This is a genomic window from Streptomyces sp. NPDC043996, from assembly GCF_056435225.1.
Genome location: NZ_JBWKEY010000018.1, coordinates 133,757 through 225,281 on the forward strand (window position 1 = coordinate 133,757; position 91,525 = coordinate 225,281).

80 protein-coding genes, 3 pseudogenes and 1 riboswitch are annotated in these 91,525 nt (G+C 73.4%); of the genes and pseudogenes, 34 read left to right on the forward strand and 49 right to left on the reverse strand.

Annotated elements, in window-relative coordinates:
- Positions 1-143: 143 nt before the first annotated feature.
- Positions 144-2,309 carry a potassium-transporting ATPase subunit KdpB gene (kdpB, locus tag AC07A4_RS36820; protein ID WP_478607643.1) on the reverse strand — a complete coding sequence of 722 codons (2,166 nt, stop codon included), beginning with the start codon at positions 2,307-2,309 and terminating at the stop codon, positions 144-146.
- 699 nt (positions 2,310-3,008) lie between these two features.
- Between kdpB and AC07A4_RS36825 the strand changes: the two genes are divergently transcribed.
- From AC07A4_RS36825 to lysA, 3 genes are all read left to right on the forward strand, one after another.
- Positions 3,009-3,692, forward strand: a complete 684-nt coding sequence (locus AC07A4_RS36825) for a response regulator (protein WP_478607646.1) — start codon at positions 3,009-3,011, stop codon at positions 3,690-3,692.
- A gap of 392 nt (positions 3,693-4,084) precedes the next feature.
- The gene (locus tag AC07A4_RS36830; protein ID WP_478607648.1) at positions 4,085-4,540 is read left to right on the forward strand and encodes an SAV_915 family protein; all 456 of its coding nucleotides are present in this window, start codon (positions 4,085-4,087) and stop codon (positions 4,538-4,540) included.
- A gap of 66 nt (positions 4,541-4,606) precedes the next feature.
- Positions 4,607-5,968 (forward strand): diaminopimelate decarboxylase, encoded by a 1,362-nt coding sequence (gene lysA, locus AC07A4_RS36835; protein ID WP_478607651.1) that lies wholly within the window; start codon positions 4,607-4,609, stop codon positions 5,966-5,968.
- 109 nt (positions 5,969-6,077) lie between these two features.
- Here lysA and purB read toward each other — a convergent pair whose 3' ends face one another.
- Positions 6,078-7,520, reverse strand: a complete 1,443-nt coding sequence (gene purB / locus AC07A4_RS36840) for an adenylosuccinate lyase (protein WP_478607653.1) — start codon at positions 7,518-7,520, stop codon at positions 6,078-6,080.
- A gap of 282 nt (positions 7,521-7,802) precedes the next feature.
- On the reverse strand, positions 7,803-8,648 hold the full coding sequence (locus tag AC07A4_RS36845; protein ID WP_478607656.1) for an SGNH/GDSL hydrolase family protein: 846 nt from the start codon (positions 8,646-8,648) through the stop codon (positions 7,803-7,805).
- Between the two features lie 169 nt (positions 8,649-8,817).
- Here AC07A4_RS36845 and AC07A4_RS36850 point away from each other — a divergent pair, with 169 nt between their 5' ends.
- Complete coding sequence (locus AC07A4_RS36850) at positions 8,818-9,066, forward strand: holin (RefSeq protein ID WP_478607659.1); 249 nt, start codon at positions 8,818-8,820, stop codon at positions 9,064-9,066.
- Between the two features lie 59 nt (positions 9,067-9,125).
- On the opposite strand, the gene AC07A4_RS36855 is transcribed toward AC07A4_RS36850, so the two are convergent.
- The 6 genes from AC07A4_RS36855 to AC07A4_RS36880 all read right to left on the reverse strand — a co-directional run bounded on the left by AC07A4_RS36855 (position 9,126) and on the right by AC07A4_RS36880 (position 16,705).
- The gene (locus tag AC07A4_RS36855) at positions 9,126-10,154 is read right to left on the reverse strand and encodes a hemolysin family protein (RefSeq protein ID WP_478607660.1); all 1,029 of its coding nucleotides are present in this window, start codon (positions 10,152-10,154) and stop codon (positions 9,126-9,128) included.
- Complete coding sequence (locus AC07A4_RS36860) at positions 10,151-11,488, reverse strand: hemolysin family protein (RefSeq protein ID WP_478607663.1); 1,338 nt, start codon at positions 11,486-11,488, stop codon at positions 10,151-10,153. Before AC07A4_RS36860 ends, AC07A4_RS36855 begins: the two co-directional genes overlap by 4 nt.
- A gap of 245 nt (positions 11,489-11,733) precedes the next feature.
- Positions 11,734-12,156 carry a GNAT family N-acetyltransferase gene (locus AC07A4_RS36865; RefSeq protein WP_478607666.1) on the reverse strand — a complete coding sequence of 141 codons (423 nt, stop codon included), beginning with the start codon at positions 12,154-12,156 and terminating at the stop codon, positions 11,734-11,736.
- 89 nt (positions 12,157-12,245) lie between these two features.
- Positions 12,246-13,139 carry an LLM class F420-dependent oxidoreductase gene (locus AC07A4_RS36870; RefSeq protein WP_478607668.1) on the reverse strand — a complete coding sequence of 298 codons (894 nt, stop codon included), beginning with the start codon at positions 13,137-13,139 and terminating at the stop codon, positions 12,246-12,248.
- Between the two features lie 126 nt (positions 13,140-13,265).
- Positions 13,266-15,836 carry an ABC transporter permease gene (locus AC07A4_RS36875; protein WP_478607671.1) on the reverse strand — a complete coding sequence of 857 codons (2,571 nt, stop codon included), beginning with the start codon at positions 15,834-15,836 and terminating at the stop codon, positions 13,266-13,268.
- Positions 15,830-16,705, reverse strand: coding sequence for an ABC transporter ATP-binding protein (locus AC07A4_RS36880; RefSeq protein WP_478607673.1), 876 nt, complete (start codon positions 16,703-16,705; stop codon positions 15,830-15,832). The genes AC07A4_RS36875 and AC07A4_RS36880 overlap by 7 nt, the downstream gene beginning before the upstream one ends.
- A 199-nt stretch (positions 16,706-16,904) precedes the next feature.
- On the opposite strand from AC07A4_RS36880, the gene AC07A4_RS36885 reads away from it, so the two are divergent.
- The 3 genes from AC07A4_RS36885 (at position 16,905) to AC07A4_RS36895 (ending at position 17,964) form a co-directional block, all read left to right on the forward strand.
- A complete protein-coding gene (locus AC07A4_RS36885; RefSeq protein WP_478607675.1) occupies positions 16,905-17,132 on the forward strand; it encodes an antitoxin in 228 nt (75 codons plus the stop codon).
- A gap of 36 nt (positions 17,133-17,168) precedes the next feature.
- Positions 17,169-17,507 carry a fic family toxin-antitoxin system, toxin component gene (locus tag AC07A4_RS36890; protein WP_478607847.1) on the forward strand — a complete coding sequence of 113 codons (339 nt, stop codon included), beginning with the start codon at positions 17,169-17,171 and terminating at the stop codon, positions 17,505-17,507.
- A 94-nt stretch (positions 17,508-17,601) separates the two neighbouring features.
- Complete coding sequence (locus tag AC07A4_RS36895; RefSeq protein WP_478607677.1) at positions 17,602-17,964, forward strand: VOC family protein; 363 nt, start codon at positions 17,602-17,604, stop codon at positions 17,962-17,964.
- Between the two features lie 29 nt (positions 17,965-17,993).
- On the opposite strand, the gene AC07A4_RS36900 is transcribed toward AC07A4_RS36895, so the two are convergent.
- The 4 genes from AC07A4_RS36900 to bioB form a co-directional block, all read right to left on the reverse strand.
- Positions 17,994-18,656 (reverse strand): class I SAM-dependent methyltransferase, encoded by a 663-nt coding sequence (locus AC07A4_RS36900; protein WP_478607679.1) that lies wholly within the window; start codon positions 18,654-18,656, stop codon positions 17,994-17,996.
- Positions 18,657-18,926: 270 nt separating this feature from the next.
- Positions 18,927-19,631 (reverse strand): dethiobiotin synthase, encoded by a 705-nt coding sequence (gene bioD, locus AC07A4_RS36905; protein WP_478607681.1) that lies wholly within the window; start codon positions 19,629-19,631, stop codon positions 18,927-18,929.
- Entirely contained in the window at positions 19,628-20,932 is a 1,305-nt protein-coding gene (locus tag AC07A4_RS36910; RefSeq protein WP_478607684.1) for an adenosylmethionine--8-amino-7-oxononanoate transaminase, read from the reverse strand. The genes bioD and AC07A4_RS36910 overlap by 4 nt, the downstream gene beginning before the upstream one ends.
- Complete coding sequence (gene bioB / locus AC07A4_RS36915; protein WP_478607686.1) at positions 20,925-22,106, reverse strand: biotin synthase BioB; 1,182 nt, start codon at positions 22,104-22,106, stop codon at positions 20,925-20,927. Before bioB ends, AC07A4_RS36910 begins: the two co-directional genes overlap by 8 nt.
- A gap of 176 nt (positions 22,107-22,282) precedes the next feature.
- Between bioB and AC07A4_RS36920 the strand changes: the two genes are divergently transcribed.
- Positions 22,283-23,419, forward strand: coding sequence for an 8-amino-7-oxononanoate synthase (locus AC07A4_RS36920; protein WP_478607850.1), 1,137 nt, complete (start codon positions 22,283-22,285; stop codon positions 23,417-23,419).
- 97 nt (positions 23,420-23,516) lie between these two features.
- On the opposite strand, the gene AC07A4_RS36925 is transcribed toward AC07A4_RS36920, so the two are convergent.
- Together AC07A4_RS36925 and AC07A4_RS36930 are read right to left on the reverse strand one after the other, a co-directional pair.
- Positions 23,517-23,741, reverse strand: coding sequence for a DUF397 domain-containing protein (locus AC07A4_RS36925; protein ID WP_478607688.1), 225 nt, complete (start codon positions 23,739-23,741; stop codon positions 23,517-23,519).
- A gap of 9 nt (positions 23,742-23,750) precedes the next feature.
- A complete protein-coding gene (locus AC07A4_RS36930; RefSeq protein WP_478607690.1) occupies positions 23,751-24,611 on the reverse strand; it encodes a helix-turn-helix domain-containing protein in 861 nt (286 codons plus the stop codon).
- 263 nt (positions 24,612-24,874) lie between these two features.
- Here AC07A4_RS36930 and AC07A4_RS36935 point away from each other — a divergent pair, with 263 nt between their 5' ends.
- Positions 24,875-25,306, forward strand: a complete 432-nt coding sequence (locus AC07A4_RS36935; protein ID WP_478607692.1) for an ATP-binding protein — start codon at positions 24,875-24,877, stop codon at positions 25,304-25,306.
- 22 nt (positions 25,307-25,328) lie between these two features.
- Here the strand turns inward: AC07A4_RS36935 and AC07A4_RS36940 are convergent, their stop codons facing one another.
- Positions 25,329-26,240 carry a LysR family transcriptional regulator gene (locus AC07A4_RS36940; RefSeq protein WP_478607695.1) on the reverse strand — a complete coding sequence of 304 codons (912 nt, stop codon included), beginning with the start codon at positions 26,238-26,240 and terminating at the stop codon, positions 25,329-25,331.
- A gap of 135 nt (positions 26,241-26,375) precedes the next feature.
- Here AC07A4_RS36940 and AC07A4_RS36945 point away from each other — a divergent pair.
- Positions 26,376-26,489 (forward strand): annotated as a pseudogene (locus AC07A4_RS36945) (LysE family translocator); the annotation flags it as partial.
- On the opposite strand, the gene AC07A4_RS36950 reads toward AC07A4_RS36945, so the two are convergent.
- From AC07A4_RS36950 to AC07A4_RS36965, 4 genes are all read right to left on the reverse strand, one after another.
- The gene (locus AC07A4_RS36950) at positions 26,449-26,967 is read right to left on the reverse strand and encodes a DUF6328 family protein (protein ID WP_478607697.1); all 519 of its coding nucleotides are present in this window, start codon (positions 26,965-26,967) and stop codon (positions 26,449-26,451) included. The pseudogene AC07A4_RS36945 and the gene AC07A4_RS36950 overlap by 41 nt on opposite strands.
- Positions 26,968-27,165: 198 nt before the next feature.
- Positions 27,166-27,642 (reverse strand): C40 family peptidase, encoded by a 477-nt coding sequence (locus AC07A4_RS36955; protein ID WP_478607698.1) that lies wholly within the window; start codon positions 27,640-27,642, stop codon positions 27,166-27,168.
- Between the two features lie 3 nt (positions 27,643-27,645).
- Positions 27,646-27,801: riboswitch (cyclic di-AMP (ydaO/yuaA leader) on the reverse strand.
- Between the two features lie 528 nt (positions 27,802-28,329).
- Entirely contained in the window at positions 28,330-28,647 is a 318-nt protein-coding gene (locus tag AC07A4_RS36960; protein WP_478607699.1) for a hypothetical protein, read from the reverse strand.
- 7 nt (positions 28,648-28,654) lie between these two features.
- Positions 28,655-29,284 (reverse strand): ATP-dependent Clp protease proteolytic subunit, encoded by a 630-nt coding sequence (locus AC07A4_RS36965; protein ID WP_478607702.1) that lies wholly within the window; start codon positions 29,282-29,284, stop codon positions 28,655-28,657.
- A gap of 113 nt (positions 29,285-29,397) precedes the next feature.
- Between AC07A4_RS36965 and AC07A4_RS36970 the strand changes: the two genes are divergently transcribed.
- From AC07A4_RS36970 to AC07A4_RS37000, 7 genes are all read left to right on the forward strand, one after another.
- The gene (locus AC07A4_RS36970; RefSeq protein ID WP_478607704.1) at positions 29,398-29,676 is read left to right on the forward strand and encodes a type II toxin-antitoxin system Phd/YefM family antitoxin; all 279 of its coding nucleotides are present in this window, start codon (positions 29,398-29,400) and stop codon (positions 29,674-29,676) included.
- 268 nt (positions 29,677-29,944) lie between these two features.
- Entirely contained in the window at positions 29,945-30,247 is a 303-nt protein-coding gene (locus tag AC07A4_RS36975; protein WP_478607706.1) for an urease subunit gamma, read from the forward strand.
- A gap of 16 nt (positions 30,248-30,263) precedes the next feature.
- Positions 30,264-30,623: an urease subunit beta gene (locus AC07A4_RS36980; protein ID WP_478607708.1), complete on the forward strand. Its 360-nt coding sequence runs from the start codon at positions 30,264-30,266 to the stop codon at positions 30,621-30,623.
- Positions 30,616-32,337 carry an urease subunit alpha gene (locus AC07A4_RS36985; RefSeq protein ID WP_478607711.1) on the forward strand — a complete coding sequence of 574 codons (1,722 nt, stop codon included), beginning with the start codon at positions 30,616-30,618 and terminating at the stop codon, positions 32,335-32,337. The genes AC07A4_RS36980 and AC07A4_RS36985 overlap by 8 nt, the downstream gene beginning before the upstream one ends.
- A 59-nt stretch (positions 32,338-32,396) precedes the next feature.
- Positions 32,397-33,071, forward strand: a complete 675-nt coding sequence (locus AC07A4_RS36990) for an urease accessory protein UreF (protein ID WP_478607713.1) — start codon at positions 32,397-32,399, stop codon at positions 33,069-33,071.
- 166 nt (positions 33,072-33,237) lie between these two features.
- Entirely contained in the window at positions 33,238-33,924 is a 687-nt protein-coding gene (ureG, locus tag AC07A4_RS36995; protein WP_478607715.1) for an urease accessory protein UreG, read from the forward strand.
- Positions 33,921-34,739 (forward strand): urease accessory protein UreD, encoded by an 819-nt coding sequence (locus AC07A4_RS37000; RefSeq protein ID WP_478607718.1) that lies wholly within the window; start codon positions 33,921-33,923, stop codon positions 34,737-34,739. Before ureG ends, AC07A4_RS37000 begins: the two co-directional genes overlap by 4 nt.
- A gap of 34 nt (positions 34,740-34,773) precedes the next feature.
- Here AC07A4_RS37000 and AC07A4_RS37005 read toward each other — a convergent pair whose 3' ends face one another.
- Positions 34,774-38,997, reverse strand: coding sequence for a trypsin-like peptidase domain-containing protein (locus AC07A4_RS37005; protein ID WP_478607721.1), 4,224 nt, complete (start codon positions 38,995-38,997; stop codon positions 34,774-34,776).
- A 116-nt stretch (positions 38,998-39,113) separates the two neighbouring features.
- Between AC07A4_RS37005 and AC07A4_RS37010 the strand changes: the two genes are divergently transcribed.
- Complete coding sequence (locus AC07A4_RS37010) at positions 39,114-39,968, forward strand: nuclease-related domain-containing protein (protein WP_478607724.1); 855 nt, start codon at positions 39,114-39,116, stop codon at positions 39,966-39,968.
- 28 nt (positions 39,969-39,996) lie between these two features.
- Here AC07A4_RS37010 and AC07A4_RS37015 read toward each other — a convergent pair whose 3' ends face one another.
- Positions 39,997-40,461, reverse strand: a complete 465-nt coding sequence (locus AC07A4_RS37015; RefSeq protein WP_478607726.1) for a hypothetical protein — start codon at positions 40,459-40,461, stop codon at positions 39,997-39,999.
- Between the two features lie 771 nt (positions 40,462-41,232).
- Between AC07A4_RS37015 and AC07A4_RS37020 the strand changes: the two genes are divergently transcribed.
- The gene (locus tag AC07A4_RS37020) at positions 41,233-42,840 is read left to right on the forward strand and encodes an alpha/beta hydrolase (RefSeq protein ID WP_478607728.1); all 1,608 of its coding nucleotides are present in this window, start codon (positions 41,233-41,235) and stop codon (positions 42,838-42,840) included.
- A 111-nt stretch (positions 42,841-42,951) separates the two neighbouring features.
- Here AC07A4_RS37020 and AC07A4_RS37025 read toward each other — a convergent pair whose 3' ends face one another.
- On the reverse strand, positions 42,952-43,695 hold the full coding sequence (locus tag AC07A4_RS37025) for a lysophospholipid acyltransferase family protein (RefSeq protein WP_478607731.1): 744 nt from the start codon (positions 43,693-43,695) through the stop codon (positions 42,952-42,954).
- 281 nt (positions 43,696-43,976) lie between these two features.
- Here AC07A4_RS37025 and AC07A4_RS37030 point away from each other — a divergent pair, with 281 nt between their 5' ends.
- Positions 43,977-44,375, forward strand: a complete 399-nt coding sequence (locus tag AC07A4_RS37030) for a subtilase-type protease inhibitor (protein ID WP_478607733.1) — start codon at positions 43,977-43,979, stop codon at positions 44,373-44,375.
- A gap of 9 nt (positions 44,376-44,384) precedes the next feature.
- Here AC07A4_RS37030 and AC07A4_RS37035 read toward each other — a convergent pair whose 3' ends face one another.
- The 5 genes from AC07A4_RS37035 to AC07A4_RS37055 form a co-directional block, all read right to left on the reverse strand.
- On the reverse strand, positions 44,385-44,543 hold the full coding sequence (locus AC07A4_RS37035; protein WP_478607735.1) for a hypothetical protein: 159 nt from the start codon (positions 44,541-44,543) through the stop codon (positions 44,385-44,387).
- Positions 44,544-44,651: 108 nt separating this feature from the next.
- Positions 44,652-45,623, reverse strand: a complete 972-nt coding sequence (locus tag AC07A4_RS37040) for a cytochrome c oxidase assembly protein (RefSeq protein WP_478607738.1) — start codon at positions 45,621-45,623, stop codon at positions 44,652-44,654.
- Positions 45,624-45,773: 150 nt separating this feature from the next.
- Complete coding sequence (locus AC07A4_RS37045; protein WP_478607740.1) at positions 45,774-46,799, reverse strand: 6-phosphofructokinase; 1,026 nt, start codon at positions 46,797-46,799, stop codon at positions 45,774-45,776.
- Positions 46,800-47,033: 234 nt separating this feature from the next.
- The gene (locus AC07A4_RS37050; protein WP_478607743.1) at positions 47,034-47,762 is read right to left on the reverse strand and encodes a type 1 glutamine amidotransferase; all 729 of its coding nucleotides are present in this window, start codon (positions 47,760-47,762) and stop codon (positions 47,034-47,036) included.
- Between the two features lie 34 nt (positions 47,763-47,796).
- A complete protein-coding gene (locus AC07A4_RS37055; protein WP_478607745.1) occupies positions 47,797-49,044 on the reverse strand; it encodes a MurT ligase domain-containing protein in 1,248 nt (415 codons plus the stop codon).
- Positions 49,045-49,181: 137 nt separating this feature from the next.
- Between AC07A4_RS37055 and def the strand changes: the two genes are divergently transcribed.
- Entirely contained in the window at positions 49,182-49,727 is a 546-nt protein-coding gene (gene def / locus AC07A4_RS37060; protein WP_478607748.1) for a peptide deformylase, read from the forward strand.
- A 37-nt stretch (positions 49,728-49,764) separates the two neighbouring features.
- Here def and AC07A4_RS37065 read toward each other — a convergent pair whose 3' ends face one another.
- The gene (locus tag AC07A4_RS37065) at positions 49,765-50,421 is read right to left on the reverse strand and encodes a TetR/AcrR family transcriptional regulator (RefSeq protein WP_478607750.1); all 657 of its coding nucleotides are present in this window, start codon (positions 50,419-50,421) and stop codon (positions 49,765-49,767) included.
- 172 nt (positions 50,422-50,593) lie between these two features.
- On the opposite strand from AC07A4_RS37065, the gene AC07A4_RS37070 reads away from it, so the two are divergent.
- Both AC07A4_RS37070 and AC07A4_RS37075 read left to right on the forward strand, forming a co-directional pair.
- Positions 50,594-51,820: an acyl-CoA dehydrogenase family protein gene (locus AC07A4_RS37070; protein ID WP_478607753.1), complete on the forward strand. Its 1,227-nt coding sequence runs from the start codon at positions 50,594-50,596 to the stop codon at positions 51,818-51,820.
- Between the two features lie 155 nt (positions 51,821-51,975).
- Positions 51,976-53,115, forward strand: coding sequence for an isoaspartyl peptidase/L-asparaginase family protein (locus AC07A4_RS37075; protein WP_478607756.1), 1,140 nt, complete (start codon positions 51,976-51,978; stop codon positions 53,113-53,115).
- A gap of 4 nt (positions 53,116-53,119) precedes the next feature.
- Here the strand turns inward: AC07A4_RS37075 and AC07A4_RS37080 are convergent, their stop codons facing one another.
- The 6 genes from AC07A4_RS37080 to AC07A4_RS37105 all read right to left on the reverse strand — a co-directional run bounded on the left by AC07A4_RS37080 (position 53,120) and on the right by AC07A4_RS37105 (position 58,526).
- On the reverse strand, positions 53,120-53,902 hold the full coding sequence (locus tag AC07A4_RS37080) for a GNAT family N-acetyltransferase (RefSeq protein WP_478607758.1): 783 nt from the start codon (positions 53,900-53,902) through the stop codon (positions 53,120-53,122).
- A 61-nt stretch (positions 53,903-53,963) separates the two neighbouring features.
- Positions 53,964-54,590: a trimeric intracellular cation channel family protein gene (locus tag AC07A4_RS37085; RefSeq protein ID WP_478607760.1), complete on the reverse strand. Its 627-nt coding sequence runs from the start codon at positions 54,588-54,590 to the stop codon at positions 53,964-53,966.
- Entirely contained in the window at positions 54,590-54,865 is a 276-nt protein-coding gene (locus tag AC07A4_RS37090; protein WP_478607763.1) for a hypothetical protein, read from the reverse strand. The genes AC07A4_RS37085 and AC07A4_RS37090 overlap by 1 nt, the downstream gene beginning before the upstream one ends.
- A 165-nt stretch (positions 54,866-55,030) precedes the next feature.
- The gene (locus AC07A4_RS37095) at positions 55,031-56,071 is read right to left on the reverse strand and encodes a PhlD (protein ID WP_478607765.1); all 1,041 of its coding nucleotides are present in this window, start codon (positions 56,069-56,071) and stop codon (positions 55,031-55,033) included.
- 235 nt (positions 56,072-56,306) lie between these two features.
- The gene (locus AC07A4_RS37100; protein WP_478607768.1) at positions 56,307-57,128 is read right to left on the reverse strand and encodes an MmyB family transcriptional regulator; all 822 of its coding nucleotides are present in this window, start codon (positions 57,126-57,128) and stop codon (positions 56,307-56,309) included.
- 453 nt (positions 57,129-57,581) lie between these two features.
- Entirely contained in the window at positions 57,582-58,526 is a 945-nt protein-coding gene (locus tag AC07A4_RS37105; protein ID WP_478607771.1) for a Gfo/Idh/MocA family protein, read from the reverse strand.
- Between the two features lie 404 nt (positions 58,527-58,930).
- Here AC07A4_RS37105 and AC07A4_RS37110 point away from each other — a divergent pair, with 404 nt between their 5' ends.
- Together AC07A4_RS37110 and asnB are read left to right on the forward strand one after the other, a co-directional pair.
- Positions 58,931-59,521, forward strand: a complete 591-nt coding sequence (locus AC07A4_RS37110; RefSeq protein WP_478607774.1) for a TetR/AcrR family transcriptional regulator — start codon at positions 58,931-58,933, stop codon at positions 59,519-59,521.
- A gap of 372 nt (positions 59,522-59,893) precedes the next feature.
- The gene (gene asnB, locus AC07A4_RS37115; RefSeq protein ID WP_478607777.1) at positions 59,894-61,735 is read left to right on the forward strand and encodes an asparagine synthase (glutamine-hydrolyzing); all 1,842 of its coding nucleotides are present in this window, start codon (positions 59,894-59,896) and stop codon (positions 61,733-61,735) included.
- Positions 61,736-61,754: 19 nt separating this feature from the next.
- Here the strand turns inward: asnB and AC07A4_RS37120 are convergent, their stop codons facing one another.
- Complete coding sequence (locus tag AC07A4_RS37120) at positions 61,755-62,015, reverse strand: plasmid mobilization protein (protein ID WP_478607780.1); 261 nt, start codon at positions 62,013-62,015, stop codon at positions 61,755-61,757.
- A 331-nt stretch (positions 62,016-62,346) separates the two neighbouring features.
- On the opposite strand from AC07A4_RS37120, the gene AC07A4_RS37125 reads away from it, so the two are divergent.
- Positions 62,347-63,300, forward strand: coding sequence for a LysR family transcriptional regulator (locus tag AC07A4_RS37125; RefSeq protein WP_478607782.1), 954 nt, complete (start codon positions 62,347-62,349; stop codon positions 63,298-63,300).
- On the opposite strand, the gene AC07A4_RS37130 is transcribed toward AC07A4_RS37125, so the two are convergent.
- Together AC07A4_RS37130 and AC07A4_RS37135 are read right to left on the reverse strand one after the other, a co-directional pair.
- On the reverse strand, positions 63,270-64,502 hold the full coding sequence (locus tag AC07A4_RS37130; protein ID WP_478607784.1) for an RNA polymerase sigma factor: 1,233 nt from the start codon (positions 64,500-64,502) through the stop codon (positions 63,270-63,272). The genes AC07A4_RS37125 and AC07A4_RS37130 overlap by 31 nt on opposite strands.
- Positions 64,499-64,924 (reverse strand): YciI family protein, encoded by a 426-nt coding sequence (locus AC07A4_RS37135; RefSeq protein WP_478607786.1) that lies wholly within the window; start codon positions 64,922-64,924, stop codon positions 64,499-64,501. The genes AC07A4_RS37130 and AC07A4_RS37135 overlap by 4 nt, the downstream gene beginning before the upstream one ends.
- 183 nt (positions 64,925-65,107) lie before the next feature.
- Here AC07A4_RS37135 and AC07A4_RS37140 point away from each other — a divergent pair, with 183 nt between their 5' ends.
- The gene (locus tag AC07A4_RS37140; RefSeq protein WP_478607788.1) at positions 65,108-65,923 is read left to right on the forward strand and encodes a peptidoglycan recognition protein family protein; all 816 of its coding nucleotides are present in this window, start codon (positions 65,108-65,110) and stop codon (positions 65,921-65,923) included.
- A 66-nt stretch (positions 65,924-65,989) separates the two neighbouring features.
- Here AC07A4_RS37140 and AC07A4_RS37145 read toward each other — a convergent pair whose 3' ends face one another.
- From AC07A4_RS37145 to AC07A4_RS37155, 3 genes are all read right to left on the reverse strand, one after another.
- Positions 65,990-67,489 (reverse strand): serine/threonine-protein kinase, encoded by a 1,500-nt coding sequence (locus AC07A4_RS37145; RefSeq protein ID WP_478607853.1) that lies wholly within the window; start codon positions 67,487-67,489, stop codon positions 65,990-65,992.
- A 131-nt stretch (positions 67,490-67,620) separates the two neighbouring features.
- Positions 67,621-68,274 (reverse strand): class F sortase, encoded by a 654-nt coding sequence (locus AC07A4_RS37150; protein WP_478607791.1) that lies wholly within the window; start codon positions 68,272-68,274, stop codon positions 67,621-67,623.
- Between the two features lie 240 nt (positions 68,275-68,514).
- Complete coding sequence (locus tag AC07A4_RS37155) at positions 68,515-69,069, reverse strand: hypothetical protein (RefSeq protein ID WP_478607793.1); 555 nt, start codon at positions 69,067-69,069, stop codon at positions 68,515-68,517.
- A gap of 197 nt (positions 69,070-69,266) precedes the next feature.
- Between AC07A4_RS37155 and AC07A4_RS37160 the strand changes: the two genes are divergently transcribed.
- From AC07A4_RS37160 to AC07A4_RS37170, 3 genes are all read left to right on the forward strand, one after another.
- Positions 69,267-69,890, forward strand: a complete 624-nt coding sequence (locus AC07A4_RS37160; RefSeq protein ID WP_478607796.1) for a hypothetical protein — start codon at positions 69,267-69,269, stop codon at positions 69,888-69,890.
- 93 nt (positions 69,891-69,983) lie between these two features.
- Positions 69,984-70,796, forward strand: a complete 813-nt coding sequence (locus AC07A4_RS37165; protein WP_478607797.1) for an isocitrate lyase/PEP mutase family protein — start codon at positions 69,984-69,986, stop codon at positions 70,794-70,796.
- A gap of 38 nt (positions 70,797-70,834) precedes the next feature.
- Complete coding sequence (locus AC07A4_RS37170; RefSeq protein ID WP_478607800.1) at positions 70,835-72,091, forward strand: MFS transporter; 1,257 nt, start codon at positions 70,835-70,837, stop codon at positions 72,089-72,091.
- Between the two features lie 58 nt (positions 72,092-72,149).
- Here AC07A4_RS37170 and AC07A4_RS37175 read toward each other — a convergent pair whose 3' ends face one another.
- From AC07A4_RS37175 to AC07A4_RS37200, 6 genes and pseudogenes are all read right to left on the reverse strand, one after another.
- Complete coding sequence (locus AC07A4_RS37175) at positions 72,150-74,294, reverse strand: MMPL family transporter (RefSeq protein WP_478607802.1); 2,145 nt, start codon at positions 74,292-74,294, stop codon at positions 72,150-72,152.
- Positions 74,295-74,418: 124 nt separating this feature from the next.
- Positions 74,419-75,822 carry a dihydrolipoyl dehydrogenase gene (lpdA, locus tag AC07A4_RS37180; RefSeq protein WP_478607804.1) on the reverse strand — a complete coding sequence of 468 codons (1,404 nt, stop codon included), beginning with the start codon at positions 75,820-75,822 and terminating at the stop codon, positions 74,419-74,421.
- A gap of 155 nt (positions 75,823-75,977) precedes the next feature.
- Positions 75,978-76,595 carry a GNAT family N-acetyltransferase gene (locus AC07A4_RS37185; protein ID WP_478607806.1) on the reverse strand — a complete coding sequence of 206 codons (618 nt, stop codon included), beginning with the start codon at positions 76,593-76,595 and terminating at the stop codon, positions 75,978-75,980.
- A 249-nt stretch (positions 76,596-76,844) separates the two neighbouring features.
- Positions 76,845-77,097 (reverse strand): annotated as a pseudogene (locus AC07A4_RS37190) (cupin); the annotation flags it as partial.
- Between the two features lie 184 nt (positions 77,098-77,281).
- Positions 77,282-77,731 (reverse strand): subtilase-type protease inhibitor, encoded by a 450-nt coding sequence (locus AC07A4_RS37195; protein ID WP_478607807.1) that lies wholly within the window; start codon positions 77,729-77,731, stop codon positions 77,282-77,284.
- Positions 77,732-78,203: 472 nt separating this feature from the next.
- Positions 78,204-82,223 (reverse strand): BTAD domain-containing putative transcriptional regulator, encoded by a 4,020-nt coding sequence (locus AC07A4_RS37200; RefSeq protein ID WP_478607809.1) that lies wholly within the window; start codon positions 82,221-82,223, stop codon positions 78,204-78,206.
- Between the two features lie 163 nt (positions 82,224-82,386).
- Here AC07A4_RS37200 and AC07A4_RS37205 point away from each other — a divergent pair, with 163 nt between their 5' ends.
- The 4 genes from AC07A4_RS37205 to AC07A4_RS37220 all read left to right on the forward strand — a co-directional run bounded on the left by AC07A4_RS37205 (position 82,387) and on the right by AC07A4_RS37220 (position 88,735).
- Entirely contained in the window at positions 82,387-83,325 is a 939-nt protein-coding gene (locus AC07A4_RS37205) for an NAD(P)-dependent oxidoreductase (RefSeq protein ID WP_478607812.1), read from the forward strand.
- 143 nt (positions 83,326-83,468) lie between these two features.
- A complete protein-coding gene (locus AC07A4_RS37210; RefSeq protein ID WP_478607814.1) occupies positions 83,469-83,558 on the forward strand; it encodes a K(+)-transporting ATPase subunit F in 90 nt (29 codons plus the stop codon).
- 10 nt (positions 83,559-83,568) lie between these two features.
- Positions 83,569-86,136: an ATP-binding protein gene (locus AC07A4_RS37215; protein ID WP_478607815.1), complete on the forward strand. Its 2,568-nt coding sequence runs from the start codon at positions 83,569-83,571 to the stop codon at positions 86,134-86,136.
- A 43-nt stretch (positions 86,137-86,179) separates the two neighbouring features.
- Positions 86,180-88,735 carry a DUF4118 domain-containing protein gene (locus AC07A4_RS37220; RefSeq protein ID WP_478607817.1) on the forward strand — a complete coding sequence of 852 codons (2,556 nt, stop codon included), beginning with the start codon at positions 86,180-86,182 and terminating at the stop codon, positions 88,733-88,735.
- 43 nt (positions 88,736-88,778) lie between these two features.
- On the opposite strand, the gene AC07A4_RS37225 is transcribed toward AC07A4_RS37220, so the two are convergent.
- A complete protein-coding gene (locus AC07A4_RS37225) occupies positions 88,779-91,223 on the reverse strand; it encodes a polysaccharide lyase 8 family protein (protein WP_478607819.1) in 2,445 nt (814 codons plus the stop codon).
- Between the two features lie 103 nt (positions 91,224-91,326).
- Positions 91,327-91,525: pseudogene (locus tag AC07A4_RS37230) on the reverse strand (slipin family protein); the annotation flags it as partial.

The following is a 91,525-nucleotide window of genomic DNA, read 5'->3' on the forward strand; positions in this document are numbered from 1 at the left end:
ACGGGGGGGGGGGGGGGGGGGGGGGGGGGGGGGGGGGGGGGGGGGGGGGGGGGGGGGTTTTTGGGGGGGGGGGGGGGGGGGGGGGGGGGGGGGGGGGGGCCCCCCCCCCCCCCCCCCCCCCGCCGCGTGCGGGGTCACCGGTGCTAATTCAGGCCGGGGATGGTGGAGATGACCAGGTCGATGAGTTTGATCCCGAGGAACGGCAGGACGAGGCCGCCGAGTCCGTACAGCGCGAGGTTGCGGCGCAGCAGGTCGTGCGCCGACGACGGCGTGTAGCGGACGCCGCGCAGCGCCAGCGGGATGAGCGCCACGATGATCAGGGCGTTGAAGATGATCGCGGAGGTGATGGCGGACTTCGGGCTGTGCAGGCCCATGATGTTCAGGGCTTCCAGGCCCGGGTACGCGCTGGTGAACATGGCCGGGATGATCGCGAAGTACTTCGCGACGTCGTTGGTGATCGAGAAGGTGGTCAGGGCGCCACGGGTGATGAGGAGCTGCTTGCCGATCTCGACGATGTCGATGAGCTTGGTCGGGTTGGAGTCCAGGTCCACCATGTTCCCGGCCTCCTTGGCGGCCGAGGTGCCGGTGTTCATGGCCACGCCGACGTCGGCCTGCGCGAGCGCCGGGGCGTCGTTGGTGCCGTCACCCGTCATCGCGACGAGCTTGCCGCCCTCCTGTTCGCTCTTGATCAGGGCGAGTTTGTCCTCGGGCGTCGCCTCGGCGAGGAAGTCGTCGACGCCCGCCTCCCGGGCGATGGCGCGGGCCGTGAGCGTGTTGTCGCCGGTGATCATGACGGTTCTGATGCCCATCCGGCGCAGCTCGGCGAACCGCTCGCGGATGCCCTCCTTGACGACGTCCTTGAGGTGGATGACGCCAAGGACGCGCGGGCCGTCCCAGTCGTGCACCGCCACAAGCAGCGGCGTGCCGCCCGCGGCGGCCACCGAGTCGGCGAACGACCGCGCCTCGTGCGGCACTTGACCGCCCCTCAGCTCCACCCAGCTGATCAGCTGCGCGGCGGCGCCCTTGCGGATGGCGCAGGACGCGCCGTTGTCCCAGCGCAGGTCGACGCCGCTCATGCGGGTCTGCGCGGAGAACTCCACGAACTGGGCGTTGGCCAGCTCGCCTTGCGCGGGCGCGCGCAGCCCGTACCGCTGCTTGGCGTGGACGACGATGGAGCGGCCCTCGGGCGTCTCGTCGGCGAGGGACGACAGCTGCGCGGCGTCCGCCAGGTGGGTCTCGTCGACGCCGGGCATCGGGATGAACGCGTTCGCCTCGCGGTTGCCGAGCGTGATGGTGCCGGTCTTGTCCAGGAGCAGGGTGTTCACATCGCCCGCGGCCTCCACCGCGCGCCCGGACATGGCGAGCACGTTGCGCTGGACGAGGCGGTCCATGCCCGCGATGCCGATGGCGGAGAGCAGCGCGCCGATCGTCGTCGGGATCAGCGTCACCAGGAGCGCGACGAGCACGGTCGTGGACTGGGCCGCGTCGGCGTACGAGGCCATCGACTGCAGCGAGACCACCACCAGGACGAAGATGATGGTGAGCGCCGCGAGCAGGATGTTCAGGGCGATCTCGTTCGGCGTCTTCTGCCGGGAGGCGCCCTCGACGAGGGAGATCATGCGGTCCAGGAAGGAGTGCCCGGCGCGCGAGGTGACGCGGACGACGATCCTGTCGGACAGGACGGTCGTACCGCCCGTCACGCCGCTGCGGTCGCCGCCGGACTCGCGGATGACCGGCGCCGACTCGCCGGTGACGGCGGACTCGTCGACCGCCGCGACGCCCTCGACGACATCGCCGTCGGCCGGGATCAGCTCGCCCGCCTCCACCAGGACGAAGTCGAAGGGGCGCAGCTCGGTGGCGGCCACCGCCTCCGTCTCGGCGTGGCCGACGTCCATGCCCACGCGCCAGTTGTGGCGCAGCCGCAGGGCGACGGTGTCCGTGCGGGTCTTGCGCAGGGCGAGCGCCTGCGCCTTGCCGCGGCCCTCGGCGACGGCCTCCGCGAGGTTCGCGAAGATCACCGTGAGCCAGAGCCAGGCGCTGATGACCAGGGAGAAGACGGACGGGTGGAACACCGCGGACCCCGTGGTGATGACCGCGCCGCAGGCGACGACGAACAGCACGGGGTTCTTCACGAGCACCCGCGGCCGCAGCTTGTGCAGCGCGTCGGGGAACGACTTCAGGAACTGGAGCGGATCGACGAGGCCGCCGGGGCGGACCCGCCGTCGGTGGTCGGGCCTGGGCTCGGGACTGCGCCCGGGCGACTGGCTCTCGGGGGAGGGAGGAGCCTGCTGCGGGGCGGCGGGAAGCATGGGTGAAGGTGGCTTTCTGGTGGGGGATCGGCCACGGAGAGCGGCCGCGCGCACAGGAAGCTAGCCGTGGCAGCCCTGTCACAGCAGCCTCACGGCGGGTATTTGATGCCCCTCTGACAGCCCCTCGCATCCCCCTGTCAAGGCTCCGTCAAGAGAGCCTGATGAGGCATCAGGGGGGCGTCAACGAAAGCGGAAACGACCGGAACGCGACCAAAACTGATCACCACGGGGGAACGGACGAACGAGTCCCCGAGGCGCGGTGCGAGGTACGTGACGGTCACCGCCCGGCGCACGCGGTCCTCTCACGGGGGTGTGGGGCCGCGCCGCGCACAGCGGTTCCACGCTCGTTCGTCCCACCGGACGTCCCGGATCCGCGGCCACGAGGGGGGCCGCGGATCCGGGACGTCCCGCTTTCCCCGGAGTTCCCTTCGCGTCCCACCCGCCTCATCCGCCCCGTCGCGCTCGCCGCGGGCGCTCCGGCCCGTGGTCCGCAAGCCATGGCCAAGGCGTAAGGGACTCGTCAGGAGGACGTCAACGCTGGTGAGGCCGCCGTATGAGAGGCGTCAAGGGCGGCGGTGAAAGCGCTGGTGGGCGCTTTGCTTCACAGGACCGCAGGTAACTCCGTGGGCCTGTTCCCCTTCGGCCGTATGCGATTCGAGGGCCTGGCTCGCGCGCACACTTCAGAGAGGCGGCACACCGATGACCCGGGTGCTGGTGGTCGAGGACGACCCACAGCTCGTACGGGCTCTGGAGATCAACCTCAAGGCACGTAAGTACGAGGTGGAGGCGGCGGTCGACGGGGGCACAGCCCAGCGTCTGGCCGCGGCGCACCCGCCTGACGTGGTCCTCCTTGATCTCGGGCTGCCCGACATGGACGGCCTCGACGTGATCAGATGGCTGCGCGGCTTCAGCCGCGCGCCGATCCTCGTCGTGTCCGCCCGCCACACGTCCGACGAGAAGGTCTCCGCCCTCGACGCGGGCGCCGACGACTACATCACCAAGCCGTTCAGCATGGACGAACTCCTCGCCCGGCTGCGGGCCGCGGCCCGCAGGGGCCGTCCCACGGGCCGCGAGGAGGCCTCCGCGATCGTTGAGACCGAGGGCTTCACGCTCGACCTGCTCGCCAAGAAGGCCTTACGGGACGGCAGGGCCGTGCGTCTCACCCCGACCGAGTGGCACCTCCTGGAGGTCCTGATCCGCCACCGCGGCCGCCTCGTCAGCCAGCAGCAGCTGCTCGGCGAGGTGTGGGGGCCCTCGCAGAGCACCCGGACCAACTACCTGCGGGTGTACATGGCCCAGCTGCGCCGGAAGCTGGAGCCCGATCCGGCCCACCCGCGCCATCTGATCACCGCGCCGGGGATGGGGTACCGGTTCGAGGAGTGAGGCCGTTTCGGGGAACGGGGAGTGAGGCCTCTGCGGGGAACGAGGACTGAGGCCGCTTCGGGGAACGGTGAATGAGGCCTCTGCGGGGAGCGAGGGATGAGGCCTCTGCGGGGAACGGCGAATGAGGCCTCTTCGGGGCGCGCGGCCGGTGCCAGGAAGGGGCCGGTGCGGGGCACGAGGGCGGGCGGGGTGGTGGAAACGGCGCGCGTGGGGCGCTGGCGTCAGCAGAGTGTCAGCGTGCGCCTCCTCGCCGTCAACGGCTCGTCATGGACGGTCGGTTGACACGCCGTGCCGGGCATAACGTCACTGTGTGCCCGGTGCACGCCACCGGGTCCATGGCGCCCGCCCGAACGACGAGGGCCCCTGCCAGGGCTCCTCGAGGAGGAAATCCCATGACCCAGCAGCTGCTGTGCGGCGAAGACCCCGAGCCTTCCGAACGCGGCCCGGCCGGACCGCTGTTCGTTCCCGTCCGGCCGGGACCCGCGGGCTGCGTCGCCCGCCTGTTCCGCACCCCCGCGGGCGGCCGCACCGCCGTCGCGTTCACCTCGCCGCAGCGGCTGACCGCCGCGCTCGGCGCCCGCCAGTCCTGGATCCGCCTCTCCGAACCCGCGCTGCGCGCGCTCATCGAACCCCTCGGCGTCGCCCGCGTCACCGTCGACCCGTTTCTGACCCCCGAGGCGTCGGCCGCCGCCGCTCCGGCCGGCCCCGTCACCACCCTGGTGCCGGTGGCCCCGTCGAGCCCCCGCCGCGTCTCGCGCTGGCGCGAGTGGGACCCCCAGGCCGCGGGCGCCTCGCGCGTCACCGGAACCGCCGCGGTCGCCGGCGCCCTGACCGCCTGGATCGGCTGACCCCCGGCCCGTGACGAGGGACGACGTGACGACGTGACGACGACCAGGCGAAAAGAGGAGCTTGCCATGACCCTGGCGGACCTGCCGGCGGCCCGCGCCCACACCGCTGCCACCGCCGAGGTGGCGGCGGCCGACGACCTGGTGGTGTGGCCCCACTCCACCGAACGGCTGCCGGGCGGCGACCTGGCCGTGGGCGGGGTGGCGCTCACGGAGGTCGCCGACCGCTTCGGCACCCCGTCCTACCTCATGGACGAGGCCGACGTGCGCGACCGCTGCCGCACCTATCTGCACGCCTTCCCCGACGCCCGGGTGCTGTACGCGGCGAAGGCGTTCCTGTGCCGCGCGATGGCGCACTGGGTGGCGGAGGAGGGCCTGGGCCTGGACGTGTGCTCCGCCGGTGAGCTCGAACTCGCCGTGACCACCGGCTTCCCCGCCGACCGCATCGTGCTGCACGGCAACGCCAAGAGCCCCCAGGACCTGCGCGCGGCGCTCAGGCTCGGCGTGGGGCGCATCGTCATCGACAGCGCCTCGGAGATCGCCCGGCTCGCCGCGGCCGTACCGCAGGGCAGCCGCCAGAAGGTCCTCGTACGGGTGGTGCCCGGCATCGCCGCGGGCGGCCACAGCAAGGTCCGCACCGGCACCGACGACCAGAAGTTCGGCCTGTCCCTCACGGACGGCTCCGCGCAGCACGCCATCGCCCGCATCCTCGACCAGCCCGGCCTGGAACTGGTCGGCCTGCACTGCCACCTGGGCTCGCAGATCACCACGGACAAGCCGTATCTGTGCGCCGTCAGACGACTGGTCGGCCTGATGGCCCGGATCAAGGACCACCACGGCCTGACCCTGCCCGAGCTCGACCTCGGCGGTGGCTTCGGCATCGCCTACCGCCCCGGCGAGGACGCGCTGGACATCACCGCCCTGGCCCGCAAGGTGCGCGCCGAACTGGCGGAGAGCTGCGCGGCCGCCGGGCTCGCCGTGCCCCGGCTGCTCGTCGAGCCCGGCCGCGCCATCGCAGGACCCGCGGGCGTCGCGCTCTACCGCGTCCTGTCCGTGAAGCGCACCGGCGAGCGCACCTTCGTCGCGGTCGACGGCGGCATGAGCGACAACCCGCGGCCCGCGCTGTACGGCGTGGCTTACGTCCCGCGCCTGGTCGGGCGCCGCTCGACGGCCGCGCCCGCGCCGGTCACCGTCGTCGGGCGGCACTGCGAGGCCGGTGACGTGCTCGCCGCCGACATCCAGCTGCCGGGCGACACCCGGCCCGGGGACCTGCTGGCCGTGCCCGTCGCGGGCGCCTACCACCTGTCGATGGCCTCCGGCTACAACCTCGTCGGACGCCCGCCGGTGGTCGCCGTCGCGAACGGCCACGCCAGGCTGCTGGTGCGGCGCGAGTCCCTGGAGGACTTCCGCAGCCGCGACGTGGGCCTCTGAGCGGGGCCCGGAACGGCTCCGTGCCCGTCGGGACGCCACTCCAGCGGCGCCCCGACGGGCACGGGTACTGCTCCTGGTACTTGGTACTGGTACTGCTACCGGTACGAGATCAGAGGATCGCGCCGGGGGCGTAGGCCGCGGCCTCGGGGCGCTCCTTGAGCACCGCCTCGATCCGCGCGACGACCGCCGCGACCTGGTCGGCGGCCGCGCCAGTGAACGACAGCTTGTCGGCCATCAGCGCGTCCAGCCGCTCCCGGTCCAGCGGGATGCGGGGGTCCGCGGCGAGCTTGTCGAGGAGCTCGTTGCGCTCGGCGCCCCGCTCGCGCATGGCGAGCGCCGAGGCGACCGCGTTCTCCTTGATGGCCTCGTGCGCCTCCTCGCGGCCCACGCCCGCGCGCACCGACGCCATGAGCACCTTGGTGGTGGCCAGGAACGGCAGATAGCGGTCCAGCTCACGGGCGACGACGGCGGGGAACGCGCCGAACTCGTCGAGCACCGTCAGGAAGGTCTCCAGCAGGCCGTCGAGCGCGAAGAACGCGTCGGGCAGGGCCACGCGGCGGACCACGGAGCAGGACACGTCGCCCTCGTTCCACTGGTCGCCCGCGAGCTCCGCGGTCATCGAGGCGTAGCCGCGCAGGATCACCGTGAGGCCGTTGACACGCTCGCAGGAGCGGGTGTTCATCTTGTGCGGCATGGCCGAAGAGCCGACCTGGCCCGGCTTGAAGCCCTCGGTGACCAGCTCGTGCCCGGCCATCAGCCGGATCGTCTTCGCCAGCGACGACGGCGCGGCGGCCAGCTGCACCAGGGCCGTGACGACCTCGTAGTCGAGGGAGCGCGGGTAGACCTGGCCGACGGAGGTGAAGGCGCTCTCGAAGCCCAGGTGGGTGGCCACGCGGCGCTCCAGGTCCGCGAGCTTGTCCGCGTCGCCGCCGAGCAGGTCGAGCATGTCCTGGGCGGTGCCGACGGGGCCCTTGACGCCGCGCAGCGGATAGCGCGCGAGGAGGTCCTCCACGCGGCGGTAGGCGACGAGCAGCTCGTCGGCGGCGGTCGCGAAGCGCTTGCCCAGCGTCGTCGCCTGCGCGGCCACGTTGTGCGAGCGGCCCGCCATGACCAGCTCCGCGTACTCGCCGGAGAGGCGGCCGAGCCGGGCCAGGACCGCCACCGTGCGGTCGCGCACCAGCTCCAGGGAGAGCCGGATCTGCAGCTGCTCCACGTTCTCGGTCAGGTCGCGGGAGGTCATGCCCTTGTGGACGTGCTCGTGCCCGGCGAGCGCGTTGAACTCCTCGATACGAGCCTTCACATCGTGGCGCGTGACCTTCTCGCGCTCGGCGATCGAGGCCAGGTCGACCTGGTCGAGCACGCGCTCGTAGTCGGCGATCGCGGCGTCCGGCACCTCGATGCCGAGGTCCTTCTGCGCGCGCAGCACGGCGAGCCAGAGCCTGCGCTCCAGTTTGACCTTCTGCTCGGGCGACCAGAGCGTGGCGAGCTCGGCGGAGGCGTAACGCCCGGCGAGGACGTTCGGGATGCGGGGCTTTGCGGCAGCGGCAGTCACAGTCGGCCATTCTACTGGCGGTTTCTGCAGGCCAGCGCCGCGGTGGGGTTCGTGCGAAGCTACGACACGCCGTGCGGCGCGCTGTGCGGCTACGGGTGCGGGTGCCCCCGTTCCCCCGCTCACAGACATTGGCGCTCCGCACCTCGTCCTCAAACGCCGGACGGGCTGAATCTCCCGCACCCGAGCGATCAAGCCAGGCCAGGGCATTCCAGCCCGTCCGGCGTTTGAGGACGAGCGCGCAGCGCGATGAAGGGGCGGGCGGGTGGGGGAGAAAGGTCTGTCTCAGGCCGGGTGCGGGTCGACGCGGGGCCAGGTTCCGACCGGGCCCGGCGCCGTGCCGTTCGCCGGGGTGACCCAGAACGCCCGCCCGGTGGCCGGGTCCACGTGGGCGCCCGTCCTGCCGTCGCCGGAGGAGCGCCCGGTGAGGCGGCGGCCGATCCACGGGGCCAGGTGCCGCCGGGCGAAGCGGGCGTCGGCGGCCCGGCGGGCGGCCCAGCTCGCGCTCACGGCGGGCGGCAGCGGGGCGCGCCAGTCGTCCTCGGGCGCGTACCCGAGCGTCTGCCACACGGCTTCGGCGACCCTGCGGTGCCCCTCCGCCGTCAGGTGCAGCCGGTCCACGTCCCACATCCGCTGGTCGCCGAGGCTGATCGCCCCGTACAGGTCGACGACGAGGGCGCCGTGCCGGGCCGCGAGGTCGTCGACGAAGCCGAAGAGCTCCTCCATGCGCGGCCGGAAGCGCTCCAGGACCGGCCCTTCGCGGCCGGGGCTGCGCATGAGGACGAGCTGCTTGCAGGACGGGGCGAGCGTCTCCACGGCCTGTTCCAGGAGGCCGCGCACACGGCCCATGTCGCACTTGGGCCGCAGGGTGTCGTTGAGGCCGCCGACGAGTGTGATCACGTCGGCGCCGAGCCCGGCCGCCACGTCGACCTGCTCGTCGACGATCTGCCCGATGAGCTTGCCGCGCACCGCGAGGTTCGCGTACCGGAATCCGGGGGTGCGGGCCGCGACGCGCTCGGCCAGGACGTCGGCCCAGCCGCGGTAGCCGCCGTCGGGCAGCAGGTCGGACATGCCCTCCGTGAAGGAGTCGCCGACCGCGACAAGGCTGGTGTAGTTGACGTTGATCTCCATGGCGGAACCGATCGTAACCCGCCCGCCAGGACCGGGCCCGGGGCCCGGGCAGGCCAGGACCGGCCGCCGATCCCCGCACCGCTCATCGACAGCGGCCGCGACCGGCGTCACGATAACGGCAGTTGAGGGCTCAACCGGTGAGTTCCTCGCTCCTGGAGAGGGGACCGCCATGTGGAGCGCCGCCTTCTGGAAAGCCACGGCCGAGCGCGCGATCCGTACCTTCGCGCAGGCACTCGCCGCCGTGCTCGTCGCCGGTGCGGCCAACCTCCTCGACGTGGCCTGGGCGGCGGCCCTCGGTACGGCGGGCATGGCGGCGCTGCTCGCCGTGCTCACGGCGCTCGGCTCCGCGAAGGTGGGCCCGCCGGGACCCGGGCTCACCGAGACCCCGGACGGCGGCGGCCGCGCGCCCGCGCTCTGACGGGACACGCGGCCGCCCCCCCACGTCACGAGGGCCGCACGGTCACGAGGGCCGCACCGTCACGCGGGCTGCCCGAACAGCTCCCGCAGCACGTCCTCCATCGTGACCATCCCGGCGAGGCGGCCGTCGGAGCCGAGCACCGCCGCCACGTGCGTGCGGCTGGCCCGCATCGCGGTGAGCACCCCGTCAAGCGGCGTGCTCTCCCGCACCCGCGCGATCGGCCGCATGTCCGCCACGCGGAACGGCAGGTCGCGCGGCGTCACCTCAAGCGCGTCCTTCACATGCAGATAGCCGACGATGCGGCGCCCCTCGTCGACGACCGGGAAGCGCGAGAACCCGGTGTCCGCCGAGAGCCGCTCCAGCTGCTCCGGGGTGACGCCCACGCGGGCGTACACCACGCGTTCAAGGGGCAGCACCACGTCGCGCACCGGACGGCGGCCGAGTTCGAGGGCCTCGTGCAGCCGTTCCTGCGCGCGGTCGTCGATCAGCCCGGCGTCGCTGGAGTCCCGCACCATGCGGGCCAGCTCGGCGTCCGAGAACACCGCCGCGACCTCGTCCTTCGTCTCGACCCGCAGCAGCCTCAGGATGCCGTTGGCGAACGCGTTGATGGTGAAGACCACCGGGCGCACGGCCCGCGCGAGCGCCACCAGGGGCGGGCCGAGCAGCAGCGCGGTGCGCACGGGCTCGGCGAGCGCCACGTTCTTCGGGATCATCTCGCCGAGCAGCATGTGCAGATACGTCGCCACGGCGAGCGCGATGACGAAGGAGACCGGGTGGATCAGGCCGTGCGGCATGCCCACCGCGGCGAACAGCGGGTCGAGCAGGTGCGCGATCGCGGGCTCGGCGACGACACCGAGCACCAGGGTGCACAGGGTGATGCCGAGCTGCGCGGCCGCCATCAGGACGGACACGTGCCGCAGGCCCCACAGCACGCTCTTGGCGCGGCGGTCGCCGTCCTTCGCGCGCCCGTTCTCCATGTGCTGCTCGATCTGGCTGCGCCGCACCGAGATCAGCGCGAACTCGGCGCCCACGAAGAAGGCGTTGACGACGAGGGTCGCCAGGCCGATCAGGAGCTGGATGACGGTCATCGCTCGTCCGCCTCCGTCTCGTCCCGCGGCGCGGGCGGCGCGTGCAGCAGCACGCGCGCGGCGCGGCGGCCGCTCGCGTCCAGGACCTCCAGGCGCCACCCGGCGACGCCGACGACGTCCCCGACGGCGGGGATGCGGCCGAGCTCGGTGGCCACGAGCCCGGCGAGGGTCTCGTACGGGCCGTCCGGGACCCGCAGGCCCACGCGCGCCAGCTGGTCGGTGCGGGCCGCGCCGTCCGCCGAGTACAGCGCCCCGCCGTCCTCGTCGGTGCCGACGGGGGCCAGGTCGGACGTCTCGTGCGGGTCGTGCTCGTCGCGCACCTCGCCGACGACCTCCTCCACGATGTCCTCCAGGGTGGCGACTCCGGCCGTGCCGCCGTACTCGTCGATGACGACGGCCATGGTGCGCTTGCCCGAGAGCCGGTCGAGGAGCCGGTTGACGGTCAGGGACTCCGGTACGAGCAGCGGCTCGCGCATGAGCTCGCTGACCCGCACGCGGGCGCGGCGCTCGGCGGGCAGGGCGATGACGTCCTTGATGTGGACGACGCCGACGACCGCGTCAAGCGAGCCCCGGTAGACGGGGAAGCGGGAGAGGCCGGTCGCCCGCGTCGCGCTGGCGACGTCCTGGCAGGTGGCCTGGGCCTCCAGGGCCATGACCTGGACGCGCGGCGTCATCACGTTCTCGGCGGTCAGGTCGGCCAGGTTCAGGGTGCGCATGAACCGCTCGGCGGTCTCCGCCTCCAGGGCGCCCTCCTTGGCGGAGTGCCGGGCGAGCGCCGCGAGCTCCTTGGGGCCGCGCGCGGAGTCGAGCTCCTCGGCGGGCTCCATGCCCATGCGGCGCACGGCGCGGTTCGCCGTGTTGTTCAGGTGCGTGATGAAGGGCCGGAAGGCCGCGCTGAAGACCCGCTGCAAGGTGGCCACCCGCTTGGCGACGGGCAGCGGCGAGGAGATCGCCCAGTTCTTGGGGACCAGCTCGCCGACGACCATCAGGAAGACGGTGGACAGCGCCGTGCCGAGCACGAGGGCGACGGTCGGCGCCGCCGACGCGGGCACGCCGACGGAGCCGAGCGGGCCCTCGATCAGATCGCCGATCGCGGGCTTGGCGAGCATGCCGACGACCAGGCCGGTCACGGTGATGCCGAGCTGCGCGCCGGAGAGCTGGAAGGTGAGGTTCTTGACCGCCTTGAGGGCGCTGGCGGCGCCGCGCTCGCCGCGCTCGGCGGCCCGCTCGAGCTCGCTGCGCTCGACGGTCGTGAGCGAGAACTCCGCCGCGACGAACACGCCGCACGCCAGCGAGAGCAGCACCGCCACGAGGAGCAGAAGCACTTCGGTCATCGGGTCACCTCCGTCCCATGATCGGGCAGGGGCGTGGTGAACGCGCGATGTCGGGTACTGGGAGGCTCGCCCATGGGCGGACGCTCACACCTTTCGTTGGCTTGCAGGAGCCCGTCCATGTTAAAGGATCAGCAAAACACCCCGCATGGCATCACGATCCGTGACGATCACGTTCCCCGGCGAGGCGCTTCGCCCCCGGTGCTTACCTCCGGTGCCTACCCCCGGCGCTTCACCCCCCCCGTGCCTCACTCCAGGTGCTTCACCCAGCGGCTCCACTGCTGCTGCGGCGCGTACCCCGCCGCGTGCCAGGCATGGTGGGCGCGTTCGTTGCGATTGAGGACCATGGCGTCCGCGCGGCGCCCGCCGAGCGCGGCGAACCGCTCCTCCGCCGCCCCGAGCAGCGCCGAGCCGATGCCGCGCCGCCGCAGGTCCGGACGCACCGCGAGCCGGTACAGATGGCACCGCCAGCCGTCGAAGCCCGCGATCACCGTGCCCACGAGCTCCCCGTCGAGCTCGGCGAGCAGCAGGGACTCGGGGTCGCGGGCGACCAGGCGCTCCACCCCCGAGCGGTCGTCGCTGATGCTCGTTCCCTCGGCGGCCGCCTTCCAGAAGGCGAGCACCGCGTCCAGGTCGTCGGGCGACGCGGCCCGTATGCGTACGTCGTTCATGGCCCCACCCCATCACCCGAGGGGCCGCCGCCGCCCGGAATTCCACGATCCGGACCCATGATCGGAACGGCGGCCCCGGGGCGGCGGCGTCACTCGCCGCGCAGCTCCTCGATGACCGGGCCGAACTCCTCGAAGTACGGCTCCAGGATCGTGAAGTACGAGAATCCGTACCGCTCGCGCAGGGCCCGCAGCCGCTCGGCGATCTGGCGGGCCGTGCCGATGAGCAGGATGGGCAGGTCGAGCGCGTCCTCGACCGTCACGTGCGGAATGTGCTCGACGACCTCCTGGGCGACCGCCCGCGGGTCGTCGGTGATCCGCACCAGCTGGATGAGCAGGTTCAGCTCGGCGGGCTCGGCGCGCCCGGCCGCGAACCGCTGGTAGGCGGCGACGCGTTCGTCAAGCTCGGCGGGGGACAGATGGACCATCTTGCCGCCCGCGTCGCCCGGCACCGCGCGGGCCCCGGTGAACGCCGCGATGTCGGCGTGCTCGGCGGTGAGCCGCATCATGCGGTCGCCGCTGCCGCCGATCAGGAGCGGCGGGCGCGGCTGGCTGAGCGGGCGCGGCTGGAACTCCTCGTCGGCGAAGAGGCGGTCCAGCTCCTCGACGGTGCGCCGCAGATGCGTCACACGCTCGCCGGGCGTGCCGAACGGCAGGCCCGCGGCGTCGTGCTCCGCCCGCACATAGCCGGTGCCCAGGCCGAGTTCCAGGCGGCCGTCGGTGAGCTGGTCCGTGGTGGCCACGTCCCGGGCGAGCAGCGTCGGGTTGAAGAAGCCCGCGTTCAGGACGAACGTGCCGACGCGGACCCGCTCGGTCGCCTCGGCGGCGGCCACGACGGAGGGGAACGGCGAGGCCATGCCCAGGTGGTCCGCGACCAGGATGACGTCATACCCGAGCCGCTCGGCCGTGCGGCACTTCTCCCGCCACTCGGCGCGCGGGGCGGGCGTGAGCATGTTGACGCCGAAACGGAAGGGACGTACGGGCATGAAATCTCCCACAGCACACGGTGATCGACACAGTCACCCCGAGTCCATCACCCGCACCGCGCCGCACGCCACCGCATTACCCGCCGCCACCCACCGCCACGCGCCGCACGCCCGTGCGCCCGCGACTCACTCGTGCGCGATCGCCTCCAGGACGTTCATGCGCGACGCGCGCAGCGCGGGCAGCAGCGCCGCCACGATCCCGACCACCACCGAGCCGATCACCACGGTGACGATCGTCGACCACGGCACCGCGAACGCCGTCAGGCCCTGTAGCTCCAGAACCTGTTGCATGGACACGCCCCACACCAGGCCGAGCGCGAGCCCGAGCACCGCGCCGAACACGGCGATCACCACCGACTCCAGGCGGATCATGCGCCGCAGCTGCCGCCGCGCGAGCCCGATCGCGCGCAGCAGCCCGATCTCGCGGGTGCGCTCCACGACCGACAGGGCCAGGGTGTTGACCACGCCGAGCACGGCGATCACGATCGCGAGGCCGAGCAGCGCGTACACCAGGTAGAGCAGCACCGAGATCTGCTCGCGGATCAGCTCCTTGTAGGAGGCCTTGTCGTTCACCTGGATCTGCGGGTACGGGTCGAGCGCGGCCTCCAGGCGGTCGCGCAACGCGTCGCTGCCGGTGCCGTCGGCGGCGTTGACGTAGAGCGTGGAGTCCTGCCCGTCGGGCACGTACTTCTCCAGGGTGGCGAGCCCCATGAAGAGGCCGCCCTTCAGGTCGGGGCCCTCCGCGAGGTCCAGGTCGGTGAGCGCGCCGACGGTCAGGTCGGCGTCGCGCTTGCCGGAGAACGTCACGGGCACCACCGAACCGACGCGCAGGCCGTGGTCCTTGGCGAAGTCCTTGTCCATCGCGAGGTGCCCGGGGGCCAGCGCCCTGGCCGTACTGCCGCGCGCGTACGTGAGGTTGAGGACCTCGTCGACCCCCTCGCCGTAGCCGCCCGCCGCGGTCTTCACGGTCTCTCCGTCGGGCATGCGCAGCTTGAGGGAGGTGAGGCGGCTGCGGACGGCGAGGCCCACGCCCTTCGTCGCGCGGACCTTCTCGGTGACCTCCGCGGGGAAGGGGGAGTAGGGGCCGTTCGCGCCGCCGACGACGAAGTCGGCGCCGAGCGTCTTGTCGATCTGCTCGTCGAACGACTTGGTCATCGAGGCGCTGGCCACCGCAAGGCCGCCCACCAGCGCGAGGCCCACCATCAGGGCCGCCGCCGTGGCGCCCGTGCGGCGCGGGTTGCGCAGGGCGTTGCGCTGGCTCATCCGGCCCACGGAGCCGAAGAGCGCGGGGAAGGCGCCGCCGAGCACCCGGATCACCGGGCGCACCAGGAGCGGTCCCGCCACCACCGTGGCGATGAGCGTGAGGACGACGCCGAGCCCGAGCAGCGAGGCCGACGTCGAGGTGTCGGACACCGTCGCGCAGCCACCGAGCGCCGCCGCCCCCGCGAGCCCGACCAGGGCACCGACGAGCGCCCGCAGCCGCAGCGGCCGCCCCACGCCTGCGACCTCGGCGTCCGCGAGCGCGGCCATCGGCGAGACCTGCGCGGCCCGGCGCGCGGGCAGATACGCCGCGACGAAGGTGACGCCAACCCCGACGACGTACGAGACGACGGGCGTCGGCCAGCCGATCACCATGTCCGCGGACTTCAGGTTCATGCCGAGCAGGCCCATCAGCTCGATGAGCGTGACGGCGAGCCCGATGCCCGCGGCGAGCCCAAGCGTGGCGCCGACTACGCCGAGCAGCACCGCCTCGATCAGGACCGAGCGGCGCACCTGCCTGCGGTCGGCGCCGAGCGCGCGCAGCAGCCCCAGCTCACGGGTGCGCTGCGCGATCAGCATGGAGAAGGTGTTGACGATCAGGAAGACGCCGACGAGCACGGCGACCCCGGCGAAGCCGAGCATCACGTACTTGATGACGTCGAGGAACCCGCCGAGCTCGTCGGCGGCGGACTTGGCCTGCTCGGCCGCGGTCTCGATGTCGTACGCCGAGCCCAGCTCGGCGGCCACGCGCCGCTTGAGCTCCGCGTCGCTCACCCCGGGCGTCGCGTCCACGGCGATGCTGGTCGCCGCGGACTTGTCGCCGAGCAGCCGGGCCTGCGCGGTCGGCGTGTCGAGGAACAGCAGCGCGGCGCCGGGGTTGGTGGTGCGGAACGTGACGACGCCGACGACCTTCACCTTGAACGAGCCGGGCGCGGCGAGCACGGTCAGCGTGTCGCCGATCTCCACGTCCTTCTTGTCGGCGGTGTCCTTGTCGATCAGGGCCTCGCCGGGGCCGCGCGGGGTGTGCCCGGAGGTCAGCCGCACCGGGCTGCGCTCGGTCTCGTACCAGTTCACGGCGACCGTGGGGGCGCCCGTCGTCGGGCCCACCGGGTCGTTGTCGCGGTCGACGACGGTGATGTTCTCCACGGACGCGTCGACGTGCGTGGCCGCGACCCCGTCGACCTTCGCCACCCGGCGCGCGACGGCGGCGGGCAGGGTCGGGGTGCGCCCGGTAAGGACGTCCTCGTCGCGGTCGGCGTCCGGGGCGACCGCGACATCGGCCGCGGTGGACGCGAAGAGGGCGTCGAAGGTGCGGTTGACGGTGTCGGAGAAGATCAGGCTGCCCGCGACGAACGCCACCGAGAGGACCACGGCGAGCGCCGAGAGGGCGAGTCGGCCCTTGTGCGCGAGGAAGCTGCGCAGCGTCGACTTCAGCACGCGGGACCGCCCTGATCCGTACCGGGCGCGGGCGCGGGGGCCGCGCTGGGACCCGGCGGGTCAGGCGGGACATCAGCGGCGCCGTGGGGCGCCCCGTGCAGCGCGTCGAACCGCTTCATGCGCTCCAGGACCGCCTCCGACGTCGGCTGCTCCATCTCGTCCACGATCCGGCCGTCGGCGAGGAAGAGCACCAGGTCGGAGTGGGCGGCCGCGCCCGGGTCGTGGGTCACCATCACCACCGTCTGGCCCAGCGTGTCCACGGCCTCGCGCAGGAAGCCGAGGACTTCCAGACCGGCCCGCGAGTCGAGGTTGCCGGTCGGCTCGTCGGCGAAGATCAGCTCGGGGCGCGCGGCCAGGGCCCGGGCGCAGGCGACGCGCTGCTGCTGCCCGCCGGACAGCTGCGCGGGCCGGTGCCGGAGCCGGTCGCGCAGGCCGAGCGTGTCGATGACGTGCTCCAGCCACTCGGGGTCGGGGCGGCGGCCCGCGATGTCCATGGGCAGCGTGATGTTCTCCCGGGCGTTGAGCGTCGGGATCAGGTTGAACGACTGGAACATGAAGCCCACCCGGTCGCGCCTGAGCCGCGTCAGCTCGCGCTCCTTGAGACCGGTGATCTCGGTCTCGCCGAGCCACACCTGACCCGCCGACACCGAGTCGAGCCCGGCCAGCGTGTGCATGAGCGTGGACTTGCCGGATCCCGAGGGGCCCATCACGGCCGTGAACCGCCGCTGGGCGATGTCCACGTCCACCGCGTCCAGGGCGAGCACCGCGGTGTCGCCCGAGCCGTAGGCCTTGGTGAGGCCGCGGGCGCGGGCGGCGGTCCCGGCGGGCTCCGCGAGCGCTCCGCTCGGTGTAGAAGCAGGTGTGGACAAGGCCGCCTCCCCGGTTGTGGCCGTCCCGATTCCCGTACGCGAGTTCCCGTACGCGAGCCGAGAGTAGGGGGTGGGGACCGCTGGCTGGTATCCCTCGCAGGTCGGGCCCTGGAGCGCGTGTAAGGGGCACGATTCCGCACGTGCCCGCACGTGCCCGCTCCCTTGCCGCTGCTAGCGCCGCGGCGCTAGCTTGAGGAACATGGCGAAGACGCAGCTGAACGTGCGGGTGGACGAGGACACCGCGCGCGCCGCGCGCGAGCGCGCCCTGGCCCGCGGCATGAGCGTGAACCGGTACATCGAAGAACTGGTCAAGCAGGACGTCGGCGAGCTCGGCCACACCTTCGTCGAGGCCGCGTCCGACTTCATGGCGCAGTACGAGTCCGTGTTCACGCAGGAGTTCGGCGCGGACCGCGAAGGTCGTCGCTGACCCTTGGGCCTCCGCATCGACCTCGCCTGGCTCCTCATGATCGCCGAACAGAGAACACCGGGAGACCCCCAGGTCACCGACTGGGGCGCCCTGGTGGCCGCCGTCGCCCGGCACCAGGCGGAGATCTTCGACGTCCCCGTCTACGAGCGCCCGCACGACCGCGCAGCCGCCCTGCTGCAGACCCTGCTGCACCTGCCCGCCCTGGAGCGGTCGAACGCGCTCTTCGCCTCGTCCGTCGCGTACGCGTACCTCGTGGCGAGCGGCGTGAAGGTGGAGACCTCGCCCGAGCAGGTGCGCGACCTCGCCCGGCTGGTGAAGGAGGGCGGGGCGACCGTGCGGGAGATAGCGGACGAGCTGCGCCGGTGGAGCCTGTGACCCCCGGGGACGCTCCCCGCCGATGAGTTTCCCGCCCCGCGCCGGTCTGCCTGACGACACCTTCGCGACCCTTGCGACCCTCGGGAGGCCCGGGATGCCCGCCACCATCCAGCCCATGCTCATCACCCCGGACGTGATCCGGCTCCAGGCCTTCTACGCCCAGCTGCTCGGCGCGGAGCAGACGGTCCGCGTCCCCGACGACGGCCCCGTCTTCTTCGTTACCCTGCGCGTGAAGGAATCGGAGATCGGCCTCGTCGCCAACGACAAGGCTCCGCTGGGTGTGCCGCAGCGCTCGCTCCTGAGCGTCATGGTCGACGACGTGGACGCCCTGCTCGACCCCGTACGGGACCTGGGCGGCCAGGTGCTCGGCCCGCCGAACGACATGCCGTGGGGCCAGCGGGTCGCCCACGTCAAGGACCCCGACGGCAACGCGCTCAACCTGGTGCAGCCGATCTGACCCGCGCCCGCGCGGGCGAGCGGCGCCGCTCAGTCCTCGGCGGGCCGCCGGGCCGAGCCAAGGACGCAGAACGAGCTGGGCAGCCGCGGGCCGGTCGCGGGCACCAGGACCCGGCGGTAGGGGCCGAGCTCGAACCCGGCCGCGCGCAGCGCGCCCACGGGGTCGCGGCCGGTGTGGCAGCCGCCGAACAGCAGCGGCCACACCGTGGCGTCGAGGCCCCGCTGCACCGCCGCGTGGACCGCGCCCGGCGCCCTGCCGTGCTCGAAGAACCGCAGCTCGCCGCCCGGCCGTAGGACCCGCCGCAGCTCGGCGAGCGCGCGCGGCACCTCGCGCACGCTGCACAGCACCAGCGAGACGACGGCGACGTCGAACGCCTCGCTCTTGACCGGCAGCGCCTCGGCCGCGCCCGGCACCACGTCCACCGGCACGTCCGCGCGCAGCGCCGCGGACACGGCCAGCTGCCGCAGCGCGCGCTCCGGCTCGATCGCCACGACCTCGGAGACGGCGGCGGGATAGTGCGGGAAGTTCAGGCCGTTGCCCGCGCCGACCTCGATGACGCGACCGGAGACCCCGGCGAGCAGCTCCCTGCGGTGCGGCGCGATCCGGGGTTCGGCCGCGACGCTGCAGCGGGCGTAGAACCGGGCGAAGAGCGGGTGGTGGACGGCGTCGCGGGACGGCTTGGCACTCGGCATCGTGGCCTCCGCACGGAGGATGGGGATGGCTGGTTCTTCCCCCTTGCGGAGCGCCCCCAACCAGCCGCCGGCGCGGGGCGGCCCCGGCGGGCGACGCACGGTGGCTCTGGGGCGGGGCTGCCCCCCCCGGGAAACCCCGCCTCCCCGGGGAGGGGCTGCCCCCCGGGAAACCACGCCTCCCCGGGGGCGGGGCTGCCCCCTCGGGAAACCACGCCTCCCCGGGGGCGGGGCTGCCCCCTCGGGAAACCCCGCCCCCCCGGGGCAGCCTGTCTAGGGCAGCGAACCCCCGCCCCACACACCCCCGAGCTCCGGCCCCAGCCACCCGCTCGCCGCCCCGCGGAACGCCGTCGGGTCCAGCGCCCCGGCCCCCTCGGGCACCGCCCCGAGCAGCGGCGCCCCCGCCATCCCCGCCAGCTCCTCGACGTTGCACCGCGACGCGAGATCCGGCGCGGCGGGCCAGCTCCCGATCACCACGCCGAGCTGGTCGACGCCGCGCGCCCGCAGGGCCTCGCCCGTCAGCTGCGTCACGTTGAGCGTGCCGAGCCCGGCCGTCGTGACGACGAGCACCGGCGCGCCGAGCTCCCGCGCCACGTCCGCGAGGTTCGCCCCCGTCTCGTCGAGGTGGACGAGCAGCCCGCCGGCGCCCTCGATGAGGACGAGGTCGTGCGAGGCGGCCAGCTTCCGCGCGGCCTCGGCGACATCGGCGGGCCTGACGGGGGCGAGCCCCGCCCGGCGCGCGGCCGTCGACGGAGCCAGCGGCTCGGGGAAGCGGGCGAGTTCGACGCCGGTGACGCCGTCGCCCGCGAGCCGCCGCACCTCGGCGACGTCCCCCGGCTCACCGGGGCCGACCCCGGTCTGCGCGGGCTTCAGGACCGCCACGCTCCGCCCCGCGGCGAGCGCGAGGGCGGCGACGGCCGCCGTCGTCACGGTCTTGCCGATCTCCGTGCCCGTGCCGGACACCACGATGACGCTCACGCCCGCTCCTCGCCGCTCGCCCGGGCCGCCGCGCACACCGCGCGCCCGAGCAGGGCCACGTCCTCGTCGGAGGTGATGAAGGGCGGCATCGTGTAGATGAGGTCGCGGAACGGCCGCACCCACGCGCCCGCGGCCACGGCGGCCCGCGTCGCCGCCTCCATGTCGACCTGGTGGTCCAGCTGGACGACGCCGAGCGCGCCCAGGACCCGTACGTCACGGACGTACCCAAGCTCCGCGGCCGGGGCGAGCGCGGCCCGCAGGCCCACCTCGATCCGCTTCACCTCGGTCCCCCAGTCCTGGCCGACCAGCAGGTCGATCGAGGCGTTCGCCACCGCGGCGGCCAGGGGATTGCCCATGAAGGTGGGCCCGTGCGCGAGGACCGGGACCTCGCCGCGCGCGATGCCTTCGGCGACGCGCGGCGTGCACAGCGTCGCCGCCATCGTGAGATAGCCGCCGGTCAGGGACTTGCCCAGGCACATCACATCGGGCGTGACGCGCGCGTGGTCGGCGGCGAACAGCGCGCCCGTACGGCCGAATCCCGTCGCGATCTCGTCGAACACCAGCAGCACGTCGTGCGCGTCGCACGCCTCGCGCAGCGCCCGCAGATAGCGCGGCGAGTGGAAGCGCATGCCGCCCGCGCCCTGCACCACCGGCTCGACGATCACGCCCGCCAGTTCGTGGGCGTGCCGGCCGATCACGTCGTGGAGGTGCTCCGCGTACGCGGCGTCGTACGCGTCGAACCCGGCCGGGGGCAGGTCCGCGAACACCTGCTGGGGGAGCACGCCCTGCCACAGGGAGTGCATGCCGCCCTGGGGGTCGCACACGGCCATCGGCTGCCAGGTGTCCCCGTGGTAGCCGCCGCGCCAGGTGAGCATCCGCTGCTTCTCTGGCCTGCCGACGGAGCGCCAGTGCTGGAGGCACATCTTGACCGCGACCTCGACGGACACCGAGCCGGAGTCGGACAGGAAGACGTGCTCCAGGCCGTCCGGCGTCAGGTCGACGAGCCGCTTGGCGAGCCGCACGGCGGGCTCGTGGGTGAGCCCGCCGAACATGACGTGGCTCATGCGGTCCAGCTGGCCGCGCACCGCCTCGTTGAGGACGGGGTGGTTGTAGCCGTGGATGGCCGACCACCACGACGACATGCCGTCGACGAGCTCGCCGACGCCCGCGACCCGCAGCCGCACCCCGGCGGCCGACTCCACGACCAGTGGCTCCTGGCGCCCGGGCATCGGCCCGTAGGGGTGCCAGACGTGCGCGCGGTCGAGCGCGAGGATCTCGCCGATCTCCTTGACGTCAGGCATTGGGCGCCACGTCCGTCCCCGCGCCCCGACGGCGCACCGCCACCAGGTCCGTGCGCGCGGCGGACTTCTCCTCGGCCGCCGCCCCGGCCGCCGCGGCCACCGCGGGCTCTTCGTGGGTGCCGCACCCCGCGTCGTCCTGCGATCCGCACACGGAACCGCAGCCGCCGCGACGCCGGTGCTCCGGCAGCGTCGTCTGCTCCGTGGTCTCCACCTCGAAACCGGCGTCCGCGATCATCTCCAGGTCGGCCTTGCCCGCCTGGCCCTCGCTGGTCAGGTAGTCCCCGAGGAAGATCGAGTTGGCGAGGTGCAGGGCGAGGGGCTGCAGCGTGCGCAGGTGCAGCTCGCGGCCGCCCGCGATGCGGACCTCGATGTCCGGGCAGACGAACCGGACCATGGCCAGGATGCGCAGGCAGCGCTGCGGCGTGAGGTTCCACTCCTTGGCCAGCGGCGTGCCCTCGAAGGGGATCAGGAAGTTCACCGGCACCGAGTCCGCGTCCAGCTCGCGGAGCGCGAACACGACGTCGACCAGGTCCTCGTCCGTCTCGCCCATGCCGGAGATCAGCCCCGAGCAGGCGGAGAGCCCCGCCGCGTGGGCCTTTTGCACGGTGTCGACGCGGTCGGCGTAGGTGTGCGTCTTGGTGATGTCGCCGTACGTCGACTCCGACGTGTTCAGGTTGTGGTTGTACGCGTCGGCGCCCGCGCCGCGCAGCCGCTCCGCCTGGCCGTCGGAGAGCAGACCGAGGCAGGCGCACACCTCGACGCCCTCGTTCTGTTCCTTGATCGCCTTGATGGTGTTCGAGACGCGGTCGACGTCCCGGTCCGTCGGCCCGCGGCCGCTGGCCACCAGGCAGACCCGCTTGGCGCCGCCCGCGAGCCCGGCCGCCGCGGCCTTGGAGGCCTCGTCCGGCTTCAGCCAGGTGTACTTGAGGATGCCGGTCTCCGCGCCGAGCCGCTGGGAGCAGTACGAGCAGTCCTCGGGGCACAGGCCCGACTTCAGGTTGACCAGGTAGTTGAGCTTCACCCGGCGTCCGAACCAATGGCGCCGCACCTTTCCGGCCGCCGCCACCACGTCGAGCAGGTCGTCGTCGGAGGTCGCGAGGACGGCCAGCGCCTCGTCGCGGGTCGGCAGCTCGCGCCGAAGCCCCTTGTCCACCAGCGTGTTGAGCAGAGTCATGGCGCCGATCCTGACGTACGCCAGTCTTTCTGACCATGGAGAAACCACACAACAGAAGCAAGGACAGGTGTGGGTATTGCCACACCATGGCCTGGTGGTGCGGCGGCTAGGGTCTGTGCACTGTCTACAAACGCACTCTCCGCGTGCCCCGCGCGGACGACGACCTGGAGGCTCTCATGGCGAGCGCGGCGTTCGACTGGATCGACGCGCGGGCCCGGGAGCGGGAGCGCGCGGGCCTGGTGCGCGGCCTGCGCCCCCGCCCGGCCGAATCCGTACTGCTCGACCTCGCGGGCAACGACTATCTGGGCCTCGCCCGGCACCCGGAGGTCATCGAGGGCGCCGCGGCCGCCGCCCGCCGCTGGGGCGGAGGCGCGACCGGATCGCGCCTGGTGACGGGCTCCACCGAGCTGCACGCGGAACTGGAGCGCGAGCTCGCCGCGTTCTGCGGCTTCGAGTCGGCGCTCGTGCTGTCCTCCGGGTACGCGGCGAACCTCGCGGCCGTCACCGCGCTCGCCCCGCACGGCTCGCTGGTCGCCTCGGACGCGGCCAACCACGCCTCCCTGATCGACGGCTGCCGCCTGGCGCGCGGCACCACCCAGGTGGTGGCGCACGCCGACCCCGACGCGCTGCGCAAGGCGCTCGGCACCCACGACGGGCCCGCGATCGCCGTGACGGACTCGGTGTTCTCGGTGGACGGCGACGCCGCGCCGCTCGCCGAACTCGCCGCCGTCTGCCGCGAGTACGGCGCCGGGCTCGTCGTCGACGACGCCCACGGGCTCGGCGTGCTCGGCGACGGCGGCCGGGGCGCCCCGCACGCGGCCGGGGTCGCGGGTGCGCCCGACGCGGTGGCCACCGTCACCCTTTCGAAGTCCCTGGGCAGCCAGGGCGGGGCCGTGCTCGGCCCGCCCCGGGTGATCGAGCACCTGGTCAACACCGCCCGGACGTTCATCTTCGACACGGGCCTCGCGCCCGCGGCGGCCGGGGCGGCCCTCGCGGCGCTGCGGCTGCTGCGCCGGGAGCCCGAGCGCGCCCCGCGCGCACGCGCCGTGGCGGCGCTGCTGCACGAGGGTCTGGTGCGGGAGGGGTTCACGGCGGTACGTCCGGACGCCGCCGTCGTCTCGGTGCGCGCCCCCTCGCCGTCGGCGGCGGTGCGCTGGGCGGCCGACTGCCGGGAGGCGGGTCTGGTGGTGGGCTGCTTCCGTCCGCCGTCGGTCCCCGACGGGATCTCGCGGTTGCGGCTGACCGCACGCGCGGACCTGAGCGACACACAGGTCGCGGAGGTCGTCGATGTGATCAGCCGCACCGCACCCTGACACCTGAGATCGGGCACCTACGACCGGGGTCCAGGGTCCGGCGCGCTCACTCTGGCCTCACCTCAGGGCCGAGAGCTGTGCTCAGGGCCGTGAGTCCTCACCGAAGGGCGTCGATGAAGTCCTCCCAGGCCGTGGGGGAGAAGAGCACGGCAGGGCCCGCCGTGTCCTTCGAGTCGCGCACCGCGCACAGGCCCGCGAGCGGGCCCGAGCCGAGCGGTGCTGTCTCCACACAGTTGTTCATCCCGTTGCTGCGGCTGCTGCGCCGCCACCGCGCGTCCCTGAGAGACGTGCTGGAGGGAACGTACCGAGGCAGTGCAGTCATGGTGCCTCCTTACGCGCCGTCACCTAATCCGGCGATGAAATCCATTGAATCCTGAACGGAAAGCGCCTGTCCCTGAAGAGAGTGGAAGGCGTCGGAGTACGCCTGGAGGTCTTCTTTCCGTTCCAGGTAGAGGCTACTCGTCAAGTGGTCGAGAACAACCACATCCAGATCAGAAATGTTCGGAAAGGAGAGAATAACGAAAGGGCCGATCAGTCCGATGTGCTCTCCCGAGGCGAACGGGAGTACCTGGAGCCGGACTTGGGGCAGCCGAGCCGCGTCCAGTAACCGCCGCACCTGCCCGGCGAGCACGTCCGGACCGCCCACCCGCCGCCGCAGCACCGCCTCGTCGAGGATGACGCTCAGCCGCAGCGGCGGCTCATGGCGCAGCACGTCCTGACGGGCGAGGCGCACCTGGACCAGGGCCTCGACCTGTTCCTCGGGCAGCCCGCCGAGCGCGGCACGTGTCACCGCGCGGGCGTACTCAGGCGTCTGGAGCAGGCCGGGCACCACCGTCGTCTCCAGCGTGCGCACCCGGCAGGCCTGCGACTCCAGGCTGATGAAGTCGCGGTAGGCGGGCGGGAGCAGGCCCCGGTAGGCGTGCCACCAGTGGTGGCGCCCGTGCTCGTCGTCCCCGCCCGCGAGCGCGGCCAGCAGCTCCCGCAGGTGCGGGTCCTGGACCCCGTACGCTTCGAGCAGCAGCCGTACGTCCGCGGCCTTCACCCCGCTGCGGCCCGTCTCGATCCGGCTCACCTTCGACTGGTGCCAGCCGACGAGCGAGGCGGCCTCGCCGCTGGTGAGTCCGGCCTCGGCGCGCAGCGCCCGCAATTCCGCGCCGAGCTTGCGACGGCGCACCGCGGGGCCGTACTGCATGGCAGTCTCCTTCTGGGCTCTTCCGGAGGTCCGCGCCAACCGTAGGGGACAGTAGAGGAACCGCCAGTGTGGCGCCCAAATACGGTCTGCCGTCGCAGAGTTCACCGCTTCGAGCGACAGATATATGCACATCTCGGTGGATCGCAGGGCGCGGGCCGTCAGGGAGTGGCAATCTGGCGCGTAGCACCAGCTCCGGGACGGTTCCCGAGTGCTTCCGCCACGCGTCGGAGTACCGGTCCCGGCGGGAAAGGGACGGCGCCGCCATGGCAGACCATCAGGAAGCATCAATCACTCTGCCGAGCGATCCACTCTCGGTCTCCGCCGCTCGCCGTTACGTGGGGGACATCCTCATCGAGTGGGGCCTGCCCGCGGACGACGAGGTGGCCGACACCGTGCGGCTGATCGTCTCCGAGCTCGCCACCAACGCCGTGCAGCACACCCTCGGCCTCTCGCCCACGTTCACCGTCGACGTCCAGCTCGACCGGGACGAGCGGCTGCGCATCGGCGTCACCGACAGCCACCCCCGCTTCCCCCAGCGCCTGCCCGCCGCCGTGCAGCAGGACAACGGCCGCGGGATGGTCATCATCCGCTGGCTGACCGCCGAGTGCGGCGGCAGACTCGCCGTCCGCCCCACGCCGGAGGGCGGCAAGACGGTGTGGATCACGCTGCCGTGGTCGGTGCCGGTCCAGAGCTGAGGGCGCCCCGGGCGCGCGCCGGTCAGCCGGCGAAGCGCCCGAACGACCCGCGCAGCAGGGCCCGGAAGCTGTCCGCGGCCGGGGTCGGCTCGCCGGCCCGGTGCGCGACGGAGATGACGCGGCGCAGGTCGCCCGGGTCCAGCCGCCGGACGCCGACGGGGGTCGAGGTGGTGCGGCCCACCATCTCCGGGACCACCGCGACCCCGAGCCCGGCGCTCACCAGGGCGCACACCAGCGCGTAGTCCGGGGAGTCGACGAGCACCGAAGGCGCGGCCCCGGCGCGCGCCAGGGCCGCCTCCACCGGGCGGCGCGACGGGTGCCCGGGCGCCATGCTGACCAGCGGCTGCCCCGCGAGCCCGGTCAGCGGCAGCCTGCCGGTGCCGCCCGCGAGCACGTGCCCGGGCGCGGTGATGAGCACCACCTCCTCCACCAGGACCGGCTCCAGGGCCACCGACCTGGGCGGCGGCGGCAGGTCTGCGGGCTCATAGGTGTGCGTCAGGGCCAGATCGGCCTCCCCGGCCGCGACCGCCGCGACGCCCAGCGGCGGTTCGTAGTCCGCGACCGTCAGCTCGACGTCCGGGTGGGCCCTGCGGAAGGCCGTGAACACCGGCGGCAGCAGCTGGGTCCCCGCCGTCGTGAACGTGCCGATCCGAAGGCGCCCGCCGGACAGGCCCGCGAGCCGCGCCAGTTCGTGCCGGGCGCGCTCCATCTCGTCGAGGACGCGCCGGGCGTGCCCCACGAGCAGCTCACCGGCGCCGGTGAGCCGGGCGCCGCGGTGGTGGCGCACGAGCAGCGCGGCCCCGGCCTCCCGCTCCAGCTTGGCCAGCTGCTGGGAGAGCGCGGGCACGGTGTAGCCGAGGCGCTCGGCGGCGCGGGTGATGGACCCGGCCTCGGCGACCGCCACGAGCGCGGCCAGGCGCGTCGGGTCGTACATGGCGGTGCCTCCAAAGGCCCGGACAGCGGTGATCGGCGCCGGATACTACCCCCGCCGAGGCCTTAACCATTGCTTTAGGAAGCCCCAGGAAATCGCACATACCCGCTGAAGGGCGAGCCGAGGCAGCCTTGCCGCATGGACGCTTCACTGGCCGCCTTCACCGGCGTCGCCGCGGGCATGGTCGCCATCCCGGGCGCGGACTTCACCGTCACTGCCTGCCGTTGGCGCGCCCGACGAGCCGGGGCAGCACGCCCCACAGCCCGGCGCATACGCAGAACGTGCCGACGGCGGCGGCCACGCCCTCCGCGCGCCCCGACGCCACGTCGACGACGAGCAGGACGGACCCGGTGAGCGCGAGGACAAGGACGCCGAGGCCGACTCCGGCGAGCCGCGAGGACACCCGCACGACGAGGGGCTTGGCGCCCCGCTGGAACAGCCCGCGGTGCACTGCCGCGGGCGCGGTGAAAAGCGCGGCGGCGAGCACCGAGAGGAGCAGCGTGATGACGTACGTGGCGCGCTGCACGGCGTCGAGGGACGGGAAGCGCGGGGTGAAGGCGAGGGTGAGCAGGAACGCGAAGAGGATCTGCACACCGGTCTGGGTGACCCTCAGTTCCTGGAGCAGCTCGGAGAAGTTGCGGTCGGCCCGCTCCAGCGGTGTCTCGTTGCGGCTGTGCCGCGAGGCACCGGGTCTCGGGGTGCCCGCCCCGTGGGGGTGATGGTCGGCCATGGTCCACGAGTATCCGCGCCGGGTCGCTCCACGCCCCTGACTTGCGGGGGGCCGGGCGGGTCATCGGGCGGTCACGGGGCTATTCAGGAGGGGGTGCCGCCGTCCGTGCCCTGAAACGGACGGCGGCGGGCGCTCAGGGGCGCCTGAAGCAGGTGGTGCCGGTCGGCCGGGTGGCCGTGGCGCCGCCCGCGGGGCGGGTTACCGGACCCGGCCGTACGTGACCTGGTTGGTCCAGATCTTCTCGAGCCGCACCACGGTGCCCCGCTTGGGGGCGTGCCAGATCTTGCCCTTCCCGGCGTATATGCCGACGTGGTAAACACTCCGGCCGGAGTGGAAGAACACCAGGTCACCGCGGGTGCGGTTGCCCTTGGAGACATAGCGGGTCTTGTTGTACTGCTGTGCGGCGGTGCGCGGCAGCTTCTTGCCGACGCGCTTGTACGAGTAGAGCGTCAGGCCCGAGCAGTCGAACCGGTTGGGTCCGACGGCGCCGTAGCTGTACGGGGAGCCCTTCTTGGACGCCGCGATCTTGAGCGCCTTCGTTCCGTGCGAGGTGGCCGCTTCCGCGGTCCCCGTGAGTCCGGGGGCCACGATGGTGCCGCCCACGGCGGCGAGCGTGAGAGCCGAAGCCGTTCCGGCCCTCGTCAGCAGCGACGGAACACGATGCAGCGCGGTCATGCGCAACCCTTCGTCAGCCGCCTGTGAAGGATGACCTGTCGGGTTCGGGCAGGCGAAGATGCCCGGCCGCGTGATGCGACTTCACCCCAAGGACCGAACCGGCCTGCGCCGGACGGCCCGCCTTGCTGGGTCCTCCACTCCTGCCGGTGCACAGATGTCGACCGGGCATCCGGGCGGCGGCAGGACTCGGCGTCCGCCCGGATCGCCCCGCCGCCTGTGGCGGGGGCTTGTCGTCGGAAGGGATCTTCACCCGAGAGAGGCGAAAAAACCGAGCCGGATCGGCGGTATGTGAGGCTCCTCACGGCTGACCCGTTCCGGTGGACAGAGCCCGAATGGGGTCTAGGTCACACTCGGAGACGATTGCCCCATCAGCGCCGGAACGCCCGATTCCCCCTGTCGCGTAAGGGAGTTGAGCACCTTCGGGGGGTCGCTTGGGCGAGTGCGGGCTACGCCGAACGGGCGATCTTGTCTGGTCGCCGCCGGGGTGATCACGGACACGGCACGGCAGACGCACCTGCCCGCGACGGACGGACGGCGCGGGCGCGCTGGGTCCGGGGCGCGCTCAAGCGCGGCCGGTGCGACCGGCGCACATCACGGCCGGGCCGAAAGGACGAGGTGGGCTGGCCTGAAGTGTGGCACGCGGCGGCCTGACGTGGGGCAGGAATCGGACGGAATCATGACGGACCCTCACCCCGGCGGTGCCGGTGCCGCCGGTGGCACCGTCACGCGCGCCGCGCGCCGCTCCCCGTCCAGGACGCGCAGCGCCCGCGCGAGCGTCGGCGCGTGCACTTCGCTCTCGCCCCGCTGGTGCATCAATGTCAGCGCGTCCCGGAGTTCGGTGGCGCGGGCGACCAGGGCCTGGGCGGCGCGCAGGCCGCCGTAGGTGTGCTCGGCGCGGGCCGGGTTGATCCGCCCGACGAGGTCCACGACCGCGAGATAGGCGTCGACGAGCTCGCCCTCGGCGCGGGTCAGCGCGGGCAGCGGCGGCGGTTCGGGAGGCAGCACCGCCGGCTCACCCCGCGTCCGGGCGCGTGCCCTTGCGGCTCGGCACGACCCGGTCCACCAGGCCGTACTCGACCGCGGCCGCGGCGTCGAGCACCGTGTCCCGCTCGATGTCGGCGGCGACCTGTGCCGCGGCGCGCCCCGTGTGCCGTACGAGCATCTCCTCCAGGAGCGCGCGGGTGCGCCGCAGTTCCTCGGCCCGGATCGCCAGGTCGGTCGGCTGGCCGCGCACCGGCTCGGGGAGTCCGGGCTGCTGGAGCAGGACGCGGGCGCCGGGCAGGATCGACCGCTTGCCCGGGGTGCCCGCGGCGAGCAGGACGGCGGCCGCGGCCGTGGCCTGGCCCAGGCAGACCGTCTCCACGTCGCACGACGCGTACTGGAGCGTGTCGTAGATCGCCGTGGTGGCGCTGAAGGTGCCGCCCGGCGAGTTGATGTACAGCGAGATGTCCCGGTCCGGCGCCGCGTGCTCCAGATAGAGGACCTGCGCCATCACGTCGTTCGCCGAGACGTCGTCGACCGGGGTGCCCAGGAAGACGATCCGCTCCTCCAGGAGCTTGGAGTACGGATCGAGGGTGCGCGAGCCCGCGCTGGTGCGCTCATGGAACTCGGGCAGGACGTGGCGGGCGAACGGTCCGTGCATGACGCGTCTCCTGACTGTGTGTGGCCGCCGCTGGGCAGGGCGCGGCCTTTGGAGGCCGCTGCGGCGGCCTCTGTAAAAAATGTACAGGACGTACGTGACGTTATGATGGACCCATGGCCTACGAGATTCCGGTGACGCAAGCCCGCGCAGAGCTCGCCGACCTGATCAACCGCGTGGTGTACGGCGGTGAGCGCGTGGTCGTCACGCGGCACGGCAAGCCGCTCGTGGCCCTGGTGTCCGCCGATGACCTGCGGCGCCTGGAGGAGGCCGAGGAGCCCCAGCAGGAGCAGGTGATCAGCTCGGTGTCGTCGATCGGCGCGACGGCGTCCGCCGCCGGGGAGCGGCGGCGCTTCGGGATCGCGGCCGAGCACCGTGGGCCGCACGTGAGTTAGGGCGCGCCCGGCGCGCGCCAGGCCCCGCGCCCCGCCAGGTATGGCCCGTCCCTACGGACAGTCATGATCGGGTCAAAGGCTGGTTAACCTCGCTGAAACTCCGCCCAACTAGCCTGCCCAGCCACGCCACCTGGGGATTCCGTAAGCGACAGTGGACACCGGCACGCAAGTCGCTGCGTGTTACATCTAAACCCGTCGCGCAAGCCCGTCGCGGTGGCGGCGGCAGCCGGACCCCGCACGGTCCGGAGCGAGGACTGTGAGGTGGGACGTGCGACTGACCCCGCACGAGCAGGAGAGACTGCTCATCCATGTGGCCGCCGACGTGGCCGAGAAGCGCAAGGCGCGCGGCCTGAGGCTCAATCACCCCGAGGCGATCGCCCTCATCACGTCGCACATCCTGGAGGGCGCCAGGGACGGCCGCAGCGTCGCCGACCTCATGTCCTCGGGCCGTACGGTGCTCACCCGCGACGACGTCATGGACGGCATCCCCGAGATGATCCACGACGTCCAGGTCGAGGCGACCTTCCCGGACGGCACCAAGCTCGTCACCGTCCATGACCCCATCGTGTGAAAGGGGTTCGCGCCCCATGACGTCCCGAGCCCCCCTGGGCGCGCCCCTCGTGCCCGGCGAGATCCTCTTCGCCGAAGGACCCGTCCCCTTCAACGAGGGCCGCGAGACCACCCGCCTCACCGTCCTGAACGCCGCCGACCGGCCCGTCCAGGTCGGCTCCCACTACCACTTCGCCGAGGCCAACCCGGGCCTCGACTTCGACCGCGCCGCCGCCCGCGGCAAGCGCCTGAACGTCGCCGCGGGCACCGCCGTCCGCTTCGAGCCCGGCATCCCCGTCGACGTGGAACTCGTCCCCCTCGCGGGCGCCCGGATCGTCCCCGGGCTGCGCGGCGAGACCGGCGGCGCCCTCGACGCGAACGGAGCCACCCGTGCCTGAGCTCTCCCGTGCCGCGTACGCCGATCTGTTCGGCCCGACCACCGGCGACCGCATCCGCCTCGCCGACACCGATCTGCTCGTGGAGATCGAGGAGGACCGCTCCGGCGGCCCCGGACGCTCCGGCGACGAGGCGGTGTTCGGCGGCGGCAAGGTCATCCGCGAGTCGATGGGCCAGTCCCGGACGACCCGCGCCGAGGGCGCACCCGACACCGTCATCACCGGGGCGGTCGTCCTCGACCACTGGGGCGTCGTCAAGGCCGACGTCGGCATCCGCGACGGCCGGGTCACGGGCATCGGCAAGGCGGGCAACCCCGACACCATGGACGGAGTGCACCCCGACCTCGTCATCGGCCCCGAGACCGAGGTCATCGCGGGCAACGGCAAGATCCTCACCGCGGGTGGCATCGACACGCACATCCACTTCATCTCGCCGACCATCGTCGACGAGGCCCTGGCCTCCGGCGTCACCACGCTCTTCGGCGGCGGCACCGGGCCCGCCGAGGGCAGCAAGGCCACGACCATCACACCGGGGGCCTGGCACCTGGCACGGATGTTCGCGTCGCTGGCCGACAGCCCCGTCAACATCGGCCTCCTCGGCAAGGGCAACACGACGAACGCGGACTCCCTGCACGCGCAGCTGCGCGCGGGCGCCGTCAGCTTCAAGATCCACGAGGACTGGGGCGCGACGCCCGCCGTCATCGACGCCTGTCTGAACGTCTGCGAGGAGACCGGCGCCCAACTCGCCGTCCACACCGACACCCTGAACGAGGCGGGCTTCGTCGACGCCACCTTCGACGCCGTCGGCGGCCGGACGCTGCACGCCTTCCACGTCGAGGGCGCGGGCGGCGGCCACGCCCCCGACATGATCACCGCGGTCTCGCTGCCGAACATGCTCCCCAGCTCGACCAACCCGACCCGGCCGCACACCGTCAACACCGTCGAGGAACACCTCGACATGCTGATGGTCTGCCACCACCTCAACCCGTCCGTGCCGGAGGACCTGGCCTTCGCCGAGTCCCGCATCCGCCCGTCGACGATCGCGGCGGAGGACATCCTCCACGACATCGGCGCCATCTCCATCATGTCGTCCGACTCCCAGGCGATGGGACGGGTCGGCGAGGTCGTCCTGCGCACCTGGCAGACGGCGCACGTCATGAAGCGCCGCCGGGGCGCCCTGAGCGGTGACACCCGCGCCGACAACCACCGCGCCCGCCGGTACGTCGCCAAGTACACGATCAACGCCGCCATCGCCCAGGGCATCGAGCACGAGGTCGGCTCCGTCGAGACCGGCAAACTGGCCGACCTGGTCCTGTGGGACCCGGCGTTCTTCGGCGTCAAACCGCAGGTGGTGCTGAAGGGCGGGCAGATCGCCTACGCGCAGATGGGCGACGCGAACGCCTCCATCCCGACGCCACAGCCGGTCCTGCCCCGCCGGATGTTCGGCGCCCACGGCAGGGCGCCCGCGCGCAACTCCCTCACCTTCGTCACCCGCTCCGCCCTGGACGACGGCCTCCCCGAACGCCTCGCCCTGGACCGCCCGTTCGTCGCCATCCGCTCCACGCGCGGACGCACGAAGGCCGACATGCGCGAGAACGACGCCCTGCCCCGGGTCGAGGTCGCCCCCGACAGCTTCGCCGTCACCATCGACGGCGAACTCGTGGAACCGGCACCGGCGAGCGAACTGCCGCTGGCCCAGCGGTACTTCCTCTTCTAGTGGTACTTCCTCTTCCAGACGGGTGGGTACGTCATGACTTCCAGACGGGCGGGTGCGCCATGACGCGAGCGGCACTGCTCGTCCTCGCCGACGGCCGCTTCCCCGCCGGGGGGCACGCGCACTCCGGCGGCGCCGAGGCGGCCGTCAAGGCCGGGCGGATCACCGGGGCCGGGAGCCTGGCGGAGTTCTGCCGGGGGCGGCTGCACACCACGGGCCTTGTGTCCGCCGCGCTCGCCGCGGCGGCCGCGCTCGGCGCCGACCCCGTCGCCCTCGACGAGGCCGCCGACGCCAGGACGCCGTCCCTGGCGCTGCGCGGCGCCGCCCGCAAGCTGGGGCGGCAGCTGCTGCGGGCGGCGCGCGCCGCCTGGCCTTCGCCCGAACTCGACGCGCTGGCCCGCGCCTTCCCCAAAGGCGCCCACCAGCCGGTCGTCCTCGGCCTCGCCGCGCGCGCGGCGGGCCTCGACGGCACGGACGCGGCGTACTGCGCGGCGTACGAGAGCGTCAGCGGCCCGGCCACGGCGGTGGTGCGCCTCCTCAGCCTCGACCCCTTCGAGGCCACGGCGGTGCTCGCGCGGCTCGCGGACGAGATGGACCACGTGTCCGCCGCGGCGGCGGCCGCGGCGGCCCGCGTCCCGCACGAGGGCCCGGACGCCCTGCCCGCGGCGTCGGCACCGCTCCTTGAGATCGGGGCCGAGTCCCATGCGGCGTGGCCGGTTCGCCTGTTCGCGTCCTGAACACCTCAGCCCGTCCGGCGTTTGAGGACGAGGCGCGAAGCGCCAACGCGGTTGGGCGGGGGGGACGGGGGCGGCAGCCCCCGGTTCGGGAAGGGGCGGGCCTGGGGCGCACCGCGAGGCAACTCAACGATCACAACAACGAAGACGAAAGAGAGCGTCAGCCGCCATGCACCTGGACCACTCCCACGACGACACCCTCGCGGTCAGCGCGGACGCGCACCGCCCCGACGGCCGCCGCCGAGCCCTCCGCATCGGGCTCGGCGGCCCCGTGGGCTCGGGGAAGACGGCCACCGTGGCCGCCCTCTGCCACGCCCTGCGCGACGAGCTGTCCCTCGCGGTCGTCACCAACGACATCTACACCCGCGAGGACGCCGAGTACCTGCTCAAGGAGGCGGTCCTGCCCCCGGAGCGCATCACCGCCGTGGAGACGGGCGCGTGCCCGCACACCGCCATCCGCGATGACATCTCCGCGAACCTGGAGGCGGTGGAGGACCTGGAGGACGAGGTCGGCCCGCTCGACCTCATCCTCGTGGAGTCCGGCGGCGACAACCTGACGGCCACCTTCTCGCGCGGCCTAGTCGACGCCCAGATCTTCGTGATCGACGTGGCGGGCGGGGACGACATCCCGCGCAAGGGCGGCCCCGGCGTCACGACGGCCGACCTGCTGATCGTGAACAAGACCGACCTCGCGCCGTACGTGGGCTCCGACCTGGCCCGCATGGCCGCCGACGCCAAGGCGCAGCGCGCCGAACTGCCGGTCGTCTTCCAGTCGCTGCGCTCGCCGGAGCACGTGGGCGCGGTGGCGGACTGGGTGCGCGCGCAGTACGCCGCCTGGGTCGCCGCGTCGGCGTGAGCGGCACGGTGGCGCCGCACGTCCTCGGCGCCGCGGGCGTCCGTGCCACGGCCCGCGTGACCGCCAGGGCCGACGGCCGCGGCGGCACCGCCCTGCCCGTCCTGGAGGGGGAGGGCGCCCTGGCGCTGCGCCGCGTCCGGGCCACGGGCCCCGCCGCCCGCGTCCTCGTCGTCGGCGCGATGAGCGGCCCGCTGGGCGGCGACCACCTCACCGTCGAGGCGGCGGCGCAGCCGGGCGCCCGGCTGCGCGTCGGCTCCGCGGCGGCGACGATCGCGCTGCCCGGCCAGGACCGGCGCCCGGCCCGCTACGACGTACGCCTCACGGTGGCCGAGGACGCCGAACTGCACTGGCTCCCCGAGCAGTTGATCTCGGTGCGGGACAGCGAACTCCACGTCACCACCCGGGTGGACGTCGCCGAGGGCGGTCGCCTCTCCCTGCGTGAGGAACAGGTGCTCGGCCGCACCGCCGAGCCCCCCGGCCTCCTCCGCAGCCGCCTCACGGTCCGCCACGCCGGACGCCTCCTGCTCGACCAGGAGCTGTCGTGCGGCCCCGGCGCACCGGGTGGCTGGGACGGCCCCGCGGTCCTGGCGGGCCAGCGCGCGGTGGGCCAACTCATCCTCGTACGCCCGGAGTTCGCGGCGGCGCCGCCGTCCCCCGCCGTCCTCGGGGAGCACGCCGCGCTCACGCCTCTGCCCGGACCAGCCGTCCTGGTGACCGCCGTGGCGCCGGACGCGCTGCGGCTGCGGCGCGTCCTCGACGAGGCGCTGCGGCGTTGGGGCGGGCCGGACCCGGTAGCGGCCATCGAGCAGGTCTAGGGGTCCTTCTGGCGGAGATCCGCCAGAAGGACCCCTAGGGAGGGCTCGCCCCGTCCGTGATCCGCAGGGCGATGAGGCCCCGGTCCAGGCCGACGACGAGATGGCCGTCGGCCCCGACGACCGCGTGGGCCTCGCGGCGCACCGGAATGTCCATCACCGGCCGCAGGGTGTCGGCCGTCCACAGCCCCACGGCGCGCGCGTTCTGACCGGCGCTCGCGACCAGGACGCGGCCGCGGACCTCCACGGGGCGCACCTCGTTCACCCACCCCGCGTGCAGCGCGCGGACGAGGACCCTGTGTCCCGTGAGCGGGTCGAGGCCCCACAGCGAGCCGCTGCCGAAGTCGTCGTCGCCGTCGGTGCCGTCCTGCTGCTTGACGGCCAGGAGGGTGCCGTCAGGGGCCGCGAGGGTGAAGATGCGGGAGGAGAGGCCCTCGTCCGGCACCTCCCAGGACGCGATCAGCTCGCCGTCGTCCAGGTCCCACAGGGCGACCCGGCCGGGAGTGCCGCCGTACCCGCCGCGGAGCCCCGCGATGACGTCGCGCCCGGCGACGCGCAGCGGGCACAGCGCGTGCGCGTCCACGTCCGCGCCCTTGCCGATGGTCTTGATGACAGCGTCCGACGCCGGATCCCAGAGGGAGAGGCGCGTGGCCGACGCCTCCCGGACGGCCACGGCCAGGCACGGTCGGCCGTCGTACTCGACCGGGCACATCTCCCTGACGTCGAGCCCGCGCAGCGCCCACGTCAGGGCCTTGGCGACGGGGTCCCAGATCCGCAGCCCGGGCTCGCCGCCGCCGTCGCCCGCGATGGCCAGGCGGTCCCGGTCCCCGATCCGCACCGCGCAGAGGTCCCAGATCGTCCGGAAGCCGGTGCGGACGCGGTCGACCGGCCTGCCGGTCGCCACGTCGTGGACGCGGACGGCTCCGCCGCGCAGACCGTCGTCCGCGACGAGCGCCCGGCCCTCGACCGTGAGGGCGCACAGGGACGCCACCCAACTCCCCGCGTCCTCTTGGCCGTCCGCATCGGGGCGTCCGTCGACGTCCCACAGCCGCACGGTGTAGTCCCCGCCCCCGCTGGCCAGCAGCAGTTCGCCGTGCGACGCCACGGCGCACACGGCCCTGACCCATTCGTTGTGACCGCTCAGACAGCGCACCGTCTCGCCCGTGTACGGGTCCACGAGGGCCACGCCGCCCTCGCCGTCGCCGCCGTAGCCGACCGCCAAGAGCAGTCCTTCGCGGGTGCGCACGGTGGAGAGCGCGTGGATGAACGCCTCGCCGACCGGCAGGATCTCCACGGCCGTTCCGGTCCGGGGGTCCCACAGCTTGACGCTGTCGTAGCCGCTGCACGTGGCCAGGAGCGATCCGTCCGGCCCCGGCACGGCGGCCAGCGGGCGCTTCATGACGTGCGTCCGACCGGACTCGAAGTCGTCCACGGGGAACGTGCGGAGCGTCTCGCCGGACTCCGGTGCCCAGATCCGGATCCGGTCGCGGCCCTTCGCGTGGGCGGTCGCGATGGCGAGGACGGGACCGCCGTCGAGCTCCAGCGCGCACACCCCGGTGATCCGACCCGCCCGGGCCCGGAAGGAGGCCAGGACGTCACCGCTCTCGGGGTCCCGGACCAGTACGCGCCGGTCGTGCCCGGCACTGACCAGCAGGACGCGCCCCGCGAGGGTGAGGGTGCACAGATGGTCGACCGCCGCGTCGTGGCCGGTCAGGGTGTGGACCACGGAGCCGACGCCCGCGTCGCACAGCCGCACGGCCCCGTCGCCGTCGCCGGCGGCCAAGAGCGTACGGCCGTGGACCGGCACCGCGCACAGCGCGCTGAGCCACCGCCCCGAGCGGCCCTCCAGGAGGTGGAGGGTGTCGCCGGTGGCCACGTCCCACAGCCGGATGGAGGCGCCGTCGGCGCTGGCGAGGACGCCGCGTTCGCCGTCGTCGACGAAGCACAGCGCGTCCACCTGCCGGTCGTGGCCCTCCAGGATGGCCACTTCCGGCGCGGTCGGCGCGGTGGACCAGACAGCTTGGTACGGACTGGCCGTGGTGCCGGAGCGGTAGGCCGAGCCGAGGCGTTCCTGGACCTCGGTGACGCTGAACAGCGCGGCGCGTTCCGGTGGCGGGGCGTCGAGGGCGCGTGGGGTGCGGCGCAGGAGTTCGGCGCGCCGGCGGGCGGCGGGGGTGCCCGCGTGGCGTGCCTGCGGGATGAGCCTGCGCAGGTCGGCGTGGAGCGGATAGTCGTCGTCGGTGAGGAGTTCGTCGATGACGCCGCCGCGCCGCGCGTGTCCGGCGAGCGAGCGCAGGAGGTACGGGTGCGCGCGGGCCCAGCCGCCTTGTGCCCCGTGGACGCGGAAGGCGTCGGTGAGGGCGCGTTCGTCGCGGGCGAGGTCCGCGATGTCGGCGCGGATGGCGCGCAGGGACTCGTTGAGGGCCTGGTGGAAGAGGCGGAAGGAGGCGCCGTCGGGTCCTTCGCCCGTGGACTCGACGAGGAAGTTGGCGGCGGAGGAGCGGGCGAAGGCGAACAGGTCGTTGTCGGTGGGCGCCTTGCCGAACAGGGCGGTCAGGGCGGTGCGCCAGAGGGTGAGGGGGAGGCCGGGGGACTCGGCGTGGGCGAGGGGCACGAGCAGCTGCTCCGCGCGGAGTGCGGCCACCTCGGGGAGCAGGCGCAAGTACGCGAGCAGCGAGGCGTCCACGGTCACGGGGAAGGACACGGCCAGCGGGTCCACCGCCTGGGTGTCGTGCAGGCCGTGGGCGCGCGCGACGAGCCCGGCGACCAGGAAGTTGCCGTCGGCGATGGCGGCGATCCGCTCGGCGAGCGCGTGGGCGGCGCGCGGGTCGGCGTACGGGTTGCCGGGGCGCTCGTCGCCCCGCAGCTGAAGCGTCGCCACCGCGTACGCGGTGAGGTCCGCGAGGGCGGAGAATTCCGGCGCGTCGAGGTCCAGGACGTGTGCGGCCTGCCCGAAGGCACCCAGCAGGCTGCCCGCGTCGTCGCGGCGCCGGGTGCCGACGACGACGCGCGCCCCGAGCCCGGCGCAGGTCTCCACGAGCGGAACCACGATCTGACTGACGACGGCGCGCGCGTCGGCGGGCGACGCCGCCTCGTCCAGGGCGTCGACGACGAGCGTGAAGCCGGGGCCGACGCGCTCGCGCAGGCACTCCCGCAGCGCGGGCAGCAGATCGCTGAGGTGGTGGGGCAGGGGCGCGGAGGCGGCGCGGGCGATCTCCTGGGCGACTTCGAGCGCGGTCTTGCCCTTGGCGTGTACGGCGCAGGCCACGGAGCCTAGGGGAGCGCGCACGGCGGTGTCGTCGGCGGGGAGCTGGGCGGCGACTTCGGGGTCGGCGGTGGTGATGACACGGCCGAGGACCGCCGACTTGCCGGAGCCGGGGGCGCCGGTGACCACGAGGACCCGGCGGCTCGGCGCGCTCGCCGTGATCCAGCCGCCGATCTCGCGCAGCGCGGTGGCGCGGCCCCGGAAGCGGAAGCCTTGCTCGGCGTCGGTGCTGACCCCGCGGGCGCGGGGCCGCCAGTGCCGTCCTGCCTCGGGGTCGGTGTGCAGGGACCAGCCCCAGGACGTCAGCGCCGTCTCGTCGGCGGCGTCGAGCGACCAGGCGGTGAGGCGGTCGAGGCGCTGCTCGGGCAGGAGCCGGTCGATCTCCCGCAGGCTCAGGGCCAGCGCGTCGCCCGTGGCGCTGTGGGCCTGCCCCACCATGGCGACGACGGCCTGGTAGGCGGGCGACCAGACGGCCGCCCCGCTGAAGCCGCCCCTGACCGGATACCGGGACTCCTGGGTGTCCAGGCGCATCCACCCATGGGCGAGCGCCTCGCCCACCGAGCCGGTCGCCGAATTGCCGAGCGCGCCGTCCGGGAAGCCGAACGACCACCACTTCGCGCCGACGAGGTCCGCGGGCGCCGTGCGCCGCAGCGGGGCCGCGAGGCCGCCCGGCACGTCCTCGGCCAGGCAGAGGACCGCGACGTCGCGCACGCTGGGGTCGCCGCCGGGCGGAAGGACCACCTCGGCCACCGGGACCCGGTGGCCGACGACGTCCTCGGCCATCGGAAAGGCCACCCACAGGCCGCCCTTCTCGCCCCAGGCCGGGCCCACCACATGGGCACACGTCAGCACCCGCCGACGGTCGATGAGGAACCCCGAACCCAGCGGACGCGAGTCCCGCGCGCTGTCGTGGACGGCGGCCACCCACGTGTCACGCCCGGGCCGCACATCACGCGATGCCGCGCCCACCGCGTACGCCACGCCCTGCGTCGCCACCCGGCCCCCTACCCTCGCGAGGACGAGAAGCGTACTGGACCCCACTCCCTTGTGGGCACGACGGCCCGCTGCTGCCATGTCCGAGGGGACACCGTCGCGGCAGGGGGGGGGCAGACGTGGACGAACTCAAGATCAGCGCATGGAAGCGCTACGGCAAGGACCGCCTCTACGTGAACCTGCCGGACGGCACGGCGGTCGCCTGGGCCGACCGCCGCACGGGCAAGGTCACGATCCTCCAGGAGCCGCACCGCCGCGAGGCGCTGCGCCTACTGAGCGCATTCCTAGCGACACCCCCCACCCCCGCAGCCCCCAGCCCACCGACGTTGCCCCCCTTGCCCCCCTTGCCACCCTTGACACCCCTGCACGACCTGGCCTCGAACCGCCCCGGCGAGAGCCTGCGCAAGCTGCTCGCGGCGGAAGGGCCCACACCGGCCCAACGCGTCGTCAACTGGCTGCTCAGGCGCACGACCGAGTGGGACTCGTACCGCAAGGGGCTCGCCGGCGAACTCCGGGTCGGCGCCGAACTACAACGACTCACTCGCTACGGCTGGCGCGTCCTGCACTCCATAGAGCTGCCCCGTAACGTGGACATCGACCACCTCCTGATCGGCCCCGGCGGAGTGTTCTGCGTCAACACCAAGCGCCACTTGGGCAAGGCCGTCTGGGTCGGTGACGAGATGGTGCGGATCAACCACGGCAAGCCACAGCCCTACGGCCGCAAGAGCAAGGCGGAGGCGCGGCGCGTACAGAAGGCCCTGGAACGACACGTCGACTTCCCGGTCCCGGTCGAGCCCGTCCTCGTCTTCGTCGGCGTGACCCGCCTCGACAAGTCCGCCACGCAGCTCGCCGTACGCGTGTACCGCGAGCGCGAGGTGTCGGCCCTCGGCCCCCTGCGCGGCGCACTGCGGCCCGAACAGATCAACGCCCTCTACACGGTGGCACGCCACCGCGCCGCCTGGACAGCCGCCTGACGCGGCCCAGAAGCACCGGACGCCGAGGTCACAGCTCGTGCACGAGGATCACCACGGAAAGGGCGGCACCACTCGACGCGACGCCCGCGTGGAGCGCGATCCACAGCGCGTACAGACGCACCGTGACCACCTTCGGGAAGTCACGGCGCTGGCGCGCGTGCAGCTGCGCCCAGCCGTCACCGACGCGCAGCGACGGCAGCCGCTCTTCGATCTTCTCGCTGAACACCCGCGCCGCCCTGTGATGTAGGACGGAGCGTTCGTGGTACTTGAGACAGGCGAGCACCCCATAGCCCCCGAGGCCCACCAGCGGCAGCGACACCACCAGCATGATCATGTCGATGCCGTGCTGAGCGGTGAATCCGAACGCGGCGGACGTGATGACAATGATCAAGTTGCTGAGCGTGGCCCGTTGAGTCTCCAACTGGCGAGCCTGGTCGTGCTGCTCCCGATACATCTGAATAAGTACGTCGACCTCAACACCCTCATCACTCACCGAGCCCTCCGGCCCCTGCTGGCCCCCCGGGCTCAGCACCCGGTCGGCACGACTGCGATGGGCGCGATCCTAGGCCCCGCGCCCGAGACACGGCCGCTGGGCGGAGCACTCCGCACCGCTTATCGGCTTGGGGACTTGGGTGGGGGAGTGCTTGGTCTCGGGTCCGTGTGCCCCTCACCTGCTGTGATGGTTCGCATGCGTTCGTGCTTGGAACCGCGTCAAACTCTCCGCGTCGGGCGGCAAGAAGCCGCACGTGGACGTCTGGCGTTCCGTACGGCGCCACGGCGACACCAAGAGCCGACGCTCGCTGGCCATGCCGAAACAGGCCGCCCTCGTTCTCGAAGCGCACAAGGCCCGACAGAAGGTCGCATGCCGGGCATCCGGTGAAGATTGGACGGACAGTCGGCTCGTCTTCCCCGCCGGCACAGGGAAGCCGTGCGATGCGACGAACGTGCGGCGAGGTCTCCGGGCACTGCTGCATGAAGCGGGAGTTCGAGAAGCCGAGGGGACGAGGAGGCGGCGGCCGGCAAGGCGCCGCGGGGCGGCTGACTCAGGTGCCGTGGCTCCCTGTTTGGCTCCCTAGGGCACGTGGAGCCTCGGCGTCCGCCCGCTGAAATGCAGGGACCGTTCACCGTACTGGCCGGTCCGTTTATCGGATTGGTAAAGAACAACCACCACACCTGTCCACAACGCCCCCGTGGAAGGAAGTATCCCCGTACCGAGCGAACGACCGAAGCTATGTGCGGGAGGCCCCACTTGAGACGTACCCCGATGACCACGCGGACCGGGCGAGCGGTGACGCTTGGGTCCGCGGGCACTCTGGTCGCTGCGACGCTGATAGCCGGGGCGCTCGCCGCGCCCGCCGCGAGCGCCGATTCCCAGGGCGAGGCCCGTGCCTCGTATGCCAAGGACCGTGAGGCCCGTGGGGCCGCCCTCGCCGCGAAGCGGGCCGCGAAGAAGGGCATCGCCTGGAAGGACTGTCCGGAGGACTGGGGGCTCGCCAAGCCCGTCCAGTGCGGCTGGGTCACCGTTCCGCTCGACTACGCTAAGCCCAACGGCAAGCAGATCAAGCTGGCCGTCGACCGCATCGGCAGCACGGGGACCAAGGGGGAGCGCCAGGGCGCGCTCCTGTACAACCCCGGTGGCCCGGGCGGGTCCGGACTGCGCTTCCCGCTGCGCGTCGTGAACAAGAGCAAGCTGTGGGAGAAGACGTCCAAGGCGTACGACTTCGTCGGGTTCGAGCCGCGTGGCGTCGGGCACTCCACGCCCATCTCGTGCGTCGACCCGCAGGAGTTCGTGAAGGCGCCCAAGCTCGACCCGGTGCCTGACTCCGCGGCCGACAAGCGCGCCCAGCGCAAGCTCGCCGCCGAGTACGCGCAGGGCTGCAAGGAGCGCAGCGGCTGGATGCTGCCGCACATGACGACCCGGAACACCGCCCGTGACCTCGACGTCATCCGCGCCGCGCTCGGTGAGAAGAAGCTGAACTTCCTGGGTGTGTCGTACGGCACCTACCTGGGTGCCGTGTACGCGACGCTCTTCCCGTCGCACGTGCGCCGCATGGTCTTCGACTCGGTCGTCAACCCGTCCACGGAGAAGATCTGGTACGAGGCCAACCTCGACCAGGACGTCGCCTTCGAGGTGCGCCTGAAGGACTGGATGAGCTGGGTCGCCAAGCACGACGCGACCTTCCACCTCGGCGACACGCAGGAGAAGGTGCACGCGCAGTGGACCAAGCTGCGTGCCGAGGCGAAGAAGGCGCCCCTCAACGGCGTCGTCGGCCCCGCCGAGCTGGTCTCCTACTTCCAGAGCGCGCCCTACTACGACTCCACCTGGGTGAGCATCGCCACGAACTGGAGCAAGTTCGTCGCCGGTGACCGCAAGCCGCTGATCGAGGCCGCGAGCCCCGACCTGTCGGACCTGGCCGGGAACAAGGCCTCCGAGAACAGCAACGCCGTCTACACGGCCGTCGAGTGCGCCGACGCCAAGTGGCCCACCAGCTGGAAGAAGTGGGACCGCGACAACTCCCGGCTGCACACGGACCACCCGTTCATGACCTGGGCCAACGCCTGGATGAACCTGCCGTGCGCCACCTGGCCGAGCAAGCAGCACCAGCCGACCGAGGTCAAGACCGGCAAGGGCCTGCCGCCCACGCTGATCGCCCAGGCCACGCGGGACGCCGCGACGCCGTACCCGGGCGCCGTCGAGCTGCACAAGCGGCTCAAGGGCTCGCGTCTGATCACGGAGAAGGACGCCGGTTCGCACGGGATCACCAACCTGGAGAACCCCTGCCTGAACGACCGCGTCGACACCTATCTGCTGACCGGCAAGCTCGACAGCCGCAACGTGACCTGCACCCCGCACGCCACGCCCAAGCCGTAGCGGCAAGGGGTTAGTAGTAGCAGTTGTGACTACTGGGAGATTCGTTTCGGCCTGGGCCGGGCGGTCTCCCAGTAGTGCGTGGTGGCCCCGCCGCCCCCGCCACCGGTGCCCTCAGCTCAGCGGCATCCTCGGGAACTTCCGCTCCCCGGCGGCGCGCCCGCTCTCCTCCACCTGCTCGGCGGCCTCCTCTGCCTTCACCACGGCCGCGTACTTGTCGACGTACTCCTGCCCCGACAGGCCGAGGATCTCGTACATGATCTCGTCCGTGACCGCGCGCAGGACGGCCTTCTCGCCGTCCATGCCCGCGTACCGAGAGAACTCCAGCGGGGCGCCGAAGCGGATCGTCACCCGCTGGAAGCGGGGCACGACCTGGCCGGGCGGCTGCGCCTCGAACGTGCCGATCATCGCGCACGGGATCACCGGGACCTGCGCCTTGAGCGCCATCGCGGCCACGCCGACCTTGCCCTTGTACAGGCGTCCGTCGTGCGAGCGGGTGCCCTCGGGGTAGATGCCGAGCAGCTCGCCCTTGCGCAGCACGCCGAGGCCCTCGCGGATCGCGGCCTGCCCGGCCTCCTTGCCGGAGCGGTCCACCGGGATCTGCCCCGCGCTGCGGAAGAACGCGGCGGTGAGCCGCCCCCTGACCCCGGGCCCCGTGAAGTACTCGGCCTTCGCCAGGAACGTGATGCGCCGTTTGAGGATCGCGGGCATCAGGAAGTGGTCGGAGAACGACAGGTGGTTCCCGGCGACGATCGCCGCGCCGGACTCCGGGATGTGTTCGAGGCCCTCGATCCGGGGCCGGAACATCAGCCGGAGCAGAGGCCCGATCAGGACGTACTTGAGGACCACGTAGAACATGCGGGCGCCGCCTTCCCCCGGGGGTGGTGCCGACGCACAGTAGTCAATCGGCGGCGCCTAGGCGAGAGCCCGTTCGGGTCGATTCGATCGTGCGGGGCCGTTCGGGTCGTGCGGTGGGGCCGGGTGGGGGAGCGGGCGGCGTGGCCGCGCGACAGGCGGGGCCCGGGGCGGGTGCTCTGGCCCCTGCCCGATGTCCCTCACGCCCCGACGCCATCGACACCGTCGACGCCACTGTCCGTGACGGCGTCCGTGGCGGCGTCCGTCACAGCCCCGGAGGTCCCATGCGTTCGCTCTTCGCCGCCTCGGCCGCCCTGTTCGCGCTCACCTCGGCCGCCGTACCCGCGACGGCCGCTGCCGCCGACGAGCCGCCGCCCCGCCAGAGCGGCCTCTTCCTGACCGTCTCCGGTGACGAGAACACCTGGGTGCGCGGGGTGCTGCTGCGCTGCGCGCCGGAGCCGTCGGGACACCACCCGCACGCCCGGCAGGCCTGCGCGGAACTCGACAAGGCCCGCGGTGACCTGGACGAACTGCCCAAGGAGGACCGGATCTGCACCAAGGAGTACGCCCCGGTCACCGTGACCGCGCACGGGACGCACGGCGGTCGGCCGGTCGCCTGGCACAAGACGTACGGCAACGCGTGCGAGATGGCGGCGTCGACCGGCCACGTGTTCCGCTTCTGACCCCACGGCTCACGTGGGCCGCGAGAACAGCATCGCCACGGTGATCAGCCCCAGCACGACCCAGCCGAACCACAGCCAGCCGTTGCTGCCGAGCGCCACCGTGTAGGCGGTCACCATGACCAGACCGCCGATGGTGAACGCGCCCATCGTCTTCGTAGAACCCGGCATCGCCCTGCCTCCTCACGACAGACGGACCCGGGCGTCCGGATTCCGGAGCCCCGAGGCCTCACGACGGACGACCTCGGGGCCATCCTCACCCGTGAAGAGGTCCGGCCGCTAGCGCCCGCGCGCCGCCAGTGAGGCCAGATAGGCGTTGTACTCCGCCAGCTCCTTGTCCCCGTCGCGGTCGGCGGCGCGGTCCTTGCGGCGCCCTTCGCGCTGGTCGGAGCGGTACCACTGGAAGAGCAGGGCGAGCAGCACGAGCACCGAGGGGACCTCGCTGAACGCCCAGGCGATGCCGCCCGCCGCGTTCTGGTCGGCGAGGGCCTCGACGCCGAGGGAGGCGGGCGGGTTCTTGTACGTCTCGATCATCGGTTCAGACGCCATCATCAACGCGATGCCGAAGAAGGCGTGGAAGGGCATGCCGGCGAACAGCTCCAGCATCCGCATCAGATGGCCGGGGCGGTGCGGACCCGGGTCCACGCCCATGATCGGCCAGAAGAACACCAGGCCCACGGCGAGGAAGTGCACCATCATGCCGATGTGCCCGGCCTTGGAGCCCATGAGCGTGTCGAACAGCGGCGTGAAGTACAGCGCGTACAGGCTCGCGATGAACATCGGGATCGTGAACGCCGGGTGCGTGATGATCCGCACATAGCGGCTGTGCAGCAGCGCGAGCAGCAGTTCGCGCGGGCCCGTGCGGCCCCGGCCCGCGACCGGCAGCGCACGCAGCGTCAGCGTGATCGGCGCGCCGAGCAGGAGCAGAATCGGGGACAGCATGCTGATGATCATGTGCTGGACCATGTGCACGCTGAACAGGACCATGCCGTAGTCGTTCAGCTTGGTGCACATCACCAACAGGATGCTGAGCACGCCCGTGACGAAGGCGACCGTCCGGCCCACCGGCCACTTGTCGCCCCGGCGCACGAGCCGTGCCACGCCCCACCCGTACAGGCCGAGCGCCACCAGGCAGCTGACGAGGAAGAAGGGTTCGACCGAGAGCTCGAGCCCGCGCGCCAGCGTGAACGGCGGCAGGTCCATGTTCATCCCATGGTCCATGCCGGTCATGCCGTGCCCGCCGTGATCCATCCGCTGGCTCCCTGGTTCGTGCTGTAGGTGCGCGGTGCTGTTTCGTACAGATTGTGCGCAGTGTGTCCGCACCAGAGTAGAACCGCCCCCGGTCGCGCTCACGACCGGGGGCGGTTCCAGGACGCGTACGGTCCGGATCGGGGCGGGTGGCTACAGCACGCACTCCGCTTCCGCGTACCGCTCGTCGGGGACGGTCTTCAGCGTCTCGACGGCCTCGGCAAGGGGCACCGTCACGATGTCGGTGCCGCGCAGCGCGGTCATCTTCCCGAAGTCGCCCCGGTGCACGGCCTCCACGGCGTGCCAGCCGAAGCGGGTGGCGAGGACGCGGTCGTACGCGGTGGGGGTGCCGCCGCGCTGGACGTGGCCGAGGATCACCGGGCGGGCCTCCTTGCCGAGGCGCCGCTCAAGGTCCAGGGAGAGCTGCCGGGCGATGCCCGCGAACCGCTCGTGGCCGTAGACGTCCTTGCCGCCCTCGTCGAAGTCCATCGTGCCGGGGCGCGGCTTGGCGCCCTCGGCGGCGACGACGATGGCGAACTTCTTGCCCGCGGAGAACCGGTCGCCGACCTTCAGCGCCAGCTCCTCGATGTCGAAGGGCCGCTCGGGCACCACGATGGCGTGCGCGCCCGCGGCCATGCCCGAGTGCAGCGCGATCCAGCCGGTGTGACGGCCCATGACCTCGACGATCAGGACGCGCTGGTGCGACTCGGCGGTGGTCTTGAGGCGGTCGAGCGCCTCGGTCGCGACGCCGACGGCCGTGTCGAAGCCGAACGTCACGTCGGTGACGGCGATGTCGTTGTCGATGGTCTTCGGCACGCCGACGATGGGCAGTCCCGCGTCCGACAGGAGCCGGGCCGCCTTCAGGGTGCCCTCGCCGCCGATGGGGATGATCGCGTCGAGGCCGAGCTCGGCGACGTGTCCCTTGGCGCGTTCGACGCCGTCACGCAGGTGCGCGGGCTGTACCCGCGAGGAGCCGAGGATCGTGCCGCCGCGCGCCAGGATGCCGCCGACCGCGTCCAGGTCGAGCTTGCGGTAGTCGCATTCGAGCAGGCCCTTCCACCCGTCGTGGAAGCCGATGACCTCGTCGCCGTGGTCGACGACGGCGCGGTGGACGACGGAGCGGATGACGGCGTTGAGCCCGGGGCAGTCGCCGCCGGAGGTCAGGACACCAAGGCGCATGGTGCGGAACCTTTGCAACGTGGGGCGGTGACCGGACCCCGTCGTCCGGCTGGATCCCGGTCACCCTACCGGCGCACCCCCGGCCTCCGCAGGCACCGCCCACCCATCGGACATGAACGCCGGGCGGGCAGCGGAACGCCGGACGGGCGGAAGATCCAGCCCGTCCGGCGTTTGAGGACAAGCGCGCAGCGCGGTGAACGGCCCCCTGGGGCAGGAGCCCCGCCCGCCGGGAGGCTAGGCCGGCTGCTGAGCCGCCGCGATCCGCTCAGCGCGCAGCGCCTCGTACCACCGGTCGTCCGACGGCGGCAGCGCGTTCACATCGAGCGCCAGCTTCAGGAGGTGGTCGGCGATGAGGGGGTTGCGGGCGAGGACGGGCCCGTGCATGTACGTCCCGAAGACCGTGCCGTTGAAGGCGCCTTCGGTGCCGTCCCCCGTGCCGTTGCCCTTGCCGAGGCGGACCCGGGCGAAGGGGCGGGCGTTCGGGCCGATGTGCGTGACGCCCTGGTGGTTCTCGAAGCCGGTGAGCTCGGGCAGGCCGAGCTGCGGGTCGATGTCCCCGAGGACGTCGCCGACGCAGCGCTCGCCCTCGCCGCGGGTGGAGACCACGTCGAGCAGGCCGAGGCCGGGCTCGCGCTGGCCGAGGTCGTTGATGAACTCGTTGCCGAGGATCTGGTACCCGGCGCAGACCGAGAAGACGATCGCGCCGTTGCCGACGGCCCGCTGCAGGCCGCCGTCGCGGCGCAGGCGCTCGGCCGCGAGCCGCTGCGGCCGGTCCTCGCCGCCGCCGATCAGATAGATGTCGCCGGAGGTGGGCACCGGCTGGTCGCTGCGTACGTCGTAGCGCTCGACGTGGAGGCCGCGCTGGCGGGCGCGGCGCTCCACGACGAGGGCGTTGCCCTGGTCACCGTACGTGGACAGCAGGTCGGGGTAGATCCAGACCAGGCGCAGGCTGTTGTCGCTCATGCTCAATTCGTCCTCAGTGGCGTTCGGTGCGCGGTCAGTTGCCGACGCGGCGGCGCAGGTCCTGGAAGGCGGTGTAGTTCGCGATGGTCTCGATGCGGCCGGGCGGGGAGAGCTGCACGGCCTCGTCGAGCGTCTCGCAGACGCGGAAGTCCAGGCCCGCGACCTCCAGGCGCACCGCGAGGTCCAGCTTGCGGTCGCCGAGCACGAAGATCGGGTGTCCGGCGAGACGGGTGTAGTCGACGTCCCAGAGCCAGGAGGTGTCGGTGCCGTCCGCGCCGCGGGCGTTCACCGAGAGGATCACCGGGGCCGGGGGGCCGTCGATGAGCGAAAACGTTTCGAGCCAGCCCGCCGGGTTCTTGGCGAGAAGGAGACGCAGGTCACGGCCCTGGAACTGGACGACGTCATAGCGGCCCGCGACGGCCTGCACCTGATACATCCGCTCCAGGGCGACCTGCGGCGGGACGCCGAAGACGGCGGCCACGGCGGCCGACGAGGCGGCGTTGGCCTTGTTGGCACGGCCGGGGAGCTGGAGGTGGATCGGCCAGGCCGAGCCGTGCGGGTCCAGGACGTGGTCGCCGGACAGGGCCCAGCTCGGGGTGGGGCGGCGGAAGCCGCACTCGCCGCAGTACCAGTCGTCGCCGGGGCGCTGCATGACGCCGCCGCACGCCGGGCACGACCAGGCGTCGTCCTTCCAGGCCTGGCCCGCGGCCACCCACACCACGTTCGGCGAGGAGGAGGCCGCCCAGACCACCAGCGGGTCGTCGGCGTTGGCGATGATGACCGCCTTGCTGCCCGCGAGGCCCTCGCGCCACTTCTCGGCGAGCATGCGGGTCTCGCCCGCACGGTCGAGCTGGTCGCGCGAGAGGTTGAGCAGCGCGATCGCCTTGGGGGCTACGTCACGGGCCACGCCCGCCAGATACTTCTCGTCGACCTCGATCACGCCGAACTTGGCGTCCGAGCCGCCCGCGAGGGCGGACGTGATGCCCGCGGGCATGTTCGCGCCGAGGGCGTTGGACACGACCGGGCCGCTGGCGCGCAGCGCCTCGGCGATCAGACGCGTCGTGGTCGTCTTGCCGTTCGTGGCCGACACGAGCACCACGTCGAGGTGGTTCGCGAGCCGTCCAAGGAGCTCCGGGTCGAGCCGCAGCGCGACCTTGCCGCCGATCACGGAGCCGCTTCCGCGACCGGCCGCGCGCGACACCGCCGCGGCCGCCTTGCCCGCCGTCACGGCCAGCTTGGCCCGCGCCGACAGCGACTCTGAGCTGCCAGGGTGTCCTGCCATCGTTCTGGGTCCTCCTTGCGTACGCCGCCGCGCCTGCCCGGCATCGTGTCGGGCCAGCCTATCGAGATCGACTGACAAGCCCGAATCGCACCACCATCCGCGACCTCGGCTGTCCCCTGGACCGTACCCTTGCCGCCATGCGACACGGCTCGATCCCGGGCGCCTCAGGGCGCGTACGACCCCTGACCCTGCACGGTGCCCCCGTGCTCCAGACGCCCTGCGCGGAGGTGACCGACTTCGGCCCCGAGCTCGAGCGGCTGGTGGAGGACCTGTTCGCCACGATGTACGCGGCGCGGGGGGTCGGCCTCGCCGCGAACCAGATCGGCGTGGGGCGGCGGGTGTTCGTGTACGACTGCCCGGACGACGAGGACGTGCGGCACCTGGGGCACGTGGTGAACCCGAGGGTGGTGGAGCTGGACGGCGTCACCGTGCGCGGCCCTGAGGGCTGTCTGTCGCTGCCGGGCCTGGAGGCGGCGACGCCGCGCTACGACCACGTCGTCGTCGAGGGCGTCACGGCGGCGGGGGAGCCCGTGCGGGTGCACGGGACCGGGTTCTTCGCGCGCTGCCTCCAGCACGAGTGCGACCACCTGGAGGGCGGGGTGTACACCGATCACGTCACCGGCTGGCGCCGGCGCAGGGTGCTGCGCCAGGCGGCGCGGGCGCCCTGGGCCACCACGGCCTGAGTCCCCGGGCCACCACGGCCCGAGCCGCGCCCCGGGGTCAGAAGCCGGGGCCGCCCACCTTGTTGCCCGCCGCGGCCAGGCGGCCCCACAGCAGGTCCGCCAGGCTGCGCACCAACTGGGCGCGGTCGCAGGGCCGTTCGCCGAGCCACCAGTCGCCCGCCGCGTGCATCATGCCGACGATTCCGTGGCCCCACACGCGGGCGAGCTCGGCGCTTCCCGGGCCGAGGTCGACCCGCTCCTCGATGACCTCGGCGAGCTCCTCGCCGAGGCGGCGCAGCAGGGGAGCGGAGTGCAGGCCCACTTCGAAGCCGCCTTCGCCCCCCGCGTCACCGGGCGACCCCGCCTCGGCCGGATGCATCAGGAAGCGGTAGACCTGCGGCCTGGCCTCGATGGCCGCGAGGTAGGTGTCGAGCGTGGCCTCCACGCGCTCCCTGCGCTCGGCCGGGGCGTCCAGGGCCGCGCGCAGCGAGTCGAGGAGCGCGTCCGTGTGGCGCTTGGCGAGGGCGGCGTACAGGCCCCCCTTGTCGCCGAAGTGCCGGTACAGGATCGGCTTGGTGATGCCCGCCTCGGCCGCGATGGCGTTCATCGAGGCGCCGGGCCCTTCGCGGAGAACGACGCGGTCGGCCGCCTCCAGCAGCTCGCGCCGACGTTGCTCGGCCGACCGCTGCTGATCGGTCCGCTGCGTGGTCTCCATGAGGTGTTCTCTCCGCCCGTGCGATTCCTGACGCAACGCGCAACGTAACACCCGCGCGGGCACCCGCATCGAACGCGTCGAACGGGCTGCCGGGAGTTGACACCGGCTACCGGCCGGTAACAGACTCCAGTTACCGCAAGTAACGTAGCACGGGTCCGCAGCTGGAGGGGTCATGGCCGAGTTCACCATGGAGCTCAACGACGAGCAGAAGGAGGTGCGCGACTGGCTCCACGGGTTCGCCGCCGACGTGATCCGCCCCGCGGCCGCCGAGTGGGACGAGCGCGAGGAGACGCCCTGGCCGGTGATCCAGGAGGCCGCGAAGGTCGGCATCTACTCCCTCGACTTCTACGCCCAGCAGTACTTCGACCCCACCGGGCTCGGCATCCCCATGGCCATGGAGGAGCTCTTCTGGGGGGACGCGGGCATCGCCCTGTCGATCGTCGGCACCGGGCTCGCCGCGGTCGGCGTCCTCGCCAACGGCACCGAGGAGCAGATCGGCACCTGGATACCGCAGATGTACGGCGACGCCAACGACGTGCGGGTCGCCGCCTTCTGCTCGTCCGAGCCCGACGCGGGCTCCGACGTCGCATCCCTGCGGACCCGCGCGGTCTACGACCAGGCCAAGGACGAGTGGGTGCTCAACGGCACCAAGACCTGGGCGACCAACGGCGGCATCGCCAACGTGCACGTGGTGGTCGCGGTGGTCGACGCCGAGCTCGGCTCCAAGGGGCACGCCTCCTTCATCGTGCCGCCGAACACCCCGGGCCTCAGCCAGGGCCAGAAGTTCAAGAAGCACGGCATCCGCGCCTCGCACACCGCCGAGGTCGTCCTGGAGAACGTGCGCGTCCCCGGCTCCTGCCTGCTCGGCGGCAAGGAGAAGCTGGACGAGCGCCTGGCACGGGCGCGCGAGCGGGCCAGGACCGGCGGCGAGCGGGTGAAGAACGCGGCCATGGCCACCTTCGAGGCGTCCCGCCCGGCGGTCGGCGCGATGGCGGTCGGCACGGCCCGCGCCGCGTACGAGGAGGCCCTCGAATACGCCAAGACGCGCGAGCAGTTCGGCCGCCCGATCATCGACAACCAGGGCGTGGCCTTCCAGCTCGCCGACATGCGCACGCAGATCGACGCGGCCCGGCTCCTGGTGTGGCGCGCCTCCTGGATGGCGGTCGCGGGAAGGAAGTTCGAGAACGCCGAGGGCTCCATGTCGAAGCTGTTCGCCAGCGAGACCGCCAAGAAGGTGACCGCACAGGCCATCCAGATCCTCGGCGGCAACGGCTACACGCGCGAGTACCCGGTGGAGCGCATGCACCGCGACGCCGCGATCTACACGATCTTCGAGGGGACGAGCGAGATCCAGCGCCTGGTGATCGCGAGGGCGCTGTCGGGGCTGCCGATCCGCTGAGCTGATCCGCTGAGCCGCGGCGCTCTACGGGGCGCTCTACGGGCGCTCCACGGGGTGGGCGCCGGGGTGGGTCTCACGGGGCGGGAACGCCCTCTGGTTGGCGTCATGTGCATGCCCGTACGGTGGCCCCGTCGCCACCCTGCCAAGGAGTGCCCATGCGCATACGTCCCTTGACCTGGCTGATTCCCGCCCTGGCCACCGCCGCCGCCGTGACCGCCACCACGCTCGTCCTGCCCGACGGTGAGCACCGTGCGCCGGACCGCCGTGCCGCGCCCGCCGCTGACGTCCGCCCCGTCGGCAAGGCCAAGCCCGACGCCCGGAACGTGGTGCTCGCCGTGCACGGTGGCGCCGGGACCGCCCTCGACCCCGACAAGACGACGCCGGAGCGCGAGAAGGCGTACCGGGACGGGCTCACCGCCGCGCTCAGAGCCGGCCAGAAGGTCCTCGACAAGGGCGGCTCCAGCCTGGACGCCGTGCAGGCCGCCGTGGTGGTCCTGGAGGACGACCCGCTGTTCAACGCGGGCAAGGGCGCTGTCTTCACCGCCGACGCGGGCCACGAGCTGGACGCGTCGATCATGCGCGGCTCGGATCTGAAGGCGGGCGCCGTCGCGGGCGTGAAGAGCCTGCGCAACCCCATCGAGGGCGCCAGGGCCGTCATGGACAAGTCCAAGCACGTGCTCCTCGCGGGCGAGGGCGCCGACGACTTCGGCGCCCGGAACGGCCTGAAGACCGTCACCCAGGACTACTACTGGACCCAGGCCCGCTGGGACGCCCTGATGGCCGCCAAGGCCGCCGAGAAGCGCGGAGGGAAGGGCGCGGCGAAAGGCGGCGGTTCGCCCGCCGCCCTCGCCGACGCGCAGTCCAAGGGCACCGTCGGCGCCGTCGCCGTCGACGGGCGGCGCGACCTGGCCGCGGCCACCTCCACGGGCGGCATGACCAACAAGCTCCCGGGCCGGGTCGGCGACTCGCCCCTGGTCGGCTCCGGCACCTACGCGAAGAACGGCACGGTCGCGGCCAGCGCCACCGGCGCCGGTGAGGTGTTCATCCGGGGCGCGGCGACCGCGACGATCTCCAACCTCGTGGAGTTCAAGGGCGCGAACGTCGCGAAGGCCGCGTACGAGGTGATCGTCAAGCGGCTCCCCGCGCTCGGCGGCGACGGCGGTGTGATCGCGCTCGCGCCCGACGGCACGTTCGACGCGCCGCACAGCAGCCCCGGCATGCTGCACGGCTATCTGACCGAGACGGGCGAGGTCGTCACGAAGATCTTCCCGAAGGAGACCCCGCCGAACAGTTAGGGCCCTAGGCGCCGGGCCGGTACACGTACGGCGTGGTCGTGCCGAGTTCCGCGAAGCCGAGCCGCCGCAGGATGGGGCGGCTGTCGCTGGAGGCGTCCACCTGGAGCCAGCGCACGCCGCGGGCGACGGCGAGGGCGGCCCGGTGGGCGATCAGGGAGCGGTAGACGCCGCGGCCGCGCCAGGCCGCCACGGTGCCGCCGCCCCACAGTCCGGCGAAGTCGGTCCCCGGCCTGAACTCCAGGCGCGCGGAGCTCACCGGTGTGTCACCGGCCATGGCCACCACCGCGGCGATCGTGTCGGGCGCCGACCTCAGCTGGGCGAGCACCTGCTCGCCGAGGGCCGTGCCGTCCGTGCCGAAGGCCTGGTCGTGCGCGGCGACCATGAGGCGCACCCCGGCCTCGTCGGTCACCGGGACAAGGCGGACGCCGTCGGGCGCGGGGACGTCCGTGGGGAGCGCGGCCGCCTCGGCGACCATCAGCGTCTCGGGCGGCTCGGGCGTGAGACCGGCGGCGAGGAGCCGCTCGGGCAGGTCCGCGGGCAGGTCGTGCGCGTACAGCTTCCACTCGAACTCCCGGCCGAGGGCGGCGAAGTGGCGCACCTGCCCGGCGATCTCCGCGTCCGCCGTGGCCGCGTCCAGGTCCGACCAGAGCACGCCGTTCCAGCCGGTGGCGCCGCTGGTGTGCCGCACGGCGCGCGCGGTCCGCTCGATGTGCCCGCCGGGGCCTTCGGGGTCCGCGCCGCGCCGGATCTGCTGGTCGTAGGCCGTGAGTACCGCTGTGTGATCCATGCGGTCACTTCAGCAGTGAGCTGGGGGCGCTTCAACGGATTTTCGCGCCCCGGGGCGGTCGTCAGGCGTCCGCGTGCGGGGCCCGGTCCCGCGACAGCGGCGGCAGGTTCAGGGACGCGGTGATCGCGGCGAGGCGCAGGGCGAGGACGAGTCCGGCCGAGGTCACCGCCGTCACGGTCGGGGACGCGCCCGCGTGGCGCAGTCCCAGGTAGCAGACGGCCCCCGCGAGCGCGGCGGTCGCGTACACCTCCTCGCGCAGCAGCAGCGGCGGGAACTGCCCGCACAGCACGTCCCGCAGGACCTCACCGGCCACTCCCGTCAGAACCGCCAGGAGGAGCACGGCGAGCGGGGTGACGTGCGCGTCGACGGCGGCCTTGGCGCCCATGACGGTCACCACGGCGAGCCCCACGGCGTCCACCACCATCAGCGTGCGCCGCGGCAGTTCGCGGTGGCGCAGATAGAGCATCGTGGCGGCGCCCGTGGCCGCGATCACGGTCAGGAGAACCCAGTCGTGGGTCCAGTACAGCGGATGGCGGTCCAGGATCAGGTCGCGCAGCGTGCCGCCGGACAGCGAGGCCACGAAGGCGAGCACGAGCCCGCCGAAGGGGTCCATGCGGGCCCGGTGCGCGGCCAGCACGCCGCTGGCGGCGAAGGCGGCGATGCCGACGAGGTACAGGGTGTGCGGCATCAGCGGTCCTCCGCGCCCGTGCTGGCGCCGGTCCGGGCGTCGCGGCGGCGCAGCCACAGCAGTCCCGCCGCCGACACGGTGGCGGTGAGGGCCAGCGCGGCGGCGTCGAGGCGCCAGTCCGCGCCGGTGGCGGCGGGGGCGGGCGCGGCCGCCGCGCGCGCCTGCCCGTCGCGGGCGGGCGCCGTCACGGTGAGCAGCACGGCGACGGCGACCGCAAGCAGTGCGGTGGCCGCCGCCGCGACGCGCCGTCCCCGGGGATGTGGTGCCGTGTGCATGCCGTCCAACCTGCCGGAGGCACCGGCCCCGCACCATCGGTCATGTGGCCGGATCGAGGTGGCCGAAAGGACGAACCGAAGGGGGCGACGGGGGGCGATGCGGAAGGTGAACCGGAGGGCGATGCGGAGAGTGGACCGGAAGCCCGGTGGGGCGGGCCGTCACGGTCAGGCGTGCCAGCGGCAGCGCAGGACGGCCATGGTGAAGCCGGGGCCGAACGCGACGGTGTAGCCGCGGGTGCCGTCGGCGGGCGGGGCCGTGTGCGTGCGCTCCAGGACGCGCAGGACGCTGACGCCGCCCAGGTTGCCCTCGTGGGCGAGGGTCTCGGTGGAGTGGCGCGCGCCGGCGGCACCGAGGCCGAGGGCGGCCGCGGTGTCGGCGATGATGCGCGGGCTGCCCGGGTGGATGACAGCGAACTCGGCGGTGTCGGGTCCGACCCACTCCAGGAGCTGGGGCAGGACGTCGTCGGCGGCCGTCAGCGCCTTGCGGGTGGAGTCGAAGTGGAAGCCGTCGGCGGTGATCCGGCCGCGCTGGCGGTCGAGGCTGCCCGGCAGGACGTACTCGTAGGAGTCCTCGATGACGAGGCCGGGGCCGAGCGGCTCGTCCGTGACGACGGTGGCGCCCGCCGAGTCCCCGAACAGGGCCTTGTAGATCATGGCCTCGATGCCGGTGTCGTTGTGGTGGTAGACGGAGGAGATCACCTCCGCGGCCACCACCAGGACCTTGCTGCCGGGCCGCGCGGCGACCAGGTCCGCGGCCCGGATCAGGGACTGGGTGCCGCCGGGGCAGGCCAGCGTGGTGAGGGCGATCCGGCGGACGGAGGGGCGCAGGCCGAGCCGCTCGATCAGATGCATGTCGAGGTTGGGGACGGACCAGCCCGTGGTGTGGGTGGTGACGACGGCGTCGATGTCCCGGGCCGCGAGGCCCGCCGAGTCGAGGGCCGCGGCGGCGGCGCGCTCGGACATGTCGAGGGCGTCGGCGAAGGCCGCGGTCGCCCGCTCGTGCACATCGGCCTTGCCCGCGACGGTCGGGGAGTCCAGTGGGCGGGTGAAGTAGCGGGTCTGGACGCCACAGTTGCCGATGGCGCGCACGAACGCGCCGAGCCGCGGGTGCGCGGCGTGGTGGCGGCGTATGTCGTCGGTGATGTCCGAGGTCGTGATCTTGTGATCGCCGACGACGGTCTGGGGTCTGAGGACAAATGCGGACACGAGGGAACTCTCACCCGGGGCGGACGGATATGGGGTACATAAGGAAACGTACTGCACCCCATCGAACGTGCGTCCTGTTGTGCATGTTCCCGTGCGGACACGCGGAGGTGGGTGAGATTCCGGCTCCGACGTGCGCGGGAGCCGCTGATGGCGCCCCGTGCGCCGCCGTGCCGCCGCGCGCGCCGGTCGGACGGGCCCGGCGGGGCCGGGCGGGAGCCGGGTGCCCGCGCGGCGGTCAGGTGGCCCGCAGCATGGCCGCGCGCGGGTGCAGGCGCTCTCTGCCCGAGTGGAAGACCAGGATCATCATGCGGGCGCCGGGGGCGGTGAGCGGCTGCGCGGCGCACATGGTGACCCAGCCGGGGCCCTTCTCGGAGTGCAGCAGGGGCCGTTCGTCGCCGTCCGGGTGGAGATAGGGCTTGTCGGCGCCGTACAGCGGGGCGGCGGCGGGGTCGGCGAGCACCTCCTTCTCGATCTGCCGGAGCGTTTCGTCCTCGGGGCGGGTGGCGAGGGCGCCGCGCAGCTGGGGGAGCAGCAGGGGCGCCCAGGCGGTGCTCCAGTCGAGCAGGAGCTCGCGCGCGACCGGGCTGAGGATCATCCAGCGCATGATGTTCAGCGGGACCTCGCGGCCGGGGAAGACGGCGGCGCAGGCGTCGTTGTAGGCGAGCATGTCCCAGGACGCGTCCGTGACGTACGCGATGTGCGAGATGCCGTTGACCGCTTCGCGCCACACGCCGGGGACTTCCTTGCCGGAGGACAGGTGCAGGGGCCCAGGCGGATCCTGAAGCAGGGCATATCTGCACAGAGACACCCATTCCTGCTCGTTCAGGCCAAACAGGCGGGCCACGTCGCGCAGGAGGGCGGTCGGTGGGTTGGGGTAGTTGCCGGACTCCAGGCGGTGGTACGTACCAAGGGTGCGGTGCAGGAGCTGGTCCACCTGGTGCTGGGAGAGTCCGGGGGCGCGCCTGCCCTGCCCCGTCGTGCGGACGAAACCGTGCGACTCGGGGGCGATGAGGGCGCGTCGTTCGCGGAGCAGAGCGCGCAGCGCCGTCTTGTTCATGGTGGGTAATCCCTCTTCGTGCACACTGAGTTGAGCGTCAGCAGTCTAAATATTCGCATCTTCTTTGGGCATAAACATTGCCTGAAGAAAACGATCAGCCGGTACGGCATCATGGAGTACGCGGGGCCACCGACCTGCAGGTTTGATCGTCGGAGGGCTCGTGGGCACAACTCAGGGGCATCTTGTTCGGGGAGCATGAGATTGGCTGAAATTCCTCGGCGTCGGATACCCCCTAGGCCTACGGGGTCGTAGTCGGGTAGTGCGCGGGACCGGTTGTTCGTATTCCGATCTGTGTGGTCGGAAACTGAGCAGTGTGTACCTGCGTGGCAGTTACCGCCCGGTTCGGTTCCTGGGTTCACTGGCTGCGGCCGGTGCCGTCACTCGCCATTACGTAGCGGCCACGGTACCGGCCGCCCCGTGTTGTTCCGGGCGCGTTGTGTGGCCGGTATTCGCTCAAGAGGTCCGAGTCGCCGGCCGGCCCCCGGCTTCCGTCGGCTGCCGCTCGCGGACCTGTTCCGCCGCCGCGGCCAGGATCTCTGTCACCCGCGCCCCGAATCGTACGTCGCAGGCGTGTGCGGGCCCGCCCTTCGCGGCGGTCACGAGCGCGTCCACCGCTGACCGAAACGCATCGCCCGAGTCGCCCCACCCCGTCTCGCCGAAGGCCGAGGGCGACGCCGTGCCGCTCGCGCCGCGGAACTCCACCTCCACTCCCGTGGCCCGCTCGGGCGCGCGCAGGGTGAGCAGGGACGTGCTCGACGCGCCGCCCGCGTGCCGCAGCACCAGGTGGACCGCGTCCTCGGGCCCTGCCGCCGCCGTCACCGCCGTGATGTCGCCGAGCACCGCCGTCAGGACCGAGAGCGCGTGCGGCCCCACGTCCCACAGGCCGCCCTTGTCGGCCCGCCAGGGCGAGTCGAACGCGCCGGTGCCGTCCGCGGCGTAGAACGAGCTGTACCAGTCGGCGCGGCCGGTGAACCACGGCCCCTCCGCGGCCCGCCCGGCCAGCCACTCGGCCATCGGCGGCGCGAACCGCAGGGTGAAGAACACCACAGAGGCCACCTGGGCCCGCGCCACCTCCGTGACCAGGGCGCGGGCCGCTTCCGGGGCCGTGGCCACCGGCTTGTCGAGCAGCAGGTGGCAGCCCGCACGCGCGGCGCGCGCGGCCAGCGGTGCCTGCACGTCCGGCGGCACCGCGAAGGCGATGGCGTCACTGGCCGCGAAGAGCGCGTCCACGTCCTCGTACGCCGTGGCGGCGTGCGCGGCCGCGAGCGCGGCGGCCGCCTCCGGGCGGCGGCCCCACACGCCCGCGAGCTCGGTGTCCGGATGCGAGGCGAGCACGGGTGCGTGCGTCGCGGTCGCCCACGGTCCCGTACCGATCAAACCCACACGAAGTCTGCTCATGGCCGCAGTATGGCGGAGGGGCGGTGACCGGCCGACGGGCCGGGGCCTCTCGGCGAAAAAGGTACGGACCTTCACCCCGCCCCGCGCTTTACGGTCACCGCGGAACGCATGCCGGCGCCCCCGCGCCCGAACCTCCGCCAATTGTCCGACGGGCCGTCAAGCTGCCCTGTGTCGATGGCAATTCGCGAACACCGGTGAATTGTCATTCACTTGCGCGGGGAGAGAGGGTGTCCGAAACTCGTGCGTGAACTGTCCTGACTGTCCGGGAGTTTCCGACATCCGGCGGTGCGACGGCTGCCGGGACGGTTGTGCGGGGTCCGGTCGGCCGTGGCCCGTGCGGCATGTGACGCCATACGCTCGGACCTGACCGCCGAACGGGGCGGACGCTGACGGAAAGTGAGGCCATGGCCAGCTCCACCCCGCGGCCGCCGGACGTGCCGGGCGCCGCGCGCCGCGACGCCCAGGCGACCAAGGCCGCCATCGTGCGCGCCGCCCGGCATCTGCTGGCGCGCCACGCGCACGCGGACATCACCCTCAAGGCGGTCGCCGAGCGGGCGGGGGTGAGCCCGCCCCTGGTCCTGAAGTACTTCGGCAGCAAGGACGCGCTGTTCGCGCAGATCATGTCCTTCGAGACGGATGCCGCCGCGGTCCTCGACGCCCCGCTGGCGGAGCTCGGCCGCCACATGGTCCACCACCTGCTCACCAGCCAGGCCGAGCAGGGCGCCGACCCCATCCTGCGCATCGTCTTCGCCCCGCTGCACCGCGAGCACGGCTACGTCCTGCGCGCCAACTTCCGTACGCAGGTGGTGCGCAGGCTCGGCGAGCGGCTCTCAGGGCCTGACGCGGGGCTGCGCGCCGAGCTCGCCGTGGGGATGCTCCTCGGGCTCGGCGTGATGTACGGCATCGCGCGCGGCCCGCACCTGCGGGCGACGGCGATAGCCGAGATCACCGACCGGTACGCGCCCGCCGTACAGGCGTGCCTCACGCCCGAGTGACCCCCGCTCCGGCGTCGCGCGCGCCCGCCCGGGCGCCGCGTTCCCTTGGGGCGGATGTGCACATGTGTTGAGCAAAGCTTTACGGATGGCCGGAATCCGACCTTCCGGTCTGGGGGCGGCCGGGGTGTGGGCCGCCCCCGTCGCGGCGCGGGCGGTCTCGGCGGCCATGGTGACTTCTTGACCTTCGGCCCGGTGCGGCCGAAACCTGTGGGTCGGGCGGGTTCGCGGGGTTACGGGCGCGTTGACCGTATGCGGTCCGAGGCGGAGTCTGGCGATGTAGATGCTAGATACATCTACTTCGCAGAGGTGCGACTACTTCGCTGAGCTGCGACTGCTTCGCTGAGACGCGACTACTTCGCGGGAGGAACCCGAATGTGCGGCATCACCGGCTGGATCTCGTTCGACCGTGACCTGGCCACCCGGCGCCCGGTCCTGGACGCGATGACGGAGACGATGGCCTGCCGCGGCCCCGACGACCGCGGCACCTGGGTACAGGGCCCGGCCGCCCTGGGCCACCGGCGCCTGGCGATCATCGACCTGCCCGGCGGGCGGCAGCCCATGACCGCGGCGACGCCCGGCGGCACGGTGGCGCTCGTGTACTCCGGCGAGACCTACAACTTCACCGAGCTGCGCGCCGAACTTGCCGCGCTCGGCCACGCGTTCACGACCGACTCCGACACCGAGGTCGTGCTGCGCGGCTACCTCCAGTGGGGCGAGGACGTCGCCGAGCGGCTGAACGGGATGTACGCCTTCGCCGTGTGGGACGCCCGCAGCGGGCGGCTCGTCATGGTCCGCGACCGGATGGGCATCAAGCCCTTCTACTACCACCTGACGCCCGACGGGGTGCTGTTCGGCTCCGAGCCGAAGGCGATCCTCGCCAACCCGCTGGCCCGCGCCCGCGTCACCGTCGACGGGCTGCGCGAGGTGTTCGCCTTCGTGAAGACCCCGGGGCACGCCGTGTGGGACGGCATGCGCGAGGTCGAACCCGGCACCGTCGTCACCGTGGACCGCGAGGGGGCGCGCACCCGCACGTACTGGCGCCTGGAGACCCAGCCGCACACCCACGGCCGTGAGGAGTCGGTGGCGACCGTGCGCTCCCTGCTCGACGACATCGTGCGCCGCCAGCTCGTCGCCGACGTGCCGCGCTGTGTGCTGCTCTCCGGAGGGCTCGACTCGTCGGCGCTCTCGGCGCTCGCCGCCCACCAGCTGAAGGGCGCGGGCGAGACGCTGCGCAGCTTCTCCGTGGACTTCGCCGGGCAGAGCGACCACTTCGTGGCCGACGAGCTGCGCGGGACGCCGGACTCCCCGTACGCCCATGACGTGGCGCGGCTCGCGGGCACCGACCACCGTGACATCGTGCTCGACGCCCAGTCGCTCGCCGACCCCGAGGTGCGCGCGAAGATGCTCACCGCGCGCGACATGCCCGTCGGCTTCGGCGACATGGACGCCTCGCTGTACCTGCTCTTCCGGGCGATCCGCGAGCACTCCACGGTCGCCCTGTCCGGGGAGTCGGCGGACGAGGTGTTCGGCGGCTACCTCCAGTTCTTCGACGAGGAGGCCAGGCGGGGAGGCACCTTCCCCTGGCTCGTGCGGCACGCCGAGACCCTCGGCGACGAGACGGGCGTCCTGCGCCGTGACGTCCTGGACGCCCTGGACCTCAAGGCGTACGTCGGCGACAGCCACGCCACGGCCGTGGCCGCCGTCGAACGCCTCGACGGCGAGAGCGACTTCGAGTACCGCATGCGCACGATCAGCCATCAGTACCTGACGCGCTTCGTGCGCGTGCTGCTCGACCGCAAGGACCGCGCCAGCATGGCCGTCGGCCTGGAGGTGCGCGTGCCGTTCTGCGACCACCGGCTCGTCAGCTACGTGTACAACGCGCCGTGGGCCCTGAAGTCCTTCGACGGCCGGGAGAAGTCGCTGCTGCGGGAGGCCGCCGCCGACCGGCTGCCGAAGTCGGTGTACGACCGCGTGAAGAGCCCGTATCCGTCCACGCAGGACCCGAAGTACGCCTTCGCGCTCCAGGAGCACGCCAAGGACCTGCTCGCGAGCCCCGCGCACCCGGTCTTCGACCTCGTCGACCGCGAGGCCCTGCGGCGGCTCGCCCACCGGGACGCCCCGCAGATCCGGCAGGCCTCGCGGCGCGGCCTGGAGCGCGCCCTCGACCTCGCGGTCTGGTTCGACCTGTACAAGCCGGAGGTCTCGGCGGCCTGAGCCCCTTCGGCGGGTGCGCTCAGGGGCCCGTCGCCAGCGTGTCGAGGAAGCGCTGGAGCGCGGGGGCCGGTGCGGCGTCCGGGCGGCGGCGCACCGGCGGCACCGTCACGCTCCGGCGGACCGGGCCTGGCCCCCGCGGCTCGGCGCCCCGCCGGACGTGTCCGGTGGCGGCGCGGCGTATGAACTCCGCGACCGTGAGACCGAGACGGTCGGCGTGCCGCAGTACGGCGTCGTACTCGTCGGGTGGGAACAAGACCTGCACAGGCTTGGCACCGTCCATGGACGCATGATGGCGTCCTGTCCAGTCCGGCGCGGGGCGCATGGCATATTCCGCTCGAAGGGGTGGAGCGCGCGCGAAGCGGTGGCGGTGATCGGGCGCCGGTGCGCCGGTGAATGATCCCTGGGGCGCGAGAGCGAGGTGAGGGCCCCGGCCGGACGGGGGAATCGCGGTCGGGACCCTCATCTTGTTCAACGGTGAAATACGAGGGTGCGTTCCCCGGCGGCGCTCCGCTTAGGTGTGATCCGCGCTACACGCCCGCGCCGGGGCGGCGCCCCCGGCCGCCCGCCCCCGGCTGTGGCACCGAGGGCGGGATGGCCCTAGCTTCGGTGCCGTGACGCTCGACGACCTCCGTGTTTTCATCGCCGTATGCCGCGCCGGCAGCCTCAGCGCGGTCGCCCGTGACCTGTCCTGTACGCAGTCGGCGGTGAGCCAGCACGTCAAACGCCTGGAGAAGGAACTCGCCGTCAGCCTCCTGGAGCGGCACGCGCGCGGTGTCGTCCCCACCTCCGCGGGCCGCATCCTGCACGCCGCCGCCTCCGACGGCATCGGGGGCATCGACCTCGCCCTGCGCCGCCTGCGCGACCTCGTGCGCGGGGAGAGCGGCGCGGTGCGCATCACCACCGGCGCCACGACCGTACGGCACTTCATGGCCGAGGCGATCGTCGGCTTCCGGGAGCGGTTCCCGCAGGTGGCCCTGGAGTTCCAGACGGCGAGCTCAAGCCGGGCCTGCTTCGACGCGCTGGCCGCCGACGACCTGGACCTGGCCTGGATCACCATCGGCGAGCCGGTGCGCGGCATCGAGCAGCGGCCCGTCGCCGAGCTGGAGTGGGTGCTCGCCGTGCCCTGCGGCGACCCGCTCGCCGCGAAGCGGCACATCGACCTCGCGGACCTGGCCGCCGTCCAGCTGATCCGGCCGCCGGAGGTCTCCAGCTCCCGCTCGCAGCTGGACGCCGCCCTGGCCGAGACGGGCCTGCGCCCCGAGGGGCACACCAGCGTCGCGGACTGGGACACGGCGCTGCTGCTCACCGAACTCGGCGTCGGGCAGGCCATCGTGCCCCGGCTGCCGGGCTGGCGCCGGACGGGCCCGCCGGGGCTGCGGCTGATCCCGGTGCCGGAGCTGCCCGCGCTGTCCGTGGGCTGGGCCGTGCGCCGCTGGGACGCGCTCAGCCCGCTGGCCCGCACCTTCGCGGACACGGTGGCGGCCGACTGCCGCTCCGGCGGCGTGGGCGCGCTCCCGGCGCAGTCGGCGCGCGCTCAGGGCGCGAGCCGCGCCGCGCGCGTCTGAAGGTAGCGGGCCTCGGGGCGGCTGAGGGTGTGGTGCGCCGCCGCGCGGTAGGCGGCGCGGGCCCCTTCGATGTCGCCCGCCTTCTCCAGGAGGTGCGCGCGCACCGCTTCGAGCCGGTGGTGGCCCGCCAGCCCGTCCTCCAGATCGGCCAGTTCGGCGAGCCCCGCGCGCGGGCCGTGCACCATGGCGACGGCCACGGCCCGGCCGAGCCGCGCCATCGGCTCCGGGGCGCGGCGCACGAGGACGTCGTACAGGGCCAGGATCTGCGGCCAGTCGGTGTCCTCGGCCCTGGCCGCCTCGTCGTGCAGCGCGGCGATCGCGGCCTGCACCTGGTAGGCGCCCGCGGGGCCCTGGCGCAGCGCCTCCTCCACCAGGGCGGTGCCCTCGGCGATCGCGGCCGCGTCCCAGCGGGTGCGGTCCTGCTCGTCGAGCGGGACCAGCTCGCCGTGCGGCCCGGTGCGGGCGGCGCTGCGGGCGTCGGTGAGCAGCATCAGCGCGAGCAGGCCCGTCACCGCGCCCGCGCCCGGCAGCAGCCGCCGCACGGCGCGGGTCAGCCGGATCGCCTCCCGGGCGAGGTCGGCGCGGTGCAGGGCGGCGCCCGACGTCGCCGTATAGCCCTCGTTGAAGATGAGGTAGAGCACCTGGAGGACGGCCGCGAGCCGCTGGTCGCGGTCGGCGGGGCCCGGCTGCCGGAAGGGAACGCCCCGTATCCGCTGTTTGGCGCGGCTCACGCGCTGGGCGATGGTCGCCTCCGGCACCAGGTGCGCCCGGGCGATCTCGGCGGTGGTCAGACCGCCGACGGCCCGCAGCGTCAGCGCGATCTGCGCGGCCGGGGTCAGCGCCGGATCGCACGCCAGGAACAGCAGCGTCAGCGTGTCGTCCTCGGCGGGGGCGCGGCTTTCGCCGGGCGGGGGAGCGGTCAGGGCGTCGCGGGGCGCGAGCCGGGCCGCGGTCTCCTCGCGCCGCCTGCGCGCGTCGTCGGCGCGCAGCCGGTCCACCAGGCGGCGCGACGCGACCCTGATCAGCCAGCCGCGCGGATTGTCCGGCACGCCCTGCTCGGGCCACTGGCCCGCGGCGGCGAGCAGCGCCTCCTGCACGGCGTCCTCGGCCTCGTCGAAGTGGCCGTAGCGCCGCACCAGCGCGCCGAGGACCTGCGGCGCGTGGTGGCGCAGCAGGCCCTCGACGCCGTGCGCGGGACTCACGCGGGACTCACGTCGCCCCCGCCGCCGTCCTGGACCTGCCGGATGACGACCGGCGGGTTCGGGGCGCCCTCGGGGATCGGGCACGCGGCGATCCGCGCGGCGATCTCCGTGACGCGCTCCAGGCTCTCGCACTCCAGGAGCCAGTACCCGGCGAGGACCTCCTTGGTCTCGCCGTAAGGACCGTCGGTGATCACCGGGCGGCCGTTCTCGTCCAGCCCGACCAGGCGGGTCCGCGCGGGCTCCGCGAGCCCCTGCCCGTCGATCATCTCGCCGGACTCGGCGAGGTCGTCGTTCACGGCGCTCATGAAGGCGAACATCGCCTGGAGCTCCTTCTCGCTCCACGCCGGGCTGTGCGCGGAGGCCTTGCCGCTCATGGCGTCGTAGTCGGCCTGCGCGCCCTGCACCATCACCAGATACTTCATGTCGCACTCCTTGACCGCGGTGTCACCCCTCATGGGCAACTCTCACAGGGGACGTCGGAGCGGGCGACTCGTTCTCGACAGCCCCCGGGAAGTTTTTTTCCGCGGCCGCCCGGAACCGGCGGGCGTACCCCGACTGGCGCACCCCACGCGCGCGCCGGGGCGGCGGTCGGGACAGTGGGAGGCATGCGTGCCTTGCGGGAGACGGTGGCGGGGCGATGGCCGCGTGCCGGGCGCGCGGCCCTCATGTGCGTGCCCGGGCTCGCCGCCGTCGGCGCGCTCACGCTGTGCGCCGTGGGCGTCGAGCGCGCGGCCGAGCGGGACGCGCGGCCGCGCGCCACGGCCGCGGGCGCCGTGCACCGGGCCGCGCGGCCGCCCATCGTGCCGCGGGCCCGCTGGCTGGGGGAGACCGGGGAGAGCAGGCCGCCCGTGCGCTACGGCGGCCCGGTGATCGCCGTCTTCGTGCACCACACGGACTCGCCCAACACGTACGACTGCGCCGACGCGCCCCGCATCATCCGGGCGCTCGCGGCGGGCCAGACCGGCGCCCGGCTCTTCGACGACATCGGCTACAACTTCCTCGTGGACCGCTGCGGCACGATCTACGAGGGCCGCGCGGGCGGCGTCGAACGGCCCGTCGTCGGCGCCCACACCCAGGGTTTCAACCACCGCACGGCGGGCGTCGCCGCGCTCGGCACGTTCACCGCGGGCACCCCGGTGCCGGAGCCGATGGTGGCGGCCATCGCCGCGCTCACGGCGTGGAAGCTCGGCCTCACGGACGTCGACCCGCGGCTGCGCGCGCACCTGGTGTCCAGCAACAGCCTCAGCCGGTTCCCCGTGGGCACCCGCGCCGAGTTCGACGCCGTGGCCGGGCACACCGACGGCTACACCACGAACTGTCCGGGCGCCGCGCTGCGGGCCGAGCTGCCCGCGATCCGGGAGCGGGCGGCCCGCCTCCAGGGCAGGACCGAGGCGCGGGCGCAGGCGGCGCGGGGGCGCTGAGCGCTCCGCTGGTTCTGCGGCTTCCCCGTCGGCCGACTGCGGGTTCGCCGCCCCGGCGCGCGCCCGTCACGACTCGTTGAGGTGAATGCCCTTCACGGCCGTGTCGAAGACCGGCCGGTGCCGCTTCCACTCGGCGTTGGGGGCCGAGAGGTAGACGACGTACTGGGTGCCGTCGCCGTCGGCGAACGCCATCTCCACCGCGCGGTACGCGCGCGCCCTGCCGTCGAACGTGAACTCCCAGTACCCGGCGGGCGTGCCGCGGAAGGTCGTGGAGGTCATCCGCACCCGCTCGTAGCCCGGGTTGTCGCGGCGGGTCTGCGCCTCCTCGGTCTTGCGCCAGTGCTCCACCGGGTCGGAACCGGCGAACTCGGCGACGTTGACCCGCAGGCCGACGAGCCCGGACGGATCGAGGTACGCGATGTCGCCGCCCGGCAGGTCCTTGCGCTTCCAGCCGTCCGGCACGGGCAGGGACAGGCCGCCCTCCTGCTTCGCCAAGTGGTAGCCGGACGGCAGCGGCGGCACGGAGGCGCGGGAGGAGGGCTCGCGGTCCGAAGGTCCTGGTCCTGAGGTCCGGGCGCCGGTGCCGCCGCTCTCGGGCCACAGCAGCACCCCGCCCGTCACCAGGCCCGCGACGGCGGCGGCAGACCCGCACCACAGGGCCGCGCGGCGGCCGCGCCCTGGCGCGGGACGCGCGGTGCGCGCGGCGGGCACGGGCGCGGGGCGCGTGGCCGGGTCCAGGACGGCGGTGCCCGACTCCGCGGCCCGGCGCAGCAGGCGCTCGGCCTCGTGCGCGTCCATGCGGCGCCCGGGGTCCTTGACGAGCAGCCCCTCGATCACGGGAGTGAGCGCCCCGGCCGCGCGGGCGGGCTCGTGCGGTTCGGTGGCGACGGCGTAGGCCGTCTCCATCGCGCTGTCCCGCGCGAACGGATGGCGGCCCTCCACCGCCTGGTACAGCGTCACGCCGAGCGACCACAGGTCGCAGGCGGGGCCGGGGTCGGCGCTGCGCAGCCGCTCGGGCGCCAGGTACTGCACGGAGCCGACCAGCTCGCCGGTCCTGGTCAGGGAGGGGGTGCCGCTCTCCACGGCGATGCCGAAGTCGGTGAGCACGATCCGCCCGTCGTGCCCGAGCAGGACGTTGGCGGGCTTGACGTCCCGGTGCAGGACGCCCGCGTCGTGCGCGGCGCGCAGCGCGGCCGCCGTGGCCAGGGCGATCTCGGCGGCCTCGCCGGGCGGCAGGGCGCCGCGGTCCCTGAGGAGGTCGCCCAGGGTGCGCGAGGGGACGTACTCCATGACGATGCACGGCAGGCCCTCGTCGTCCACGACGTCGTGGACGACGATCACGTGCGGGTGGGTGATGCGGGCGGCGCTGCGGGCCTCGCGGCGGGTGCGCTCGTGGAGCGTCTGGATCTCGTCGTCGTCCAGATGCGGCGGTACGTGCAGCTTCTTCACCGCGACCGGGCGCTGGAGCAGCTCGTCATCGGCCCGCCACACGGTGCCCATGCCGCCCCGGCCCACGCGCTCGACGAGGCGGTAGCGGCCGGCCACGAGCCGCCCCAGATCGGACACCGTCGACTTCCCCACTTCGCACAAATGAACAGATTCGTGCACGTAGCCTACCCGCGCCCTCGGCGGGCCCGGGGCGCTGGTCATCGCGGTTGCCTGGGGCATCGAAACCTGGGTGGGGTGCGGAGCTTCAGCTACCGCTTCGCGGTCGCGTACACGATGAGGTTGTCCACCGGGTGCCCCTGCGCGTCGTACGCGCCGTCGCAGGTGACCAGGCGCAGGTCCCTGCCGTTGGTCTCGCCGTAGACCCGGTCGGTCGGGAAGGCCTTCTTGGAGACCGTCTCGGTGCCGGTGACGCGGAAGTGGACGGTCTTGCCGCGGGCGTCCCGCACGGCGACGTCGGCGCCCACGCGCACCTTCTTCAGATCCTGGAAGACGGCCTTGCCGAAGCGTGTTTCGTTGTGTCCGATGATGACGGCCGCCCCGCGCTTGCCGGGCACGGCGGCTCCGGTGTACCAGCCCGCCGTCATGCCCTTCTCCGCGGGCGGCACCTCGACCGTGCGGTCCGGGTTCAGGCCGAGCCGCATCAGCGGGCCGCTCACGCCGATCGAGGGGATCGCCACCCGCACGGGCGCGGCGGGCCCGCTCCGCGCCGCGCCGCCGCCGGCGGGCGTGCGCGGGGCTCCGGCCGCCTTCGCCGCGGGGGACGCGGGCTTCTCGGCGGGGCCGGAGGTCCGGGCTCCACCGGCGGACGAACAGCCGCTCGCGGCCGCGCAGAGGACGGCGAGCGCCGCGGCGCCGATGACGTGCCGGTGGTGTCGCGCGGGCGACGGTGACGTCGTGGGCATCAGGACTCCGTGGCGCGGCGGCGCCGTCCGAAGGGGACGGCGCCACCGCGCGGGGCAGGGCCGAACGCGCGGCGCGCGCGGCGGGTGCGGGCGGTCGGGACCGACCGGCTCCGGCCCGGATCTGCCGGGATCGGCCGGAGCCGGTCGGGTGTCTTTCAGGGCCTCAAGGGGCCGTTGCAGCTCTTTGCTGCTCTTTGCAGGCCTTTGTGAGCCTCTGTGGGCTTTTCGGGGCCCTTCGGGTCAGCCCTGGGCGCGGCCGATGGAGCGGCGGCGCAGGACCAGCGTGCTCGCGCCCGCGACCAGGGCGATGCCCGTCGCCGAGCCGACGAGGACGGCGGTGTTGTCGCCCCCGCCCGCTCCCGGGCGCTCGCCCGCGGCGACGCCGCCCTTCGGGGCGGAGCGCACGCGGGCCTTCGCGTCGGCGTCCTCCTTGGACACGGGCTTCGGGCCTTCCTTGACGACGGGCTTGTCGCCCGCCGAGACACCGCCGCGAGGCGCCTGCGGCTTCGCGAGATCCTTGACGACGGGCTTGTCGCCCGCCGCCACACCGCCGCGCGGCGCCTGCACCTTCGGGGACTTCGCGAGGTCCTTCACGGCCCGCTTCTTGGCGACGTCGTCCTTGGAGTCGGACACCGAGGGCGCGGGCGTCGGCGTGGAGTCGGTGGTCGTCGCCTTCGGCTTGGGCGTCGACTCCGTCGCGTGCGCCAGGGCGGACGGCGCGGCGAGCACCCCGAAAGTCACCGCGGCCAGGACGGCCGCGGCGCGCGCGGAGCGTGTGCGGGAGGGGTGGGACATGGTGGGGTCTCCGATCCGGCTCGTACGTAGGGACGGCCCGGCGGGGAGGCGGACACCAAGCACCCGCCGGGCACGCTCGCCAGCCTGTCGCGGAGTTATGAGGAAACTGTCAGGTTCCTGTTGGCGTCCGATCAGGGCGCCCGGGGCCCGGGCGGGGGCCGGGACCGCGGGAGCGGGGCGGGCCGTAGGGTGACGTCGTGACGACGTTGCTGATGTACGCGGGTGAGACGGGTGCCGAGGCGCCCGGGCCCCGCACGGGCGGGGTGCCGCTCGTGCCGCCCGGGTTCGTGTGGCCCGCCTGCCGGGAGTGCGACGGCGCGCTGCTGTTCCTGCTGCACCTGCCGCTGGACTCCGGAGACCCTGAGGCTCCCGGGGACGTCGTGGCGGTGTTCCTGTGCCAGAACGACCCCGGCATGTGCGACGACTGGGACGCCACGGGCGGCGCCAACCGCGCCTATCTCCTCACCGGCCAGGAGCTCGCCCCGGCCGCCGTACCCGCCACGGGGGAGACCCGGCTCGGCGCGGTCAGCGCGCTGCGCGCCGAGAAGGTCGCCGCCGACGGCTACCCCGAGGCGCTCGACGCCTGGCCGGACGACGACGAGGCCGCGCTCCTCGTGCAGGGCCAGCTCGGCGGGGAACCCGCGTGGATCCAGGGCGACGAGACCCCGGACTGCCCGGGCTGCGCCGCGCCCATGACGTTCGCGGCCCAGCTGGAGGAAGGCTACGACTTCTATACGTCCGCCAACTTCGGGGGCGGCGGCATCGGTTACGTGTTCACGTGCGGGGGCTGCCGCGAGGCCGCTTTCCTCTGGCAGCGCTGAACCCGGGCGGCTCCGGCGGTCTCGGCGGGCCAGGCGGGCCAGGCGGGCCGGGGCAGCCGTCCGCTGTCAGACCCCTCTGGCAGAGTGCGCCGCATGAGTGATCGCCACGAAGCCTTCCGCGCCCTGCACCGCGCGGGCTCCCCGCTGGTGCTGCCCAACGCCTGGGACCACGCGTCCGCCGCCGCCCTCGCCCGCGCCGGATTCCCCGCGATCGGCACGACGAGCCTCGGCGTGGCCGCCGCCGCGGGCAAGGCGGACGCCACCGGTGCCGCGCGCGAGGAGACCCTGCGCCTCGCCCGCGGCCTCACCCGCCTGCCCGCTTTGATCACCGTCGACATCGAGGGCGGCTTCAGCGAGCGGCCCGGGGAGGTCGCGGCGCTCGTGCGCGAGCTCGCCGCCGCGGGTGTCGTCGGCGTGAACATCGAGGACGGCCGCCCGGACGGGCGCCTCGCCGCCGTGGACGAACACGTCGCGCTGCTGCGCGCGGCGAAGGACGCCGTGCCCGAGCTGTTCGTCAACGCGCGCACGGACGCCTACTGGCTCGACGCCGGGGGCGCACCCGAGGCCGAGCGCCGCGCCGCCGCCTACCAGCGCGCGGGAGCGGACGGCGTCTTCGTGCCGGGCGTACGGGACGAGGCCGCCATCGCCGCCCTCGCCGCCTGTCTCGACGTGCCGCTGAACGTGCTGTACGCGCCCGAAGGACCGACGCCCGAACGCCTCGCCGCACTCGGCGTGCGCCGGGTGAGCACGGGCTCCCTGCTGTTCCGCGCGGCGGTGCAGCAGGCCGTGGACGTGGCCCAGGGGCTTGTGCGCGGCACGAGAGGCCCCGCTGGCGTCCTGTCGTACGCTGAAGCACAAGATCTCGTGAGTGCGTTCGAGGGTCATGTGCCCGAGCCAGGGCGGTAGTTGGGGTCCGGCGGCGGGCGCGGAGGGGAGTACGGGGGATGGCGGGGCGGAGCGGGGCACGGCGTGAGCCGACGGCTGCGCGGCCCGCCTCCGGCACCCTGTGGCGCGACCCCAACTACCGCCTCTTCCTCACCCTCCAGGGCCTGTCCGCACTCGGCGACTCCTTCTCGTACGTGGCGATCCCGCTGCTGGTCCTGCACCAGACGGGATCGGTGGCGCAGATGGGCCTGATCACCGGTCTCACCGGACTCGCCTCGATCGTCACCGGACTGTTCGCGGGCGTCGTCGCCGACCGCGTGGACCGGCGCCGACTGCTCGTCCTCACCGACGTGGCGCGCTGCGTGCTGTTCGGTTCGGTGCCGCTGGTGTGGCTGTTCGCGACGCCGCTGTGGCTGCTCTACACGGTCGTGCCCATCGCCGCGGTCTTCTCGATGCTCTTCGAGGTGACGTTCGTGACGGTGGTGCCCGGCATCGTGGGGCCCGACCGCGTCCTGAAGGCCAACAGCCACCTGTTCGGTACGTACGCCGTCGCGAGCGCCGCCGGGCCGATGCTCGCCGGGGCCATCGCGGCCGTGCTCGGACCCGCGGCCGCCCTCGGCATCGACGCCGCCACGTTCGCGGTGACAGCGGTCGGCATCCTCTTCGTACGCGTCCGGGCGACCGGCGAGAGCCCGGGCGCCACGCCCGAACGAAGGAGCGTGCGCCGGGAGTTCCTCGCCGGGGCGCGGTTCCTGTGGGCGCATCCGGTGCTGCGGCCGCTGACGGTGCTGCTCGCCCTTGTCACGTTCCTCACCAACGGCCTGACCGACGTGATCGTCTACCAGGTGAAGCAGGGCCTCGGACACGGCGACAGCTCCGTCGGCTCCGTCCTCGCCGCCGCGATGGTCGGCACCCTCGTCGCGTCCTTCGCCGTGCACCGGATGCGCGAGCGCCTCGGATTCGGGGTGAGCTGGATCGGCGTCCATGTGCTCGCGGGCCTGGCGGTGGCCTGTCTCGGCCTCACGGGCAGCGTGGCCGTGGTGGCGGTGCTCGCCGCCGTGCTCCGGTTCTGCACCGGCGTCGCGGGCATCAACTCCCTGTCCCTGCGCCAGGAAGTGACGCCCAGTCACCTCCTGGGCCGCGTCACCGCCTCCTTCTGGACGATCCACAAGGCGCTCGGCCCGCTGGGAGCGGCCGCCGTCACGGCGGCGACCGGGGCCTGGGGCGTCCGGGCCGTGTGCCTGGCGGTGGGGGCGTGCGTCGTGGCGGTGGCCGTGAGCGCCACCATGACCGGCATCGGACGGGCCCGAGCCTGAGCGGCTGGACGAGCCAAATCCAGCCCGTCCGGCGTTTGAGGACGAGGCCGAAGGCCGATCAACGGCGCGCTTCCTGGGCACCCCTTTCGTCCTCCCCAGGCGGGGGCCGCACCGCGTCCCCGTGCCCCGGCCACCACGCCGCGTGCCCGATCAGGGCAGTAAGCGCGGGCGTGAACAGCATCGCCATGACGAACGCGGCGATCGCGATGCCGAAGGACAGCGAGAAACCCATCTGGGACAGCGTCGAGTTGCCCGCGAGCATCAGCGTCGCGAAGGTGCCCGCGAGGATCACGCCCGCCGAGCCGATCGTCGGCCCCGAGTGGCGCACCGCCGTGCCCGCCGCGTCGTGCGGGTCGCGGCCCTCGCGGGCCTCCTCGCGCAGCCGCGACACCATGAGGATGTTGTAGTCCGTGCCGAGCGCGACCACGAACAAGTACATGATCACGGGCAGCATGAACATCAGGCCCGGCTGGCTGCCGATCCGCTGGAAGAGGAGCGACGTCGCGCCGAGCGTCGCGCCGAAGCCGAGCGCGACCGACAGCATCAGGTACCAGGGCGCGACCAGGCTGCGCAGGAGCAGCCCCAGGATCACCATGATGGCGAGCGCCGCCACCGGGAAGACGACCGAGTAGTCGCGGTCCACCGCCTTGTTGATGTCGACGTACACCGCCGTCGTGCCGCCGACCAGGGCCCGGGTTCCGGCGGGCGCGTCGTCGTGAGCGGCGGGCCGCAGCCGGTCCTTGACGGTCGCGAGGGCCTTGTCGGAGGCGGGCGGATCGGACAGGACCACCGAGTACGCGGCGGTCCTGCCGTCGTCGCTGACGCGCGGCGGCGCCACCGAGCCCACTCCCTTGACGGACTCCAACTGCTTCTGGAAGGAGGCGGGTTGACCGGAGGCGAGCGGCTCGTCGCCCGTCGAGGTCAGATACACGAACGTGGGGTCGGTGGTGCCCGCGGGGAAGCCCTTCTCCAGGTTGTCCTGCCAGACGATGGACTCCTTGTCCTTGGGCAGCGAGGACCCGGCGAGGTCGAAGTTCGCCTTGTAGCCGAGCGCGCCGAGCGCGAGGGCGCCCATGAACAGCGCGGAGACGACCGTCCACACCGCGGGCTTGCGGGCGATTCCCGCGCCGAGCTTCGCGAAGCCCGTGCCGTGCGGCTCCCGCTGCCAGGACTTCGAGGGCCAGAAGACCTTCGTACCGAGCAGCGACACCACGGCGGGCACCAGCGTGAGCCCGGCGAGCAGCGTGAGGAACACGGCGATCGCGAGGGCCGGGCCCATCGAGCGCAGCATGCCGAGCGAGGACAGCGTCAGCGCGGCGAACGCGACGATGACGGCGCCCGCCGCCGACGCGATCGCCTCGCCGACCCGCTCCACGGTGTGCACCATGCCGCCCTTGGGGTCCTCGCCCGCCCGCAGCGCCTCCCGGTAGCGGAAGAGCAGGAACAGGATGTAGTCGGTGCCGACGCCGAAGAGCACGACGGTGAGGAGCTCCTGGATGGAGGAGTCGGCCTTGAGGTCGAAGGCCTTGTTCGCCGAGGCGATCAGGCCCGTCGCCATCGGCGAGATCAGACCGATGAGCACGACGGGCAGCAGCGCGATGATCGGGCTGCGGAAGATCACGAGAAGCAGCACGATGATGATCACGATGGTGCCGACGCCGACGAGCAGCCCGGCCCGCTCGGAGGCGTCGCTCTCGTCGAGGGCCTGCGCCGCGGACCCGGTGATGCCCGCCTTCAGGTCCGTGCCCTTGAGCTCCGGCCTCAGGTCGTCACGGAGGTCCTTGACGGCGTCCTGCTGAGTGGTGTCCTCGGGGTTGGTGACCTTCGGCATGGCGACGACGGACGTCTGCACGCGCTTGTTCGGCGACACCTCGCCCGGCGTGACCGCCTCGACGGCCTCGATCTTCCTCGCCTGCAGGTCCTTGGAGATCCGTACGACGGCCGCGGAGTCGGCGGCCGTCAGGGGGCCGCCGTCGGAGCGCTGGAAGACGATGATCGCGCCGATGTTCCGCTGCTGCGGGAAGTCCCGTTCCTGGAGGTCCGAGGCGCGGATGGACTCATAGTGCTCGGGCAGGAAGCTCGCCTCGTCCGAACTGGAGGTGAGCTTGGGCGCCAGGGAGATCACCGCGCCCGCCGCGATCACCCAGGCGAGGATCACCCACCACGGGCGCCGTACGACGAAGCTGCCCAGTCGAGCGAACATGGACCACTGCCTCTCCTCGCCCCCGAGGCATCAGGCACCTGCCCAGCATCGGCCGGAGCGTGCGGGCCCGCCACTCGGGGCGGGCCCGCGGGGTGGGTCCCGGGGGCGGGGAGAGGGCGCGGGATCAGAAGTTGATCATGTGTCCGGCCAGGCCGTGCACGGCTTCCTTGACGGCCTCACCGAGCGTCGGGTGGGCGTGGACGTTGCGGGCCACCTCGTGCACCGTGAGGTCCCACTGCTGGGCCAGGGTCAGCTCGGGAAGCAGCTCGGTGACGTCCGGGCCGATCAGGTGGGCGCCGATGATCTCGCCGTACTTCGCGTCACTGATGATCTTGACGAAGCCGACCGTGTCGCCGAGGCCGTGCGCCTTGCCGTTCGCCTGGAACGGGAACTTGGCGACCTTGACGTCGAAGCCCTTCTCCTTGGCCTGCGCCTCCGTCCAGCCGAAGCTCGCGATCTGCGGCTGCGAGTAGGTGGCGCGCGGGATCATCGGGTAGTCGAGCTCCATCGTCTCGGCGTCCCCGATGGTCTCGGCCGCCACCACGCCCATGGACTCGGCGGTGTGGGCGAGCATCAGCTTGGCCGTGACGTCGCCGATGGCGTAGATGTGCGGCACGCTCGTGCGGCAGCGGCCGTCGACGTCGATCGCGCCGCGCTCGGTGAGCGCCACGCCCGTCGCCTCCAGGCCGTAGCCGGTGACGTTGGGCGCGAAGCCGATGGCCTGGAGCACCTTGTCGGCCTCGAGGACCTGGCTCTTGCCGTCCTTGCCCGTGACGGTGACGCGGACCTGCGGGCCCGACTCGTCGATCGTCTCCACACGCGTCGAGGTCAGCACGTCGATACCGAGCTTGCGGTACTGCTTGCCGAGCTCCTTGGAGACGTCCTCGTCCTCAAGGGGCGCGATCCGGTCCAGGAACTCGACGATCGTGACCTTCACGCCGTAGTTGTGCAGGACGTACGCGAACTCGATGCCGATCGCGCCCGCGCCCGCGATCACGATGGACCGCGGCAGCTCGTCGGCGAGGATCTGCTCCTCGTACGTCACCACGCGGTCGCTGCGGCGGGTGCCCGGCAGCAGCTTCGGCGTGGCGCCCGTGGCGATAATGCAGTTGTCGAAGCCGATCGTGGCGGTCGTGCCGTCGGACTTCGCGACCTGGAGGGTGTTCGCGTCCAGGAAGGTGCCCCGGCCGTCGAACTCCGTGATCTTGTTCTTCTTCATCAGGAAGTGGACGCCCTTGACGCGGCCGTCCGCGACCGTGCGGCTGCGCCGGAACGCCTCGCCGTAGTCGAACGACACCTCGCCGTCGACCTTGATGCCGTACGTCTTGGCCTCGTGCGTGAACAGGTGCGCCAGTTCGGCGTTGCGCAGGAGGGCCTTCGTCGGGATGCAGCCGACGTTGAGGCAGACGCCGCCCCAGTACTTCTCCTCCACGACCGCGACCCGCTTGCCCAACTGGGCGGCGCGGATGGCGGCTACGTAACCGCCGGGTCCAGCTCCGAGCACGACGACGTCGAAGCGGTCATCCATGGGGTGGTTCCTCTCTGCGTTGCGATGCTGCGTGCGGCAGCGTGGTGTGGCTGCCCCGATCATCCGTCATCCGGGACCCGGCGCGCCGCCCGGGTCGGCAACCGGGCGCCGTGGCCTTTGTTACGGCCGCACGCCGGGCGTCCGGACGTCCCGGGTCAAGCCTGGCGCGGGCGGCGCCAAGTGACCTCGCCATCCTGCCGCTCGGCGGTGGCGGCGAGCCCGGCCGCGCGGGCCACGGCGGCGGACGCGGCGTGGCCGGGGTGGACGTGCGCGACGACCGAGGTCACGGCCGGGTGCCCGAACAGCCAGGCGACGAGCGCCCGCGCCGCCTCGGAGGCGAAGCCGCGCCCCTGCCAGGCCGTGCCCACCACCCAGGCCACCTCGGCGGTCAGCTCACCGGGGCCGCCGCCCGGGGCGACGGTCGCCTGCACGGTGCCCGCGGCGCGGCCGTCGGCGCGCACGCGGACGACCCAGTTGCACCAGGACACCGCCGGGTCGGGGGCACCGGCGAGCACGCGCGCGTACCGGGCGCGCAGGGCGGCCAGGTCGTCCGGCGCGCCCCCGATGAACGCGTGCAGCGCCGGGTCGGACAGGACGGCGGCCATCTCCTCGGCGTGCGCGGGGCGCAGTGGTTCAAGGGTGAGGCGCTCGGTGGTGAACTCCTCGGGGGCGATCCTGTCCACGCCTCCCGCGCCACCGGCTCCGGGAGCGTGACCGGAAGGGCGGGCGGTGTCGTGCTCGCCGTCCAGGGGGTCGCGGTCAGCGGTGCTCATACGGGCTCCTTCGGCGCGGGGCAGGGGGCTTCAGACGCGGATGGGGCGGTCGGTGCCCCGACTTCCGCCAACCGTCCGCGCCCGCGATCTCTTCCCGCGCGTGCGGGTGCCGCGCCGCTGGTCAGTGCCCGTGCGCCGAGTACACGTCCAGGCGCCCGCACATTCCGAACCGGCCGCGCTCCACCGGTTGTTCCGCGTGCACCTGGGCGCGCGTGAGGTGGGTCGGGTCGCCGTCGGCGAGGCGGTCGGGATCAGCACGTGCAGGGCCAACGCGTCCTCGTTGACCAGGCGGTGGACGGTGCCCGGTGTGAACCGCACCAGCGCTCCGGGCGCGAGCGGAGTCTCGCCGGAACCCGGCCGCGATGAGGGTCTGCACGGCCCCGCGGCCGCCGCTGACCGCGAAGCCCTCCGTACCGGCGAGGTGGACGTGCGGGGTGCCGCCGCGCAGCCCGTCGGCGGCGGGTGGTGCCTGCGGAGCGGGGGACGTGCCGGGCGCGGGCACGGCGGGCCTCCTGGGGCCGGACGGGCACCCGGCGGCTCGCGGACGGTCGTGGACCGCTTCCGGCCGTTCCCGGACTGCTTCCGGACAACATTGTGCGGCCCCCGATGCTCGGGACATCGGGGGCCGCGTACCTCGGCTGCCTCCCCCCACGAAAGGTGGCCGAGGGGTCTGGGGGAGCGGGGCGTCAGAAGTTCAGGAGGGCCCCTTCGTTGAGCGCCGCGTTCTTCACGCACGGGTTGCCGAACGTGGTGGTCCACGCGACGTGCTTGCCCTGCCAGACGCCGCTCACGGAGACGACGACAGGGTTCCACTCCTTGGTACACATGGCCTTCGGCGCCTTGTCGACCAGGGCGTCGAACCGCGCCTCCACGGCGTCGAGTTCGGCGCACGCGGCCCGGGGGGCCGGGTGGGTGCCCTGGGCCCTGGGCGCACAGGTCAGGGTGACGGCACGCTGGACCGTCGCCGTGGCGGCGTCTTCGCCCTGGCCGACGGTGAGCACCAGGTCCGACGGCGCGAACAGGCTCGTCGGCTTCGGCGCTTCGGCGTGGGCCGTGCCGGCGGTGACCGCGGTGACGGTCAGGACGCTGGCGGCCACGGCCACGGCCGTGCTCACGGTCTTGACGAGGTGACGCACTTTGACGCTCCTTCAATGCGGGTGGGCGGTGCGCGGGTGGTGTTGCGCACCGGTACTGCTGGGAGTTACGGACGGGTTGCGTGCCGTAACGGTGATTGCGGTCGGGAGTCTTGCAAGTGCGCTGAGTGAGCGGCAACCGGATGGTCGATTTCCGGATGATTGCGTCCGCTGAGCGACCTCCGAATGGACGTTCGGGCAGCTCAGGGCGGTCCGGCTGGCCCGCCCCACGCGCCCGGCGCGCCGGTTTGACTCGGTCGTATAACCAAGAACAACCATCTGACCTGGGAGAATGAGCGGTTGGTCGTTTTTCGCGACGCGGGCTTCGACCGGAAAGAGGTGCTTGACCCAGCGGGGGGCCAACGGCTACTCGGCGGGTCCCAGAGGTCGAGCCGGGGCCGTGCGACCCCTGGTTCCCTCGGTGCGAGGATGGACGTTCGTGCAGGTCAGAGGCGTACGGGTGGGCCGCTCCTGGCTAGCGGCCGGCCACGGCGCGGCGCGCGAGCGAGGGGCTGAGCCGCCGTCCCGCCTCGAACGCGGTTGTGTACGGTCCCTCGCCGAGGCCCGCGCGGGCGGCGGCCTCCGCCCGGTCCACGTCCCGCCGTTCGCCCGGCGGCAGCGGCGCCCCGACGGAGGCGCGGGCCGCCGTGGCCGCCCCCAGGAGCGTCGCGGCGGCCTCGTGCGCGCCCGCGGCCGCCTCGGCCCCGGCGAGGCCCTCCAGGGCGAGCGCGAGCGCCCTCGGGTCCCCCAGGCCCCGCGCGGTCTCGAAGCCCTCCGCGTGCAGGGCGCGGGCCGCGTCCGGGTCGCCGCGCTGCTCCGCCGCGAACCCCAGCTCGGCCAGGGCGAGGGTCACGCCCGGCCCGTAGTCGGCCGTGCGGAACCACTCCAGGAGGTCGCGCATGTACCCCTCGGCGCCGTCCAGGTCGCCCTCCCTGCGCGCCCCGAGGCCGAGCCCGATCAGGGCGTCGACCTCGCCGGAGCGGAAGCCGTGGTCCCGCGCCAGGGAGAGCGCCCGCCCGTGATCGGCGCGGGCCCGCGCGGTGTCGCCGGTCAGCAGCGCGATCCGGCCAAGTCCGGACAGCCGCTTGGAGGCCTCCGCCCACAGGCCGAGGTCCTCCGCGATGGCCAGTCCCGCACGGTGCAGCCGCGCGGCCCCGGCGTAGTCGCCCGCGATCTCGGCGAGCGTGGCCAGCGGGAACACCGTCTGCAACTGGCCCCAGCCGTCCCCGAGTTCACGGAAGATCCGGGCGCTGCGCTCGCTGTCGTGGCGCACGGCCGCCAGGTCGCCGTGCGCCATCGCGTGCCGCGCCCGCACGCTGAGCGCGGCCGCGGTGCCCCAGGCGTCGCCGACGGAGGCGAAGGCTTCCAGGGCCTCGTTCACCAGACGCTCACCGGCGTCCACCGCACCCGCGCCGAGCTGCGCCGAGCCGAGGATCCACAGCGCGGTGGCCCACCCCGAGGGGTCGTCGACCCCCTCGTACGCGGCCAGCGCCGCCCGGATCGCGGGGTGCTCGCCCGCGACGGAGGGGATGTCGGAGGGGGCGCTGCCCGCGCCGGTACCGGGACAGGCGTCGGCGAAGGTGTTCGCGAACGCGTCGGTGGAGGTGTCGGCGGGGGTGGTTGGGGCGTTGGTGAAGGCCGAGTCGCTGGAGGAGTCGGCTGGGGAGGTGGTGGAGGCGTCTCCGGAGTGGCTGCCGGAAGCGCCGACGGAGGCGCGGGCGGAGGTGCCTGCGGTAGCGGCGGCCGGGGCGTCGGGGAAGGCCGTGCCGGTGGAGGCGCTGGCGGTGAGGGCGGCGGAGGTGCGGCCGGAAGTGTCGGCGGAGGTGTCCGGGGCGGGGGTGCCCGCGGCGTCGGTGGAGGCTGTGTTGCCGGAGGTGTGGGTGGCGGGGCTGGCTCCGGAGGCGGTCGACGTGCCGACGGCAGTGGCGGTGGCCATGGCGGTGCCGCCGCAGGCGGCGGTTGCGGTGCCCGGGGCAGGGGTGTGCGTGGCGTTGGTGAGGGCTGTGCCGCTGGCGGTGTTGGTGGCGGAGGCGGTTGAGGTGGCGGTGGCCATGGCGGCGGCGGTGCTGGCGGAGGTGGCGGTAGTGGTGTGCGCGGCGGGGGTGTGCGCGGCGTCGGCGGAAGCCGTGTCGTCGGAGGTGGCGGTGGCCAGGGCGGTGGAGGTGCTGGCGGACGTGCCTGTGGTGTGGGCGTTCAGGGCGTCGGTGGGGGCCGTGTCGTCGGAGGCGGCGCTGGCCACGGCGGTGGAGGTGCTGCCGGACGTGCCCGCGGCCAGGCCGTTCAGGGCGTCGGTGAAGGCCGTGTCGCCCTCGCGCAGGGCGATGCCGGTCCGCCAGGCGAGGGCGAGCGCCCGTGCCGCGGCGGTGTCCGGCGGCAGCCCGGCGGAGTCGGGGGCGAGTGCGAGGGCCGCGTCCAGGGCCCGGCGCGCCTCGGCGGCGCGGCCGCGCACCACCCAGTACCAGGCGAGCGCGTTCACCATCCGCAACGCCCGCGCCACCGCCCCGCGCTCGACCGCCGTGTCCAGGGCCCGGCGCAGATTGCCGCTCTCCTCGTCGAGCCGTTCCAGCCACCGCCGCTGCCGCGGCCCGCGCAGCGACGCGCCGCCGCGCTCGGCGAGCGCGGCGTAGTGCGCGCTGTGCCGGTCGCGCACCTCCTCGGACTCGCCCGCCGCCCGCAACCGCTCAAGGCCGTACGCCCGTACGGACTCAAGGACGCAGTAGCGCGGCCCGTCCGGCCGGTCGGAGGCCACCACGAGCGAGCGGTCCACGAGCCGCGCGAGCAGGTCGAGGACGTCGGATCCCGGCACCGCGCCGCCCGCGCCCACCGCCTCGGCCGCGTCAAGGGCGCAGCCGTCGTGCACGGCGAGCCTGCGCAGCACCGTGTGCTCGGGCACGCTCAGGAGCGACCAGCTCCAGTCGATGACCGCGCGCAGCGTGCGCTGGCGGGCCGGGGCCCCGCGCAGACCGCGGGCGAGCACCGCGAACCGGTCGTCGATGCGGGCCAGCAGGCCGTGCACCCCCAGCGTCCGTACGCGCGCGGCGGCCAGTTCCAGCGCCAGCGGAAGCCCGTCGAGACGGACGCACAGCTCCGCGACGGCCTCCGCGTCGTCCGCGCCGAGCGCCGCCCCGGAGGCGAGCCCGGCCCGCTGCGCGAACAGCTCCCTGGCGCCGTCGAGGTCCAGCGGCGGCACCGCCCACACCCGCTCACCGCTCAGGTCCAGCGGCTCCTGGCTGGTCGCGAGGACGGTCAGGCCCGGCACGTCCCGCAGCAGGGCGGCGGCCGCGGCGGCCACCGCATCCACCAGGTGCTCGCAGTTGTCGAGCACAAGCAGCAGCCGCCGCTCCCGCACGGCTCGCGTCAGCCGTACGAGCGCGTCCCGCGGCGCGCCAGGACCCGGCTCCTCGTGCAGGCCGAGCACCCGGGCCACGGCCTCGGCGACGGCGACGGCGCCCGCGTCCTGGCCGCGCCCCGCGTCGATCCCGCCGAGCTCGACGAGCCACACCCCGTCGGGGAAGTCGCCGACGAGCCCGCCCGCCGCCGCCACCGCGAGGCGCGTCTTGCCCACGCCGCCCGGTCCGGTGAGCGTCACCAGGCGGCTGGCGCTCAGGAGCCCGCGCACCCCGGGCACGGCGTCGTCGCGGCCGACCAGGGCGGAGACAGGGGAGGGGAGGTTGGTGCGCGGGCCGGACGGGGCGGAAGCCCGCTCGGGCCGGGGCGGTTCCACGGCGGGCCCCGGCGGCGGTCCGTCGAGCGACGGGTCCTGGCGCAGGATCGCCCCGTGCAGCGCGGCGAGCTCGGGCCCCGGCGCCAGGCCGAGCTCGTCCGCGAGCCGCCGCCGCAGGTCCTCGTACGCGGCGAGCGCCTCCGTCTGCCTGCCCGAGCGGTACAGCGCCCGCAGCTGCGCGGCCCGCAGCCGCTCCCGCAGCGGATGGCGTACGACAAGACCGGCGAGGTCCGCGGCCAGCGACGCGTGCTCACCGGACTCCAGGCGCGCCTCGGCCAGCTCCTCGCGCGCGGTGAGGCGGGCCTCCTCCAGGCGCTCGACGGCGCCCCGCGCGAACGGCTCACCGGCGAAGTCGGCGAACGCGTCACCGCGCCACAGCTCAAGGGCCCCGGCGAGCAGCCGCGCCCGCTCCCCGGGCGCCGCCGCGTCCCGCGCCCGCTCGAGGGCCGTCGCGAACCGCGCCGCGTCCACCGCGTCCGGCGCGACCCGCAGGGCGTACCCCGCGGGTCCCGAAGTCACCAGCTCCCTGCCGCCCGGCTCGGCCCGCTCCAGGGCGCGGCGCAGCTGGGACACCTTGCCCTGGAGGGCGTTGGCGGGGTGGTCCGGCAGCTCCTCGCCCCACAGCCCGTCGATGAGCCGCTCGGCGGACACCGCGTGACCGGGGTGCACAAGCAGCTGGGCGAGCAGCGCGCGGACCTTGGCACCGGGCACGGCGACGGGCACTCCGTCCCTCGTCCCCACCAGCAGCGGACCGAGCACCCCGAATCGCATGCCGTCGACCCTAACGCGCCTGGTGAACGCGGGTGTCGGGGAGGCGAAAGGGACCGGCAGGCAACCGGCAGCGAACCGGCAGCGAACCGAAAGCGCCCGCCCGCAAGGTGAGGACCACAGGCCGCGAGCGACCGGCGACCGGCCCTCACCCCGGAGCGAGACCATGAGCACCAGCCCCATCAGCCCCACCAGCCCTGCCAGCCAGAGCGGCACCACCACCCCGAGCGTCCCGAGCGGCCAGAACAGCCCCACGACCGTCACCGTGATCGGCCTCGGCAACCTCGGCCAGGTCCTGGCCCGGACCTTCCTGGACCAGGGCCACAAGGTCACCGTCTGGAACCGCTCGCAGGACAAAGCGGACGAACTCGTCGCCCGCGGTGCCACGTTGGCGCCCACCCCGGCCGCCGCCGTCGCGGCGAGCGACCTCATCGTCGTCTGCGTCCTGGACTACACGACGGTCACCAGCCTGCTCACGCCCGTCGGCGAAGGACTCGCGGGCCGCGTCGTCGTCAACCTCACCTCGGGCACCCCCGAGCCCGCCCGCGAGCTGGCCACCTGGGTCACCGAGCGGGGCGCGGGCTACGTCGACGGCGCGGTGTACGCCATCCCGCAGACCGTCGGAACGCCGGAGGCCTTCATCCTGTACAGCGGCGACCAGGCCGCCTTCGCCCGCTACCGGACGCTCCTGGAGCCGCTCGGCGCCCCGGTGTTCGTCGGCGGCGACGCCGGGCTCGCGCCGGTGCACGACGTGGCGCTGCTCAGCGGCATGTACGGGATGTTCGCGGGCTTCTTCCAGACGGTGGCCGTCGGCCGCTCCGCGGGCATCGAGGCGGCCCAGGTCACCGAGCTCCTCGTCCGCTGGCTGAAGGAGGCCCTCGCCGCCCTGCCCGCCTTCGCCGCCGAGATCGACGCGGGCGACTACCGCACCGAGACCTCCAACATCGACATCAACGCCGTCGGCCTCGCCAACATCCTCACCGCCACCCGGGCCCAGGGCGTGGGCGTCGACCTCCTCGCCCCGCTGCACGACCTCTTCCAGCGGCAGCTGGCCGAGGGCCACGGAGCCGAGAGCATGGCCCGCGCCATCGAGTCCCTGCGGTAGCCCCACCCGGTCCGTATACAAGTCGTCAGGGTGGTGTCAACGTCCTGGTGGGAGCTGCAAAGGAAGTGTCAAGGGCTATGTCCGGTGCCCGGGAAACCAGCTTCGGTTGGGGAAGTCACCCAGCAAGCGGAGGAGTTGAGGGCATGAGCGCGGAGCACGTGGTGGGCATCCTGATCGCATTCGGCCTCGTCGGGTACCTCGTCCTCGCACGGCGATTCCCGGAGAGGTTCTGACACCGGCGCGATGACGGACGTACGACCCGGACAGCTGAAGGTCTACCTCGGAGCGGCACCGGGGGTCGGAAAGACCTGCCGCATGCTCGACGAGGGGCGGCGCCGAGCCGCCCGCGGCGCGGACGTCGTCGTCGGCTACGTCGAGTGCCACCGGCGTCCGCACACGGAGGCCGCCCTGCACGAAGCGCGCGCCCAGGGCGTGGCCGTCGTCGACCCCGCCCGCTGCTCCTACCAGGGCGCCGAGTTCACCGAGCTCGACCTGGACGCGGTGCTCGCCCGCCGCCCGCAGGTCGCGCTCGTCGACGACTTCGCCCACACCAACGTCCCCGGAGAAGGCCGCAACCCCAAGCGCTGGCAGGACATCGACCGGCTGCTCACCGCCGGGATCGACGTCGTGACGACGATCAACATCCAGCACATGGAGTCCCTCAACGACGTCGTTGAGAAGATCACCAAGGTGCCGCAGGGCGAGACCGTCCCCGACGACGTGGTGCGCCGCGCCCACCAGGTCGAACTCGTCGACATCGCCCCCGAGTCGCTGCGCCGCCGCATGGCGCACGGCAACATCCACGCTCCCGAGAAGGTCGACGCGGCCCTGGCCAACTACTTCCGGACCGGCAACCTCACGGCGCTGCGCCAGCTCGCCCTGCTGTGGGTCGCCGACCGCGTCGACGAGGCCCTCCAGGAGTACCGCTCCGAACACGGCATCGGCGGCGTGTGGGAGACCCGCGAACGCGTCGTCGTCGGGCTCACCGGCGGCCCCGAGGGCGACACCCTGGTCCGCCGTGCCGCCCGCATCGCCGACCGCTCGGTGGGCGGCGAACTGCTCGCCGTGCACGTCACGCGCAGCGACGGACTCGCCGCCGGGACCTCGCACGCCTCCCTGACCCGCCAGCGGCGCCTGGTGGAGGACCTCGGCGGCAGCTACCACTCGGTCGTCGGCGACGACGTGGCCACCGCCCTGGTGGAGTTCGCGCGCGCCGAGAACGCCACCCAGCTCGTGCTCGGCTCCAGCCGCCGCGGCCGCTTCGAACGGTTCCTCACCGGCCGCGGCACCGGCGAGTCCGTCGTCGAGGCCTCCGGGGACATCGACGTCCACACCGTGACCCACGAGCGCGCCGGAGCGGGCACCCTGCTGCCGTCCCGCAGACGCACCCTGTCGGGCCCGCGCCGCGTCGGCGGGCCCGTCGCCGGGCTGCTCCTGCCGCTCGCGCTCACCTCGTTCCTCGACCTGGACGTCGCCCGCGAGCACCTGAACCTCACCAGCGAGGCCCTGCTGTTCCTGCTCGCCGTGGTCGGCGTGGCCTGCATCGGCGGCGTCGCCTCCGCGGTGGTCGCCTCCGTCACCGCGTCCCTGCTGCTCAACTACTGGTTCATGCCGCCCGTCGGGCACTTCACCCTCGGCGACCCCAACAGCATGATCGCGCTCGTGGTGTTCGCGATCGTCGCCGCCACCGTCGCCGCCGTCGTCGACCGCTCGCTGCGCCTGTCGCGGCGCTCGGCCCGCGCCACCGCCGAGGCGGAGACCATGTCCTCGCTCGCGGGCACCATCGTGCGCGGCGGGCGGCCCATCCCCGCCCTCCTCGACCGGGCCCGCGAGGCCTTCGGCGTGGACGTCGCCGACCTCGTCGAGGAGCCGCCCGACACCACGGACCCGCTGGTGACCGCCGTGCCCGCGGGCACCGACGCCTATCTGGTGCTGCGCGGCCGCCCGCTGCCCTCCGCCGACCGGCGCGTTCTCGCCGCGTTCGCCGCGCACGTCGGCGCCGCCGTGGAGCGGGCCCGGCTCGCCGAGGCCGCCGCCGAGGTGGAGCCGGTGAAGGCCGCCGACCGGATGCGCACGGCCCTGCTGCGCGCGGTCGGCCACGACCTGCGCACCCCGCTGGCCGCGGCCCTCGCCGCGATCGGCTCGCTGCGCAGCCGCGACCTGGACTTCTCCGAGCAGGACCGGCAGGAGCTGCTCGCCACCGCCGACGAGTCGATGACCAAGCTGAACCGCCTTGTCGACAACCTGCTCGACATGAGCCGCCTGCAGGCGGGCGCCCTGAAGCTGGAACTGCGCGCCACCGCCCTGGAGGAGGTCCTGCCGCCCGCCCTGGACTCGCTGCCGGTGACCTGCCCGGTCGACACCGGCAGCCTGGAGGAGATCCCCGCCGTCCTCGCCGACCCGCCGCTCCTGGAACGGGTGCTCGCCAATCTGGTGGGCAACGCCGCCCGCCACACCCCGCCCGGCGAGAAGGTCCTGGTCACCGCGAGCGCCCTGGCGGGCCGCGTGGAGGTGCGCGTGGTCGACCGGGGCCCCGGGCTCCCCGCCGCCGACCGCGACCGCGTCTTCGAGCCGTTCCAGCGCCTCGGCGACACCGACAACACCACGGGCCTCGGCCTCGGCCTCGCCCTCTCCCGGGGGCTCACCGAGGCCATGGACGGCACCCTCACGCCCGAGGACACCCCCGGCGGCGGACTCACGATGGTCCTCTCCCTGCCCTTCGCCGAGAGCATGGCCGAAGGCTTGGCCGAAGGCTTGTCGGAGGTGAACGCTGCGCGCGGCTCTGGCGTCTGGCATTCTGAGCGCCTTTAAGTGGTGGGCGCAGCCATCACCCCCGAGCCCAGAGACGAGACCTATGGCACGCGGCAAGCTTCGGATCTATGTGGGGGCGGCACCGGGCGTCGGCAAGACGTACGCGATGCTGTCCGAGGCGCACCGGCGGGTCGAACGCGGCACCGACTGCGTCGTGGCCTTCGTGGAGCACCACGACCGTCCCCGTACGGAAGTGATGCTGCACGGCCTGGAGCAGGTGCCGCGCGCGGAGTTGGAGTACCGGGGCGCGAAGTTCACGGAGATGGACATCGACGCCGTCCTGCGGCGCGCCCCGGCGGTGGCGCTCGTCGACGAACTCGCGCACACCAACGTGCCGGGCTCGCGCAACGCCAAGCGCTGGCAGGACGTCGAGGAGCTCCTCGACGCAGGCGTCGACGTGATCTCGACCGTGAACATCCAGCACCTGGAGTCGCTCGGCGACGTGGTCGAGTCGATCACCGGGGTGCGCCAGCGCGAGACGGTGCCCGACGAGGTGGTGCGGCGCGCGGACCAGATCGAGCTGGTCGACATGTCGCCGCAGGCCCTGCGCCGCCGCATGGCGCACGGCAACATCTACAAGGCCGACAAGGTCGACGCGGCGCTCTCCAACTACTTCCGTCCCGGCAACCTGACAGCGCTGCGGGAGCTGGCCCTGCTGTGGGTCGCGGACCGCGTGGACGAGTACCTCCAGCAGTACCGCGGCGAACACGACATCCGCTCCACCTGGCAGGCCCGCGAGCGCATCGTCGTCGGCCTGAGCGGCGGACCCGAGGGGCGCACCCTGCTGCGCCGCGCCGCCCGGCTCGCGGAGAAGGGCGCGGGCGGCGAGGTCCTCGCCGTCTACATCTCCCGCAGCGACGGCCTGACCTCGGCCTCGCCCAAGGAGCTCGCGGTCCAGCGCACCCTCGTCGAGGACCTCGGCGGCTCCTTCCACCAGGTCGTGGGCGAGGACATCACCGTGGCGATCCTGGACTTCGCCCGGGGCGTGAACGCCACCCAGATCGTCCTCGGCGTCTCGCGCCGCAAGGCCTGGCAGAACATGTTCGGGCCCGGCGTCAGCGCGATGATCGCCCAGGAGTCGGGACCCGACCTGGACGTCCACCTCGTCACGCACGACGAGGTGGGCACCGGCACCGGACTGTCCAGGACGCCGCGCAGCGCGCGGCTCAGCCGCGACCGGATCATCTGGGGCTGGCTCATCGGCATCGGCGGGCCGACCCTGCTCACGCTGCTGCTGCGGGTCGTGGCGCCAGGGCTCGGCCTCGCCAACGACATGCTGCTGTTCCTGAGCGTGACGGTCGCGGCCGCCCTGCTCGGCGGACTCCTGCCCGCGCTCGCCTCCGCCGCGTTCGGCTCCCTGCTCCTGAACTACTTCTTCACGCCACCGGTCCACCACATACTGATCTCCAACCCCCGGAACATCGTCGCCCTCGTGATCTTCGTGGCGGTCGCGGTGTCCGTGGCGTCCGTGGTCGACCTGGCGGCCCGGCGCACCCACCAGGCGGCCCGGCTGCGGGCGGAGTCCGAGATACTGTCCCACCTCGCGGGCAGCGTGCTGCGCGGCGAGAACAGCCTGGAGTCGCTCCTGGAGAGCGTCCGGGAGACCTTCGCCATGGACTCCGTGGCGCTCATGGAGCGCGAGAGCGACATCTCCCTGTGGGGCCGGGTGGCGAGCGTCGGCACGGACTCGCACCCGGCGCGCCCGGAAGACGCCGATGTGGACATGCCGGTCGGGGACTACATGTCCCTCGCGCTCACGGGCCGGATGCTGCCCGCCGAGGACCGGCGCGTGCTCGCCGCGTTCGCCGCGCAGGCCGCCGTCGTCCTGGACCGCCAGCGGCTGCAGTCCGAGGCCCAGAAGGCCCGCACCCTCGCCGAGGGCAACCGCATCCGCACCGCCCTGCTCGCCGCCGTCAGCCACGACCTGCGCAGCCCGCTCGCCGGGATCAAGGCGTCGGTCTCCTCGCTGCGCTCCGACGACATCGAGTGGTCCGAGGAGGACCAGGCCGAACTCCTCGAAGCGATCGAGGCGGGCGCCGACCGGCTCGACCACCTCGTCGGCAACCTCCTGGACATGTCCCGCCTCCAGACCGACACGGTCGCGCCCATGGTCCGCGAGATCGACCTGGACGAGGTGGTGCCGATGGCCCTGGAGAGCATCACGGGCCGCGCCGACGACGTCCTCCTCGACATCCCCGAAGAGCTGCCCATGGTGGCCGCCGACAAGGGCCTGCTTGAGCGCGCGGTCGCCAACATCATAGAGAACGCCCTGAAGTACAGCCCCGAGGGCGACGCCGTCCTCGTGGCGGCCAGCGCCCTGGCCGACCAGGTCCAGGTGCGGGTCGTGGACCGCGGCCCCGGAGTGCCGGACGACGGCAAGGAGCGCATCTTCGAGCCGTTCCAGCGCTACGGGGACTCGCCGCGCGGCAGCGGCGTCGGCCTCGGCCTCGCCGTCGCCCGCGGCTTCACCGAGGCGATGGGCGGCAGCCTCTTCGCGGAGGACACCCCCGGCGGCGGACTCACCATGGTGCTCATCCTGCGGATGGTCCCCGGACGCCCGCAGACCCGGCCGGACCTCCCGGCCTCGGCCACCTCGTAGCGTCGGCGGGCACCCCCGCTCGCGGGGCGCCCGCCGGTCGGGGTCAGCCGAGCCGCACGGTGAGCTTCTGCGTGGCGCCCCGCGCGGCCGCGAGGTCACCGAACACGACCCGCAGGGACGCGCCCGTGGCCACGGAGGTGACCGTGGCGGGCTTGGCGGTGACCGCGGCCACCGGCCGGTGCCACGTCACCGTCAGGCCCGCTCCGGCGGCGCGGGCCGGATCGCTGACGCACACCGTCGCCGTCCCGTCCCGCCGCTCGCCGACCAGCACGGCGCAGGGCCCGCTCGCGGTCAGCGGCCCGGCCGTGCCGCCCGCCCAGAAGTTCACGGCGGTGCAGCCGAGCGCGGGCACGCTGATCCCCTGCCGCGCCCCGGAGTTGGCGAGGACCCGCAGCCAGTCCGCGTCGGCGGCGCGCTCGGCGGTGCGGGCCGCGCTCGCCCCCGGCAGGAGCACATAGGCGTACGTCGCGTCCGTGGGATCGGTGCCGTGGTCGACGTACAGCGTGAGGTAGGTGCGGGTGCGCGGCGCGGTGGAGCCGCCCCTGTTGATGTCGCTCCACCTGCCGGTGCGCGGCTCGCGCAGCGCCCGCACGGTGGCGCCGCCGGGGAAGACATAGCCGCCGTGGCCGCCGATGTGCGCCCACCTGGCGCCGGTCAGGGTCGCCGACCACGGTGTGGTGACGGGCTCGCTGAAGCCGTCGGCCTGGAAGGGGGCACGGCTCACCGCCCCCAGGTTGCGGTTCTCGACCGTCGACTCCACGGCGGTGCCGTCCGCGCAGGTGATGCCCGCGCCCAGACACACGACCGCGTCGTCCAGGCAGAACCACGACTTGCGCGCCGACAGCGTGCTCCGCAGGCCCTTCAGGTGCTGCCCGAGCGCGGCCCGCGCACCGTCCGTGGCGCCGCCCACCCAGCTCACGGCCGGACGCGCGGCCCCCCAGTCGCCGCCCGCGCCGTCCGCGAGCACCTTGCGCGAGGCGGTGGTCCCGGGCAGCCGGTAGGGGTCGACGGTGGGCCAGAAGGCGTCGCTGTACTGGCCGTTGGCATAGGTGTCGCCCCACCAGTACAGCAGCCCAGAGCCGGTGTGCCAGCCGCGGAGGTTCTCGCCGTTGCCGGTCTCGTAGTACGTGATCCGCGCGTCGGCCATGCTGATCGACGCGGCCCAGCCGGGGCGCCGGTGCGTGGCCCGCGCCATGTTCGGGAACAGCCGGTGGCCGGTCGGCTCCGGCAGCGGGGCGACGTCCGCGTCGTCCTCGACCTCCTTGATCCTGGCGAGAGCCGCGAGGCCCAGCTGCGGGTCGGCGAGCGGCGGGCTGTAGGAGTCGCGGCGGGCCCAGCCCTTCACCAGGCCCCGCCAGCGGGCCCGTTCGGCCGGGGACGCGCTCTCGCCGAGCAGCACGATCGCCGCCAGGATCGCGTGCCCGCGCAGATGGTCGTCGGACTGGACGGCCCCGGCGTCCGAGGCGGCGACGCCCCGGCTGAGGGCACGGCCCGCGACGCCGTCCATGACCAGGCCGTTGTAGAGGAACGGCGCCCACGCCCTCTCGACGGCGTCGCGCACGACGCTCTGGTGCGGGTCCGTCACCTCCCACGGCGACCCGGCGAGCAGCGCGAACAGCAGGCCGAGCCCGCCGAGCAGCACCGCCCCGTACGAGCCGGTGTACGGCACGGAGGTGTGCTGGATGAACGAGCCGTCGTCGTACAGGCCGTCGCCGCTGGTCACATAGGGGAAGACCGGGGACAGCGCGTCCCGCGCGAGCGCGACCTTCGCCGCGTTCGCGCCCACCACGCCGCGCAGCGCGAGCACCCGGCACAGGTCCACGCGGTTGGCGCCGGTGCTGGTGCCGGTGTAGCGGGCGACCGCCGAGTCAGGTACGAAGTGGTCGACCGCCGCGCAGAAGCGGGACACCTGGTCCGGCGACAGCGCGTCGTACAGCAGCACACAGGTGTCGAGCAGCGCCTGCGGGGCGCCGATCTGCCAGCTCCACCAGTTGCCGAAGCGCTGCTGACGCTCGTGGTAGACCCGCGCGTACAGGTGGTCGAGCCCGGTGAGGACGGCGTCGCGAAGGCCGTCGTCCCCGGTCGAGCCCGTGCCGGGCTGGCAGTACGCCTGCGCCATCGTCGCGAGGCGGGTGTAGCTGGCGACGATGTGCGCGGAGTACGTGAACGAGTCCTGGTCCTGGTCCGGTTCGGGGTCGGCGTAGGGCAGGTCGGGCCAGAGCGAGCCGTCCGCGGGCGCCATCGAGACGCGCCACCGCCGGGCCGCGGCGCCCAGGCCCGCCAGGCGGCTCTTGAACGGTTCGTCGGTCGGTCTGAACCCCTCGCCGAGGACGAGGGCGCGCCAGGTGGCGCGCAGGGCGGCGTAGGTGTCGGCGGTGACCGCCCGGCCCGGCGGCGGGGCCCCGGCGGCGGTCAGGGGCGCGGCGAGGGCGAGGGCACAGACACCGGTGGTCGTGAGGAAGGTGCGGCGGGGCCAGGGCAGGGGCATGCGGAACTCCGGGGCGTGGGAGCGGAGAAGGGGCACGTGCCGCGTAGCAAGCGCCTTCTAGCATGCGGTGTGGGGGTGCTCAAGGGGGCGGGGCGGGCTTTCCTCAGCCCTCGGAGGCCGCCTGGCCGCTGGCCGGGTGCGGGCTTTCGCTCGGTGGCGGCGGTCCGATGGCGGGTGCGGGTGCGGGTGCGGGTGCGGGTGCGGGGTTCGGTGGGGGTGGTGGGGTGGTCTGGGCGCGTTCGAGGAAGCGGAGGAGTTCGACGGGGAAGGGCAGGACGAGGGTGGAGTTCTTCTCGGCGGCG

Bases quoted from the DNA above. Each gene is read 5' to 3' on its own strand.
- kdpB (WP_478607643.1), bottom strand. From the start codon at position 2,309: ATGCTTCCCGCCGCCCCGCAGCAGGCTCCTCCCTCCCCCGAGAGCCAG.
- AC07A4_RS36825 (WP_478607646.1), top strand. From the start codon at position 3,009: ATGACCCGGGTGCTGGTGGTCGAGGACGACCCACAGCTCGTACGGGCT.
- AC07A4_RS36830 (WP_478607648.1), top strand. From the start codon at position 4,085: ATGACCCAGCAGCTGCTGTGCGGCGAAGACCCCGAGCCTTCCGAACGC.
- lysA (WP_478607651.1), top strand. From the start codon at position 4,607: ATGACCCTGGCGGACCTGCCGGCGGCCCGCGCCCACACCGCTGCCACC.
- AC07A4_RS36845 (WP_478607656.1), bottom strand. From the start codon at position 8,648: ATGGAGATCAACGTCAACTACACCAGCCTTGTCGCGGTCGGCGACTCC.
- AC07A4_RS36850 (WP_478607659.1), top strand. From the start codon at position 8,818: ATGTGGAGCGCCGCCTTCTGGAAAGCCACGGCCGAGCGCGCGATCCGT.
- AC07A4_RS36855 (WP_478607660.1), bottom strand. From the start codon at position 10,154: ATGACCGTCATCCAGCTCCTGATCGGCCTGGCGACCCTCGTCGTCAAC.
- AC07A4_RS36860 (WP_478607663.1), bottom strand. From the start codon at position 11,488: ATGACCGAAGTGCTTCTGCTCCTCGTGGCGGTGCTGCTCTCGCTGGCG.
- AC07A4_RS36865 (WP_478607666.1), bottom strand. From the start codon at position 12,156: ATGAACGACGTACGCATACGGGCCGCGTCGCCCGACGACCTGGACGCG.
- AC07A4_RS36870 (WP_478607668.1), bottom strand. From the start codon at position 13,139: ATGCCCGTACGTCCCTTCCGTTTCGGCGTCAACATGCTCACGCCCGCC.
- AC07A4_RS36885 (WP_478607675.1), top strand. From the start codon at position 16,905: ATGGCGAAGACGCAGCTGAACGTGCGGGTGGACGAGGACACCGCGCGC.
- AC07A4_RS36890 (WP_478607847.1), top strand. From the start codon at position 17,169: ATGATCGCCGAACAGAGAACACCGGGAGACCCCCAGGTCACCGACTGG.
- AC07A4_RS36895 (WP_478607677.1), top strand. From the start codon at position 17,602: ATGCCCGCCACCATCCAGCCCATGCTCATCACCCCGGACGTGATCCGG.
- AC07A4_RS36900 (WP_478607679.1), bottom strand. From the start codon at position 18,656: ATGCCGAGTGCCAAGCCGTCCCGCGACGCCGTCCACCACCCGCTCTTC.
- AC07A4_RS36910 (WP_478607684.1), bottom strand. From the start codon at position 20,932: ATGCCTGACGTCAAGGAGATCGGCGAGATCCTCGCGCTCGACCGCGCG.
- bioB (WP_478607686.1), bottom strand. From the start codon at position 22,106: ATGACTCTGCTCAACACGCTGGTGGACAAGGGGCTTCGGCGCGAGCTG.
- AC07A4_RS36920 (WP_478607850.1), top strand. From the start codon at position 22,283: ATGGCGAGCGCGGCGTTCGACTGGATCGACGCGCGGGCCCGGGAGCGG.
- AC07A4_RS36925 (WP_478607688.1), bottom strand. From the start codon at position 23,741: ATGACTGCACTGCCTCGGTACGTTCCCTCCAGCACGTCTCTCAGGGAC.
- AC07A4_RS36930 (WP_478607690.1), bottom strand. From the start codon at position 24,611: ATGCAGTACGGCCCCGCGGTGCGCCGTCGCAAGCTCGGCGCGGAATTG.
- AC07A4_RS36935 (WP_478607692.1), top strand. From the start codon at position 24,875: ATGGCAGACCATCAGGAAGCATCAATCACTCTGCCGAGCGATCCACTC.
- AC07A4_RS36940 (WP_478607695.1), bottom strand. From the start codon at position 26,240: ATGTACGACCCGACGCGCCTGGCCGCGCTCGTGGCGGTCGCCGAGGCC.
- AC07A4_RS36950 (WP_478607697.1), bottom strand. From the start codon at position 26,967: ATGGCCGACCATCACCCCCACGGGGCGGGCACCCCGAGACCCGGTGCC.
- AC07A4_RS36955 (WP_478607698.1), bottom strand. From the start codon at position 27,642: ATGACCGCGCTGCATCGTGTTCCGTCGCTGCTGACGAGGGCCGGAACG.
- AC07A4_RS36965 (WP_478607702.1), bottom strand. From the start codon at position 29,284: ATGCACGGACCGTTCGCCCGCCACGTCCTGCCCGAGTTCCATGAGCGC.
- AC07A4_RS36970 (WP_478607704.1), top strand. From the start codon at position 29,398: ATGGCCTACGAGATTCCGGTGACGCAAGCCCGCGCAGAGCTCGCCGAC.
- AC07A4_RS36980 (WP_478607708.1), top strand. From the start codon at position 30,264: ATGACGTCCCGAGCCCCCCTGGGCGCGCCCCTCGTGCCCGGCGAGATC.
- AC07A4_RS36990 (WP_478607713.1), top strand. From the start codon at position 32,397: ATGACGCGAGCGGCACTGCTCGTCCTCGCCGACGGCCGCTTCCCCGCC.
- ureG (WP_478607715.1), top strand. From the start codon at position 33,238: ATGCACCTGGACCACTCCCACGACGACACCCTCGCGGTCAGCGCGGAC.
- AC07A4_RS37020 (WP_478607728.1), top strand. From the start codon at position 41,233: ATGACCACGCGGACCGGGCGAGCGGTGACGCTTGGGTCCGCGGGCACT.
- AC07A4_RS37025 (WP_478607731.1), bottom strand. From the start codon at position 43,695: ATGTTCTACGTGGTCCTCAAGTACGTCCTGATCGGGCCTCTGCTCCGG.
- AC07A4_RS37030 (WP_478607733.1), top strand. From the start codon at position 43,977: ATGCGTTCGCTCTTCGCCGCCTCGGCCGCCCTGTTCGCGCTCACCTCG.
- AC07A4_RS37035 (WP_478607735.1), bottom strand. From the start codon at position 44,543: ATGCCGGGTTCTACGAAGACGATGGGCGCGTTCACCATCGGCGGTCTG.
- AC07A4_RS37040 (WP_478607738.1), bottom strand. From the start codon at position 45,623: ATGGATCACGGCGGGCACGGCATGACCGGCATGGACCATGGGATGAAC.
- AC07A4_RS37045 (WP_478607740.1), bottom strand. From the start codon at position 46,799: ATGCGCCTTGGTGTCCTGACCTCCGGCGGCGACTGCCCCGGGCTCAAC.
- AC07A4_RS37050 (WP_478607743.1), bottom strand. From the start codon at position 47,762: ATGAGCGACAACAGCCTGCGCCTGGTCTGGATCTACCCCGACCTGCTG.
- AC07A4_RS37055 (WP_478607745.1), bottom strand. From the start codon at position 49,044: ATGGCAGGACACCCTGGCAGCTCAGAGTCGCTGTCGGCGCGGGCCAAG.
- def (WP_478607748.1), top strand. From the start codon at position 49,182: ATGCGACACGGCTCGATCCCGGGCGCCTCAGGGCGCGTACGACCCCTG.
- AC07A4_RS37065 (WP_478607750.1), bottom strand. From the start codon at position 50,421: ATGGAGACCACGCAGCGGACCGATCAGCAGCGGTCGGCCGAGCAACGT.
- AC07A4_RS37070 (WP_478607753.1), top strand. From the start codon at position 50,594: ATGGCCGAGTTCACCATGGAGCTCAACGACGAGCAGAAGGAGGTGCGC.
- AC07A4_RS37075 (WP_478607756.1), top strand. From the start codon at position 51,976: ATGCGCATACGTCCCTTGACCTGGCTGATTCCCGCCCTGGCCACCGCC.
- AC07A4_RS37080 (WP_478607758.1), bottom strand. From the start codon at position 53,902: ATGGATCACACAGCGGTACTCACGGCCTACGACCAGCAGATCCGGCGC.
- AC07A4_RS37085 (WP_478607760.1), bottom strand. From the start codon at position 54,590: ATGCCGCACACCCTGTACCTCGTCGGCATCGCCGCCTTCGCCGCCAGC.
- AC07A4_RS37090 (WP_478607763.1), bottom strand. From the start codon at position 54,865: ATGCACACGGCACCACATCCCCGGGGACGGCGCGTCGCGGCGGCGGCC.
- AC07A4_RS37100 (WP_478607768.1), bottom strand. From the start codon at position 57,128: ATGAACAAGACGGCGCTGCGCGCTCTGCTCCGCGAACGACGCGCCCTC.
- AC07A4_RS37105 (WP_478607771.1), bottom strand. From the start codon at position 58,526: ATGAGCAGACTTCGTGTGGGTTTGATCGGTACGGGACCGTGGGCGACC.
- AC07A4_RS37110 (WP_478607774.1), top strand. From the start codon at position 58,931: ATGGCCAGCTCCACCCCGCGGCCGCCGGACGTGCCGGGCGCCGCGCGC.
- asnB (WP_478607777.1), top strand. From the start codon at position 59,894: ATGTGCGGCATCACCGGCTGGATCTCGTTCGACCGTGACCTGGCCACC.
- AC07A4_RS37120 (WP_478607780.1), bottom strand. From the start codon at position 62,015: ATGGACGGTGCCAAGCCTGTGCAGGTCTTGTTCCCACCCGACGAGTAC.
- AC07A4_RS37135 (WP_478607786.1), bottom strand. From the start codon at position 64,924: ATGAAGTATCTGGTGATGGTGCAGGGCGCGCAGGCCGACTACGACGCC.
- AC07A4_RS37140 (WP_478607788.1), top strand. From the start codon at position 65,108: ATGCGTGCCTTGCGGGAGACGGTGGCGGGGCGATGGCCGCGTGCCGGG.
- AC07A4_RS37150 (WP_478607791.1), bottom strand. From the start codon at position 68,274: ATGCCCACGACGTCACCGTCGCCCGCGCGACACCACCGGCACGTCATC.
- AC07A4_RS37155 (WP_478607793.1), bottom strand. From the start codon at position 69,069: ATGTCCCACCCCTCCCGCACACGCTCCGCGCGCGCCGCGGCCGTCCTG.
- AC07A4_RS37165 (WP_478607797.1), top strand. From the start codon at position 69,984: ATGAGTGATCGCCACGAAGCCTTCCGCGCCCTGCACCGCGCGGGCTCC.
- AC07A4_RS37170 (WP_478607800.1), top strand. From the start codon at position 70,835: ATGGCGGGGCGGAGCGGGGCACGGCGTGAGCCGACGGCTGCGCGGCCC.
- AC07A4_RS37175 (WP_478607802.1), bottom strand. From the start codon at position 74,294: ATGTTCGCTCGACTGGGCAGCTTCGTCGTACGGCGCCCGTGGTGGGTG.
- lpdA (WP_478607804.1), bottom strand. From the start codon at position 75,822: ATGGATGACCGCTTCGACGTCGTCGTGCTCGGAGCTGGACCCGGCGGT.
- AC07A4_RS37185 (WP_478607806.1), bottom strand. From the start codon at position 76,595: ATGAGCACCGCTGACCGCGACCCCCTGGACGGCGAGCACGACACCGCC.
- AC07A4_RS37200 (WP_478607809.1), bottom strand. From the start codon at position 82,223: ATGCGATTCGGGGTGCTCGGTCCGCTGCTGGTGGGGACGAGGGACGGA.
- AC07A4_RS37205 (WP_478607812.1), top strand. From the start codon at position 82,387: ATGAGCACCAGCCCCATCAGCCCCACCAGCCCTGCCAGCCAGAGCGGC.
- AC07A4_RS37210 (WP_478607814.1), top strand. From the start codon at position 83,469: ATGAGCGCGGAGCACGTGGTGGGCATCCTGATCGCATTCGGCCTCGTC.
- AC07A4_RS37215 (WP_478607815.1), top strand. From the start codon at position 83,569: ATGACGGACGTACGACCCGGACAGCTGAAGGTCTACCTCGGAGCGGCA.
- AC07A4_RS37220 (WP_478607817.1), top strand. From the start codon at position 86,180: ATGGCACGCGGCAAGCTTCGGATCTATGTGGGGGCGGCACCGGGCGTC.
- AC07A4_RS37225 (WP_478607819.1), bottom strand. From the start codon at position 91,223: ATGCCCCTGCCCTGGCCCCGCCGCACCTTCCTCACGACCACCGGTGTC.